Here is a 112,864-nt window from a genome sequence, read left to right as displayed (position 1 = left end):
TTTGCGGATGTACGCGCTTGTAAAGTTAGAATACCCGTCTGACGTCGATTTCAAATGCGCTCTGGTCCATTCGTGCAACGCCGGAAGCTGATGGAAGGGGACATTCGGAAAAGCGTGGTGCTCGGCGTGGTAGGGCATGTTCCAGGCCAGAAAGCGGATCAGGCGGTTGGTGAAGGTGGTGCGGGAATTCTCGAGCATATTTGCGACCGGCGGGCAGAGTCCGTGTTCGGCCAGAAGGTACAGCCTTAGAAAGGGCTGGCCGACCAGAACGGGGAGCAGCCACAGCCACCACAGCACGGGTGATATAAACAGGCTGACAAGCGCTAGGGCGTAGAGGCCCAGTAGCACCCGCGCCTCCAGCCGCATGGCTTTGTGCTGACGCGCCGGTAGATAGGGCGCGTGGATCCGACCGCAGGCATTTTGCACCAGAACCTGCGCCATGGCACGCCAATAGGGCCAGCCGCTGAGGTAAATCAGCAGGCTGGACCAATTGTCGGGCTTGGGTTTGCCGCCCAGTTCGGGATCATTCTCGGGGTGGTTGGTCCATTTGTGATGGGCCAGGTGAAAATACCGAAACCAGACAAAGGGCAGGGCAATCGGAATCGCCACCAGATGGCCCACGACCTCATTCAGCCAAGGGGATTTGAACGGCGTCTTGTGCGTGCATTCATGGCTGAGGGTGAACAGGAACACCAGCAGGATACCCTGAGGCAGGATCAGCAAAGGCCATAAAGGCACCTGCGCAATGATGCCGATACTGGTGACAGACAACGCCAGTAGATACAGCGCCAGATGCCGCAGCCCGGCCGTGTTGGACCGCTCTTGCAGTTTGTCTTTCGCCTCGGGCGGGATCGACGCGATGAGGGCGCGGTGATCCATGGCTTAGCCCTTGGGGATGTCGAAACCGGGCGCGGCCAGCTCAAACCCGTCGAACTCGAATCCCGGGGAAACCGTGCAGCTGACCAGCGTATAGGCGCCGGTGCTGCGCGCGGCCTGCCAATGACCCTTGGGGACGATCAGTTGCGGCGCGCCTTGTGTCAGGTCGGGGGACAAGAGGTGCTCGGTCGCCGGGCCGTCATCCGAGGCGCTGAGCGACAGGATTAGCGGATCGCCCGCGTGGTACAGCCAGATCTCGGTCGCATCGACGCGGTGCCAATGGCTGCGTTCCCCCTCGGCCAGAAGGAAGTAGATACAGGTGCCGGTGGCGCGGCCTGCGTTGTCGGCGCGCCATGTCTCGCGGAACCAGCCGCCCTCGGGGTGCTGTTGCAGGTTCAGGTGGTCGATGATCTCTTGTGCGGTCATGGGGCCCTCGGGGTGTTTGGGGCGATTATGCACGGGATTGCGTGATCCGCTATGGTATTCGCGTGGATGAGGAATATCTTTTGCGCATGACCCTGACGATCCCGTTTGACAACAGCTACGCCCGCCTGCCCAACAGTTTCTACGCCCGGCAGGCCCCGGTGCCTGTGCGTGCGCCACAACTGATCGCCTTTAACACCGATCTGGCGAAGGTCCTGCGGATCACGCCAGGCGAGGTGCAGGACATGGCCGAGGCTTTTGCCGGCAATACGCTGCCCGAGGGGGCCGAACCCATCGCGCAGCTTTATTCGGGGCATCAGTTCGGCAACTACAATCCCCAATTGGGGGACGGGCGTGCGGTTTTGCTGGGTGAGACCGTTGGAACAGACGGTCTGCGCCGGGACATTCAGCTGAAAGGGTCTGGCCCCACGCCCTTTAGCCGTCAAGGGGATGGGCGCGCTTGGTCGGGGCCTGTTTTGCGCGAATACGTGGTGTCCGAGGCGATGCACGCGCTGGGCATCCCCACGACGCGGGCCTTGGCTGCTGTCGAGACGGGCGAGGTTGTTTTCCGCGAAGAACCCATGCCGGGCGCGGTACTGACGCGCGTCGCGCGTAGCCATTTGCGCGTGGGTACGTTTCAGGTCTTTGCCGCGCGGGGGCAGTTGGACAGCCTGCGCCGACTGACCGACTATGCCATCCAACGCCACTATTCGCAGGCAGAGGGGCCTTTGGGCCTGTTGCGCGCCGTGGCGCAGGCGCAATCTGAACTGATTGCCGGGTGGATGAGCGTGGGCTTCATCCATGGGGTGATGAACACCGACAATTGCTCGATTGCCGGTGAGACTATTGATTACGGCCCCTGCGCCTTCATGGACAGCTATCATCCGAATACGGTCTACAGCTCGATCGACCGGATGGGGCGCTATGCCTATTCGAACCAACCCGGCATCGCGGTGTGGAACGTGGCGCAACTGGCGACGGCCCTGATCCAGCAGATAGACGACAAAGAGGCCGCTGTGGAAGAAGCGACCGAGATCGTTCACGCCATGCCCGATCTGATGGAACAGCATTGGCTAACGCGGTTCCGGGCCAAGATCGGGCTTGTGACCGAGGAGGACGGGGATCGGCAACTGGTTTCGGACCTTTTGGCGCGAATGGCGCAGAACCAGGCCGACTTTACAAATACCTTCCGCGCGCTGGGCGGTGATACTGCGCGCGATCAGTTCACAGACCCGCAAGCCTTCGATCAATGGGCCGATGCTTGGCAGGCGCGGCTGCAGCGGGAAAACGATCCGCGTGCCACGATGATGTCGGCGAACCCGGTGTTCATCCCGCGCAATCACCGTGTCGAGCAGATGATACAAGCAGCCTTACGGGGCGATTATGCCCCGTTCCACCGTTTGAATGACGTGCTGTCGCGCCCCTATGAGGATCAGCCTGACGCGATCGACCTGACGCGCCCGCCCTCAGAAGGCGAAGTGGTTCACGCCACGTTCTGCGGCACCTGACGACGACCCAGAATTTCGAATTGCAAACAGGCCTCGGATTGTTCGATGGGCAGTGTCGGAGAGATCAGACCCCGATCTGCCAGCATGACGGTTTCACGCTTTAACTGGATTTCCCGCCCGGCCTCGGGTTGGACATAGGTGCCCGACGTGCTGCGGTCAGAAAGAACTAGCCTGCCGTCCTTCATGGACAGCACCATGTGCAGGCGCGACACCCAAGGCTGGCTCAGCACCACGTCGCAATTTGGCGACCGCCCGATTGTTAGCTCACTATTGTCAGGGCAGCTCCAGCTTTGGCCTTCGTGTCGCAGCACCAGCGTCAGATGCTCGGGCGCGGCAAGACTGTCTTCGGTGCGGCCATAGGATTGGGGCAGGCGGGTTTGGGTAAACGAATTTGCGGCGGGGTTGACCAGCGAATGCGCCGCGAATTGTTCAGTCAAACCCTTGAGGTTCAGCTGACCCAGCGGGGTCAGCATCTGGCGCGCGCCGTTGTGCAGCAATGCGGCGGCCTCGTCACTGACGCAGGCCTCGCCGGGATTGGCCACAGAGGCAAGACGGGCGGTCACGTTCACGGCCTCGCCATAGACACCCTTTTCCGCGATAACGATCGGCCCGCAGTGAACGCCGACATGGACCGACAGCGAAGTTTCGGGCGATCCTTCTATCAGGGTCAGGACGGCGTTGATTGCCGCATCCGCATCCTCAAAATAGCTAAGAACATCGTCCCCCTTCTGACCGACCTGCACCCCGCCATGTTCAAACAGGACGCGCCGCAGGCGATCCAGTTCCAACTGGATCAGCCTTTGTGCCTCGGCATCGCCTACAGCCTTGTACAAAGGCGTGCTGCCGGAAATATCAGCAATGACCAGGGTCGCGAAGGTGGTGCTCACGTGGAGTCCTCGGTTTGGGCAGGCGGTGTAGGAACTGTTATGCCAAAGGGTATACAAGGCGAAAACCCTCTTGCACATCCGATCCTTACAACACGCGTGGAAATTTAATGTTGCGCTGGGCGCAGGGCGTGGCACTGTTGGGATAAGATTTTTGATCCGAGCGCTATGACATCCACGCCAACGCTTCGCATTGCCAGCTACAACATCCAGAAATGCGTCGGGCTTGATTTCCGCCGCCAACCGCAGCGCATCATGCAGGTCATCGACAATATGAAGGCCGATATCGTTGTGTTGCAGGAGGCCGACAAACGCCTGCCACCACGCCCCGCAGCCCTGCCGCATTTCATGCTGGACGAGGCCGGATGGCAGATTGTCGATCTGGGCGGGGCAGGCAGTCTGGGTTGGCATGGAAATGCGGTGATCTGGAAGGGTGACACGATCCAAGTGCGACAGACCGGACATCACGACCTTCCGGGGCTGGAGCCTCGGGGGGCGGTGCGGGTTGAATTCGACACTCCCATCGGGCCGCTGCGCGTGATGGGAATGCATCTGGGCCTACTGCCCGCATCGCGCCGTCAGCAGATCACCCATATCCGCCGCTGTGACGTTGACCTGGCGCAGATGCCTACAGTCTGGGCCGGGGATTTCAACGAATGGTCGCGTCAGCCGGTGCTGGATCATCTGGCACCTGACATGCGGTTCCTGCCTCCGGTTCCCAGCTTTCCCGCCGCGCAGCCTTTGGGCGCGTTGGATCGCATCGCGCTGGGCGCAGGGCTCGAGGCGGTGGTGCATGGCGTTCACGATGCGCGACCTGCACATATCGCCTCGGACCATTTGCCGATCTGGGCCGACCTGCGGCGCGTTGCCTAAGATACAATTCCCCTGTGGCGCAGAGTGCGCAGACGTATTAAGACAGAGAACCGAATACACCCCGAGGGTCACTCATGTCCGACACGATTATCGCCCGTTGCGAGGCCAAGGGCCTGCGCATGACAGGTCAGCGCCGCACCATCGCCCAGGTGCTGCAACAAAGCGAGGATCACCCGGATGTAGAAGAACTGTATGCCCGCGCTTCAAAGGTCGATGCGGGGATCTCTATCGCGACGGTCTATCGCACTGTGAAGCTGTTCGAAGAAGCCGGGATTCTCGAGCGTCTGGAATTCGGTGATGGCCGCGCGCGCTATGAGGATGCCGAACGGGACCATCACGACCATCTGATCGACATGCAATCGGGGCAGGTCATTGAATTCGTCGACCCCGAGATCGAGGCTTTGCAGGAAAAGATCGCGGCCAAGCTGGGCTATAAGCTGAAAGGCCACCGGCTGGAACTCTATGGTGTTCCGCTGGAACAGGACTGATTCATCACGAATCGCGAACGGTGACCGCACGCGAATTCATGTATTCCGTGCGGATAGGGCTTGCCTGACCAAGCCGTGTTCGATTTCTGTGATCGGGCGAACAGCGCTCCTCTGACGGATCGGATCATGAACAACGTAAACGGCATTCTATTGGTCGTCGGCGCAATGGCGGCCTTTGCGCTTGAGGATACGTTCATCAAGCACCTGTCGGCCTCGGTGCCGACCGGTCAGATCATGATTTTGCTGGGTGCGGTGTGCGGCCTGATCTTTGCGTTGATGACCGTCGTAACGCGCAAGCGCATCTTTGATCGGGCTGCGTGGCGCCCCTTGCCACTTGTCCGTGCAGTCAGCGAAGGGGTCGGTGCGATTGCCTTCGTGACTGCGCTGGCCTTAGTTGATCTGTCCACAGTCGCCGCCGTTTTCCAGGCATTGCCGCTTGCCGTAACTGTCGGCGCGGCGCTGTTTCTGGGTGAGCAGGTCGGCTGGCGTAGGTGGAGCGCGGTCTGCGTCGGGTTTCTGGGCGTTTTGATGATCATCCGCCCCGGTCTGGCCGGGTTCCAGCCTGAGACCCTGTTGGTTGTGATCAGCGTTGTCTGTATTGCCGCACGGGATTTGATTACACGGCGACTGGACGCTGATATCGCCTCGTCCGTAGTGGCGATGCAGGCCTATATCGCGGCGATCTTGGGCGGGTTGGTGCTGATGGTGGTACAGGCGCAACCGCTGGTCCCGATCACAGGCCCGCAGATGGGGCCGTTGACTGGGGCCGTTCTGTTTAGTGTTTTGGGCTACTACGGCATCGTCACGGCGATGCGAGTGGGGGACGCCTCGGCGCTGACTCCGTTCCGCTATACACGGCTGGTGTTTTCGATCACGGCGGGCATGATCATGTTCGGCGAACGCCCGGACCTGATGACCATTGCGGGGGCTTCGTTGATCCTAGGATCGGGTCTTTACACTTTCCTGCGGGAACGTCGTTTGGCGCGGGTCATGGTGGCTGCGGCTTGACGGATCGTCGCAGGTTTGCGCAAACACCTGCTTCGCAATGTGTTAGCGATAACATGAATGGTTTACTTTTTGCCCTGTGATGCTATGAGGCGTGCAACTGATTGCAGCCACAGGAATGCGCCTCATGAGCACCATCATCGACATCCACGCACGCGAAATTCTGGACAGTCGGGGCAACCCGACTGTGGAAGTGGACGTGATCCTGGAAGACGGCACCATGGGCCGTGCGGCTGTGCCCTCGGGCGCGTCCACAGGGGCCTATGAGGCGGTGGAAAAGCGCGACGGTGACAAGGCGCGCTATATGGGCAAGGGCGTGCTGGAAGCGGTCGCTGCCGTGAACGGTGAGATTGCCGAGGAGCTGGTGGGTTTTGACGCGACTGAACAGGTCGCCATCGACCAGGCGATGATCGAATTGGACGGGACCGAGAATAAAGGTCGTCTGGGCGCAAACGCTATTCTGGGTGTCTCGCTAGCGGCGGCCAAGGCGGCGGCGGATTTCACCACCCAGCCTTTGTACCGCTATGTCGGCGGCACCTCGGCCCGCGTTCTGCCAGTGCCGATGATGAACATCATCAATGGCGGCGAACATGCCGACAACCCTATCGACATTCAGGAATTCATGATCATGCCGACCTCGGCAGCGAATATCCGCGAGGCGGTGCGCATGGGGTCCGAAGTGTTCCACACACTGAAAAAAGAGCTGTCCTCGGCCGGTCTGGCCACCGGCGTCGGTGATGAGGGCGGCTTTGCCCCCAACATTGCCAGCACGCGCGAGGCGCTGGATTTCATCCTGAAATCCATCGAAAAGGCTGGCTACAAACCCGGTGAAGAAATCCACCTGGCGTTGGATTGCGCCGCGACCGAATACTACAAAGACGGCAAATACGTGCTGGCGGGCGAGGGCACGACACTGACGTCCGAGGAAAACGCGGCCTATCTGGCGGCGCTGGTCAATGACTATCCGATCATCTCGATCGAAGACGGCATGTCCGAAGATGACTGGGACGGCTGGAAAGCTCTGACCGACGCCATCGGCAACGAGGTGCAATTGGTGGGTGACGACCTGTTCGTGACCAACCCTGAACGTCTGGCCGAAGGCATCGATCGCGGCTGTGCGAACTCGATGCTGGTCAAAGTGAACCAGATCGGTTCGCTGACCGAGACGCTGCGCGCTGTCGATATGGCCCACCGCGCGCGGTACACCAACGTGATGTCGCACCGTTCGGGCGAGACCGAGGACGCCACCATTGCAGATCTGGCGGTTGCGACCAATTGCGGTCAGATCAAAACCGGCAGCCTCGCGCGGTCGGACCGGCTAGCCAAATACAACCAGCTGATCCGCATCGAGGAATCGCTAGGTGAGGTCGCAGAATATGCGGGGGCTTCGATCCTCAAACGCTGATCGTACCAAAAGACGCAAATCGGCCCGGTCTTCGCTGGAAGGCCGGGCTTTTTCGTCTCTCGCCCTGAACTCGTGGGGAATCGGTTATGCGGATTGTCCGATCCGCACCCTTTATACGCGTTGAAAACCTCGTGCTGTCGCCTGAAAAGTGCGCGCAGGTTACGTTAGGTAAAGAATCTTCAATTTTTCGAAAAATTTTTGTCCAACGTTTGCAAGTAGTTGCCAACATTGTGGCAACATAAAGGCAATTTTGTGTGAACTTTTCCCTATTTGGGCGAGGCCGCCAAACCCTAACCTGAGGTCACTACTCGAAAGGAGAATACCATGACTGGTTCCAAATTCCTTCTTGCGGCAACAGTGATTAGTACTGTTTTTCTGGCGGCCTGCTCGGCACCAGGTGTTTACCCGGTTTCAGGGCAGGCAGTTTCAGCAACCGACCCCGTCAAAGACATGGATTCGCCCATCTATATGTATAGAGGCGAGTTGCGCTAACGTGCTGTCGCTGGGGGGCTGACAAAAGACTGCTATCAGAGCTTCTTGCTCATCAATACATAGCGATCGCGCGGTTTGAAGCCGGTGCGCAGATATAGCTTCTGCGCGGTTTCATTGGTGCGGTCGACCTCAAGGTGCAGGGCGGTCAGCCCGGCACTGGCAAGGGCTTTGGGCAGGTCCAGCAGCACCTCGGTGGCGATGCCGCGACCCCGCACGGCGGGGCGGATGTAAATCTCGTCGATAAAGGCGTCCATTCCGCCGAACTCGACAGACCACCCAAAGGTCAAAACCGCGTATCCAAGCGGTGCACGCGCCGGACCGATCAAATATACGCAGCCATGGGGAATACCGTCCAGCAGCGGTGCCAGCGCGTTGCGCCGGTGATCAGCGTCCTGATCGATGCCCGCTTCGGCGTGAAAGGCGGCGACAAGGGTCATCAGACGGCCCAGATCCTCAGGCCGGGCGAGTTTAAGTGCAGCACTCATAGTCGAGCCAGCCGTTCGGTTAGCAGATCGAAGAACCCTTGTGCATCGACGCTGCCCATGAACATGGCGTTTGCCGGGCGATCTGTGACGCGCCACCAATCGGCAACGGTCATGCCCAGTGTCAGCTCGGACTGGGTCTCGATCTCGACATTGATGTGACGGCCCGAGAACAGCTCAGGCCGGATCAGATAGGCGGTCACGCAGGGATCGTGCAGGGGTGCGCCCTCCGATCCGTATTTTTCCTTGTCGAACCGTTCGAAGAAATCAGTCATCTCGGCCACTGCTTGTCCGACCTTGCTGTTCAGCGCGCGGAAGGCGTCGTTGCGGTGTGGCGTGACCAGCGCGTCATGGGTCACGTCCAGTGGCATAACGACGATGGGCGCGCCGGATTTGAACACGATATCAGCGGCTTCAGGGTCGACATAGATATTGAATTCCGCCGCCGGAGTGATGTTGCCGACCTCAAAGTACGCCCCACCCATCAGCACGATTTCCTGTACCCGGTCAACGATATCGGGGGCCTTGGTGAAAGCCGTCGCAATATTGGTGAGCGGCCCCAGTGGGCATAGAGTCACCGTGCCCGGCTCATGCGCGCGCAGGGTGTCGATGATGAAATCGACCGCGTGCCCTTGGGCCAACGGCATTTGCGGATCGGGCAGAACGGGACCGTCCAGTCCGGTTTTGCCGTGCACATGTTCTGCTGTGACCAAAGGGCGGTTCAGCGGCCGATCACAGCCTGCATAAACCGGCACGTCCGTGTGGCCGGCCAGTTCGCAGACGATGCGCGCGTTCTTGGCGGTTAGCTCCAGCGGCACGTTCCCGGCGACGGCTGTTACGCCCAGCAAGTCGATTTCATCCGGGCTGGCCAGCGCCAACAGGATGGCAACGGCGTCGTCCTGACCGGGGTCGGTGTCGATAATGATTTTGCGCGGCATGGGTGTCTCCGGGGGTCGTGAAGGGCGGACACTCGCAAGTGTCAAAGCACTTGTCCAGCGGTTTCAGACCCCCGTGGCGACATCCACCGGCGGGAGTTTGCCATTGGCGCGATGCTCCTCGGTTTTCACCTCGTCCCACAGCGCGTCCATCTCAGCCAGATCGCTTTGGCTGGGTGTTTTACCGCGTTCGGCCAGACGGGATTCGACCTGTTCAAACCGGCGAGTGAACTTGGCATTGGTGCGGCGCAGGGCGGCTTCGGGCTCGATCCCCAGATGACGGCCCAGATTGACGATCACAAACAGCAGATCGCCGAATTCGTCTTCGAGTGCATCGGCATCCATGCTGTCGCGGGCCTCCTCCAGTTCGGCGGCCTCTTCGGTGATCTTGGCTAGAACATGGCTGGCGTCGGGCCAGTCGAACCCCACGCGCGCGGCGCGTTTTTGCAGCTTGTGCGCGCGCAGCAGGGCAGGCAGGTTCGTGGCCACACCGTCTAGCGCGCCTTTCTGTTCCTTACCTGCACGTTCCGCTGCCTTGATCGTTTCCCAATCCAGCGTCTGCTGTTCGGCAGACTTGTCGCGGGATTCGTCACCGAACACATGTGGGTGACGCGCAACCATCTTGTCGGACATGGTGCGGACCACGTCTTGAAAGGTGAAATGCCCAGCTTCTTCAGCCATTTGTGCGTGAAAGACCGATTGGAACAGCAGGTCGCCCAACTCTCCCTTCAGCTCGTCATAAGCCTCGCGTTCGATAGCATCAGCGACCTCATAGGCTTCTTCGATCGTGTATGGGGCGATGGTCGCAAAATCCTGCTCGATATCCCACGGACAGCCAGTCTGCGGGTCGCGCAGGCGGCGCATGATCTCCAGCAGACGTTCGATGCCTGCGTCTTTATCGTGGATCAGAGGATTTTCGGCCATTGCGAACCCTTTCGTTCCGGTGTCAGATGCATCCATTCCGCAGACCGCAACAGGAGTCCACCCCAGATGCCCGTCGTCAACCGAATTGCCGATTATACCGCCGATATGACCGCGTGGCGGCAGCACCTGCATACGATCCCTGAACTGAAATTCGAATGCCATGAAACGGCAGCTTTCGTGGCCGAGCGTCTGCGTGAATTCGGTGTGGACGAGATTCACGAGGGGATCGCGACCACCGGCATCGTCGCCATTATCAACGGGCAGGGCGAAGGGCCTACCATCGGTCTGCGCGCTGATATGGATGCGCTGCCGATCCCTGAGGAAACCGGGGTGGACTATGCCTCGACCAAGCCGGGGAATATGCACGCCTGCGGTCACGACGGACATACGACAATGCTGCTGGGCGCGGCGCGCTATCTGGCCGAGACGCGGAATTTTTCGGGCCGCGTGGCCCTGATCTTTCAACCCGCCGAAGAGGATGGCGGCGGCGCGGGCGTCATGGTCGAGGAAGGCATCATGGAGCGGTTCGACATCTCTCAGGTCTACGCCCTGCATAATGCGCCGGGCGTGCCCGAGGGGATGTTTCAGACCAATACCGGTCCGATCATGGCTGCGGTGGACACGTTTGAAGTTCATATTCAAGGTGTCGGCGGCCACGGGGCGATGCCGCATGAAACCCGCGATCCTGTGATGGCGGCCTGCGGGATTGCGCAGGCGATTCAGACCATTGTCAGTCGCAACAACTATGCGCTGGACGATCTGGTGGTCTCGGTCACTCAGATCCATACCGGTTCTGTGAACAACGTGATCCCTGATACTGCCTATATCAACGGTACCGTGCGCACCTTTGATCCGAATGTACAGAAGATGGTGATGGATCGAATGGCGCAGATCGTGCAGGGTCAGGCGCAGTCTTACGGGGTCGAAGCTCGGCTGGATTATGAGGTCAATTACCCCGCCACGATCAACGACGCCGCCAAGGCTGAATTCGCCGCCGATGTGGCGCGCGATATCTCGGGGGATGAGCGCGTGCTGACCGAGGTTCCGCCGATGATGGGGGCCGAGGATTTCTCATTCATGCTACAATCGCGCCCCGGTGCCTATCTGTTTGTGGGGCAGGGTGATGGCGCCGGGCTGCACCATCCGAAATACAACTTCAACGATGAGATCGCGCCCATCGGGGCATCCTTCTTTGCGCGGATCGTCGAAAAGGCACAGCCACTGGGCTGATAAGGAAAAGACATGGGACTGGAAGACGCAAAAACTCAGGTGGATGAGGCATTCACCAACCCCGACCTCAAGGGGCTGTCGTTCGAGAATACCTTTGGTGGAGCGACGTCGTTTCTGCGGCGGCTATACACCAAGGATTTGAAAGGGGTGGACATCGCCGTGACCGGCGTGCCGTTCGATCAAGCGGTGACGAACCGCCCCGGCACCAGGCTGGGCCCGCGCGCAATCCGCGAGGCCAGCGCGCTGCAATCGCCCGATGCGCCCTATGGCTGGCCCTTCGATGCGCTCAGCGAGTTGGCCATCGTAGATTATGGCGACATGGCCTATGACTATGCCAATATCCCAGCCTTTCCCGACACGCTGACCGACCATATCCGCACCATTCTGGCAGCTGATGTCGCTTCGGTCACTTTGGGCGGGGATCACTATATCAGTTTCCCGATCCTGAAAGCCTATGCCGAGAAATACGGGCCCATGTCGCTGCTGCAATTCGATGCGCATACGGACACATGGGCCGATGACGACATGACCCGCGTGGATCACGGCACGATGTTCTACAAGGCGGTGAAATCGGGGATCGTGGACCCCAAGCGATCCGTTCAGGTGGGTATCCGAACCACTAACGAAGACACTCTGGGCGTCAACATCATCGATGCGCGCGAGGTCTACGAATCCGGCCCGGCCGCCGTGGCGCAAAAGATCAAAGAGATCATGGGCGACAGCCCCGTTTATCTGAGCTTTGACATCGACGGATTGGATCCCGCTTTTGCCCCCGGCACCGGTACACCCGTCTGGGGTGGTCTGAGTTCTATTCAGGCGCAGATCATCTTGCGTGACATTGCCGGGATCAACATCAAGGGCGGCGATGTAGTCGAGGTCTCTCCGCCTTTTGATACCTCGGGCGCGACGGCGATCGCCGGTGCCCATGTGGCGACGCAGATTATTTGTCTTTTGGGATGGAACAAACTGCAGCCTTAACCATTGGTTAGCCATCTTTCCGGTATCACCTTAGCCAAAAGGTCGGACGGGAGAGATACGGGCATGACACAGTTTAACCAACCCCTCAGCGGCAATGATCTGGCGCGGTTTTCGGGGCCGAACACGTTCATGCGCCTGCCGCAGGCGGAGTCTCTGGCGGGGCTGGATGTGGCCGTGCTGGGCATTCCGATAGATATCGGCACCTCGTGGCGGTCGGGCACGCGGTTCGGGCCAAAACAGATCCGCGCCGAAAGTGCGATGATACGGCCCTATAACATGGCCAGTTTTGCCGCGCCCTTTGACAGCCTTCAGATCGCCGATATTGGCGATCTTGCGATCAACACGTTTTCACTGGCAGAAAGCCTGAAGATCATCAAGGAAAGCTATGACGCCATTCTGGCGCAGGGGGTGACGCCAGTTGCGATGGGCGGCGATCATTCGATCACCCTGCCAATCCTGCGGGCGATCGCGGCCAAGCACGGGCCTGTGGCGCTGGTGCATGTGGATGCGCACGCCGACGTGAATGACGAGATGTTTGGCGAGCGTGAAACCCATGGCACCGTCTTCCGCCGCGCCTATGAAGAGGGCCTGATCGTCCCCGACAAGACCTTTCAGATCGGCATTCGCGGCTCGGGCTATGCGGCGTCAGATTTCACCCAGGCCAAGGGCTGGGGTTTTAAGCAATTCCCCGCGTGGGAGTTGTGGCAGCAGAACCTGACGGTAATCGGCGCGCAAATTCGCAATGAGATCGGAGAGCATCCGACTTATATCACCTATGATATCGACAGCCTTGATCCGGCCTTTGCGCCCGGCACCGGTACGCCTGAGATCGCCGGATTGACCACGCCGCAAGCTCTGCAATTGCTTCAAGCTTTGAGTGGGGTGAACGTGGTGGGCTGCGATCTGGTCGAGGTGTCTCCGCCCTATGACCCTGCGGGGACGACGGCGCTGACGGCGGCAAACCTGCTTTTCGAACTGCTATGCATCCTGCCTAGCGTGACGTCACGGTAAGGGGGCGCTTGGTGCCTTGCCGGGCGCTAAGAACCAAATAGGTTCTGCGGAAACACGAGGTTCAGGATGAAGAAGATGGTCGTTTGGGTGCTAGTCGGGGCTGTTGTGGCTCTGGGGGTTTATATCCGTCTCGCACCCTCTGACCCTGCCCAATGGCATATGCCGCTGACTGCAACGGCGGATACGGATATGCAAGGCGGCGTCATTCGCATCGTTGAAACCGGGCCGGAAGGTCTTGCCCGACTGGACGACATCGCGCAGGCCACGCCGCGCACTACCGTGCTGGCCGGGTCGGTGGATGAGGGGATGATCACCTACATCACCCGCAGCAAAGTGATCGGCTTTCCCGACTACACCACGGTCCAGCAGGACAGCGATACCCTGCGCATCCATGCGCGCCTGCGCTTTGGGCGATCAGATTTTGGGGTAAACCGTAACCGTGTTGATGAGTGGCTTGCTGCGCTCCAACCCTGAGGACAAACACCCCTCGGACACCTCGCGCCACATTGGCACGTTCAGCGACATCTGACACTGCGCCATGAACATCCGGCCGTCGACCTGCAAGCAGATCATCTCACCCAAATCCACGCGTGCACCTGATTTGTCTGTGCAATAGCAGTCGCGCACCTTGCCGTCCGGCCCGACGTAATCCGCCATGGCAGGCACCGCAAACAGCGATAAAACGAAAACCAACCCCTTCATGCCGGCTATCTTAGCACAAGCTCGGCCCTTGACCAAAGCGGCATATTAGGGGACACCGCCCAGATGATCCCCGAAGAACGCCTTGAGCAGATAACCCAGCGATTCCAATACCTCGAAGCGGCCATGTCCGATGGTGCCTCGGGTGGAGATATTGCGGCCTTGGCCAAGGAGTATTCGGATCTCAAGCCCGTGGTTGATCAGATCATGGCCTGGCGGCAATTGCGGGCCGATTTGGCCGAGGCCGAGGCGATGCTGGCCGACCCCGACATGAAGGAACTGGCTGAAGAGGAAATTCCTGATCTTCAGGCCCGTATCCCGCAGGCAGAACATGCGCTGCAATTGGCGCTGTTGCCCCGAGACGAGGCCGACGCACGCCCAGCGATGCTGGAAATCCGACCGGGCACGGGTGGGGACGAGGCCGCATTGTTCGCAGGCGATCTGTTGCGCATGTATCAGCGCTATGCCGAGGCGCGCGGCTGGCGGTTTGAGATCATCGAAGAACAGGCCTCCGATCTGGGTGGCATCAAAGAGGTGGTGGCCCATATCAAGGGCGAGAACGTCTTTGCCCGGATGAAGTACGAATCCGGCGTGCACCGGGTGCAGCGCGTGCCCGAAACCGAAAGCGGGGGGCGGATTCATACCTCGGCAGCCACCGTGGCCGTTTTGCCCGAGGCTGAGGATGTGGACATTCAAGTCGACGCCAATGACATCCGTATCGACACCATGCGCAGCTCGGGCGCGGGGGGACAGCATGTGAACACTACCGACTCGGCGGTGCGCATTACCCACCTTCCGACCGGGCTGGTTGTGACCAGTTCCGAAAAATCCCAGCACCGCAACCGCGAGATCGCCATGCAGGTGCTGAAAACGCGCCTTTATGACATGGAGCGCCAGCGGATCGACAGTGAACGCTCAGCCGATCGGGCCAGTCAGGTGGGGTCCGGGGACCGCTCTGAGCGGATCAGGACCTATAACTTCCCGCAGGGCCGCATGACGGATCACCGCATCAACCTGACGCTTTATAAGTTGGATCAGGTGATGCAGGGCGACTTGGACGAAATCATCGACGCGCTCACCGCTGACGATCAGGCGCGTTTGCTGGCCGAGATGGCACAATGAACGGGCCGCAGACAGCGGCTATGGCGATGGTTGCCGCGACGGCGCGGCTACGCGCGGCGGGCGTCGATGATCCGGCGCGCGATGCACGTGTTCTGCTTGCCCATGCCGCCCGGATCGAGGCCAGCCGTGTCACCCTGATTGCGCCAGAGGAATTGGCGCCGGAAATCGCCGAACGCTATGATCAACTGATCGCGCTGCGGGCCATTCGGGTCCCGGTGTCGCATCTGCTGGGCGAGCGTGAATTCTACGGCCGTCGGTTCCGTGTCAGCCGCGATGTTCTGGACCCGCGTCCCGAAACAGAGACCCTGATCGAAGCCGCCTTGAGCGAGCCTTTTGATCACGTTCTGGACCTGGGCACAGGTTCGGGCTGCATTCTGATCACTTTGCTGGCTGAACGCACCAGCGCGTCGGGCGTTGGCGTTGATCTGAGTGAATCGGCCTGCCTGCAAACCAGTGCGAATGCCGTGCGTCACCAGGTACAAGACCGGGTGGAGGTTCTTCAATCTGATTGGTTTGGAAACATTGAGGGTCAATACGACCTTATTGTCTCGAATCCCCCGTATATTTCGCTGTCCGAAATGGAGGCGCTGTCCCCGGAAGTACGCGAGCATGAACCGCGCATGGCTCTGACCGACGAAGGGGATGGGCTTGGGGCGTACAGACGCATCGCCGCCGGTGTGCCTGATTTTCTATTACCGGGCGGGCGGTTGCTGGTGGAAATTGGCCCGACGCAGGGCGCTGCCGTGGCGGCGCTTTTTGATGCGGCTGGTTTGTCAGAGACGCGCGTTATTCCTGATCTGGATGGGCGCGACCGCGTCGTTTTCGCCAGAATGCCGCAATGACGACACGTTCTGAGGCCGATTTCTGCCGATTGATGTAAAAAAGCAGCGAAAAATGGGACAAACCCCTTGTCTGAACCTGCCGGACATGTTTACTCAGGAATAGTCAGCGAGGTTGACGCCGTTACAGCGCGCCCCTGACGCCAAGCCCAAAAAGTCGACATCGCGTCACAGCTAAAGCCTTTGAGCAGTGTACGTCGCGAGGTGATCGACATCGTAAGACAAGGCTGACGAAAGTAGATGAGATCTTCCAAATCCCGCTCGCGGGCCAAGAATAACCGCAATCGTCCTTCTGGCGGCAACGTTGTAAACCGGGTCTTTGACAGCTCGGGGCCGGAAGGCAAAGTGCGCGGCACGCCCCAGCAGATCATTGACAAGTACAACCAGCTTGCCCGCGATGCGCAGCTGTCCAATGACCGTGTGGCCGCCGAGAATTTCCAGCAACATGCCGAGCATTACCTGCGTCTGTTGAGCGAAGCCCAACGCGAGATGGAAGCCCGCCGCGAAGAGCAGGAGCGGCAGAACCGCGAACGCCAGGCCGAACGTGACCGCGAGCGCGCCGAGCGTCAGGAACGTGAAGCCGCCCGTCAAGCCGACCCGGCAGAGGCTCCGCAGCCTGATGTGATGGGGTTCGCGCCCGAAGATGCGGCACCGGAATCCGGTCTGGTGGAGACACCCGAAAGCAAAGGCGGCGACGCCGCACCTGAGAAGAAGGAAAAACCGGCACGCAAGCCACGTGCGCGCAAGCCCAAGGCCGCGCCCGCAGCGGAAGAACCCGCTGCCGACAAGGGAGACGCCCCGGAGGCGGCTGAGTAATCGGTTTGAATAGCAAAGTTAGGCCTCGGGTTTCGACCCGAGGTTTTTTTGTTTCTTAGGGCTGCTTCACTGCACGAGCCAGAGCGCAGAAGGCTTCCAACGGGATCTGTTCGGCCCTTTCGGTGGGTTCTATGCCAGCAGCGCGCAACCTGTCTTCGATATCGGGAGCGACGCCTTTCAACGAGGCGCGCAGCATTTTGCGCCGCTGGTTGAAGGCTGCCGCGACAACGCGGGACAGGGTGGCTGCATCTGCCGGAAAACGAGGCTCGGGCAGGGCGGTCAGGTGGACCACCGCGCTGGAAACTTTTGGGGGCGGCGTAAAGGCGCCCGGCGGCAGGGACATGGCGATCCTTGCCTCGGCCCGCCATTGAGCAAGGATGGCAAGGCGGCCATAGGCTTTGCTGCCGGGTTGGGCGACGATCCGCTCGGCTACTTCGCGTTGGAACATAAGGGTGAGGCTTTGCCAGAACGGGGGCCATTCTGGCGGGGTCAGCCAGCGCACCAGTAATTCTGTGCCCACATTGTAGGGCAGGTTCGCGGCAATGCGGATGGGGGGCGTCAGGTGGGCGAGCGGATTGATTTCAAGCGCATCGCCGTTAATGACCTCAAGCCGGCCCGGATAGGCGGTTGCGATCTCGTTGAGAGCGGCGATGCAGCGGGTGTCTTTTTCGACGGCGACGACTTTACGGGCGCCTTCGGACAGAAGCCCACGGGTCAGGCCGCCGGGACCGGGGCCGATTTCCAGCACGTCACATGTAGTCAGATCACCGGCCTGACGGGCGATCTTGGCAGTTAGGTTCAGATCCAGCAGAAAATTCTGGCCCAGAGATTTGCGGGCCGAAAGCTGGTGTGCAGCGATGACTTCGCGCAGTGGGGGAAGGGTGTCGATGGCGCTCATGATCCGGTTACCGTGGCGCGGGTTGAGGCGGTGCGCCAGTTTTTTTGCCTCCGGCGGGGATATTTTCAGCCAGGTGAAGGGTCAAGTGCTTTGCGCCATGCGTTGAGCGAGCTTCAGGGCCTCGATCAGGCTGGAGGGGTTGGCGATGCCTTGCCCGGCGATGTCCATGGCGGTGCCGTGGTCGGGTGAGGTGCGGATGAAGGGTAGTCCCAGTGTCACGTTCACGCCGCGGTCGAAGTCCAGCGTCTTGATCGGGATCAGCGCTTGGTCGTGATACATCGCGATAGCTGCGTCATAGCGGGTGCGGGCGGCGGCGTGAAACATGGTGTCGGCCGGGTGGGGGCCGGTGACCGTGTAGTCATAGGTAGGCAGCCTTTCGATCAGGGGGCCGATCCAGTCCAGTTCCTCTTGTCCCATTTTGCCGCCTTCGCCTGCGTGAGGGTTGAGGCCCGCGATGGCGATGCGAGGGTTCGGGATACCGAATTGGGTGCGTAGGCCATGCGCGGTGATCTCGATCGTGTCTTGCAGGAGGTCAGGGGTCAGTTCCGCCGGGACGCGGGACAGCGGAATGTGGATCGTTGCGGGCACCACACGAAGCTGGTCGCTGGCCAGCATCATCACCACCCGTTTGCAACCAGAAAGCGCCGCCAGAAACTCGGTATGGCCGGGATAGGCGAAACCGGCGCCGTCGATCAGTGCCTTTTTGTGGATCGGTGCCGTACACAGCGCGGAGGCCGCACCGGATTGGACCAGGGATACGCCAAACTCGATTGCATCAATGACACCTGGCGCGTTGGCGGAGGCAGGGCGGCCGGGAAGAGCGGATTCGGGAAAGTCGAGCTGTAGGACGGGCAGGGCCGTGGTGCTAAGTTTCATTGCCTCGGCCGGATCCGAAATTTTTGCGGTCGGGGTCCCGCCCGGCAAATGCGCTGCGTCTCCGATGAAGAAGAACGGGCAGGTGTCGCGCAGCTCGGCCCAAGCTTTTGCTGCGATTTCCGGGCCGATACCGGCCGGATCACCGCAGCTTAGCGCGATAGGGGCTGTCATTGCTCGACGATCGTGGCGTCGGCGCGCAGCTGCTCCAGAAGGCTTTCGGAAAAGGCTTGCAGGCGCTGCTGCGTCAGGGCGTTGGCGACGTCTGCCCGCGATGTTTCTTCTCCACGGTCCAGTGTGCGCGTGCACAGCATCAGGAAGCGCAGTGTCTGACCATTGTTGCTGGTCAGGGTGGTGGATACCTCGTTGAGGTCCAGCTTGGCCAGTTCCAGCGCTATATCGCGCGGAATCTCGGCTGGTGCGGCCTCAATCCGTTCCAGAACTTCTGGGGGCTGATCCTGTGCGATACCGTAGAGATCGTCGCAGGTATCGACCTCTTCACGCAATTCGGCTGCGCGCGCGAGGGTTGCCGGGCTGCGTCCGCCTGGCAGATTGTAGATTGCGTAATCGACCTTGGAGTACTGTGGCGCGGCTGTTGCGCTTTCCCGGATGCCCCGCATCTGAAACAGTGCGACGGCGTTGGACAGGGATATGGGTTGGGTGATGTCACCGGTCTTCAACCCAAGAATAACCGGCTGCAAAGCGGGCGGAAGCTCGGTCAGGTTCAACCAGTCCAATTGACCGCCATTGGTGCGGGTGCCAGCGGCCGAATATTGCGTTGCCGCCGCTGAAAAGGCATCGAACCCTTCAACCAGAGCGATTTCGTCGGCCAACAATTGCACTTGCGGCAGAGTCTGCGGTGTCACGGGGATGATGATTTCGGAGAGCAAAACCTGAAGGCCGCCGCTGCCCGATTGGCCCAGGGCACGGTTAATCTCATCCTCGGTCGGGCGCGCTTGCGAGATAAACCGGGCGCTGATGAAATCACGCCACGAGAGTTGGTCGGCGATAAAATCACGTACGGTTTCACGTGATACCCCGGCATCAGCAAGGAGTTGCAGGAATTCATCGCTGGAAAGCTGGCCGCGTGCTGCGAACTCGTCAATGCCCAATTGAACGGCCTCGGGGTTGGCCGAGATTCCGGCCTGACGCATGACCTGTCGGCGTAGGCGGTCATCAATAAGGGCCTGGCGGACTTCTTCGTCTGATGCGCCTGGCGCGCCCAGAACGGTCAGGAATTGCTGGCGTTGATCCAGTTCGTACCAGGTGACGATATCCTGATTGACCTTGATTGCAGGCGAGAACAGGCTTTGGGCCTGTGTTTGCGGAGCGACGAAAGCAAGGACAAGCGCGGTCAAAACCGGAGCAACCGGTTTAAGCCAACCGGAACGAAGGAAACTTGAGAAACCTGGAATCAACTGCATCTTCTCTTGAACTGTTGGCCACTGCCTTCAACGGAATATCCCGTCAAAGCTACGGTAAAGCCGAATTCTGTCGAAGGCTCAATACTTGATGACGAAGTAAAGCGCCTGCTGACACTCATGTTAACTTGTACGCATTCGTTGCGGTAGGTGACGCCAAGCCCGTATCGGATCGGCTCGGATTCACTAATATCATATCGGGCGAGGGCCTGGGTCAGCCAGTTTTGGTCGATTGTATAGCGCCCGTCCAAACGTATTTCCGATATCTCGTCGTCGATATTTTCATCCGGGTCGGGTTCTTGCCAGACGTAACTTCCTACGATCCCAACGGTTTCCCTTTGCCAGGCCGCGCGCATCTCGGCCTTGGCGAAGCTGAAATCGCCGTTCAACAGACCGCGCCCCGCGAGGGACCAACCATTGGCGGTTTGCAGCTGCCCGGCCAGCAACAGATCGGACGAGGTTCCCTGCAAGCCCGAGGTCAGGTTGAACTCGGGGTCTGCATCTGCGCGATAGACCTGCCCGACTGTAACCAACGCACGGCGACCATTGCCCGCATATCGGGACCAGTTGAGCCCGAATACGCCCGTGACCCCATCCTCGCGCCTGTCGGGTGCGGGAAAGCGCGACAGGGACAAAAGGTTCCCTTGGTCGAATTCCTGAAAGGTGCTTTCATCCAGCGGCACATCATTGGTCGAAACCTGGGTCCAACCGACCTGCGCAATCGGCTCCAGCACCTGTGTTGCCCCGCTTTGTTCGCGGCGTGCCATCGGATAGCGCAGGGTCAGCGCGGCGCGCGGCGTGGTGCGCGTCACCTGATCGGGAAAATTGCTGTCATGGCGAATGTTGAATGTGTCCACAGACGCACCCAGTTGCGCGTCGGCACGCAGCCCGGATGCAAAAGTCCAGCTGCGAAGCCATTCCGCATCGAATGTCGCCCGTGCGACGTCGCGGCCCAGCACGTCTTCGTCGCTGGTGCGCTCATGCGCGTGAGTCTCGACGCCTAGCCGTACTTCGCCTCCGACCGATTTGGGAAACAGGCGTTTCTCGTAGAACAGATCGAAGATGCGCGATGGGATTTCATCCTGATCTTCACTGTCGCGCAGGGTTTTGAAGTGGATAAAGCTGGTGCGGAATGCGGTATCGCGCTCGTACCGTTCCAATGCAATTTCACTGCGCAGGCGGTCGAATTCGGGCAGGCCATAATCGGCCAGATACGCGTCGTCCGACGTAGTTTGCAGGTTGAAACTGAGCAGATATCCGTCGTTAAGCCCAAAATATCCGTTTGCAAATAAGAACCCGCGATCCTCACCGGGTTCCAGGTCGTCACGTGTATACGCGCCATCAATTTCGATCCGCCCCCGCTTGAACGCTTGCCGATAACGGTAGCCCAGCGTTTTGGTTTCTGGCGAGATATAAGGCGTTAGCGTCAGATCCCGGTGATCACCCAACTTGAAGAAATAGGGAACCTGAACTCCGGTCCCAAGCTGCGATGTGGTGCGGATCGACGGCACCAGAAACCCCGTGGCGCGGTCCAGCGTCGGATCGGGAAGGCGCAGATAAGGGAAGTAAAAGACAGGCAGGTCCAGAATCCTGAACTGTGCGCCTTCGAAGTATAGTTGCCGCTCCAGCTGGTCATGCGTGACTTTCCGCGCCCGGATTTGCCAAAGAGGCGGCCTGCCGTCCGAACAGATATGACAGGATGTGGCCGAGACCTTGTCGAACTGCGTATACCGTCCGCCCGCGCGTTTGGCCTGAACGGATGCAATCTGCACCTGCTGTTCGAACACCATCCGCGCACCTATCAGCAGGCCGTTTTGGATGCCGCTGTCCAACGTGGCCGAATCCGCCAGAATCGTGGTTGTCCCGGCCTGATCAATGCGCACGGGGCCTTCCAGATTCAGCTCGCCGGTGTCGCGGTTATACGTGATCCGGTTGGCGGTGACTTTGGCGTCGCCCTGAAACGCCTCGACATTGCCCTCAGCCACCAGAACGCGGTCGGGGGTGATAAAGATCTTGTCGGCCACCAGCAACGCCGGTTCATCCTGTTGCGCCTGATCCTGCGTTGGGGCGGCCGTAGGCTGTACTTGCGCTGTCGCAACTACTGGCAGTGTGAGCGCGACGGCACCAGACAACAATAAACGCGCGAAAAGACGCATCAGCCGTCCTCCGCGTGTAAAAGGAGGCCGAGCGACAAAAGAATGGCTGCAAATGGCGGAGCCCAGGCCGCGACGAAGATAGGCAATTGTCCGTTTTCTCCCAGAATTTGGGCAAAGTTTCTTACGAAGTAGATTGCGAATCCCAGCAGAACCGCCGACAGTACCGCGATCCCGGTGCCTCCGAACCTTACATGGCGCATGGTGAAGGCGGCCCCGATCAGGACCATTGCTACCAGAAAGAAGGGCCGGGCAAGCTGAACTTGCAGCCAGACCTCATATTGTTTGGTCGAAAACCCCGCTTCACCCAAATCGCGGATCAGTTCTGGCAGGTCATAGACCGACACGGATCCCTGATCGCCCAATGTATCCAGAATACGCTGACGGGTGAGCGAGGTCGGAATCTCCAGCCTTTCATGCTCGGCCGCGTTTGTTTCGGGATTGACGCCGTGTATCAACGGCCAGACCTTGGCGTTGCTTAGGATCCAATTCCCGTCCTTCAGCTCAGCCGCATCTGCCTGGATCTGCTGGTTCGGGGTTCCATCAGGCGAAAAGGTGATGATTGTCACCTCGTTCAGAACCAAAGTATTTCCATTCGCGGTACCCCGCGCGTGGATCACAGACTGTCCATTGCGCGAGCCCTGACGCAGCCACAGGCCTTCGCTGCTGATCGAAAAGGCCGAACTTCCGTTATTGCGATAGCTGTCGGACAGGCGTTGATACTCCTCAGACGTGGCAGCTGCGATGGGGTTCAAAAGGGCGACCGCTCCGGCGCCGATGATCAGTGCCAGCGTCGCCGGGGCCAGTAGCGCCCGAATGCCTGATCGGCCCGTGGCACGGGTTACCACCAGTTCCGAACTGCGGGCCAGACCGACAAACAACGCGATGGTCGACAGGATCATCAAAAGGGGCAGCATCTCGCTGATAGCAGCGGGGGTATTCAGAAGGGTCAGATGCAGCAAACGCCCGAAGGACAGGTCTTCGTCGTCAAAGCGGCGGACCTGTTCAATCAGGTCGATCAGAATCAGCAAGGTCAGGAAAATCGCGCCGATGACCAGAAAGCTCTGCATAAAGCGGCGGGCGAAATACCGGTCGAGGATCATCGTGCGCCTCCTACCGGACCTTTGTTTACGGGTGGCGTAAGGCCAGAATCACCGCAGGCCGCGCCCTTGTGCGACGGCATATGCCTGCCCTGTCTTGCCACTGCTCTCTCCCACCAATCTGCTGGAATTTTTTCGCGACTGTACTGCAAATGCCCGTCGGGGAAAACTGCTATCTGGTCAAGCCGGGCGGCGCGGGCTAGGTCTTGGGGAACAGATTTTCAGGAGTTCGCAATGAGCAGTCTTATCCCGATCCAGTTTCAGTCTTTCGACACCGACGCAATGGCGCAGGCCGAGGGGCGCGTGGCGATCATCATCACGGACGATGGTAAGATGGGCCCGGCGGCACGGCGCGCCAATCGTCTGACCCGTGGCGCCGTCGCACGGCTGGTGGAAAGCGAACGCTTCGGCAAGGTGAAAACCGGTGACGTTATCACGCTGGCCTGGCCCGGCGGCATGGTGGCCGAGGCGCTGGACATCCTGATCCTGCCCCGCCGCCCGGACCCGGCCGAGGCACGCAAGGGTGGTGTTGCGCTGGCCAAACTGGCAGGTGGCAAAGCGCTTTTGGTCATGGCGGCGAACCAGATCAGGACCGAAGAACTGGCCCTTGGTATCGCCCTGCGCAGCTATGATTTCGATGCGCATAAGACAAAGGAGGCCGACGCGGCCGCTCCGGTCACGATCGCGCATCAAAAACCTGATGAGGTCGAGGCGGCATTTGCGCCGCTCTATGCCATTGCCGACGGCGTGCGGATGACGCGTGACTTGACCAATGAGCCTGCAAACGTTCTGACCACCACCGAATTCGCCGACCGTTTGGTCGAGATGCAGGAACTGGGCCTTGAGGTCGAGGTTCTGGAAGAGGACAAGCTCGAAGAGCTGGGCATGCGCACATTGCTGAGCGTCGGCCAGGGTTCGGTCAGCCCTTCGAAGGTTGTGGTGATGCAGTGGAGCGGTGGCGACAAGGGCGATGCTCCGCTGGCGCTGGTGGGCAAAGGCGTTGTGTTCGATACCGGCGGGATTTCGTTGAAACCTGCGGGTGGCATGGAAGACATGACCATGGATATGGGCGGCGCAGGCGTTGTCGCGGGCACCATGCGGGCGCTGGCCAAGCGCAAGGCCAAGGCCAATGTGGTCGGCCTTGTTGGGCTGGTCGAGAACATGCCCTCGGGCAATGCCACGCGTCCCGGCGATGTGGTCAAGTCCATGAAGGGCGATACAGTCGAGATCATCAACACCGATGCCGAGGGCCGTTTGGTTCTGTGCGACGTGATGTGGTATGCGCAGGAACGCTTCAGCCCCGTGGGCATGGTCGATCTGGCGACCCTGACCGGCGCGATCATTATCGGTCTGGGGCATGAGAATGCGGGTGTCTTCTCGAACAATGACACGTTCTGCGATGCCTTCCTGAAATCCGCCAAGGCCGAGGATGAGGGCGCGTGGCGCATGCCGCTTGGCCCGAAATATGACGAGATGCTGAAGTCGCGCATCGCGGATATAAAAAACGTGGGCGGACGGCCTGCGGGCTCAATCACGGCGGCGCAGTTCCTGCAGCGTTTTGTGAAAGAGGAAACGCCGTGGATTCACCTGGATATCGCTGGTGTGGCGTCGGTCGCGTCCGAGACGTCTTACGCGCCCAAAGGGGCGACGGGATGGGGCGTGCGGGCGCTGAGCCGTTTCGTGCAGGACAATTTCGAGTAATCGGATGGGGGCCGTCTACTTCTACCACCTGACCCAGCGCCCGCTGGAGCAGACTCTGCCCGTGTTGTTGGACAAGGCCCGGCAGGCCGGGTGGCGGATTGCCGTGCGGGGCACTGATCCCGCACGGATGGACTGGCTGGATGAAAAACTGTGGCTGGGGCCTGAGGATGGGTTCCTGCCGCATGGTCTTGCGGGAGGTCCGCATGACGCGGATCAGCCCATCTTGCTGACCACCGGCCCGCAGGCTGGCAACGATCCGGCTTGTGTGATGGCCGTGGACGGTGCCGCCGTTGCTTCGGATGAAGTGAACGCGTTGGAGCGGGTGTGCATCCTGTTCGATGGCAATGATGAACAGGCGGTGCAGCACGCGCGGGGGCAGTGGAAAGCCCTGACTGACGCAGGCTGTTCGGCGCAATACTGGTCCGAGGCTTCGGGTCGATGGGAAAAGAAGGCCGAGGCTTAGGCCCTGCCGTACAGATTTCAGGAGAGTGATAAATGGAAATGAAGCCTTTGGGCCGCACCGGCATCATGGTGACCGATCTATGTCTTGGGACCATGACATTCGGAACCCAGACATCCGAGGCGGACGCCCACATTCAGATGGATATGGCGTTGGAGGCCGGGATCAATTTCGTCGACGCAGCCGAGATGTATCCGGTTAACCCGATCTCGGCCGAAACGGTGGGGCGCACCGAAGAGATCTTGGGGAACTGGAACGCGGCAAACCCGTCGCGCCGCAGTGACTATGTGCTGGCGACCAAACATTCAGGAGCAGGGTTTACGCATGCGCGGAATGGGGCTCCAATCTCTGCCCAAACCATTCCAGAGGCGGTCGAGGGATCCCTGCGGCGGTTGAAGACGGACTGCATCGACCTTTACCAATTTCACTGGCCAAACCGGGGCAGCTACATGTTCCGCCAGAATTGGACCTTTGCGCCGGCAGGTGACAACACCGACGAAGTGCTGGCCAACATGCAGGAGTGTCTGGAGGCGCTGCAGGTGCAGGTGAACAAGGGCAATATCCGCGCCTTTGGCCTGTCCAACGAAAGCGCTTGGGGCACCGCGCAATGGTTGCGCTTGGCTGAGGCAGGGGCGGGGCCACGGGTGGCTTCGGTTCAGAATGAGTATTCACTGCTTTGTCGGCATTTCGATACCGATATGGCCGAGTTGAGCGTGCATGAGGATGTGGGATTGATGGCGTTCTCACCTTTGGCTGCGGGGTTCCTGACTGGTAAGTATCAGGGCGGTGCGGTGCCCGACGGATCGCGCATGTCGATCAATGCCGAGATGGGTGGGCGCAAGTCAGATCGTGTGTTTGACGCGGTTGCGGCCTATCTTGATATTGCAGATCGGCATGGGCTGGACCCGGTCCAGATGTCGCTAGCATGGTGCCAGAAACGGAAGTTCATGTTGTCGGCAATATTCGGGGCCACGACGGTCGAGCAACTGGAACGTATCCTTGCGGGTAAGGATCTTGAGTTGTCCTCGGAAGTTTTGAGCGAGATCACCTTGGCCCATCGCGCCTTTCCGATGCCGTACTAGGTTTCGCGGTGGGTCGGGGGCTCTGCCCCCGCTGCCCTTTACGGGCGTCTCCCCCGGGATATTTTTGGCCAGATGAAAGCGGATCCGGTCAGTGATGGGTGGGGTGCGCGCGTTCTTGTCTTAGGTCACGGGCCGACAGTCCGTGGGCCGTGCGGAAGGCGCGGGCGAAGCTTGATTGCGAGGCAAAGCCTGTGGCCAGTGCTACGTCCATCAGCGGCATGTCAGTATCTGTGACCAGACGGCGGGCCTCGGCCAGGCGCAGTTGCAGGTAGTGGTCTTGCGGCGTGGTGTTCAGGCGCAGGCGGAATTGCTGTTGCAGGGTGCGGGGGCTGGTACCCAGTGTCTCGGCTATGTTGGTAAGCGGCAGGGGGTCATCCAGCGCGGATTGCATCAGGCTGTTGGCTTTGGCCGTCAGCGCTGTGTGGCGGTGTGGGGCACCGGTGCGGCTTTGCGGTTTGCTGGGGTCGGGCGCGCCGTCATAGAGGAATAGGCCCGAGACGCGTGCGGCGAAGCCTGCGCCGTGGCGGGCGGCGATGATATGCAGCATCATTTCGACCGCTGGGATTGCGCCGCCTGAGGTGAGGCGGTTTTGCGAGACAGCGAACCGGTCGGGGCGGACGTCGACTTCGGGGAAACGGGCTGCGAAATTATCCATATCTTCCCAATGGGTTGTTGCGGCGTGGCCGTCCAGCAGGCCTGCTTCGGCCAGTAGCCAGGGGCCTCCGTCGATGCCTGCCATTGTGGCGCCGGTGTTTGCGATCCGGCGTAGTCCAGCCAACAGACTGGGGGTTGCGTGGCGCGCCAGTTGGAAGCCTGCGACCACGATCATCAGGTCGCAGCTTTGCAGGCGCGCCAGCGGGATACCCGGTACGGTCAGTGCGCTGGTCAGCATCGCGGGCTCAGGCGTGGCAGTGACATAATCCCAGTCAAAGGCGGGGCGATCGGCCAGACGGTTGGCTGCGCGCATGGGGTCTACAGCGGATGCAAAACTAAGCGTGTTGCAGTCGTCCAGCACCAGCACAGCCGTTTTCAGGGCGCGATGTTCGGGTTGGAGGATGTTTTTTGCGGATTTCATCAAGTTCGATTCGCATTCTGGCAAGTGTTTCCACAAGGCTGCGTCAGAGTCGCAGGCAACGCAAATCGATTGCCGGGGAGAAGTCTGGGGAAAACTCAGGGCAAAACCGGGTATAAGCTGGGGAGAACGCCATGCCTTTGGAAACGAACCGCGAAGTATTTGTCACCTGTGCCGTGACCGGCTCGGGCGGAACGCAGGATCGCAGCCCGCATGTACCGCGCTCGCCGCAGCAGATTGCCGACAGCGCGATTGCGGCGGCCAAAGCAGGGGCGGCGGTCGTGCATTGCCATGTGCGCGACCCCGAGACCGGCGCACCCAGCCGACGGCTGGACCTTTATCGCGAGGTGACAGACCGGATTCGCGATGCGGATGTCGATGTGGTGCTGAACCTGACGGCCGGGATGGGTGGGGATATCGTGTTCGGCGGCGTCGAGAGCCCGTTTCCGGTGGCTGAGGGCACCGACATGATCGGCGCCTCCGAGCGCGTCGCACATATCGCGGAATGTCTGCCTGAGATTTGCACGCTGGACTGCGGCACCATGAACTTTGCCGAGGCGGATTACGTCATGACCAACACCCCAGGCGCGCTGCGGGCGATGGGGCAGATGATGACGGATATGGGTGTGAAGCCCGAGATTGAGGCTTTTGACACCGGTCATTTGTGGTTCGCCAAACAGTTGGTGAAAGAGGGAATTCTGGAGCCGAACGCTCTGGTTCAGCTGTGTATGGGCGTGCCGTGGGGCGCGCCGGATGATCTGAATACGTTCATGGCCATGGTGAACAATGTGCCCGACGACTGGACGTTCAGTGCGTTTTCGTTGGGGCGGAACCAGATGGCTTATGTGGCGGCCTCGGTGCTGGCAGGCGGCAACGTGCGGGTTGGGTTGGAGGACAATCTGTGGCTGGACAAGGGTGTTCTGGCCGAGAACTGGCAGTTGGTCGAGCGTGCGGGGACCATTATCGAGAATATGGGCGCGAAGGTCATTGGGCCTGCTGAGGTGCGCGAGAAGCTGGGTTTGACCAAGCGTGCGCCGGCGGCGAAATAAGCGCGGATTGGGGGCCTGCCCCCAAACCCCCGGGATATTTTTGGCCAGATGAAGAGGCGGATCGACGTGAAAACAGCGGCAATCATTGGTGGTGGTGTGATCGGCGGCGGTTGGGCCGCGCGGTTTTTGCTGAACGGGTGGGATGTTCGGGTTTTTGACCCTGATCCTGAAGCTGAGCGCAAGATTGGGGAGGTTCTAGACAATGCGCGGCGTTCGTTGCCGGGGCTGAGTGATGTTCCGTTGCCACCCGAGGGTTCTCTGACTTTCCATGAAGATATGGCCGAGGCTGTGCAGGGCGCGGAGTGGATTCAGGAAAGTGTGCCCGAGCGGTTGGATCTTAAGTTGAAGGTTTACAAGGGGTTGCAGGAGGCGTGTGATCCGGGCGCGATCATTGGCTCGTCGACCAGCGGGTTCAAACCTTCGGAATTGCAGGAGGGTGCGTTACGGCCCGAACAGATCGTTGTGACGCATCCGTTCAACCCGGTGTACTTGCTGCCACTGATCGAACTTGTACCGACGGACAAGAACCCGTCCGAATTGGTCGAACGCGCGCAGGGCCTGCTGAAAGCCGTGGGGTTCTTCCCTCTGCACATCAAGAAAGAAATCGACGCGCATATTGCTGACCGTTTCCTTGAGGCGGTCTGGCGCGAGGCGCTGTGGCTGGTCAAGGATGGTATCGCAACCACCGAAGAGGTGGACGAGGCGATCCGTATGGGGTTCGGCATCCGCTGGGCGCAGATGGGCCTGTTCGAGACCTACCGCGTGGCCGGAGGCGAGGCCGGGATGCGGCACTTTATGGCTCAGTTTGGGCCAGCGCTGAAATGGCCCTGGACCAAGCTGATGGATGTGCCCGAGTTCACCGATGAGTTGGTCGATCTGATAGCTGATCAGTCGGATGCGCAATCGGGGATGCATTCCATCCGTGAACTGGAGCGCATCCGCGACAATAACCTCGTGGGCATGATGCGCGCGCTCAAGGCGCAAAACTATGGCGCGGGGGCGGTACTGAACCAGCATGATGCGATGCTGAAACCCGGTGCGTTGCCTACGATCGATCAGGCTGATCTCAGCCAACCGATCCTGACCCTGTCGCGCGCCGTGCCGCTGGATTGGACCGACTATAACGGCCACATGAATGAGGCGCGCTATCTGGAAGCCTTCGCTGCCGCCACCGATCGGTTCATGGAGGTTATTGGCTGCGACGCGGACTATATCGCCTCGGGCGGCAGCTACTTCACCGCTGAAAACCACATCCGCTATGTGGATGAGGTCCATGCAGGCGCAAAGATACAGGTGCGCACGCAGATGCTGTTGGGGCAGGGCAAGAAACTGCACGTTTTCCACAGTATGTATGAGGGCGACAAACTGCTGGCCACGGGTGAAAGCTTTCTGCTGCATGTCAGTCTGGACACCCGCCGTCCAAGTGCTCCGTCGCCACAGATCGAGGCGGCCATGGCCCGCATTGCCGAGGCGCAGGCCGGGTTGCCTTATCCCGAAGGCGCGGGGGCGGCGATCCGTAAACCTGCATGAGCGGGCGGGTTCTGATCACGGCCGGGGCCTCGGGCGTCGGCCGGGCCATGGCCGAGGCGTTCGACGCCGTTGGGGCGCAGGTCTGGGTCGCCGATCTGGATGCGGAGGCGTTAAGCGCGTGCCCAGAGCATTGGAAACGGTCGCAGGTGGATGTGGTGGATGAGGCTTCGGTTGCTGCCTTGTTCGCCGAGATTGCGGCGCAATGGGGCGGGCTGGATACGCTATGCGCCAATGCCGGGATCGCCGGACCGACGGCGCTGGTCGAGGATGTGGCGCTTGACGAATGGCGTGCCTGTCTGGCGGTCAACCTTGAGGGGGCGTTTTTATGCGCGAAATACGCTGCGCCGATCCTCAAGCGTCAGGGCAGTGGGGCGATCATCATCACCTCGTCTACGGCCGGGCAATACGGATATCCCAATCGCGCGCCCTATGCGGCGGCGAAATGGGGTGTCATCGGGCTGGCCAAAACGCTTGCGATGGAGCTTGGCCCCCACGGCGTGCGTTGCAACACGATCTGCCCCGGCGCGGTCGAAGGCCCCCGGATGGAGGGCGTTCTGGCCCGCGAGGCCAACGCCAAAGGCATGACCCGTGATCAGGTGTATAACGGCTATGCCGCAGGTACCTCGATGGGACGGTTTGTCGAGGGGCGCGACATTGCCGATATGGCCGTGTTTCTGGCGTCAGACGCGGCGCGGCTGGTTTCTGGGCAAGTGATCGCGGTGGACGGGCATACCGTCAACCCCGACCCCAAGATTTAGCCCTGATTGGGACCACGAATCTGGCGGATGGTCTGGCGGACCGCCTGCCAATCCTGTGCCTGTTGCATATTCCCGGCGGCCTCGCATTCACGCATCTTCTGCGCGGCTTCAGCCTCGGCTCTGTCTCCGTGGGCGGAATATAAGGCCCGTGCGTATTGGGCGGTTTGCATTGCGTCCATTCCTGTGCTCCTCCGTTCATAATCGGAATGCGAAAGGGTTCGCGCCCAGTGACGTTAGCACAGGATTGAGTTCAACGCATACTGTCGCGTAGCGCGCGCAGATGGCCGGGAAAATCCCGCGCGGTGACGTCGGCCTCGCGGACCAGAGTGTCAAAATGGCGGGTGAACGTTTCGATCCGGTCACGGTCGCGGAACGCCATATAGTGGCTGCCCGCATAGAACACGCAGAGCAAGGGGCCAAAGATCGTGACTGGTGCCGAATAAAGCCTTTTTGCATCAAACAGATAGACGCGCAGGCGCGGGTAGAGTTGGTCGCACAGAGCAAGTAGATGGTCGATCTGATCCTGACGTGTTTGCAGATCCAGCCCTCGGTAATATCCCGTTGCGCTTGCGAAGCTTTCGATTTCAAACAAAGGCATGGCAATTTCGTAGTCCGACTGCGCTCTGCGCATCCAGGTCAACCGGTCCTCAGATGCGCCGATGGCCTGATCTGCCGTCCGCCCCAGATGCGGTGCATACTCCCATTCCAGCACGGCGCGGGTCTTTAACATGTCCGGCAAAGTCGCTGGAACATAACGGATTTTGTATCCGGCGGCCTCTTGATGCCATTCGAATATCCGCTCATCCACCAACGCGCGGGCGGCCTCAGTCACAGTTAGCGCACCCGCCAAAAGTTCAGCCGCGCTTTCGGGTCGGTCCGAGAGCGACAGGAGCCAATCCGCCGAAACTCCCAGCGCTGACGCGCAGCCACCAACCACATGCGCATTCGGCAAACGAGCGCCATCGCCGGTCAGAAGTTGCGACACGGTCGAGCGATCTACGCCGATGTTTCGCGCCAGAGCACTTTGGCTAACGTGCCGCTCCTCCATCGCGCGGGCAAGGCGGAGGCGGAACTGTGCGGCACGGTCTCGTTTGTCGATATTTTCGGACATGCGTTTGGTTTTATCACAGATGATGAATTTTGTTAATCACATTCAGAATGTTCACCATCTGCGTGATCCGTAATTCTTAAGCCATAACAAAAATATGGGTGACGGAATGGAGACACGACGCAGATCAGTCGTGAAGGCCGTATTGTGGAATGCGATGGGCCTTGTGGTGATGACCGTTGTGGGGTTGGTCGCAACCGGCTCAGCCGCGATCGGGGGCGGTTTGGCTTTGGTCAACACGGCCATCGGCCTGACGCTCTACGTGATTTACGAACGTATATGGGCAGGTATCTCATGGGGCCGCAATGTCTGAGCGTGCAGGGCCTGAATGGGGCACCCTTGCCCTGATCCTTGGGTGCTATGGGGCGTGGTTGGCGATGCTGTTTTATTTGCCGGTTTGGGCCGCTGTGCCATTGGTGGGCGTCGTGGCGGCACTGCATTCTTCGCTGACGCATGAAGCGATCCACGGCCACCCCTTTCGGCAAAAGGCGTTGAATGAGGCGTTGATGGCGTTGCCGTTGACGCTGTTCATTCCGTACCGCCGGTTCCGCGACCAGCATCTGGCACATCATCGGGATGCGACGCTGACCGACCCCTATGACGACCCCGAATCTAACTATCTGGATCCACAGGTCTGGGCAGCTCTGCGCGGTTGGCAGAAACGCTTGCTGGCAGTGAACAATACGTTACTAGGGCGCATCGTGTTGGGTCCGGCCATTGGTCAATTTGTGTTCATACGGAATGAGTTACGGTCCGTTTTGCAACCAGATATCCTGCTTGCCTGGGCATTGCATCTATGCGGAGTTCTGGTGGTGCTGTGGATTGTGTCGCTGTCGCCCATGCCAATCTGGGCCTATGTTCTGGCTGCATATCTGGGGCTAGGCTTGGTGAAGATCCGAACCTTTCTTGAACACCGCGCCCATGATCGTGCTTCGGCTCGTACGGTGATCATCGAAGATCGGGGGCCCTTGGCATTTCTCTTTCTTCACAACAACCTGCACGTGGTTCATCACATGAATCCAGCGGCGCCGTGGTACCGGTTGCCCGCCTTGTACCGCGCAGGGCAAGACACGTACTTGGCGCGGAACGAGGCTTATGTCTATCGCTCTTACGCGCAGGTGTTTCGAGCCCATTTCCTAAAGGCCAAGGATCCGGTGCCGCATCCGCTCTGGCCAAAGGGGTAAATTGCGGCCACAAGGGGCGGTATGAGCCTCTGGATACCCGTCACCATCGCCGCCGCCTCGTTTCAGACCGTGCGGTTTATGCTGCAAAAATCACTGAGCAGCGTGAAATTGTCCGCCGCAGGTGCGACCTTTGCCAGATTTGCCTATTCGATGCCGTTGGCCGTTCTGGCGCTTTGGGCTGCACTGCAACTCAGCGAGTTGTCTTTGCCTTCGATGCCACCCCTGTTCTGGCTGTTCGCGACCATTGGCGGCACAACGCAGATCTTGGCAACCATCTGTGTGGTCGCCTTGTTCAAGCAGCGCAACTTCGCGGTCGGAATCACGTTCAAGAAAACCGAGGTGATCCAGACCGCTATCGTCGGTTTCCTCGTTCTGGGCGACCAGGTTTCAGCCGGAGCGCTAGTCGCCATTCTGATGGGCCTGACCGCAGTTCTGCTGCTGTCGAAAAACCCCGGAGGGGACGGTGCGTGGTGGAAACACCTGACCAATCGCGCGTCACGGCTGGGGCTGGGGTCGGGGATTCTGTTCGCCTTTTCCTCAGTCAGCTACCGGGGCGCATCACTACAGCTTGGCGAGATCGACGCATGGTTCCGCGCGCTGGTGACGCTGGCCGTTGTTGTGACATTCCAATTCGTCAGCATGGGGCTGTGGCTGCTGTGGCGAGACCGCGCCGAACTGCGCGCGGTGTGGGAGACGCGGCGCACCGGTTTCTTCGTAGGCCTCACCAGCCTGAGCGGGTCGTTTTGCTGGTTTTTCGCCTTCACATTGCAGAATGCGGCTTATGTGAAGGCGCTGGGGCAGGTCGAACTGATCCTCAGCCTGTTTGCTTCGATCCTGTTCTTCCGCGAAACCATCACCCGGCGCGAGATCGCCGGGATGGCGTTGCTGGGGGCCTCTATCCTGGCGCTTGTGTTGACGATTTAGGAGGCGTCCGCCTCGGCCAGCGCCGTTACGCCTGCGCGACGTTCGTCAAAGCTCAGCGCGATGAAGCTGGGCAGGTGATCACCCATGCCAACAACCGCCGGACCTGAATCGTTTCGGCGACCACGGCCACGCGGTTCCTTGTCCTTTCGGCGGTCCGAGTCCTTCTTGCGCTCGGGCTTTTTGTCGACCTTTGCCTCGTCGACCGGCTTAATCTTTTTCTCGCGCTTGGGCTTTTCGTCCTTGGGCTCTTCCTTGACCGGGTTGTCGAGCCGGGGAATGTCCTTCTGGATCAGCTTCTCAATCGCATCCAGCGCCTTTTCATCGCGGCCCGAGCAGATCGTGATCGCCTTTCCCTCGCGCCCCGCTCGACCGGTGCGACCGATGCGGTGAACGTAATCCTCGGCATGGCCGGGGACGTCAAAGTTGAACACATGGCTGACCGAGGGGATATCCAACCCCCGTGCGGCCACGTCCGAGGCCACTAGCAGGCGCAGTGAGCCGTCGCGGAATCCGTCCAGGGTTTTCATGCGCTGCGACTGATCCAGATCGCCGTGAATGGCGGCGGCGTTATAGCCGTATTTCTTCAGCGATTTCGCGCAGATATCCACATCCGTCTTGCGGTTACAGAAAATGATCGCGTTGGTGCAGCCTTCACCCTCGGCGTCGATCAGCGCGCGCAGAACCTTGCGCTTGGCGCTGGCCTCGCGGTCGCGACGGCCACCTTTGAACATGACCACGCCCTGTTCGATCGTCTCGGACGCGGTGGCCTGACGGGCAACCTCGATCCGGGCAGGGGCAGACAGGAATGTGTCGGTAATCCGCTCAATCTCGGACGCCATGGTGGCTGAGAAGAACAGCGTCTGGCGGGTGAACGGCGTCAGCGAGAATATGCGCTCGATATCGGGGATGAACCCCATATCCAGCATCCGGTCGGCCTCATCCACCACCATGATCTGAACACCGGTCAGCAGCAGCTTTCCGCGCTCGAAATGATCCAGCAGACGACCCGGCGTGGCGATCAGCACGTCGACGCCCCGATCGATCAGAGCTTCTTGTTCCTTGAAGCTGACACCGCCGATCAACAGAGCTTTGGTCAGTTTCAGGTGCTTGGTGTAGGTGTCGAAGTTCTCAGCCACCTGCGCGGCCAGTTCCCGCGTCGGGCACAGCACCAGCGAGCGCGGCATCCGCGCCCGTGCGCGGCCTCGAGCCAGCAGGGTGATCATCGGTAGCGTGAAGCTGGCGGTTTTGCCGGTACCGGTCTGGGCAATGCCCAGCACATCCTTGCCCTCAAGCGCAGGTGGAATCGCTCCGGCCTGAATCGGGGTGGGGGTTTCGTATCCGGCTTCCTCAATGGCTTTGAGGACCTTCGGGTTCAGGTTCAGTTCGTTAAACTTTGTCATGTATGTCCGGTTTTTGCGGACACTCGACCTGGCCCGCGCGTATGAAGATGTGCCGGGCCCGGATGGCCATGCGCATCCCGCGCATTTCGGCTGAGGCGGGACATAACAAAAACGTTGGGCAGGGTCAAATGAAGAGGGGTTTAGATGTTCGCGGCCCGATACCGCGCAGATTTAATGCAACAATTCAGATGCTTCCGGGGAAATGTTTCGCAAGTTTTCGGTCCAGATCCAGTGGCCGGTGCCGGATCAACCCGTGTTGTTCCAGCCGCGCCCGCACGTCGGGGTGTGCGCCGCTGATCTCATCGAAAAACGCGCTCAAGCCGTCGATACCGTCCTCGGCTTCGATCCAGCTGAGCAGCTCGTTCATATTCATCCCGCCCTCATCCCGCGGGACATTTGGCGTCATGCCGAGTTTATATGATCCACGCTCAAGCCGGAACCGGTAATGCGCCAGCCAGTGGTCCCAATCCGGAGCGTGCCTGTGGCACAGCACAGTCTCAGCAAGTTCCGCTTTGCAGATCAGGCGTTCTCCATGCTGGAACAACCCGTGAATGCGGAAGTTGATGCCTGGCAAACCGGTGCGAGCAAACACCTTGCCTTGCAGGTGACTGAGAAACCCACCCTTCACGAAAGCCCCATAGTTGGGATAGAGCGCCTGCACCGTTGCGGCACGATCAGGCCCGGACGGGATATAGGCTTTGTACAGGTCCTTGGCGTCGGCCACTGCCTCTTCCGGGCGTACGCGGATATAAGGGGTATCCTGCGCGACCTCGGCCAGCAGATCGGCTAACGGGCGGTCGGGCCACAGAAACTCGTCCAGATCAATATGCAGCAACCAGTCTTCGCTGGCCTTTCGGTAAGTGAATGAGGCATTGGCTGTCTGGCGCACCTGATGCTTGTCGGGGCGCTCCCGCTTACGATTGGCCCAGAACCCGTCGTCGCAATTGCGGACCTCAACCTTTGGATGCCGGTTCAGGGCGTTGAAGGCCTTGGGGCAGGGTTCGTCCAGATAGACATGCATCTGATCCACGCCAAGGTCGAGGTGATGGGCCACGAAACGCAGGATGTCCGGGGCCGTCCCCCGTACCGTCGAGACAATACCCCAGGTTGATTTATCACCCATGCGCGGCCCTTTGGCCGGTCACGTCATCATTTCCTTGGTCGCAGTCAGCGTAAGCTCGGGATAGTCCCGCACCACCCGGTCGATATCCCATTGCAGACGTGTCAGGTAGACGATGTCGCCGTCATGATCATGCGCGATGTGCTGCTTGTTGGCGTTGACGAACTTGTCCACCGCCAGCTTGTCACCACTGACCCAGCGGGCGGATGTGAACTGAGACGCCTCGAACCGCACAGGCAGGCCGTATTCCATCTCGATCCGGCTGGCGAGCACTTCGAATTGCAGCGCGCCGACGACACCCACGATAAAGCCCGAACCAATTGAGGGTTTGAACACCTTGGCTGCGCCTTCCTCGGCAAATTGCATGAGTGCCTTTTCCAGGTGCTTGGCCTTCATCGGGTCGCCCGCGCGCACGCCTTGCAGCAATTCCGGCGCGAAGGACGGGATGCCGGTCACGCGCAGCGCCTCACCTTCGGTCAGCGTGTCGCCGATGCGCAGCTGGCCATGGTTGGGGATGCCGATGATGTCACCGGCCCATGCTTCATCCGCTAGTTCGCGATCCGAGGCCAGAAACAGCACCGGGTTCGAGATTGCCATGGGCTTCTTGGACCGCACATGGGTCAGTTTCATGCCGCGTTTGAAATGGCCCGAGGCCATCCGTACAAAGGCCACCCGGTCGCGGTGCTTGGGGTCCATATTGGCCTGAACCTTGAAGACAAAGCCTGCGACCTTCTTTTCATCCGGCGCGATCTGACGTGGTTCGGCCGATTGCACTTGCGGCTGCGGGCCGTAAGCGCCGATGCCCTCCATCAGTTCTTTGACACCGAACGAGTTGATCGCCGAACCGAACCAGATGGGGGTCATATGCCCCTCAAGAACCGCCTGCGGGTCCAGCGCGGGCAGCAATTCACGCGCCATCTCGACCTCTTCCAGCAGTTTCTCAAGCAAGTGCTCGGGAACATGTTCGGCTAGTTTCGGGTCATCCAGACCGTCGATCTGAATGCTCTCGGCTACCTTGTTGCGGTCGGCGCGGTCCATCAGTTCCAGCCGGTCGCGCAGCATGTCATAGCAGCCGATGAAATCGCGACCCACGCCAATCGGCCACGCGGCGGGCGTGACGTCGATGGCCAGCGTTTCCTGAATCTCGTCAATGATCTCGAACGTATCGCGGCTTTCGCGGTCCATCTTGTTACAGAAGGTCAGGATCGGCAGATCGCGCAGGCGGCAAACCTCGAACAGTTTCTGCGTCTGGCTTTCCACACCTTTCGCGCCGTCGATTACCATGACGGCGGCGTCCACGGCAGTCAGAGTGCGATAGGTATCTTCCGAGAAATCGCTGTGGCCGGGCGTGTCCACCAGATTGAACCGGAAGTTCCCATAATCAAACGACATGGCCGAGGCGGAAACCGAGATACCACGATCCTTCTCCATCTGCATGAAATCCGAGCGCGTGCGCCGCGCCTCACCCTTAGCGCGCACCTGACCGGCCATCTGGATCGCGCCGCCATAAAGCAGGAACTTTTCCGTCAGCGTCGTTTTGCCCGCATCAGGGTGCGAGATGATTGCGAAGGTCCGGCGACGGGCGATCTCGGGCGGCAGGGTGGGTTGGTTCGAGGTATCAAGCATAATCGCGCGTATAGGCGGGGAATCTTGCCGAGGCAAGACAAAGGGGGTGGTTCGAATCATACACCTATGGCAATAGGAACATATAGTGAACAAATAGTGGAGAGAGACAATGAATTTGAAAGAGATTGCCGACGAGCTGGTCGCAGGTTGCCGCGAGGACCGCGCCAAGGAAAATCTTGAGAAACTCTATGCTGAGGATGCCGTCTCGGTCGAAGCGCAGGATTTCATGGATATGGGCCGCGAAACCCACGGTCGCGACGCGATCCGGGGCAAACATGAATGGTGGGAAGGCGCGCATGAGGTTTCCGGTGCCTCGGTCAGCGACCCGATGCCCCATGGTGAAGACCGTTTTGCCGTGATCTTCGAGGTTCAGGGTAAGGTAAAAGAGACCGGTGAAGCCTTTGATATGAAAGAAGTTGGTGTCTATCACGTCGCAAATGGCAAGATCGTTCGGGAAGAGTTCTTTTACTGATATTGCTTGAAATCTGGTCTTCTCTGTCTGGCCGGTGCTAGACATGGCAACAATAACAGATGGGGAGGATCAGATGGATCTAGGTATCAAAGGAAAACGCGCGCTGGTCTGTGCCAGCAGCAAGGGTTTGGGTCTGGGCTGTGCCGAAGCTTTGGCCGAGGCCGGTGTCAATCTGGTGATGAACGCCCGCGGAGCCGAGGCGCTTGAGGCCGAAGCCGCGCGCTTGCGGGACACCTATGGCATTGATGTTCAGACGGTGGCCTGTGATGTGACCTCGACCGAGGGGCAGACGCAGGTGATCGAAGCCGCACAGGGTGTTGATATCCTTGTGACAAATGCGGGCGGTCCGCCTCCGGGTATGTGGTCGGATTGGGAGCGTGAAGACTTCATCAAGGCGCTGGATGCCAACATGCTGACACCGATTGCTTTCATGAAGGCATTGTTGCCGGGGATGATGGAAAAGGGCTGGGGGCGTGTGGTCAATATCACTTCGCAATCGGTGCGCGCGCCCATCGCCGTTCTGGGACTGTCGAACGCGGCGCGGACTGGGTTGACCGGCTACGTCGCGGGAACCGCGCGGCAGGTAGCCCCGCAAGGGGTGACAATCAACAATCTGTTGCCGGGTATCCACGCCACTGACCGCGCGGAGTCCCTAGATAGTGCGGTTTCGCTGCAAAAGAACATCTCGATGGAAGACGCCCGTGCAGAGCGCGCCGCCACGATCCCTGCGCGCCGCTATGGCACACGGCAGGAATTTGGGGCCGCCTGCGCCTTTCTGTGTTCGCAGCACGCGGGCTTTATTGTGGGCCAGAACGTCCTCTTGGACGGCGGTGGAACCAACCTGACGATGTAAACGATGGCGCAGAATTTTTCATTAAAAGACCAACTGTTTAACGAAGAAAAGACCCGCTATTTGGCGGGGCTTTTTGCATCGGCGGATGCTGACTTCGATGCAGAGGCGTTCGAGGCGCAGGTCATGTCCCGCCTGCTGGATCTGGAATTGAAAGAGCGCATGGCGTGGATCGCCGAATGCCTGCAACAGGCCATCCCCGGCGCGCTGCCGGACATTGCGCCTAGGCTGTTAAGTGCGCTGCCACCGCCGCTGGACCCGTCAAAGACAGATGATGATTTCGGTGATTTCATCTTCGCGCCTTTGGGTGATTGGGTTGTGGCCGTTGGCCTCGACCATCCGGATCTGGCGCTGGACGTGCTTGATGAACTGACGCAGAGATTCTCGATGGAATGGGCCATTCGCCCGTTCCTGAACGCCCATCAGGACAAGGTGCTGGACAGGATGCAGGCGTGGTGCGCGCATGACAGCTATCATGTTCGGCGCTTGGTCAGCGAAGGCACTCGCCCGCGTTTGCCATGGGGGCAGGCGGTGTGCCTGGAACTGACCGACCCGTTGCCTTTGCTGGATCGCCTGCACAGCGATCCGACGCGATACGTGACGCGGTCGGTGGCGAACCATCTGAACGATATCACCAAGAAAGACCCCGATCTGGTGCTGGACCGTCTGCAGCAATGGCGCGAGGGCGGGCAGGACGCAGATGAGTTGCGCTGGATGACCAGCCACACCCTGCGTGGATTGGTGAAATCCGGACATCCCGGCGCGATGAAGATGCTGGGCTATGATCCTGACGCGGCGATTTCGGCCGATATTCAGGTGCAAGGCGATGCCCGGATCGGGGGTGCGCTGAATTTTGATGTGGCGCTCAGTGGTGCCCGAGACCAGCCCATTCTAGTGGATTATATCATTCACTTTCAACGCCCTGGCGGTAAAACCTCGGCCAAGGTGCACAAATTGAAACAGACCGCGCTGCGGGATGGTGCGCTGACGCTAAGCAAGACCCACAAGCTCAAGGGCAATGCGACCACGTTCAAACTGGTGCCCGGCCCACACCGGCTGGAGGTTCAGGTGAACGGGCAGGTGCGCGCTGCCGTGGATTTCGACCTGCTCGGGTAACGCTTTTGTAAAATCGCACATGTGCGGATTGCGCCACGGCCCTTGCTGCATTAGCTGATCCCCTACCAGACACAGGGGATACCTTCGATGAAGCATGAATCGGTGCAGAACTATTACGGTGACGTCCTTCAAAGTAGCGCGGATTTGCAGACCAATGCCTGCTGCACGCCCGATGACATGCCGGATCATGTAAAGAAAATTCTCTCAAAAATTCATGATGATGTGCTGACGCGTTACTATGGCTGCGGTCTGATTGCACCGCTGGATCTGGAAGGGATGAGCATCCTTGATCTGGGCTGTGGTGCCGGGCGCGACGTTTATGCGCTGTCGGCGATGGTTGGCGAAAATGGCCGCGTGGTCGGCGTGGACATGACGCCCGAACAGTTGGATGTGGCCCGCGCTCATCAAGAATATCACGCGCAAGCGTTCGGCCATGGTGCGTCGAATGTGGAATTCCACCACGGCTATATCGAAAAGCTGGACGAGCTGGACCTTGAGCCCGGTTCCTTCGACATCATCGTTTCGAACTGCGTGATCAATCTGGCCACCGATAAAGAGGCCGTTCTGCGCGGCGCGCACCGTCTGCTGAAAGATGGCGGCGAGATGTATTTCTCGGACGTCTATGCTGACCGCCGCATCCCCGCCGCAATGGCCGAGGATGAGGTTTTGTATGGGGAGTGCCTGTCGGGCGCGCTCTATTGGAATGATTTCCTGTCGATCTCGCGCAAGGCCGGGTTTGCCGATCCGCGCCGGGTGACGCATCGCCCGCTGACCATCGAAAACCCGGTGCTGGAAGAGCGCGTTGCGCCCTTGAGCTTCCTGTCGGCCACGTATCGTCTGTTCAAACTGCCCGAACTGGAACCGGCCTGCGAGGATTACGGCCAGGCGGTGATCTACAAAGGCACGATCCCCCATGCGCCGCATCTGTTCGAACTGGATGACCACCATTCGATCGAAGCAGGCAAGGTCTTCCCGGTCTGTGGCAACACCTGGATGATGCTGAAAGACACGCGATTTGCGCGCCATTTCGAGTTTATCGGCGATTTCTCGACCCATTATGGCATCTTCGAAGGTTGTGGAGGGGAAAGCCCATTCGAAGCCACCAGTGCCAGCACCGGTGAAGCCGTCTCGGGCGGGTGCTGCTGACCGCTTGCGCCTGAACGGCGGGGTTGCTATCCCCGCCTAAGCCCGATGAAATTGATCGGGAAAGGCAACGGGGTCCTTCGGTGACAGTGAATTCAACGCCTCCACGTCTGGAAATCCGCAATTTGGTCGCCCGGTATGAAGGGCGCATTGTGGTGGATGATGTCTCGCTGAGTGTTCAGGCGGGGCAGGTGACGTGTTTGCTGGGGCCGTCGGGCTGCGGCAAGTCGACCACGCTGCGTATGATCGCCGGGGTCGAGATGCAGGAGTCCGGCCAGATTTATGTGGATGGCAAGCTGATCTGCGACACGGTGTTTCGTGTCCCGCCCGAGCGGCGCGAGATTGGGCTAATGTTTCAAGACTTTGCCCTGTTTCCCCATCTAAGCGTGGCCGACAACGTGGCTTTTGGTCTGAAGGGCCACAAGGACGAAAAACGCGCGCGGGTCGAGGAATTGCTGACCAAGGTTGATCTGATGCGCTTCGTCGACAGCTATCCGCATCATCTGTCGGGTGGCGAACAACAACGGGTCGCACTGGCGCGGGCTTTGGCGCCGCGTCCCCGGATCATGTTGATGGACGAGCCGTTCTCGGGACTGGACAATCGTTTGCGCGACGGAATCCGGGATGAGACGCTGGCGATCCTCAAAGAGGAAGACGCGGCCGTGGTTTTGGTGACGCACGAGCCGGAAGAAGCGATGCGCATGGCCGATGAGATTGCCCTGATGCGCCGTGGTAAGATCGTGCAGCAGGGCGCGCCCTATAATGTCTATACCCGACCTGCGGACAAAGCAGCGGTCTCATTCTTCAGTGATGTCAATGTGTTGAAGGCGCAAGTTAACGGGGCTCTGGCGGAAACGCCATTCGGCCAGTTTCTTGCGCCGGGTGTACCTGACGGCACGGACGTTGAGATCGTCTTCCGCCCGCAGCACGTCAAACTGGATTTCGACCGAAACGGCAAAGGACCGCTGCCCACACCGACTGATGGGGTGGCCGCGCGTGGCGTGGTCCAGCGGGCGCGCTTTCTGGGCAATGAAAGCCTGGTTGAGTTCCGCATGGACTATGACGGTTCGATCTTGAAGGCCACGGTGCCGAATGTCTTTGTGCCGCAGCCGGGGCGCGTTATGTGGCTGACCATTCGCCGCGACCGGTGCTTTGTTTTCCCCGAATAGTGCCTGACGTGGCATTTTAGACCCAACTGGTGCGCGAATGCCGCAGATTGCGCGTGCGCTTCGCTTGCCGAGGCGCGGGGCCGGGTCTATCAAGGGAGAAACGCAGGGATGGATGGGGCATATGCGTATTCTTCTGACCAATGATGATGGCATCAATGCACCGGGCCTGATCACGCTTGAGGCAATCGCCGCCCAGCTTGCCGGGCCCGACGGAGAAGTCTGGGTCGTTGCGCCAGCATTCGAGCAATCCGGCGTGGGCCATTGCATCAGCTATACCCATCCGATGATGGTCGCCAAGCTGGGTGAACGTCGCTATGCCGCCGAGGGCTCGCCCGCCGATTGCGTGCTGGCCGGTCTGCATGATGTGATGAAGGATGCACTGCCCGATCTGGTGTTGTCCGGGGTGAACCGGGGCAATAACTCGGCCGAAAATACGCTCTATTCCGGAACGATCGGTGGCGCGATGGAAGCCGCTTTGCAGGGTGTCCCAGCGATAGCCTTGTCGCAATACTTTGGCCCGCGCAATCTGGGGCTGGACGACCCGTTCGAGGCCGCCGCCCGGTTTGGGGCGGATCTTGTGCGCAAGATATTGGACGCGACCCCGGCCGAGCAGGGCGATTACCGCCTGTTTTATAACGTGAATTTCCCGCCCGTTCCCGCAGATGAGGTGCTGGGCACCCGCGTGGCGCCGCAGGGCTTTCGCCGTGACACGCATTTCTCGGTCGAACCACACAGCTCGCCCTCAGGGCGGCGGTTCTTGTGGATCAAGGGCGGCTATCAGCACAATCCAACTGCGCCGGGGACGGATGCGGCGGTCAATCTGGCAGGCTATATCTCGGTCACGCCGATGCGGGCGGACCTGACAGCGCATGACACGCTTGAGGCGTTGAAGTCGATCGAATGACGGGCTTGAGTGCAGAAACCAAGATGCAGTTCCTGTTTGCGCTACGGTCGCGTGGCGTGACGGACAAGCGTGTGTTGGCAGCGATGGAACAGATCGACCGAGGCCAGTTCGTCAGGGGCCTGTTTGCCGAGCGCGCCTATGAGGACACGCCGTTGCCGATTGCTTGCGGGCAGACGATCAGCCAGCCGTCGGTCGTGGGGCTGATGACGCAGGCGCTGGATGTGGGGCCACGCGATACTGTGCTCGAGATCGGGACCGGGTCGGGCTATCAGGCGGCTATCCTGTCCAAGTTGGCCCGCCGGGTCTACACAGTTGAGCGTCATAAGCGATTGGTGCGGGAAACCGGCGCGTTGTTCCGCGAGCTGGGTCTGACCAATGTGACCGCGATGTTGACGGACGGCTCATTTGGTTTGCCTGAACAGGCGCCGTTTGATCGTATCATTGTGACCGCGGCGGCTGAGGACCCTCCGGGCCCGCTCTTGGCGCAGCTCAAAATCGGCGGTATCATGGTATTGCCGGTGGGGCAGTCGGATGCGGTTCAAACTCTGATCCGTGTGCGACGGACCGAAACCGGCCTGGACTATGACGAATTGTTGCCTGTTCGTTTCGTGCCCTTGCTGGAAGGGCTGGGAAAAGACGAGGCGTAGAAGTTTATTCTGAGGAACCCACCCGAACCCCGGTCAACAGGGGCAGGTGATGAGGACGGTAAAATGAGAGCAGTTTCCAAATCAGCGACGCTCCGCTGCGCAAGCGGCATGGTGGCAATGGTGGTTTTGGCCGGGTGTGAAGGCCCGCTGGACTATGATCTGCGCGGTCAGGTAGGCGGGTTTTCGACCGCTGACGCGGCGCAATCGGCCACCACAAGGCGCCCTGCGCCCGATGCACGCGGGGTCATTAATTATCCCACCTACCAAGTCGCCATCGCTCGGCGCGGCGACAAGGTCAGCGACGTGGCGGCGCGGGTCGGATTGCCCGAAGGGGAACTGGCCGTATTCAACGGTTTGAAGCCGACCGATACGTTGCGGGATGGCGAGGTGATCGCGTTGCCGCGTGCGGTCAGTGCGTCGTCGGGCAATGTCGATATTGCCACGATTGCCGGGACTGCGATTGATGAAGCACCGACCGATGGGTCTGTGCGTACCTCGACCCTTGCGCCTGCGCAGCCGGCGGCAGCGCCTGCACCGGTGGCCTCGGGGCCGGAGCCCATCCGGCATCAGGTCAAGCGGGGGGAAACCGCGTTTACGATTTCGCGCCTTTATGACGTGCCGGTGGATGCACTGGCGGATTGGAACGGATTGGATTCCGATTTCACCGTGCGCGAAGGCCAGTATTTGCTGATCCCGGTAAAAACACAGACGCCGCCACGCCAGACAGAGGAACCGGCGACAAATGTGACTCAACCGGGCGAGGGCTCACCCACGCCGACGCCTCCAAGTGCCACCCAGCCTTTGCCAGATGAAGAGGTCGTAGCAGCCCCGCCCGCGCCGGATGTGACGGCGGAAGCGCCGACGTCTCAGAGCAACTCGGCGCTGGGTTTGCCTGTGACTGGTTCGATCATTCGGACCTACCAGAAAGGCAAGAACGAGGGGATCGATATCGCGGCGGCTCCGGGTACGGCGGTGAAAGCGGCCGATAGCGGTACTGTCGCGGCGATCACTGCGGATGCAGATCAGGTTCCGATCATTGTGATCAAGCACAACAATGATCTGCTGACTGTTTATGCCAATGTGGACGGTATCACCGTGAAAAAGGGAGATCGGGTGCGTCGCGGTGAGAAGATTGCCGCCCTGCGGGACGGTGACAATGCCTATGTGCATTTCGAGGTTCGCAAAGGGTTCGAAGCGGTCGATCCTGAGCCGTTTTTGAAATAGGAAATGGCCCGTTCCAGGCCATGCCTCCGGCGGGGAAATTTTTGGCCAGATGAAGGGCGGATCACGCTTTGGGGTCGAAGTCGCTCAGGCGTTTGCCGGGTTCATCTGTGAAGAGTTCGGGCATGGGTTGGACAGCTTCGATCAGGTCAATGCGGAAGACGCGGAAGCCCTGACGTAGCTCGCACCAGGCGGTGAGGGTCCAAACGCGCCCCCAATATTCCATGTGTAGGGGGCGGATTGTGCGGTCGGTCAGTGTGCCGTCGATCCGGCGGTAGCTGAGGTGCAGTTTCTGGCGCGATTTTATGGCGGTGCGGATCGGGGCCATATGGGCCAGTCCACGCGCGGCATCGGCAAAGGGGTAGACGGCGAATTTCCAGGCGTCGGCCTCGGCGATCACCTGCGTGGGAAGAACTGCGTCGATTTTGTCTGCGAGCCTCTCGGCTGCGGTTTTGAGATCGGGGTCGGCGGCCTGGGCAACGATCGCCATGCCAAGGTTCAGCGCCTCAAGCTCGGCTGGGGTCAAGTTCACCGGGGGCAGGGTGATCTGTTCGCGCACCATATAGCCCAAGCCGCGCTCGCCCTCGACCGGGACGCCCGAGGCGACCAGCGTATCCATATCGCGATAGATCGTGCGGACCGACACCTCGAGCCGGTCCGCTATGTCCTGCGCGCGGTGCAGTTTGCCGTCGCGCAGGATCTGGATGATGTCAAACAGGCGATCCGTGCGGCGCATGTCACGCCGTCCGAACCGCGTTTAAGCGGTCATGTTCCATAGCACTTGCTCGTGACGCATCTGGATGCTGTCTGGTTTGATCGCCGTCATCAAGGCGGCAGCGAAGTCTTGTTGCGGGAACTGCGCGGCGGCGTCCTGTGCGGCTTTCATATCGGTCCAGACCACGTAGTCGGTCCAGCGGCCATCCTCGCCCTGGCTCAGCTGTCGATGCGCAAAGCCGGGGGCCGCTCGCACGAAGGCTTCGGTGGTTTGGCTTAGCTTCACGAACGCCTCGGGTGTGGTGCTGTCAGCGAGGGAAAAGGTGACGATTTCGGCAACATGGGTCATTTCAATCTCCGTTGACCTGGTTTCGATGATCTCTTCCTAGTCACCTGCAACTGACATAAACCTGTCAGTTGAGAAAATCCAGCGCCCAAAAAACGCGTGAACGGGGCGAATTCGAACGCGGATTTGATCTGGCGCACTGTTGTCCACGGCTTGTCAGGCGTAGACACATGGCCAAACAACATTCCCGGCGCGCGGCGTCGATGTAGAAGGAGACAAGACATGCTTAACAATATCGGCCTTCCCGGTCTGCTGCTGATCGCCGTTGTGGTTCTGGTTCTGTTTGGCCGCGGTAAAATCAGCTCGCTGATGGGCGAAGTGGGCAAAGGCATCACCTCGTTCAAGAAGGGCGTCAAAGAAGGCGCGGATGAACTGGAACAGGACGCCTCCGAGATGGCCAAGGACGTCACCCCTGAGACCGACAAAGATAAGGTCTAAGCGCAGATGTTTGATCTGGGCTGGACCGAGCTTCTGGTCATTGGCGTTGTTGCCCTGATCGTTGTGGGGCCAAAGGACCTGCCGGTGCTGTTCCGCAACGTAGGGCGGTTTGTCGGCAAGGCCCGCGGCATGGCGCGTGAGTTTTCCAGCGCCATGAATGAGGCCGCTGATCAGGCGGGCGTTAATGAGATCAAGAAGGGTCTGAATGCTGCCACCAACCCTGTCGGCAGCGCCATGGATGGCGTGAAAGAGGCCGCGCAGGATCTGGCCAAGAGCATCGACCCGACGAAGTTCGACCCCGACAGCGAGACCGGCAAACTGGCGGCTGAACGGGCAGAGCAAGCCAAGAAGATCCAGGCCTCGACTGCGCGCGCCGCCGCCGAGCGCAAGGCGAAAGAGGCGGCTGACGCTCTGGCCAAGGCCGAAGAGGCCGAGGCCGCGCTGAAATCCGAAAGCAAGACATGACCAAGACCGACGAGATCGAGGACAGCTCGGCCCCATTGATCGAGCATCTGGCAGAACTGCGCACGCGGCTTATTCACTGCGTTGTGGCGTTTCTGATCGGGATGATCATCTGTTTCACTGTGGCGACGCCGCTTTTCAACTTTCTGACGCGCCCCTTGTGTGATGTTCTTGCAGAACGCGGGCAGGATTGCGGGCTGATCTTCATCTCGCCGCAGGAAGGGTTCTTTGTCGCCATCAAGGTCTCACTTCTGGGCGGGTTCATTCTGGCCTTTCCCTATATCGGGATGCAGATGTGGCGGTTCGTGGCGCCTGGGTTGTACAAATCCGAAAAGAACGCGTTTTTACCGTTCATGCTGGCCTCGCCCTTCATGTTCCTATTGGGGGCCAGCTTTGCCTTTTACGTGGTTACTCCGCTGGCCTATGACTTCTTCCTTGGCTTCCAACAATTCGGCGCTGAAGGGGAGGCCGTTACAGATGGCGTAACCGCCGCACCGCTGAGCGTGGTCTTTCAGGGCTCGGCGCAGGAATACCTGAACCTGACGATCAAGTTCATCGTAGCCTTTGGTCTGTGTTTCCAGCTACCGGTTCTGCTGACGCTGATGGGCAAGGCGGGGCTGGTGACGGCCGAAGGTTTGGGTTCAGTCCGCAAATACGCTGTGGTCGCTATTCTGGTGCTTGCAGCGTTGGTGACACCGCCGGACGTGATTACTCAAGTGATCCTCTTCGTGGTGGTCTACGGACTGTACGAAATCTCGATTTTCCTCGTGGCCCGTGTCGAGAAAAAGCGCGAAGAACAGCTGCGCGCTGACGGCTACTATGACGACGAAGAAGAAGCCGACGCCGATATCGTCGACGAAGAAAGCAAGTAAACCGGCTTAATCCTGATCAGGCGCGCTCACTGGTGGCGCGCCTTTTTCATGCATGGGCCTTGCCGCTTGCATCTGATCATGGTTTGAACCCCAAAACAGTCGGAGGCCCTGATGGATGACCAAGCCCTGAACCGCATTGCTGATGCCTTGGAGCGCATGGCTCCAGCCCCCTTGGCAGCCCCGGATTTCGGCGCGGCACCGGCTTTCGTCTGGCATGTGGACCCGGACCGGCTGGAACCGGTGACAAAGGTCAACCGGGTCGATCTGGACCTGCTGGTAGGCATTAACCGCTCGCGCGATACGCTGTTGGACAACACGCGGCGCTTTGCGGCTGGGTATAAGGCAAACAATGCGTTGCTCTGGGGTGCGCGGGGTATGGGCAAGTCCAGCCTTGTCAAAGCGGTCCACGGAACCTTGCAAGATGAATACCCCGATCTGAAACTGGTTGAACTTCAGCGCGAAGATATGGGCTCGGTTGCCCGCCTTCTAAACCATCTGCGGGCCGCGCCGCATCGGTTCATCCTGTTCTGCGATGATCTTTCGTTCAGCCATGATGACCAACACTACAAATCGCTCAAGGCGGTGCTGGACGGTGGTATCGAAGGCCGTCCGGAGAATGTTGTCTTCTACGCCACCTCGAACCGCCGTCACCTGATGCCGCGCGACATGATTGAAAACGAACGGTCCAGCGCCATCAACCCGTCCGAGGCGGTCGAGGAAAAAGTCTCACTCTCCGACCGCTTCGGCCTTTGGCTGGGCTTCCACCCCTGCGATCAGGACGAATACCTCGCCATGATCAACCGCTACTGCGCCGCCTATGGCGTCAACGTCGCCCCCGACACCCTGCGCGCCGAAGCCATCGAATGGCAGGCCACACGCGGCGCACGTTCTGGCCGCGTAGCGTGGCAATTCTTCGTCGATCTGGCCGGGCGCACCGGTACCCATATCGGCTGATCCGCCCGCTTCATCTGGCTAAAAATATCCCTGCCAGAGGCATGGCCCGCAAAGGCCATTCCCCTATAGCGACGCCAAAATCCGGGCCGCCTCATCCGCAGGGCTCGTCAAAGCACCACGGTCCTCGCCGGGATGGAACCGGGCGCGTACGGCGGTGGGCATGGGGGCGGGCTCGACAATAGACACGCGCGGGCCAGTACGTTCGGTCTCAAGCTGCCAACTCCGCGCCAACGCCATCTGTGCGCCTTTGGTCGCGCCGTAGATGCCATAGAATTTCTCACCCGCCTTGGGGTCGTCGAAAAACACAGCGTGACCGCTCTCGCCCAACAAAGGCGCAACATATGGGATCAGAACTGAAGTCGCCGTCGCGTTGGTGTTCAAAGCCTTCGCCCATTCCTTGGGATCGATGAAGTGCGTAGGCGTCAGGGCCGAGGTGTGGATGGCGGTATGCAGCCATAGATCCACCTTGCCCCAGCGATCGTGAATGCCCCGGCACAGGGTTGCCATGGCGTTCGGGTCGGCGATGTCCATTGGCGCCAGCGTGGCCGCGCCGCCCTTGGCCTGAATGCGGTCGTCCAACTCTTCCAGCCCACCGGTGGTGCGGGCAACAGCAACGATGTGGTATTCAGGGGCCAGCGCCTCGGCCAGGGCAGCACCCAGGCCCCGAGACGCCCCGGTGATGAGGGCTATTTTAGTCTGATCGGTCATGGGTGGGGTTTGAACCCCTGCGCGCAAGCCGTCAAGACAGGATTAGCGACCGGGGATGGCGATCCGCTGGGTCTGGCCGCTTAGTCGCAGCATGATCCCTTCGGCATCAATGGCTACGACGGTGCCCGAGGCAACGCGGCTACCCGGTTTGACCTCTTTGACCCGACCCGAGGACAGGCGCATCAGCGCACGTAGCTCGGTTTTGGGCCCGAACACGCCCAACAGGGCGACCGAACTTTTCTTTAGCGCGTCCTTCTGCGTAGCCGCGCTTTCGACGGTGGAATTTGGCATGGTTTGCGGCAGGGGCGAAGGGCCCCAACCCCTTATGTCTGAGTGAGTGGTGGCAGCGGCCTAGCAAATGAGCAGGTGAAACGAAAGGCGGCGGTGCTCGCTGGTTTTCTCACAATTTCGCGTGGGTCTGCGAACCCATTGCGATTGCGTTTCCTTCGCCAGAGAGTTGTGTGTCAGAAAATTTTGCCCCCGGCGCTGCATCTGACAAAAACGCCCGGACCGACACTACGATCCGGGCTTTTCCGCGCTTCTGATTCGCTGGATTTCTTAACCCGACGCCAATTTCGTGGCGTTCCAAGACCCGCCCGGCACCTGCATGTCCTCGCGCTTTTTGCTGACGCGGGTGCTGTTTTCCAGGCTGTCCAGATAATCGTCGCTGACGCTGCCGGTGATGTAATTTCCGTCAAAGCAGGAGCAATCAAAGGCCTCGATCTCGGGGTTGCCCTCCTTGGCGGCCCAGATCAGGTCGTCCAACTTTTGATAGAAAAGCGCATCTGCGCCCAGTTCCTGCCGGATCTCTTCGATCTCTTTGCCGTTGGCGACCAGTTCATGCTTGGTGGGCATGTCGATGCCATAGACATTGGGATATTTCACAGGCGGCGAGGCGCTGGCGATATAGACTTTTTTCGCGCCAGCCTCGCGGCACATCTGCACGATCTTCTTGATCGTGTTGCCGCGCACGATGGAATCGTCGATCAGCAGGACGTTGTGACCTTTGAACTCCAGCGGAACCGCATTCAGCTTGCGGCGCACCGATTTCTGGCGTTCTTCCTGCCCGGGCATGATGAAGGTTCGACCCACATACCGGTTCTTCACCAACCCTTCGCGATACGGAATGCCGGTGATTTTAGCGGCCTCAAGCGCCACGGGGCGGGCGCTGTCGGGGACGGGAATGATCCGGTCGATCTCAAGCCCCGAATCCTGAATCTGCTTGGCCAGAGTCTGCCCCATGCGCATCTGGGTTTTGTAGACGGAGACCCCATCCAACAGCGAATCCGGACGGGCGAGGTAGACATATTCAAAGATACAAGGCGTCAGCTTGCCTTCGACGGCCTGAAACTCATGCTTGTTGCCGTCAAGATCGATCAGGATTGCCTCGCCGGGGCGCAGGTCGCGCAGTTTGTCAAAACCGTTGATGCCAAAGGCCACATCCTCGGACGCAAAGGCAAAATCGTCACCATCCACATCCGATTCTCGGACCGCGACGGACAAGGGGCGAATCCCGTGCGGGTCGCGGAACGCCAGCATGCCGACACCGGCAATCAGACAGATCACCGAATAGGCGCCCTGAATACGCTCCATCGTCATCTTCACACCGGCAAAGATGTTGCGGATCGGATCGGCATTGCCGTTGACCTTGATCGCATCAGCCACCTTGTCTGCCAGCACATTCAGCAGAATCTCGGAGTCCGAGGTAGTACGCAGGTGGCGGCTGTATTTGCCGGTCACTTTCTCTCGCTGTTCGGCCGTGTTGGTGATGTTGCCGTTATGGACCAGATAGATGCCATATGGGGCGTTCACGAAGAAGGGCTGCGCCTCGGCGGCGCTCAGCGATCCGGCGGTTGGATAGCGTACGTGGCCGATGCCCACCTTGCCCAGCAGGGTTTCCGCATCCTTGGCGTTGAAGACGTCCTTGACCAAGCCATTAGCTTTCTTCTCGCGGAAGAATTCGCCGTTATAGGTGACGATCCCCGAGGCATCCTGACCCCGGTGCTGCAACATCAGCAGCCCGTCATAGATTTCCGCAAACACATCATGCGTTCGGCTTGCGATCCCCAAAATCCCACACATGTACGGGCTCCAATTTTCTATGACGTAGCGATTGACGGCAGGTTGAGAAACATCGGGGCGCTTGCCCTGTTCAAAGCCGCTGGCTTGCCTGTGGATACAGTCGCACCCTTGCCGCAACGGGCTGGTGCGAAAGAAAACGGGTACAGCAAGATCGGTGGCTCCGATTCCATCTCAGTTCGGCCCTCACATACTGCGTAACGATGCCTGTGTCATCAAAGGATCACAATTCACATCTGATGAAGGCGAAATTTGCTGCAACGACGCCTGTTCAAGTGACAGGCAGGGCAGGGTGTGCTGTCATGACCGGATAGAGACTATCATTTTTTTCGCGGGGATGAATTGAGCCATGTGGCAACACAAACAGGGTCAAAAGAAAGAAACACCCCCAAAACGCCGGTGTCACCGATGCCGTGGCATGGGGCGCGCGCCCTGTCAGATCTGCAATGGCGCAGGCGAAGTGGTCAAAAGCCGCGATGTGTTTGGGAAACCTATAACCAGCCGCTGTGATGGCTGCTTCGGCTTGAAGAATATCCGCTGCACCGTCTGCGCAGGCGAGGGCTTTACCTGACCGGTAAAAGAAAAGCCCGGCTAAAGCCGGGCTTTCAGGGTTATTCAGTTGCTGCCGGTTCGGTCAGCTCTTCGGTCGCGGCGGGCTCGGTCGAGCAGCTGGCGACAAGCTCTTCATATTGCTGTGTGATCCAGCCAAGCGCCTCTTCCGGGTTTTGTTCTTCGATCTGGTCGCTGAACTGTTCGAACACTTTGGCCGAGCGGCTTTCATCGACGATCGTATAGGACTGACCGGTCATGACGGTGTCGTAGACAAAGAAGGCAATGGCGACCAGCAGGATGCCACGCGCAATCCCGAAGAAGAAGCCAAGTGCCTGATCCAAACCGCCCAGGGCTGAGCGTTGCACCAACGACGAAAACAGCGGGGTAAAGATGCTGACCACGATCAGGGCTACCGCAAAGACCGCCGCAAAACCAGTGATTACTGACAATTCGCAACTGTCGCGCAGGAAATCTCCGACAACCGGAACTTCTTTGATAAGCGGAACCGCTTGGGGGGCGAAAATAAAAGCCAAAACAGCGGCCGCGACCCAACCTGCAATTGCCAAAATCTCGCGCAATAAACCGCGGGAATAGGCCAGAAGACCCGACACCACGATGATCAGGGCAACCACCCCGTCAATAATTGTAAAACCTTCCATGGCCCTCGCCTGTAGTTTTTTTCAGCCTCTCAAGGCTTTACCTTAACCTGCTCCGAAGGTTTCGCCAACAAACCCCACTAAATCAGAGGGTCGGGTGAGTGTCAGACCTGCCACAGTGCCGGTTTTGCCACCTGCCGGAGCTATAGCTGATGTGAAACCAAGTTTCTGGGCTTCTTTCAACCTGTTTTCGGTTTGGGCTGCGGGTCTCAGAGCCCCGGAAAGAGAGATTTCTCCGAATACGACAGTATCTGCAGGCAGGGCGGTATCTTCGCGCGCACTGAGCAGGGCTGCTGCCACCGCAAGGTCGGCTGCGGGCTCGCTGACCTTCAGGCCTCCGGCGACGTTCAGGTAGACGTCCAAACCGGTGAACGGCACGCCACAGCGCGCTTCGAGCACCGCCAGGATCATGGCCAGTCGCCCGCTATCCCATCCTACAACGGTGCGGCGCGGTTGTGAGTGGGGAGAGGGGGCGACAAGTGCTTGTAACTCAACAAGAACCGGGCGGGTGCCTTCGATTCCAGCAAACACGGCCGAGCCGGGACTGGGCGTGCCGCGCTCGGACAGGAACAGGGCCGAGGGATTGGTGACCTGTGCCAATCCCTTACCCGTCATCTCGAATACGCCAATCTCGTCGGCGGGGCCAAAACGGTTCTTAACTGCGCGTAGAATACGGAATTGATGTCCGCGTTCGCCTTCAAAATACAACACCGTGTCGACCATGTGCTCCACGACGCGTGGGCCTGCAATTTGACCCTCTTTGGTGACGTGACCGACCATGATGATCGAAATGCCATGTCGTTTCGCAAACGTGGTCAATTCATGCGCTGCTGCCCTTACTTGTGACACAGAGCCGGGCGCGCTTTCGACATTGTCGGCCCACATGGTCTGAATCGAGTCGATAATAGCAAGGCCGGGCTTTTCCGCCTCAAGCGTGGTAAGGATGTTGCGCAGGTTTGTTTCTGCCGCCAGTTGCACGGGCGCGTCCTCCAGCCCCAGACGGAGGGCGCGCATCCGCACCTGGGCGCTGGCTTCCTCGCCCGAGACATAGATGGTTTTGACGCCAGCACGAGCAAACCGTGCGGCGGCTTGCAACAAAAGTGTGGATTTGCCGATGCCTGGATCTCCGCCCACCAGCAGGGCTGAGGCAGGGACGAGGCCGCCGCCCAGTACACGGTCCAGTTCCTCGACCCCGCACAATGTGCGGGGCGGCGGGGTTTCCTCGGTCGACAGGTCCGTGAGTGCGATGGTCTGGCCCCGTTTGCCGCCGAGGGATTTCTTGGCCGGGCCAGCCGAAAGGGGGGCTTCTTGTACAATCGTGTTCCACTCGCCGCAGCCGTCACAGCGGCCGGACCAGCGGGAATGCGTGGCGCCACAGGCCGAGCATGAAAAAGTCGTCTTTGCCATGCGGCCCTTGGTGCCCGAGGTGGGGCGGTTCTTCAAGCCCTTGCGGGCTTTCATTACCGTCGGTGGCGCGCCACGTCCTCAAGCCCTGCGGGCCATCGTCCGCGGCGGGCGCCCAAGGGCGCCTACTCTGCGGCGCGCGAAGGCGACATGGCGATGACGCTGGATGTCGCCGTTTTGCGATCCTCGACCGGGGCCTGAAGCTGGGTCGAAAGTTCGGGCAGCAGGTCGAACAACTCGTCCCGCAGGCGTGCCAGTTGCGATTTGGCGATGGATTCTTCGATTTCGACATCGCGGGTCCATTGCCGCAGTTCTTGCTGGATGGTTTGAGCGTCACCGATGCGCTGCTGGAATTGTTCGATCTCTTCCTGACGCTGTTGCAGGAAGGTGCGCGCTCGGGCCACGCGTTCATCACTGTAGGTGACGGCCAATTCATGGCTGATCTGACTCATCTGAGCGGCGAGTTCCAGAATTTCAGGCTCCAGAGCTTGCAGGTCGGGATGTTGGCGCAAAAAGGCGATACGTTCTTTGACGGCATCGAACTCGGACGACATCATGAATGTGTCACCCCGATCTGCGGCATGAGCCAGTTGGTAGGCATAAGTGATGTCCTGCATGTTCATCGCAAACTTGCGATGCGCATTTTCAAGCGCCATCATCCGGCTATTTGCGGGCAGGTAGAAGGCCAGCATGAGAATCAGTGCGGTCAATCCGATCTGTATGAACATGCCCGCATCTGCGGTCGGTGCGGGGCCGAAACCAGCTTGCATGGACAGCCAGGGTAGGACCCCGAGTGCGGACAATGCGGTGGTTGCCACGGCCGCAAGCGCAGCCATGCAAATGAGGAAAAAAGTCAGTCTTAAAAAGGCATTCTGAAATTGCAATGTTATGTTGTGGAGGGCGGCCATGGTTGTCCATCTCCTTCTAGAACCGGAACACACCGGAGCCGAAGCGGAGTAGACTTAACGCATACAGAGTGATCCGCTACGGACCCGAAAACTACAATTTGCTGCTCGAAATATTAAGATGATACTTGGGTAAGTGTTTTCAATCAATTGGCTTTAAGCTTTTCGTGAGGTGGATGTCATCTCTGTAATATGTCCCAACGCCAGCGAGGCCAGAATACAGCCTGTAAACAGGTAAAGACCCCAGGCGGTTTCGATGGTGGCGTAAGAGATGCCCTTGGCCAGTGTGATGTAGAGCGCGATCAGGAAAACATCGGCCATGGCCAGCTTGCCAAGGACGTTGAGCGCGGGCTGGACGCGCGGGTCTAACAGGTTCCATTGGATCAGGGCTGTGCCGATGGTTTTGATGTAGGGCGCGAAGAGGGCGAAGACGGTGACGACCAGCGCGAGGAAGATGTCGGATTTCCAGAGCGACTGCAGCCCGGTGATGACACTGATTTCGCTAAGGCCGAAGATGGGTAGCAGGCCTGCGCGCATCAGAGGGGCAAACCATGCGATGGGGTAGAGGATTAGGAGCGAGAGGGTGGCGAGGCGGAGGGGCATGACTGGGTGTCTTGGCGAGATTAAAAATTCGCTGCGATGTTCTGCTATGCTTAACCGAAATCAGCGCTCACCACAGAGTTATTTTTTGAAGGGAGGAACGATGTCGGGTTTTGTGGCCTACAAGTCAATTGTCGACCCATCGGACTGTGATTTTCTTGGGCACATGAATGTGTCCAAGTATTTTGCAGCCTGTTCGGATTCCGTTTTTGCGCTGCAGGCTGAGTTGGGGCTTACGGCCGACGACATGCGGACGGGACGAAAGCTGTCCTTTGCGGTGGTCCATGCAGACAGCAATTTTCTTGCGGAATTGAGTGCTGGCGAAGCCATCCAGATGGAAAGCGAGATTCTAGAGGTTGGAACGAAATCTATGACTTTCAGCCACAAACTAGTTCGCGTTGCTGATGGACAACCTGCATTTACGACCGTTTTCAAATGCGTTTTGCTCAATTTGCAGACTAGGCGCGCCGAAGTCATTCCGCAGGAAATTGTCGAGCGTTCGGCATATTGGATGGCAAAGAACGAAGATTAACGCACCGCCTCAATCGGCCCCTCGGCACTGCCGCTGATGAACTGCTCCACATAAGGATCACCGGATGCGTCCATCTGGCTGACAGGGCCGGTCCACTGAATCACCCCCCCGTGCAGCATGGCGACGTTGTCGGCAATCGCGCGGACGGAACTCATGTCGTGGGTGATGGTCATGGCGGTGGCGCCCATCTCGGTCACGATTTCGCGGATCAGGTCGTTGATGACGCCCGACATGATTGGGTCCAAGCCCGTGGTAGGTTCGTCAAAGAAAATGATCTCGGGCTCGGCGGCGATGGCACGGGCGAGGCCCACGCGTTTTTGCATCCCACCCGACAGCTCAGACGGAAAGCGGTCGGCCACGTCGGATTTCAGACCCACGCGGCGCAGTTTCTCGATGGCGATCTCGCGGGCGTATTCTGGCGGGCGTTTCAGCGGGCCGCGCAGCAGGCGGAAGGCGACGTTTTGCCAGACAGGCAGCGAGTCAAACAGCGCCGCGCCTTGAAACAGCATCCCGAAGCGGGCCAGAAACGCGTCGCGGTCGCCCTTGGTGGCGTCTTTGCCGTCCACGTAGATCATGCCACTGTCGGGTTTGATCAGACCCAGAATACACTTCAGCGCCACGGACTTACCGGTGCCCGAGCCGCCGATGATCACCATTGAGGTGCCCTGGGGGATCTCAAGGTTCATGCCCTGCAGCACGCGGTTGTCGCCAAAGGCCTTGTGTACATTCTCAAGCCGTATCATACCGAAAAGAACACCCCTGTCAGAATGAAGTTGGCGGCCAGGATCATAATGGCCGCAGCCTCGACCGAGGACTTGGTGGCACGCCCCACGCCCTGTGCGCCCCGGCCCGAGTTCATGCCGTAGTAGCAGCCCATCACGGCGGTGATCAGGCCGAAGGCGGCGCCTTTGGTCAGGGACGAAATCACGTCGATCAGCTCAAGAAAATTGACTGTGTTTTGCAGGTAGACGGCGGCGTTGAAGCCAAGGCTTTGCGTTGCGACCACATAGCCGCCGGCGATGCCGATCACGTCGCCCACGGCCACCAGAACAGGCACGGTGAGGATTGCGGCCAATACGCGCGGAGCGGTCAGGTACTTCATCGGATGGGTGGACAGCGTGACCAGCGCGTCGATTTGCTCGGTCACTTTCATCGTCGCGATTTCCGCCGCGATCGACGAGGTGACGCGCGCTGCGATCATCAACCCGCCCAGCACCGGGCCCAGTTCGCGTACCATGCCGATGGCAACGATTTGCGGCACCACGGCCTCGGCGTTGAAACGGGCGCCACCGGCGTAGATCTGCAGCGCCAGCGCGCCACCGGTGAAGATGGCAGTCAGACCGACAACCGGCAGCGACAGCCAGCCGATATTCATCAGTGCTACGACAAATTCGCGCGGGTAGTAAGGCGGGCGGAAAATGTGCGAGATCGCATCGACCGTGAAAAGCGATACCTTGCCGAAGTTCGCAAACAGGGACAGGACGACGCGACCCAGCCCGCCCAGCATATACAAAGGGTTCATTCCACGTAGCCTCGGGAATAGCGCGCGCCCAGCGATGTGAGGATTTCATAGCCGATGGTGCCTGCGGCCTCGGCCAGATCATCCACGGTCTGGTGGCCGTTCAGGATGCGCAGGCGTTCGGGGTCTTCGGGCAGGTCGGTGACATCCACGGTGATCAAGTCCATCGAAATGCGCCCAACAACCGGGCAGGGCTGACCGCCTGCAAAGGCGTCGATGCCGCCCCCAATCGCGCGATGCAGCCCGTCGGCATATCCGGCCGCGACGGTGGCGATGCGGGACGGACGACGCGCGGTCCAGCTGTTGCCGTAGCCGACCGTCTCACCTTCGGCCAGTTCACGGACCTGAATGACGGGCAGGTCCGCTGTCACCACGGGTTTCGCCGCAGCAAAGGGCATGCCGCCGTAAAGGCCGACGCCAGCGCGGCAGAGGTCAAAGTGATATTCGGGTCCCAACAATATCCCACCGGTCGCTGCCAAGGAGCGTCGTGCAGTGACACCCTCGGTCATCTCGCGGAAATTGCGCAGTTGATAGGTGTTCATTGGGTGGTCGGGCTCATCGGCGCAGGCCAGATGCGACATGATCAGCGCAGGGTTTTGTGCCTCGATCCGTTCGCGCAGTTCAGCCCAATCTGAGCGTTCCAGACCCAGACGGTTCATGCCCGTGTCGAGCTGAATGCCGAAGGCGTGGCCGGGCAGACTTTGTTCGTGGCGCTTGACCTGTTCGGGTGAGTTCAGCATCGGCGTCAGGTCATGGGCCTGCAACAGATCTGCATCGCCCTCCATATGGCCTGAGAACACGCCGATCATCGGACCGGGGCCTACGGCGGCACGGACCTCGGCACCTTCTTCGGCAGCGGCAACAAAAAAGGTGCGCACGCCTTCTTCGGCCAGCGCATCGGAAACGGGGCCAGCCCCAAGCCCATAGGCATCGGCCTTGACCACCGCAGCGGTCTCGGCATTCGTCTTGGCATCCAAGGCGCGCCAGTTATTGGCCAGCGCAAGAAGGTTGATAGTCAAACGTGCGGTACTCATGGCACTGTTCATGACATTGGATCGCGGCAGGTCAAGGGGGTACGCACCGTTTATTGCCCGGTTTGACAGGAACGTGGGCAGGGATTGGCCACGGATCAGGGAAAAGCGCGCAGGAAATCGCGAAAAATCTCAATCCCATTGAAATTGCCGAACGGCAGTCGCAGGGTTAGGCGAGGAATCATGCTAAACGGTGTTATGCAGCGGGAAAGGGTGAAATTATGAAGCTATCTTCGGGGCTTACCGGGCAAGAGGCCGCAATTCCTGAATTCTACCGCGATGTGTTCGCAGCGTCCGAGGGCGAAGCGGAAGGCGATGCGCTTTTTGCGCTGACGCAGGCCCTAATGGACACCACGCCCCCCGAAGACCTGTTCTGCGTCACTGCTGGCGAGGTTGGTGATCTGAAGGGTTGTATCTTTTTTTCTCGGCTTTTTTACGAAGATGATCCGCGCGACGTGGTTCTGATGTCTCCGGTCGCGGTTCGTACTGACTATCAGGGGCAGGGGATTGGGAGAAAACTGATTGCTTATGGTCTGGACCAGATGCGTCAGGCAGGTTTGGATGTTGTCGTTACCTATGGCGATCCCGCTTACTATAGCAAAGCGGGATTTCAGCCAATGACGATAGAGTTCGCCAGCCCACCCCACGCGCTGAGCATGCCACATGGATGGCAGGGGCAATCGCTGACCAAATCGGACCTGACGCCGCTGGCAGGCTCGTCACGCTGCGTGTCTGCCTTCGATGTGCCAGAGATGTGGTAGGTCAGTAGCCCTCGATCTGGCCGTCCTGCTGCCAAGGTTTGACCAGATTGCCAAAGCGGGTGAACTGCGCCTCGAACGAGAGTTCAACCGTGCCGATGGGGCCGTGGCGCTGCTTGCCGACGATGACCTCGGCCTTGCCATGCAGGCGGTCCATGGCCTGTTTCCACTCTTCCATCTTTTCCAGCTCATGATCGCCGGGCTTTTCGCGCTCTTTGTAGTATTCCTCGCGGAACACGAACATCACCACGTCGGCATCCTGTTCGATCGAGCCCGATTCCCGCAGGTCTGACAGTTGCGGACGCTTGTCGTCGCGGTTTTCCACCTGGCGCGACAGCTGGGAGAGGGCGATGACCGGGATGTTCAGTTCTTTGGCGATGGCCTTCATGCCCATCGAAATCTCGGCAATCTCGTTGACGCGATTTTCGGCCATGCCGCGACACAGCTGCAAATAGTCGATGACCAGCAGGTCCAAACCGTGCGTCCGTTTCAACCGCCGCGCGCGGGCGGCAAGTTGCGAAATCGGCAGAGCCGGGGTGTCGTCGATGAACAGAGGGCAGGCTTCCAACTCTTTCGCCGCGTCTACGAAGCGGCGGAACTCGGCCTCGGTCATGTCACCCTGACGGATCTTGTGTGAGGAGATTTCCGAGGCTTCGGCCAGAACCCGGCCTGCCAACTGCTCGGCGCTCATTTCCAGCGAGAAGAAACCGACCACGCCGCCGTCAATCGCACCCTCAGACCCATCTGGCTTGGTGCCGCGTTTATACGCTTTGGCCACGTTGAACGCCACGTTGGTCGCCAATGAGGTTTTACCCATCGAAGGACGACCGGCTAGGATGATCAGGTCGGACGGGTGCAGGCCCCCAAGCTGTTTGTCCAAGTCGGCCAGACCGGTGGAAATCCCTGCCATGCCACCACCGCGCTGATACGCTTCGTTGGTGACGTTGACGGCTTCTGTGACCGCCTTGAGGAAGGATTGAAATCCCTGTTCGGTCTGGCCCTGCTCGGATAACTGATAAAGCTGTTGCTCGGCCTCGACGATCTGTTCCTTGGGCTCGCTGGACACATCGACCCGCGCCGCTTTGTCCGAGATATCGCGGCCCAGCCGGATCAACTCGCGCCGGATGGCGAGGTCATAGATCATCTGGGCATAGTCATGCACCGCAAAGGCACTGATCGACGCACCCGCCAGTTTGACCAAATAGGCGGGGCCACCCAGTTCCTTGAGGCCCTCATCCTCGGCCATGAAGGATTTCAGCGTCACGGGCGAGGCCAAAGCATTCTTGGCGATGCGATTGGCCGCCACCTCGTAGATGCGGGCATGGACCGGGTCATAGAAATGCTCGGCCCCAATGATCGAGGCGACGCGATCATAGAGATCGTTATTGGTCAGAATCGCGCCCAAAAGCTGCTGCTCGGCCTCGATGGAATGCGGCATGGTTTCGGCGTTCTGAATCTGCGCCGCCGCCTGCTCGATACTGCTTATCTCGTTCATTTTGTCCCCGCTGCCCGTGCGACAGTTCTAATCAATCCGGCACCCGTTGGGCCATCTGTAAATCTCTGAAGATAAGTCGCGAATAACTCGACTTCAGCTTGGGATAAGTTTGGACAACTTTGCCAAAGAACACCGCGCGGCGCAACATTTAGTGCAGCTTTGTCGCAGCAGCACTAGATGCGAGTGCTGAGGGGGCGATTCTTTGCCAAGTTACCCCCAGCTTATGCACAGGCACTTTAGGAGGATTTGTTGGCTTCCTGCCATCCACGCGGGTCGTTCAGGAAGGCTTCGACACCGTCAAGTGTCTCTGCATCAAAGGCTTTCTGCGCCTTTGCTTCGGCCAAAACATCCCACCAAGTGCACAGGTGATGCAGTTTCACACCGTGATCGCCCAGGGTTTTCTCGGTCTCGGGGAAGATGCCGTAGTAAAAGATCACCGCCGTGTGGCCGCAGGTCGCCCCGGTGTCGCGGATCGCATCCACGAAGGACAGCTTTGATCCGCCATCGGTGGTCAGATCTTCGACCAGCAGAACGCGCTCACCCTCGGACATTGCACCCTCGATCCGGGCGTTGCGACCGTAGCCCTTGGGCTTTTTGCGCACATAGGTCATTGGCAAGGCCATCCGCTCGGCAACCATCGCGGCAAAGGGGATGCCCGCCGTCTCTCCACCGGCGATATTGTCGAACGCCTCGAATCCGGCGTCACGCATCACGGTGACGGTCAGGAAGTCCATCAGGGTCGAGCGGATGCGGGGGTATGAGATCAGCTTGCGGCAGTCGATATAGGTCGGGCTGGGCAGGCCAGAGGCCAGTGTGAACGGCTCGCGCGCGTTGAAGTGGACGGCTTTGATCTCCAGCAGCATGCGCGCGGTCAGGCGGGCGATTTCGGTGCTGTCGGGGTACGAGCTGGGGATCATGATGCAAACCTCTGGGCTGATAACACGTTGCGGGCTGATAGCCCGCCGCAGGGCACAGAGTCGAGGGGGCGGACAAAAGAAAAGCGGACCCGCAAGGGGCCCGCTATGCACATTCAGATTGACGCGCGATCAGCTTGTCATGTCGTAAGCGCGCTCACCATGCACCGACAGATCGAGGCCATTGGTCTCGGTCTCTGCATCCACCCGCAGCGGAGTGATCAGCGCGACCAGTTTGATCAATACAAAGGTCACAACGACTGTGAACACACCTACGATGACCAAGCCACCCAACTGTGCAGTCCAGGCGCCCAGGCCAAAGACGGCGATCATAAGCGTGCCAAAGATGCCGCCGACGCCATGCACGGCGAATACATCCAGCGTATCGTCGATTTTCAGAACGTTGCGGATGACATTGACGGCTTCCTGACACAACACACCGGCCACGGCACCGATGATCAGCGCCTGAACCGGATCCACATAGCCCGAGGCGGGTGTGATCGAGGCCAAGCCGGCGATCGTACCTGTCACTAGACCGACCATCGAGGCCTTGCCGTACTTGATCCGCTCATACAGAGCCCAAGTCAGAGAGGCAGTCGCGGCCGAGATATGCGTCACGGTCATCGCCATCGCAGCACCGCCGTCAGCGGCCAGTTGCGAACCGCCATTGAAGCCGAACCAGCCAACCCACAGCATCGCGGCACCGATCATGACAAAGCCCGGATTGTGCGGCGGCGTCGTGCGGTTTCGGCGCGGGCCAAGAACCACGGCGATGATAAGCGCGGCCAGACCGGCGGTTTCATGCACCACAATGCCGCCTGCAAAGTCGCGCACGCCGACCTCGCCCAAAATGCCACCGTCGGTCAGGATGCCTCCACCCCAGATCCAATGCACCACCGGCGCATAGCACAGCAACATCCACAGGCCCGAGAAGGTCAGCACAAAGCCAAAGCCCACGCGCTCGACATAAGCGCCGACGATCAGGGCAGGGGTGATGATGGCAAAGGTCATCTGGAAGGCGAAGAAGAGAACCTCGGGCAGCGTGCCCGATAGGCTGTCTGCATCGACACCGTTCAGAAACGCCTTGCCCAGACCGCCCCACAAGCCTGATCCGCCATCGCCGAACGCGATGGAATAGCCTGCGACCAGCCACAAGATGCTCATCAAACAAGCGATCGAGAAACAGTGCATGAACACGCTCAGCACGTTGCGGGCGCGCACGAGGCCGCCATAGAACAGGGCCAGGCCCGGCAGTGTCATGAACAGGACCAAGGCGGTTGCCACTATGATCCACGCGGTATCGGCTCCATTCATCGGCCGGTCTCCTCTTCAACTTGCGTGGCGCGGCTTGAAGCGGATCAGGGACGGGGAAAAAAGAGGCAACGTCACAAAATGCAGCCTATTTTCGGGGCTTTTTGTGAAAAGGTGGTTAAATGGGCGGCGATTTGAGTAATATGCCCTATTTTTGGGCGATACTAGAAAGCGCCTGAGAAAGCAGGTCAAGCGCGTGATCTCGAGCCGCGCGCCGGACGTTTTCCCGACCCAACGGACCAAATTCAACTGTCTCAGACCGTGTGTGCAAACCATCGGCGGCAAGGCCGAAGCAGACACGGCCCTCGGGTTTGAACTCGGACCCGCCGGGGCCTGCAATGCCTGTGATCGACACGGCAAGTTGTGCCTGTGAATGATGCAGCGCGCCTTCGGCCATTTCGCGTGCGACCTCTTCCGAGACTGCGCCGTAAGCATCCAGCGTCGCAGCCTTCACGCCCAGCATCTGTTGTTTGGCGGCGTTGGTGTAGGTGACAAAGCCGCGATCCACTACGGCCGAACTGCCGGGGATATCAGTCAGGGCAGCCGCTACCATGCCGCCAGTGCAGCTTTCAGCAGCGGCAATCATCACACCTTGCGCTTTGGCGCGGTCCAGTAACGTGGCGACGATCAAAGTCCCAACACCCCGTGCGCGATCCCGGCCAGGATCAGCACGCCGATGGCGGCAAACACCCCGGCGATCACATCGTCCAGCATCACGCCCATCGCATCTCCCTTGCGATCCGCCCAACCCACCGGGCCGAGTTTGGTGATGTCGAACAGCCGGAACAGCACGAACCCTGCAACCCAGCCGGGCCAGAGGGCCGTGATCTCGATCCCATGCGCCCAGGAGGGGTAAGAGATCGCCCAAAGCGCGATGAACTGGCCTGCGACCTCATCTACGACGATCTCGGACGGGTCGTGATCCTCTTGCCCTGCGGTCATCACGCGGGTCGCCCAGAGCCCGCCAAAGAACACCGCAAACGTGGCGATCACCAGCAGGGGAAAACCACCCAGTGTATGAAAGACCCACGCCAAGGGCAGGGCGGCCAGTGACCCCCACGTGCCCGGTGCGGGGCGTAGATAACCCAAGCCACAGACGGTTCCGATCAATTGTGCCGCGTTCATGATTTCACCAGACAGGCTGTAGCCAGAGAAGCAATACCTTCGCTGCGGCCAGTGAAGCCCAGCCGCTCTGATGTGGTCGCCTTGACTGAGATCTGATCGGTCCGCAGCCCCATAATCCGAGCCATCTCGATCCGCATCGCCTGGGCATGGGGGCCGATCTTGGGGTATTCGCAGACCAGTGTGCAATCGATATTCGAGATCGCGTATCCCATCGTCGCGGCCAGTTCGACCGCACGGCGCAGGAAAATCTCGCTGGCGGCCCCTTTCCATTGTGGGTCCGAGGGCGGGAAGTGTTGGCCGATATCGCCCTGCGCCAGCGCGCCATAGATCGCATCGGTTACGGCATGCATTCCCACATCAGCGTCCGAATGCCCCTGCAGCCCGCGATCATGCGGCACCTGCACGCCGCAGAGGATTACATGATCCCCGTCGCCAAAGCGATGCACGTCGTACCCGTTGCCCAGCCTTACATCCATTTTCGTTCCCAATATGCGTTCCGCCCGGGCAAAATCCTCGGGCCGTGTGATTTTGATATTGTCCGCATCGCCAGGCACGATGGCCACGTCCAAACCTGCGGCCCGAGCAACCTCGACATCATCTGCGGCACTGCCGGAATACGCAGCATGGGCCGCGACGATAGCGTCATAGTGAAAGCCCTGCGGCGTCTGCGCGGCGAACAGGCCGCTGCGGTCTTGTGTGCCGGTGACGGTTGCGCCATCTCCGGTCCAGAGCGCGTCTGTCATCGCCAATCCGGGGGCTGCTGCAGGGCGAGTTTCCAACGCTTGCAACACGTTGCGAATAACCTGCGTGCTGACACAAGGGCGGGCGACGTCATGGATCAGAACGCGGGTCACATCCAGACCGCTCAGGACGGCCAGCCCATTGCGCACCGATCCCGCGCGATCCGCCCCGCCTGCGGTCAGAATCAGGCCCGACTCGGCGAGCTCTGCCCACGCGTCTTGGTCATCAGGAGATAGAACTAGCGCAATATGATCGACTTGCTCACGAAACCGCTCGATCGTCCAGTCCGCGACGCGTCGTCCGGCTAGAGGCCGCCATTGTTTCGGGATACCCCCTCCGGCGCGCAGGCCGCGTCCTGCGGCAACGATAATGGCGGCGGTGGTCATAAGGAGTGTCTCCGGCAAATTCAGGGGAATGTTTAGGGCGCGGTGAATGCAGAGGCAATCACCCGCGTTATCCCGCCTAAAAATTAAGCAAGTGATGATTTTGCGGGCTTTTCAGCTGCCGTTTTGTTGTTCATATACGCTCAATTCGATATCTAAGTCGCATCTGCCCAAGGATTAAGCACGTTGACACTGCAACTCGCTGAAAAAGACCTGACCCCTCCGGTTCTGCTGGCCCCGATGGCCGGAATCACCGACCGCCCGTTCCGCGATCTGGTGATGCGCTTTGGCGCGGGCATGGTGGTCAGTGAAATGGTCGCAAGCCAGGAAATGGTGCAGGCCAAACCCGGCGTGCGCGAACGGGCCGAGCTGTCGGCCGACGTGGAAAACACCGCCGTTCAACTAGCCGGGCGTGAGGCGCATTGGATGGCCGAGGCCGCCCGGCAGGTTGCTGATCGGGGCGCGCGGGTGATCGACATCAACATGGGGTGTCCGGCCAAGAAGGTAACGAACGGCTATTCCGGCTCGGCCCTGCTGAAAACACCGGATCATGCGCTGACATTGATCGAGGCGGTGGTCGCGGCGGTCGATGTTCCGGTCACGCTGAAAACGCGGCTGGGGTGGGACGACAAGTTACTGAACGCGCCGGACGTCGCGCGGCGCGCGCAGGAGGTGGGCGTGCAAATGGTGACGATCCACGGGCGCACGCGCTGTCAGTTCTATAAGGGGCAGGCGGACTGGCAGGCGATCCGCGCTGTGAAAGAGGCGGTCGATATCCCCGTCATCGCAAATGGAGATATCGTGGATACCGGTGCTGCACGCACGGCGCTGGACCAATCGGGCGCGGATGGCGTCATGATCGGGCGGGGTGCTCAAGGTCAGCCTTGGGTTCTGGCTCAGGTCTGCCACGATCTCTATGGCGCGCCTGCGCCAGTGGTACCTCAGGGCGAGGACCTGATCGAGATGGTCCGCGCGCACTATCAGGCGATGCTGGGCTTTTACGGTAGCGATCTGGGTCTGCGCGTCGCGCGCAAACATCTGGGTTGGTATATGGATCAGGCTGGTACGCCAGCAGCCTTGCGCCGCGCCGTTCTTACCTCTCGCGATACGGATGAGGTGATCCGCCTGCTGGGTGACGCCTTAAGCACTGAGGCGGAGGCTGTCGCATGAATTCAGACCAGAGTATTTGGACTTCGCTTCCGGTACCGGCCTTCATAATTGATAGCGATGATCGGATATCCGACGTTAATTCAGCCGGCGAAGGATTCCTGAATGCCTCGCGTAAATCGGTGATCGGGCACCCGGTTTGGGATCAGATTGCGGTCGACGCGCCACTGGAAGAGGCGTTCGAGCGCGCGCGGGCGCAGGGAACACCCTTGTTCGTGAATGATGTAGATGCGGGCTCGGGCAATCGTGCGCCGCTGCAATGCGCGCTACAGATTGCCCCTTTGGTTGGCCATCCGGGTTCAATGATCATGATCATCTCGCCGCGAGAACTGGCAGGGCGGATGACGCGGGGCAATACCGTTAAATCGGCGGCGCAGTCGGCGATCGGCATGGCCGAGATGCTGGCGCATGAGATCAAGAACCCGCTGGCCGGCATCACCGGCGCTGCGCAATTGCTGAGCATGAATATCTCTCAGCAAGACCTTGAGTTAACAGATCTTATCGTCGCCGAAAGTCGCCGGATCGTAAAGCTGCTGGAACAGGTTGAGCAATTCGGAAACCTGTCGGAGCCTGACTTCAAACCCGTCAATATCCACGACGTTCTGGACCGCGCGCGACGGTCCGCGTTGCTGGGGTTCGGCGCGCATATGAAGATTATCGAGGACTACGACCCCTCGTTGCCCTTGGCCTATGGCGACCCCGATCAATTTCTCCAAGTCATTCTGAACCTGTTGAAGAATGCCTCGGAAGCAGCTGATCCAAAAGGCGGAACCATTCGTCTGCGGACGTATTTCGAACATTCCTTCCGCCTGCGGCGCAGCGATGGCTCGGGCCATTCGTTGCCCCTGCAGGTTGAGATCATCGACGACGGTCCGGGCCTGCCCGAGAAAATCCGTAGCGATATTTTTGACCCTTTCGTGTCGGGCAAGGAAAACGGCACCGGCCTCGGGCTGGCGCTGGTGAGCAAGATCATCTCGGACCATGACGGCTGGATTTCCGCCGACTCGGTGCCGGGCCGTACGGTGTTTCGTATCTCGCTGAGGCGGGCACCGAAGGATGCAACGTAAGACAAAGCCGAGAAGAGCTTAAGGAGAGCACCAATGGATGGAACAGTACTGGTCGCAGATGACGACCGCACGATCCGCACCGTTTTGACACAGGCCCTGACGCGGGCGGGGTGCAAGGTGCACGCGACCTCTTCGTTGACCACGCTGATGCGCTGGGTTGGCGAAGGGAAAGGCGATGTGGTGATCTCAGATGTCGTTATGCCGGATGGCAATGGCCTGGAGATGCTGCCCAAGATCGCGCAGGACCGACCCGGCCTGCCTGTCATCGTGATCTCGGCCCAGAACACGATCATGACGGCGATTCAGGCGGCCGAGGCCGATGCCTATGATTATCTGCCCAAGCCGTTTGACCTGCCTGATCTGATGAAACGGACCGCGCGGGCGCTGGAGCAGAAACAGCGCGTGCAAACCGACGCCAGCGAACCGGCGCAGGACCGCCCAGAAGAACTGCCCCTAGTCGGGCGGACCCCGGTGATGCAGGCGCTGTACCGGTTGGTCGCACGGGTGATGAACACTGATCTTTCGGTGATGATATCTGGTGAAAGTGGAACAGGTAAATCATTGATTGCACGGGCTATTCATGATTTCTCGGACCGTCGCACACTGCCCTTTGTCACGGCAACAGCCGCTGATTTGCGCGATCTGGAAGGTCCTGCACGGGTGATGGCGCGGGTTCGAGGTGGGACGTTGCTGATCGACGAGATTGCCGATATCGAGGACGAACTGCAGGCTCGCATCGTCCGCATGATGGACACGCCCGGCGACCACGTCCCACGCTTTATGGCCACCAGCCAGTCGGACCTGACCGACGCGATGGAGAGCGGGCGCGTGCGTCAGGACCTGTATTACCGTCTGTGCGGCGCGACAATCCACGTGCCTGCGCTGCGCGAACGTGTGGATGACATCACCCTTTTGGCCGACCACTTTCTGGCGCGGGAAGAGCGCGAACACGGCACCAAACGCTGGCTCAGCCCGGATGCGGTAGAGCTGGTGCGGCGCTATTCGTGGCCGGGAAATGTGCGACAGTTGGAAAACGCGATCCGCCGCCTCAGCCTGACCAGCCGCGCCGATGAAATCTCGAAATCCGAGGTCGAAGCGGTTCTGGGCAGCCAGCCCGAAGCCGAACCTGTTCTGGGCGATGGTGAGCGCGAGAAACTGTCGACTTCGGTCGCGCGTCACTTGCGGCGGTATTTCGACTTGCACGGCAATATTCTGCCGCCGCCGGGCCTGTATCAACGCATCCTGCGCGAGGTAGAGGCCCCTCTTATCGAGTTGGCCCTGGATGCAACCGGCGGAAATCAGGCAAAATGTGCTGATCTTCTGGGGATTAACCGGAATACGCTGCGGAAAAAGATCACAGACCTCGATATTCAGGTGACACGCCGCCGCAAACTGATGTAATATCGCCACACAAAGCGTGGCATTCGGGTTCGACCCCGACAAGGACCACGAAATATGGCGGTTTGCCGTGAAAACGGCGCATCAGGATGAGGGCAGACGGTGGCATCCCGAGCACAGAGCGGGCTGATCCTATCGATTAATCGGTGGCGGAAATCCCGAAAGCTGCGCAATATTAGCACCTTGGGTCTGGTTCTTCTGGGCCCGGTTCTGGCGTTGGTGACCTATCTGGTCATCGGTCCCTTTGACTTGGGCACAACCGCGCCGTCGCTGCGCCTGATTCTGCTGGCAGATCTGGTCTATGTGCTGGTGGTTGCTGCGCTGGTTCTCAGCCAATTGGGCAGTTTGATCGCCGCGCGCCGGGCGAAATCGGCCGGATCGCGTCTGCACCTGCGTCTGATTGGTGCCTTTACCCTGCTCGCACTGGTGCCGACAGTGACGGTGGCGATTTTCGCTGGCCTGACGGTGAATATCGGTCTCGAGGGCTGGTTCTCGGACCGGGTGAGGCAGGTTGTTGGCTCATCCCTGACCGCCGCCGAAGCCTATGAGCAGGAGCACCGCGAAGGTTTGCGGCAGGACGCGACGGTTCTGGCGCTGTACCTCAACAATGCGCGCGCGGTGGATTTCTATATCTCGGACGCGGAATTGCGCGCGGTTCTTGCGCAAGGACAATCGCAAATTCAACGTGGGCTGCGTGAGGCTTATGTCATTGACGGAGCAGGGGAAATAAAGTCGCGCGGCGACCGGTCTTACCTGTTCAACTATGAGGCACCGACGCCCGAGCAGATCGTAGAGGCCTCTGACACAGGCCTTCTGATCATCGACGATTGGCAAAACAGTGAATTCCGGGCGCTCGTGCCGCTACGCGCCTATCTGGACCGGTATCTCTATGTCAGCCGCGAGGTGGATGGTCAGTTGTTGACGCTGCTGGATGACACCAAGGAAACTGTGCAGTTCTATCAACAGCTTGAAAGCGAACGGGGCAGGGTACTGTTCGAATTTGGTCTGCTGTATCTGGGATTTGCGGTCATTTTGATCTTGGCGGCGATGTCGCTAGGTATGTGGTTTGCCGAGCGCCTGTCGCGTCCCGTCGGACGGCTTACTACAGCGGCGCAACGTGTGGGGGCCGGTGATCTGAGCGTTCAAGTCATCGAAGAGGCCAGCGACGATGAGATTGCCATATTGGGACGTTATTTCAACCAGATGACGCGGCAACTTAATGCACAGCGCGACACTCTGCTAGAAAATACCCGCCAGATCGAACGTCGTCGTCGGTTGTTCGATTCGGTGCTCAGTTCGGTCACGTCGGGCGTTGTTGGTGTCGATCCCGATGGGTGCGTTACACTGGTGAACCGTTCGGCGGAACGATTGTTGGACTGGTCGCGCGGGGACGAAACGCTGGCGATTGGCATAGCGGTGCCCGAGTTTCTGCCCTTGTTCGAAAGCCTTAAGGAAAGCGGGCAGGAAGCCGTTCAGGGTGAGGTCAAGGTGACGCGCAAGGGCCGTCTTGAAAACCTACTGGTGCGGATGGCAACCAGACGGGGTGAGGATGGCGGGCTGGAAGGCTATGTTGTCGCCTTTGACGACGTGACCGATCTGGTTAGCGCGCAGCGGATGGCCGCGTGGGGCGACGTGGCGCGACGCATTGCGCATGAGATCAAGAACCCGCTGACCCCGATCCAACTGAGCGCCGAGCGGATCAAACGCAAATTCTCGCGGAAGCTGGATGAAGAGGATTGCGATAGCCTTGTATCCATGACCGATGTGATCGTACGGCAGACCAATGATCTGCGGCGGATCGTGGACGAATTCTCAAAATTCGCACGGATGCCCGAGCCCGATCGGCGTGAGGAAAACGTTGTCGATCTGGTACGCGAGGCGGTTTTGTTGCAGCAATCAGGGCAGCCCGATGTCGAGATCACGGCGCAATTGCCGGATGATCCGATCCCAGCTGATCTGGATGCGACGATGTTGAACCAGGCACTGACGAACCTGATCAAGAATGCCGGGGAAGCCATAGAAACCCTTAAACAAAAAGGCCCCCCCGAGAACCTGAAGCCACAAATCAAAGTGGACGTAGAAAGCGATGACGCGGGTACCGTCATCACAATTGCAGACAACGGCATTGGCCTGCCCGAAGATCGGGCGCGCCTGTTCGAGCCGTATGTGACAACGCGGGATGCTGGGACAGGTTTGGGCCTGCCCATCGTCAAAAAGATTATCGAAGAACATGGCGGCGCGCTGACTTTGGAAGACGCGCCGGTCTTCGACGGACAGGACCATTTTGGCGCGATGGCCGTGATCCGTTTACCAGCGGGTAATTTTTCCCCGTCTGACGCGCCCCAAAAGCAGGCAATTCAAACAAACAAACTGAAAGCAGGCCAAAGATGAGCGACATTCTGATCGTAGATGACGAACGCGATATTCGCGAACTGGTGTCCGACATTCTGGAGGACGAGGGCTATACGACCCGCTTGGCGGGCAACTCGGATGAGTGCATGGCCCAGATCAACTCGGAACCGCCGGGGCTGTTGATTCTGGATATCTGGCTGAAGGACAGCCGGATGGACGGGATCGATATTTTGAAAGCCGTCAAACGTGACAACCCGGATGTGCCGGTGGTGATTATTTCCGGCCACGGCAACATCGAAATTGCGGTCGCGGCGATCAAGCAGGGGGCTTATGACTTTATCGAAAAACCCTTCAATATTGACCAGTTGATGGTGGTCATCCGCCGCGCAATGGAAACATCGCGTCTACGCCGCGAGAATGCCTCGCTCAAGCGCAAAGAGGTGACAAATTCCGACATGATCGGCAAATCCGCCTCGTTCCGAGCGATGCAGGGGCAGTTGGACAAGGTCACAAAATCGAACGGCCGCGTTATGCTGAGCGGCCCGGCAGGGTCGGGCAAAGAGATCGCGGCGCGCTATATCCACGCGCATTCAAACCGTGCCAACGCGCCCTTCGTGACCGTAAACTGCGCCGGGATCGAACCCGAGCGCGTGGAAGAAGTTCTGTTTGGCCGCGAATCCTCGGACCGGGGGGTGGAATCAGGTCTGTTGGAAGAGGCGCATGGCGGTGTGGTCTATTTCGACGAGGTCGCGGATATGCCGTTGGGCACGCAATCCAAAATCCTGCGCGTGCTGGTCGACCAGCAATTCCAACGTGTCGGCGGGTCGGACAAGGTTCGGGTGGATTTGCGCGTGATCTCATCCACCAACAAGGATCTGGATGCCGAGATTGCCGCTGATCGCTTCCGCGAGGAACTGTATCACCGGCTGAATGTGGTGCCGATCGACGTGCCCTCGCTTGAGGATCGGCGCGAAGATATTCCGGTTTTGGCCCAGCATTTCATCGAGATGTGCAACGAAACGCAGGGCCTGCCGGTTCGCGAGATTTCCGAAGAAGCGGTGGCCTTGCTGCAGACCATGACATGGCCGGGTAATGTGCGTCAGTTGAAAAACCTGATCGAACGGGTGCTGATCCTGGGCGACGGCACGGGGCCGATCGAGGCTAAGGAGCTGCCGACCGAGGATGAAAAGGCCGACGATTCCGGCCGCGTTGTTCTGTCTGGCGCGCTGGCGACCTTGCCGCTGCGCGAAGCCCGCGAGGCGTTCGAGCGGGAATACCTGCTGACCCAGATCAACCGCTTTGGCGGCAATATCAGCCGCACCGCCAGCTTTGTCGGGATGGAGCGCAGCGCGCTGCACCGCAAGCTGAAATCACTGGGCGTGGTGACGTCGAACAAATCGGGCGCAAGGGTGGCGCAACTGGACGAACCGGAGCCGGCGGAATAATCCGCCGGTCCTTCACCCCGTCTGGCCGGGTGTGATGATCTGAAACGATCCGTCGTCGAATTTAACAAAGCAGGACTCGGTTCCAATCGGCGGAAATTGGGTCGTGCGTGCGGGTGGGACACTAGCTTTTATCCGCTGTTTGCACGGCGGCAGGCTGATCGGGCGATACCCTTTGGCCGCCATGCACTGTGCTTCAACACGGTCGCGTAGGCCTTTATTGACGTCCACGGTGTAGATCTGCCCAGGCTGCCACCATCCCGCTGTGCGATAACAATTGCCGCGCCCGTCGCAGCGGGTACGGCCCGGCCAATAGGTGGGGGGGCCTTGACGCACCTGGGTCGCCACTGGCGCGTCATCCAGTGCCTGAACCTGACACTGTGTCGTCTCGGTCTGCACACGCGAAACGCTTGCGCCTTCTTGGTAATACATCGAAAGCGGACCGCATGAGGTCAACGCAAAGACAGGTATCAGGAAACGGGCAACTGTTTTCATAGGCTTATCTTGCCCTCGGCAGGCGGAAATGACAATTCGATTGACCGTTTTGGGGCCATCTGTCATTCAATCCTTTCAGGCAGAAGGGCCAGGTATATGAAGGTCATCATTTGCGGGGCCGGTCAGGTTGGCTGGCAGATTGCGCGGCATCTGTCGGGCGAACTGAATGACGTTACAGTGGTTGACAACAACCCGGACCTGGTGCGTCGCGCCACGGAAACACTAGACGTTCAGGGTATTGCCGGCTTTGCCAGCTATCCTGATGTACTTCAGCGCGCGGGCGCCCGTGATGCGGATATGATCATCGCCGCCACCCATTCCGATGAGGTGAACATGGTCACCTGTCAGATGGCGCATTCTGTCTTTTCGATCCAGCGCAAGATTGCCCGATTGCGGTCTAAATCCTATTTACAAGCCATCCATTCCGACCTGTATCGCCGCGATCACTTGCCCATCGACGTGGTCATCAGCCCTGAACGCGAGGTGGCCGCCGCCGCCATGCGCCGCCTTTCGGCCCCCTCGGCCTTTGATACCGAGATGTTCATGGACGGGCAGGCGCAGCTTTTGGGCATCCGCATTGACGAGGATTGCCCGATCGTAAACACGCCCCTACGTCAGTTGACCGATCTGTTCTCGACCCTCAGCTCGATCGTGGTTGGGGTGCGGCGCGAGGGGACTCTGTTTGCCCCGGAGTCCGAAGACCAGCTGTTCGTTGGTGACGAATGCTATGTCTTTGCCAACGTAAAAGACGTCGACCGCACGATGGAGGTTTTCGGCAAGGCGCAAAAGAAACAGGACCGCGTGGTCATCGTGGGCGGCGGCAATGTCGGGCTTGAGGTTGCGAGGACGCTTGAGGAACGCGAAAGCCGGGTGCGCGCCAAGATCATCGAACGCGACCGCAGCTGTGCCGAACTGGCCGCAGAAGCGTTGGAGCGCACGATTGTTCTGAACGGCGATGGCTTGGACTCCGCGCTGTTGCGCGAGGCCGGGATCGAGCGTGCCGACGCTATGCTGGCCGTCACTGACGACGACCGCGCCAACTTGCTGGCCGCCGTGCGGGCCAAGGCCGAGGGCTGTGCGCTGGCGATTGCACTGATCAATGATCCCAGCATGGTGGCCTTGATGGGACCTTTGGGCATTGACGCCTATATCAACCCGCGCGCCACCACTGTCAGCTCCATCTTACGACATATCCGCCATGGGCGCGTGCGGCAGGTTTATTCCATCGGCGATGCCGAGGCCGAGGTGATCGAGGCCGAGGTTCTGTCGACCTCTCCCATGGCGGGGCAAAGGCTGCGTGACATCGACTTTCCCGAGGGCGTTCTGGTCGGGGCTGTTCGCAAAGGGGGTGAGTTGCTGCGCCCCACGGGCAGCCTGCGGATCGAAGAGAAAGACGTGCTGGCGATCTTTGCCATGGCCAAGGACGTGCCCGAGGTCGAGCGCTTGATGCAGGTTTCGATTGATTTCTTCTGATGGAGCGCGCGCGGACACAGCGGATCGGATTGGTGCGGCGCTTGCCGCTGTTTCTGCTGATCTGGGCCATTGCCGCGCTGTCCATGTGGATACCCGCGATTTATGCGCTGGTTCTGGATGATCACGACTCCTCGCGTTCATTTTTTTATTCCGGGTTTCTTGGGCTGTTCATCGTGGCCATCATTGCTTTGGCCTCATCGAACCGTGTACCGCGCAGGGGGACTTTGGGGCAGTTAGCGGTATTGCTGGCCAGTTTCACCGTTTTGCCCCTTTATCTGGCAATCCCCCTGCATGACGCTTTGGGGAATACCACCTTTCTGAACGCCTATTTCGACATGGTCAGCGCGCTGACCACGACCGGCGCCGACCTGTTTCCCGACCCCGACCGTCTGAACGCGCCTCTGCATTTCTGGCGCGCGCAAGTGGGGTGGATGGGCGGCCTGCTGATGTGGATTTCAGCTGCCGCGATCCTGGCCCCTCTGTCGCTAGGCGGGTTCGAGGTTACGGCGCGCGGGCAGCCCGGTCGCCCGGTCTCGGGCGTGGCGCAAAGCGAAAAGGTCGATCCGCGTGGCCGTCTGATCCGAGTCGCGCGGACGCTGACACCGATCTATGCCGGCCTGACCTTGGTGATTTGCCTGCTGCTGTTGATTGCGGGCGAACAAGGGCTGACTGCGATCTGCCACGCCATGTCTACGATGGCGACCTCGGGGATTTCTCCGGTCGGCGGAATGGAGGGTGCGCAGGCCGGGTTCACGGGTGAGGCGATCCTGTTCTTGTTTCTTTTCTTCGCCTTGTCTCGCCTGACCTTTTCGACCGACACGGCAACAACCGGTTATTCACGCTTGGACAAGGATCCCGAATTTCGCATTGGTCTGATGATTGTCGGCACAGTCGCAACGCTTTTGTTCGTCCGGGTTTGGCTGGGGGTCAATGAGATCGGCAACCGGCTAGAACCGATGCAGGCGGTCAATGTGATTTGGGGCATGCTGTTTACAGGCTTGTCCTTTTTGACCACGGCAGGGTTTGAAAGTGCGAACTGGAACGATGCGCAGCAACTGTCGGGTCTTGGCACGCCGGGTCTGATCCTGATGGGCATTGCCCTGATCGGCGGCGGGGTTGCCACGACCGCCGGTGGGGTCAAACTGCTGCGCGTGTTTGCGCTCTATCTGAACGGCGCGCGCGAGATTGACCGGCTGATCTACCCGTCCTCGGTCAGTGGGGTGGGCGGCGGCAACCGACGTATTCAAAGCGATGGAGCATTCATTGCGTGGATCTTTTTGATGATGTTCGCGCTGACCGCCGCGCTGTTCAATATGTTGCTTGCTGCGATGGGGGCGGGGTTCGAACAGGCGATGGTGCTGACGGTCGCGGCGCTCAGCACCACGGGTCCGCTGATCGAACTGGCGACCGATGTGCCCCTGCGCCTGATTGACCTTTCGTCAAGCGCCAAGCTGACCATGTGCGCGGCGATGGTGATTGGCAGATTGGAGACTCTGGCCATTATCGCCTTGATCACGCCCACGCTCTGGCGGGACTGAGAATCAACACTCGTGTTAATGATTGATTTTTCATCTGGAAACTCGGTTAACGACACTCCATACTCCGCCAGAGGGAGCGCGTTGGTCCGCAGCGCGTAGCAAGAACAATGGCGAGTTTATAAAAATATGGCTTCGGACAGACAGAATCTGCAGGACGCGTTCCTGAACAATGTACGTAAGGCAAAGGTCCCGGTCACAATTTTCCTGATCAACGGTGTGAAATTGCAAGGTGTGATCACGTGGTTTGATAACTTTTGCGTGTTGTTGCGCCGCGACGGACAGTCGCAGCTGGTTTATAAGCATGCGATCTCGACCATCATGCCATCACAGCCGATCAACCTGTATGAGGGCGAAGACGCCTCTTGATGGAACATGACAGGACGCGCACCCGTGCCTGGGTGCTGCATCCGGAAATCAAGTCAGATGAACAGCGCCGTGTCCCCGAACCGGCGCTGGAAGAAGCGGTTGCTTTGGCCGCCGCGTTGCCCGACCTCGACGTGGTCGGCTCTGAAATCGTGCGCCTTCCGCGGGCGCAAGCCGGGTTGCTGTTTGGCAGTGGCAAGATCGAAGAACTTGCCGATCGGCTACACGACAATGAAATCGAGCTGGTGCTGATCGACGGCCCGGTGACACCCGTTCAGCAACGAAACCTCGAAAAAGCGTGGAAGGTCAAAATCCTCGACCGGACTGGGCTGATCCTTGAGATTTTCAGCGACCGCGCCCGAACACGTGAAGGTGTTCTACAGGTCGAGATGGCCGCGCTCAGCTATCAACGGACACGATTGGTACGCGCCTGGACCCACCTGGAACGCCAGCGCGGCGGATTGGGTTTTGTCGGCGGCCCCGGCGAGACGCAGATCGAAGCTGACCGGCGCGCCATTGACGAACAGCTTGTGCGACTGCGGCGGCAATTGCAGAAGGTGGTCAAGACCCGCACCCTGCACCGTGCGGCCCGTGCCAAGGTGCCGTATCCGATTGTGGCGCTGGTGGGTTATACCAACGCCGGAAAATCCACTCTGTTCAACCGTCTGACCGGGGCCGAGGTGATGGCCAAGGACATGTTGTTCGCCACGCTCGATCCAACCATGCGCCGGGTGGAACTGCCCGACGGCCCCGAGGTGATCCTGTCGGACACAGTGGGCTTCATCTCGAACCTGCCGACCGAGCTGGTGGCGGCTTTCCGCGCCACGCTCGAGGAAGTGTTGGGCGCGGATATCGTCGTGCATGTGCGCGACATCAGCCATGAAGAGACCGACGAACAGGCTCGCGATGTCGAAACGATCCTGACCTCGCTGGGTGTGGATGACGCGCGCCCTCGGCTTGAGGTCTGGAACAAGATCGACCTGTTGACCGACGACAATCGCGAAGCCGCCATAGCCCGCGCCGAGCGTGATCCTGCGGTTTTTGCCATCTCGGCGGTGACGGGCGACGGGGTTGATGTGCTGCTGACCGAGATCGCCACCAAGCTGCAAGGCGTCCGTCACGAGATCACCCTGACGCTCAGCTTTGCCGAAGGCGACAAACGCGCGTGGCTGTTCCGTCAGGATGTCGTGCGGACCGAGGAGCAGACTGAGGATGGCTTTAAGATCACCGTTTTGTGGACGGATAAACAGGCGGCGCAGTTCGCCGCCTTGTAGGCACTATGCCCCGTCGATCTGCCGCTGGTAATCGTCAGCATCGAACCAGCCTAGCGAGGATTTGACCTTGTTATCCGCGGTCAGTTCCCATTCTTCCCAGCCTCGGGCGACGACGTGGTTGCCGGTCTGTGCATGGTGCCCCTCAAGGGTCCAAACAAAGATGGCGTGGCTCCCCGCCCAACGCAGCATGTCGCAGCGCACTTCAAGATCCGGGAAGTCGGCATAGAACCCGCGTGCCATCTCGGCCACCGCAGCGCGACCGACAATGGGCTCGCCCCGATTGATGATGATCTGCCCGTCGGGTGCATAGAAACTTGCAACGGCGTCCGGGTCGCCTGAACTCCACGCGATTGCATAGTCGCGCGCAAGATTGTTCATCGTATCTCTAATACTGGCCATCAATTTCCCCCGGTCTCAAATCGTTTCACCTTGAGATCGTAAGCCAGAACAAGGGTCTGCGTCCACGAAACCTTGGTTTCAGGGCAATGTCTTGCCTAAAACCCGGTGTCAGCGCGGGGTCAGGTGGGTCACGCCGACCGCCGCCGCACGCGCCAGATCAAGGTCCAGCGACATCGGGATGTATTCCCCGCGCCGCCACAGCTGCGCCTGATCGTCATAGTAGCGCGACAGGAAATGGCCCGACTGACCTGTGGCCGTGATAAAGACCGAGCTGTCAGGGTCGGCGAAATCATAGACGCCCCGATACCCCGCGCCATGTACGTTCTGGAATGGGTCCGGCCCTTCGCCCGAGGTACGCCCCCGCAGCAAAGTATTGTCGCCGCCGCTGGTGGATTGACGGATATTTACGAAGAACCGCAGAACCGGAACCGAGCCCAGAACCGGGTGATCATGGGTGGCCTGATGTGCATCGCCCCAACGCAGAGATTCCAGCGCGCCACCGTATTTCTCGGAAATCCAGATCAGCGCATCGTCCAGCGCCAGTCGCGCCATGTCAGTGCAGGTTTCGACCGGTGCGCTTTGACGGACGTCACACCAAACTGCCGCGCCGTCGATGTCGCGGTAGACGCGCTCGATGAACAGCGGCTCGACATGTTTGTATTCCGCGGCTAGCGGGCCCAGCTCGTCCGAGATCAGGCGGATTTGTAGCGCCCGCAACCAGGCGGCATAAATCAGCGGTTCGGGCAGGTGCTCGTTCATCTCGCCGTTCCATTCGGCCAGCAGACCAAGCGCGATCTGGCGCTGGCGTTCGGGCGTGCCTTCGGGTGCAGAGGCACCGGTGAACCACAGGTCCGCACCGATCAGCGGCAGAAGCGAGCGGGCTGTGAAACTGACCGTGTCTAGCTGCGCCTCGATAAAGCTGTCGCGGGTGTGCACTTCGCGCGATTGCATCAAACGCTGCCAGCGGTGAATGCGCTGTGTGTCGCCCCATTCGTATGAAACATGTTCGGGAAAGGGACGGTCGATGATCTTGTTGTTGGTATTGCCCAAAATGCCGCCCGCCGGGGCCACAAATTCGGGGTTGTCGGCATAGGGCAGGCGACCTTGCCAGCGGTTCTCGTTCAGCCAGCCGGGCGTCGGGATACGGCCCCGGCTTTGGTTGCGCAGGGCGCGGCGTGGCATGGCCCCGATCAGTTTCATCCCGATGGTGTCCCGATCCACCAGCGACAGGTTCTGTGACGGAGCGATATAGCCCTCGGCTGCTTCGATCCCTTGCCGCACGCTGTTGGCATTCATCAGGGCCAATGCGGCGGACATGGAGGTGTCCTGCGCACTCAGCGCGGTCCACGACAATGAAGTCACGTGACCGGGTGGAGTGATCGTTTCCAGATCATAGTGGCTGCCGGGCAGCACAGGCCCGTTCTCGGTCCAGCGCAGGGTCAGGGTGATCGGGGCTTCGTCCTTGATCTCGATGATCGAGGGGCGCGCGCGGAAGGCTTTGAACCCGTCTGGTGTTTCGTATTCCTCGGGGTTGTCGGGGTTGAGCCGTTCGATATGCACATCCTGATCGTCCAGATAGGACGAGGTCAGTCCCCATCCCAGCCGATCACTGCGCCCGGCCATGACCGCAGGCACACCAGGGATTGTCGCGCCGATCACGCCGCCTTTGGCCAGCTCTAACCGTGCCAGATACCAGACGCCGGGTGCGGTGAAGCCCAGATGCGGATCATTGGCCAACAGGGTGCCGCCAATAGCCGAGCGTGAGGGGGCAGCTGTCCACGCGTTAGACGCGCCTGCAAGGCCGCGCTTGGGGAAAGGTGACAGCGGGCTATCGGGCATCGGCGTGCCTTGGGCATAGCGCGGAAGGCCGGGAAAGAGCGTGGCATATTCCGGCAGAGCCGCGATCCCGGCACCGGGTACATCGGGCAGGATATCGGCCAACCGAGCCGAGTCGTTCAGCATAAGCGAGGTGCGCGCGCGAAGCACCTCATCCTCAAGGTGGCCGGACAGTTGCAGCGCCATCAGCTTGATGACGGCAAGGCTGTCTCCGGGCTGCCAAGGCGAAACGGGGGCGTTGAACAGAAACATCTCGGGCGCGCCGCGGCCAAGGGCCATTTCGTTGATCTCGTCCAAACGCGCATTCACGCCCGCCGCATAGGCCCGCAGGGCGGCTTTGGTATAGTCGTCCTGTACCTGAAACGAGCGATGCGCCAGACCGTACAGGTCCAACCGGCGCAGCAGCTTGTCGATATTGACGGTGCGTGCACCGAAGACCTCGGACAGGCGACCCTGGGCGGTGCGGCGCATGACGGTCATCTGCCACAAACGATCCTGCGCGTGGGCGTAGCCCAGCCCAAAGAACACATCCGGGTCGGATTGACCCAGAACATGGGGTACATTTGCGGTGTCTCGCACGATTTCGACGGGGGCGGTCACGCCCCGCATGGCAACAGTCTGGTTATACTCGGGCAGGGACTGGCTGGCCAAGAAATAAACCAGAAGCACAGCCCCCAGCGTCAACATGACAAGGGCCGAGGTGATACGCACCAACCAGCGAAAAACTATACCCATCTGCGGTCCATGATCCGTTCCGTCAAACCTTGCCCGCAGAGTAAAGGAAGGCTGTACCAACCGAAAGAGGAACGCCACGAAATATGCAGGTTTAACTCTGCTTTAGAAACGCAAAACCCCGCCACGACCGTTGGGCCATGACGGGGCACGTAGCGAAGAGGGGCATTTCAGCTTTACGGAATGATCCGCGTGTATTTTGTGCCTTCGACGGTCGCCCCGATTTGCAGACCTGCCTGACCAAACACAGCCGCCAGAACAGGCGAGCGCAGTGTCGTCGTGTCTGTCGAAAGGCTGTCGCCCTGATCGCTGACCACGTAGCCGATGTCGGCTCCGGCGGTCCAACCGCTGGCGCGGCGGAAGTCGTTCAGCGCATCTTGTGTCATGAAGAACAGAACATGCGCATACTGCTGGGCGCCGATCTGTAAGCCGGCGGTGCCTTTGACGGCTGAGTAGTAGTCTACTGTTGCCCCGTTGATGCGCAGCGCGCCACGCCCAAAACCGCCGCCGAAGACAAAACCTGCTTCGGTGATCAGTGGCATGACTAGCATACCATTGGCCTTGTTGGCGATCTCAACAGTGTTGGGATAGCTCGCATACATTTCGGTCAACGTCGCATCGACGCGAGCGTCGATCGTTGCCGCATTGGAATTGCCGACGCCATTGCCACAGGCGGCGGTCACGGTCAGACCGGCCATGCCAAGCGCAAAGCCACGACGGTTCAGTCGGGGAAGGTTGGAACTGCTCATATGTTTTCTCTGTATAACTGCCTGATTTGCCGGGTGATCCCGATCTTATGTGCAAGACTACGCCGATTGCGGCGTCCTGTCACGGGAAAGCTGCCGCCGCACTCATCACAATCGGCGAAAAACCGCGTCACACTGGAATTTTATCCTTGCAAGAGGCGTGCGACCGTGGGCGCGAAATAGGTCAGGATGCCGTCACAGCCCGCCCGCTTGAAGGCCAGCAGGCTTTCCAGCATCACCTTTTCTCCGTCGATCCAACCGTTTTGCGCCGCCGCTTGAACCATCGCGTATTCGCCTGACACCTGATAGGCATAAGTGGGCGCGCCAAAGGCGTCCTTCACACGGCGACAGATATCCAGATAGGGCATCCCGGGTTTGATCATCACCATGTCTGCGCCCTCGGTCAGATCGCGCTCGATCAATCGCAAAGCCTCGTTCGAGTTGGCGGGATCCATTTGATAAGTTTTCTTGTCTCCGGTCAGCGCACCCGATGCGCCCACGGCATCGCGGAACGGCCCGTAAAAAGCGCTGGCATATTTCGCGGCATAGCTGAGGATCATCACGTTGTGATGCCCGGCGTTTTCCAAAGCACGGCGCATTTCCCCGATGCGTCCGTCCATCATGTCCGATGGTCCGATGATATCAGCCCCGGCCTCGGCCTGCGCCAGCGTCATTTTGACCAGTGCCTCGACGGTCTGATCGTTCACAATCTCGCCATCCACGACGTATCCGTCGTGACCATTGATGTTGTAAGGGTCCAGCGCGACGTCCGTCATAACCGCGATATCGGGGGCGGCGGACTTGATGGCCCGGATCGCCCGGTTTGACAGATTGTCGGGGTTCCACGCCTCGGCGCAATCTTCGGTTTTCAAGCTTGGGTCGGTATAGGGAAAGATGCAAATCGCCGGAATCCCCAATGCTTGAGCCTCAACAGCGGCTTTTGCGATTATATCGACCGAGCGGCGGACGACACCGGGCATCGAAGGCACGGGTTCTTCCACGCCTTCTCCATCGCGCACAAACACCGGCCAGATCAGGTCATCTGTGGTCAGAACGTTCTCGCGCACCAGTCCGCGGATGGCTTCGGACTGGCGGGCCCGGCGAAAGCGCGTCAGGGGATAAGGGGCGATGGTCGGTTTCATGTCGCGCTCTCCTTGAATATTCGTGCATTGGGTGGCATGAATTCGGCGTAGTCTCAAGGGTAACGATCGACGCGGGTCCCTCAGGACAGTGAATTAAAGGGCTGACGCGTGGACTTATTTTCTTCGATTTTCGAAATCATCGATATGCGCAGCTTTTCGAACCTGTGGTATTGGATCGGGCTGGCCGTTTTGTGGTCGACCGCCAGCCATTGGTCGATGGGTGTGCCGTTTGATCTGGTTCAGCGCGCCCGCCGGATCGGAGGGCAAAGCGAGCAGGATCTGCTGGACATCGTCCGGATCAACCGCAATCGGCTGCTTTATATTGTCGAGGTGTCGGGACTTGCGCTGCTGGGGCTAAGTTGTTTTTTCTTCACCGGGCTGGCCATGCTGGGCTTTGTCTATGGCGTGGAATTTGCGCAGGCGGTGTTTTTACTGATGTTTCCACTGGTGTTGGTAACGCTCATCAATATCTCGGCCGCGCGCAAGTTGAGCCGGGTTGAACCTGAATTGGCCTTTGTGGCGAAAACCCTCACGCGGTGCAGGATCTATACGCAGATCGTGGGGATGATTTCGATCTTGATTACCTCGCTTTGGGGTATGTATCAGAACTTTTCCATCGGCGTTCTGGGATAGAGAATTCGGAAAGGTTAGGCGATGAAGGCTCCGAACCATGTCACGGTTGGCGGCGCCCCCGAAGGGTTTGACGCACAGCTTGTCCTGAACGAGATCGCCCGGTCCGGCGGGCCGGTGTGTCATGTGGCGCGCGACGACAAACGGCTTGAGGCGATGCGAGCAGCCCTTGCCTTTTTTGCGCCGGATATGCCGGTCTTTGTGTTTCCCGGCTGGGATTGTCTGCCCTATGACCGGGTCTCGCCCAACGCAGATATCGCCGCCGCGCGCGTGGCGACGCTGGCGGCGTTAGTGCACCAGATGCCAGATCAGTTCGTGCTGCTGACCTCGTTGAACGCGGCCACCCAGCGGGTGCCCGCCCGAGAGGTTCTACGCGAGGCGGCCTTTACCGCTCGTGTGGACCACCGCGTGGATGAGGCCGCGCTGCGCAATTTCCTTGTGCGCATGGGCTTCACCCAAAGCCCCACGGTGATGGAACCCGGCGACTATGCCATTCGCGGGGGCATCATCGACATCTTCCCTCCGGGCGAATCCGGCCCCGTGCGTCTGGACCTATTCGGAGATGTTCTGGACGGCGCACGCCGGTTCGATCCTGTCTCGCAGCGCACTACCGAAAAGCTGAAGGTGGTGGAGCTGGCCCCGGTGTCCGAGGTCATTCTGGACGATGCCGCCATCACGCGCTTCCGCCAGAACTATCGTATCGAGTTCGGCGCGGCGGGCACTGATGACCCTCTGTACGAGGCGGTCAGCGCAGGGCGCAAACATCAGGGCATTGAACACTGGCTGCCCTTCTTTCACGAAAAGCTGGAAACGCTGTTCGATTACCTTCCCGACGCAACGATCACCGTAGATGATCAGGTCACACCCGCGCGTCTGGCGCGGTGGGATACGATTGCTGATCAGTATGAGACCCGACGTTTGGCGCTGGAAAACCGGTCCCGAATGGATACGATTTATAAGCCGACCCCGCCTGGATTGCTCTATCTGGATGATGCCGCATGGGAGCAAGCGGTCGGTGATCGTCGGGTGCTGCAATTCAGCCCGCTGCCACAGGCCAGTGGGCCGGGTGTGATCGACGCGGGCGGGCGGATCGGGCGTAACTTTGCGCCTGAGCGGCAGCAGGAAAGCATCAGCCTGTTTGGCGCTCTGGCCGCGCACATCACCGACAAGATGGCCCAAGGCCCGGTGCTGATCGCCTCCTATTCCGAAGGCGCGCGCGAACGTCTGACCGGGTTGATCGAAGACGAAGGTTTGGCCGAGGCGATCCCTGTCTCCGATGGCACCCGTGTCGGCAAACGCGGTCTGCATCTGGCCGTCTGGGCGCTGGAGCATGGGTTTGAAACCCCCGATTTGACCGTCATCGCTGAACAGGACGTGCTGGGCGACCGCCTGATCCGCCAGCCAAAGAAGCGCCGCAAGGCCGAAAATTTCTTGACTGAGACTCAATCCCTGACCCCAGGTGATCTCGTGGTGCATGTGGATCACGGCATCGGCCGCTATCAGGGGATGGAGGTCGTCACCGCCGCCGGTGCCGCCCATGAATGTCTGCTGCTGGAATATGCCGAAGCCGCGAAACTGTACCTGCCGGTCGAAAACATCGAACTACTGTCGAAATACGGCCATGACGAAGGTCTGCTGGATCGTCTGGGCGGCGGCGCATGGCAGGCCAAAAAGGCCAAGCTGAAAGAGCGCATCCGCGAGATGGCGGACAAGCTGATCCGTATCGCAGCCGAACGCGCATTGCGAAAGGCTCCTGTGATGGATCCGCCGCCTCACGCATGGGAAGAGTTCAGCGCTCGTTTTCCCTATCAAGAGACGGAGGACCAATTGCGCGCGATTTCCGAGGTGATGGAAGACATGCATTCCGGCGCGCCGATGGATCGCCTGATCTGTGGCGATGTGGGTTTCGGCAAGACCGAGGTCGCAATGCGCGCCGCCTTTGTCGCCGCCATGTCAGGCGTTCAGGTCGCGGTGATCGCGCCGACAACGCTGCTGGCCCGTCAGCACGCCGCCTCGTTCAAAGAGCGCTTTCGGGGTTTCCCGCTTGAAGTGCGGCAACTCTCTCGTTTCGTTTCAGCGAAAGAAGCGCAGCAAACCCGCGACGGGCTGGCACGCGGCACCGTGGATATCGTGATCGGTACTCACGCATTGCTGGCCAAAGGTATTCGGTTCAACAATCTGGGCCTGCTGATCATTGACGAAGAGCAACATTTCGGCGTCGGCCACAAAGAGCGCTTGAAACAGCTGCGCAGCGACATCCACGTCCTGACCCTGACCGCCACGCCGATCCCGCGGACATTGCAACTTTCCCTCACAGGCGTGCGCGACCTGTCGATCATAGGTACACCGCCCATCGACCGCCTGGCCATCCGCACCTATGTCAGTGAGTTCGACGCGGTCACCATCCGCGAGGCCTTGCTGAGAGAACACTATCGCGGTGGGCAGAGTTTCTACGTGGTTCCGCGTATCTCGGACTTGCCTGAGATCGAAGAGTTCCTAAAGGAACAACTGCCGGAACTGACCTATGTGGTCGCCCACGGTCAGATGGCGGCAGGTGAGCTTGATGATCGGATGAACGCCTTTTACGATGGCAAATACGATGTGTTGCTGGCTACGACGATTGTGGAAAGCGGGCTTGATATTCCTACCGCGAACACGATGGTCGTACACCGCGCCGATATGTTCGGCCTGGCGCAGCTCTACCAAATCCGAGGCCGGGTGGGACGCTCAAAAACCCGCGCCTACGCCTACCTGACCACCAAGCCTCGTGCCCGCCTGACAGCCACAGCCGAGAAACGTCTGCGGGTTCTGGGCTCGTTGGACACGCTGGGCGCCGGGTTCACGCTGGCCTCTCAGGACTTGGACATTCGCGGTGCGGGCAATCTGCTGGGCGAAGAACAATCCGGCCAGATGCGCGACGTGGGCTACGAGCTTTATCAGTCGATGCTGGAAGAGGCGATTGCCAAGATCAAAGCGGGCGAGATGGAAGGGCTGTCGGATGCCGATGATCAATGGGCGCCGCAGATCAATCTGGGTGTCCCGGTTCTGATCCCCGACGACTACGTACCCGATCTAGACGTGCGTCTGGGCCTTTATCGCCGTTTGTCCTCGCTGTCGACCAAGGTCGAGTTGGAAGGCTTCGCCGCCGAACTGATCGACCGGTTCGGCAAATTGCCGAAAGAGGTAAACACCTTGATGCTGGTCGTTCGCATCAAAGCCATGTGCAAACGCGCAGGTATCGCCAAGCTGGATGGGGGCCCAAAGGGTGCTACCATTCAGTTCCACAACGACAAATTCGCGTCTCCGCAAGGGCTGGTCGAATTCATCCAAAACCAACGTGGCATGGCTAAGGTCAAAGACAACAAGATTGTGGTGCGGCGGGACTGGAAGAATGACGGTGACAAGATCAAGGGGGCGTTTGCGATTGCCCGTGATCTGGCCGAGAAAGTCATCGCCCAGAAAAAGAAGTCCAAAACCAGTTGAAACCGGTGGAAGGGGGCGCTGCCCCCGGCGCGCGTGTCGCGCGACTCCCCCGGGATATTTAAGGCCAGATGAACGGGGGATCCCAGCTTCATCTGGCTAAAAATATCCCCGCCGGAGGCATCGCGCTTTAGCGCGATTTAGCTTTGCATCGCGGCTTGGGCGCAGAAACACGAAGCTGCGACCGCCCGGTCGGCCCGAGCTAGAGCGAGGTCTAGCCGTTGTTTGATCTGTTGGATTTCGAGCGTTTCATTCCGCGCCTTGAGGCAATCATGCAGGCCCTTGAGGCTCCAGACATTGTCCGGGTGGATCGAGGCGCGGCTGAGCGTTCCGCCCAGACCCAGATCTTCCCGATATACGGCTTCGGCCTGGGTCACGTGACCTTGTTCGAACAAAAGCGCCCCAAGCGCGTGGCGGGTGGGCTGCATCCAGCCCCATGGCTCGTCGTAGGGCAGCGTGTCATCCAAATCGACCGAGCGGCGAAGGTGCGTGTATGCCGCTTCATAGTTTTCTTTGCGGTATTCGATCTCACCCCGCAGCATTTCACTGGCGATTTCCAGCAGGTCGATGACTCGGTTGTTGTGTAGGCGGCGGGCCTCGGGCACGCGGGCTTTGGCGGCGTGGAACAGGGATTCTTCCGCTTCGGCTTCGGCAACCTCTCCGGTCGCAGCATGGGCGAGTGCGCGGGCATAGTGGGTTGTGGCCGTGAGCGTTCGGTAGAGGTCGGGGTCATCCGGCAGGTCTAGCGTTTTGGCCTCGGCCCAACGACCAAAGCGGATCAGGATGTGAGGTTTCATGGACAGATAGGCTTCGAAGAAATCAGCCATCGGCGGGCTTTCGATACGCAGCATCTCTTCCGGGGTTGTGTCCCACATTGCCTGATTTGCGGCCAGAGCCGGTGCCATCTGACCCAAAAAGAGCGCGCCATATATTGCGAAGTGGTAATTGTGCAGCCGATAGCCGGTATAGATCGTAAAGGCGCCTTCGCGCTCGTAATACTTCACGTCCGCGACCGAGGCCTGCTGGTTCCATTGAACGACATCGTGGTAGTGGCCGCACAGGACGTCGATATGGGTGGGCATGTGAACCAGGTGCCCGGCCTCGGGAACCAGTCTGCGCAGCACGTCGCCTGCCTTGAGCGCTTTTTCCGGGGTTGGCGACATCTCCATCAGGTGCACGTAAAGGTGTAGCAAGCCGGGATGAGACATGGCAGCAGGATCGTCGGTCATGGCGTCTTCCAGCGCGGTTTGCGCCTCAAACGTTGCGGCACCTTCGGCAGGTTGGCCTGTCTTCAGGTCCCACATTTGCCAGGGGGTGAGGTTCAATAGCGCCTCGACATAAACCGTGCGCAGGTCCAGATTGCCGGGCTGCGCGGCAAAGGCGTCACGCATGGCTTCGGCAAAGTCATGGTCCCAGCTGTGCATGTCGGGGATTGGTTCGCGCTGCGGATAGCGTGCGGGTAGGGCGTTGATCAGCGCTTGTTCGACCGGGTTGCAGATTGAGGCCAGAGCCAGTGCCTGCTGCGCTGCGTCATAGGCTTGCTCGAGCGACTTTTTCTTCCCGCGGTCATCTCGCAAATCCCAGGGAAGGTTATAGTTAGGACCCGCCGCATAAGCGATACCCCAAAAGGCCATGGCACAGTCCGGGTCGGCCTCGGCAGCGCGCTGGAAACAGGCGACGGCCTCGTCATGGTTATAACCGTAGGTCCAGTTCAGCCCCCGATCGAACCAAAGCTGCGCGTCGTGTGAAGTCGTAGTGATCGGGCAGGAATATGGGCCCAGATCGTAATAGTCGCTCATTTCAGTCTCCCCTCGGGTCGAGCGGAGGTTAGCGCGTTTCAATCAAGCTGCACAGGTCAGACGAGTAGTCTGTTTTCGATCCGGCCCATATGCAGCATCAGGCCGAAACCCAATGTGCTCATGGTCAGTATACCCGCGCCCAGAGGCAGGATCGAACCGTCAAAGAGCAGACCGATTGGGCCAGCGATCAGCGCGGCCAGAACGGTTGAAACCGAACCGATCACCGAAGCCGCCATGCCCGCGATATGGCCCATCGGTTCCATCGCGATGGCGTTGAGGTTGCCCATGGTCATTCCGGCCATGAAGAACACCGCTGTCTGCCAACTGACGAATAGCGCAAAGGACAGGTTGGCCGACAGGTCGAACGAATTCAGCAGCAGCACGGATGAGGTGAACAGGATCTGACCGCCCAGCCCCCAAGTCACCAACCGTCGCATGCCCAGACGCACAACAAGGGTCGCATTCAGCAAACTGGCCGAGCCCGACATCAGTGCCACAAAGCCGAACCAGAAGGGAAAGCTGTGGGCGCTGTTGTGGATCTCGTCATAGACCTGCTGGACCATGGTCAACATGGTAAACAGCATGCCAAGGCACAGGGTCTGCACCATGATTGACAGGCGCACCGTGGGGTGGCTGAACATCTCGCGGGCGGCATCCAGCATTAGCGGCAAGCGCAAGAGACGGCGGTTTTCGGGTGTCAGCGACTCGGGCAGACGCAGGCCCATCCATACGATGGTGATCAGCGAAAACAGCATGAAGGAGACAAAGACCGCGCGCCAACCGGCCAGGGCGATCACGCCGGCGCCCATCATGGGCGCAATGGCCGGGACCAACGTGAAAATCATCATGGCGATGGAGACGATCCGCGCCATCTCGCGCCCAGAATAGAGATCGCGGATAATGGCCATGGCGACCACACGCGGCGCGGCGCTGCCGACACCTTGCAGAACGCGGGCCAGCAGCAGCATTTCCAGCGAAGAACTTGCCCATGCGGCGGCAGCGGCAAGGATATAAAGGGCCGAGCCTACATAGATTACAGGTTTGCGCCCGAAAGCGTCCGACAACGGGCCGGTGAAGAAGGTGCCGATACCCATACCCAGCACGAAGGATGTCAGGATCAGTTGCGCCTTGTTGGTGTCATCGGGGCTAAGCTGTGCGCCGATATCGGGCAGCGCAGGCAATATCGAATCGATGGAAAACGCAATTGTTGCAAACATCATTGCAACAAGTGCGACGAACTCTCCGCGAGACATGCGACTGGCCATGGTGCCCTCCTGACCCGTTCGCGCTATCACGCGCGGTCAGGGGGCGCCAGTCATGCCAATGCACACAGACCTGTGCTAATTTGCAGGGGAGGCCTCAAGTTGAGACATGATGTCCGCGATCACGCGCTCCCACATCTCGGGCGGCTGCGCACCGGGAACGGCGTGCTGGTTGGCCACGATGAAGGTCGGGACCGAGTTCACGCCCATTTGGCGCGAGTGGCTGTCGCGGTTGCTGATATCCGAACGGTCTGCGTCTGACTTCAACAGTTTCAACACTACGGCGGCGTCCATGCCGATGCTGTCTGCAATATCGCCAAGAACCTCATGGTCTCCGATATCGCGCGCCTGGACGAAATAGGCGTCGAACAGGGCGTCCACGGCCTCGGTTTGCTTGCCCTCGATCCCGGCCCAATGGATCAGGCGGTGCGCGTCCAGCGTATTTGGGGTGCGCTTCATGCCTTCGAAGTCGATCTTCAGCCCGGCATTCTCGGCATGTTCGACCACCGGCGCATAGGCCCGCACGGCGCCTTCTTTGCCGCCGAATTTACGCTCCAGATATTCACGACGATCCATGCCGTTATCAGGCATGTCGGGGTTCAGCTGAAACGGGTGCCATTCGATGACGAAGGGGTGGTCGGGGATCGCGGCCAGCGCTTTGTCCAGATGGGTCTTGCCGATATAGCACCACGGGCAAATCGGGTCGGACATGATATCAAGCTTGACGGTCTGGGTCATTGTTGGCTCGCCTTGAAGTAGGCCGGAAGCGCCCGGCGCAGGAGTTTGCCGTTCCCACCGGTCGGCAGTTCGGGCAGATAGATAAAGGCGCGCGGTTGCTTGTAGCGCGCCAGATTTGTTTCCACATAGGTGCGCAGGTCCGCCTCGTCCAGTTCTTCCGGTCCGGTATAGAAAGCGGCGATCAGAAAAATATCCTGTTTGACCTCGACTGCGGCTGCTCCGACCTGCGTGATGCCGGGGTGTTGGGCCAGTACCGCTTCGACCTCGATCGGAGAGACGCGATAGCCGCCCGCGTTCATCATGTCATCGTCTCGCCCCAGATAAGTGATCTGGCCGTCAACGGCCATCGCACCCTGATCTCCGGTTAAAAACCAGTCGCCCTGCATTCGCGCCTGCGCCTCGTCCGGGGCGTTCAGATAGGTCAGCATCAGGCCGGGGTCCGAACGGTGGATGGCGATGGTGCCTGCCTGACCTTGCGGTGCAGGGCCGTCGGGTCCCAGAATCGCCACGCGACGACCGGGTTGCGGTTGTCCCAATGCCTCGCCCCGTGCTGGATGGTTAGGGCTGGAGGAGATGAAGGTTGAACACTCGGACATGCCGTAAGCTTCGAACAGCTCGGTTCCCGTGGCGCGCATCCAGGCACGGTGTAGCGTAGGCGACAGCTTTTCCCCGGCGCACAATCCATGGCGCAGATCGGGCAGGTGCAGGTCATCGGAGGATGATACGATCTTGCGGAACACCCCTGGAGCGGCGGCAAAGATCGTGGCTTGGTGATCGCGCAACAAGCCGGGCAGGGCGGTCAGATCGATGCCCGGTTCGGGGATCAGCGCCGTAGCACCGATTGTCCAGGGATCCATCAACCCGGTGCCCAGCGTATAGGTCCAGTTGAAGGCGCCCGCGTGGCACAACCGGTCATCTTCGCGCAACCCGTACCAGCCATCGACCATCATCTGCCGTGCCCAGATGGCCCTATGCGCATGGGCGACAGCGCGCGGTTTGCCCGAAGTGCCCGAGGTGTAGACGACATAAGCCAAACGCTCAGGGTCGCCCATCTGGACCGTGGCGGGTGCGAGGTCCCGCATCTTGGTCAGGTCGGCCAAGGAAACTTGAACCGGATGAGGAGCACAAGCCACCGATGGGTCACGCAGCACAGCCGCTGGTTTCAGATCCTGAATGATTTTCGCCGTTTCAGGTTCGGTCAGTTGAGACGAGGTTGGAACGGGGACAATCCCCACCGCAATTGCGCCCAGATACGCAATCGGGAAATCAACCGTGTTTCCCAACCGCATCAATGCAATATCGCCCGGGACTAGACCCGCCTGCAGCAAGCCGGCGCCCGTGCCCAGTATGGCGCGTTTCAGCGCGGCATAAGTCCAATGTTGCGCGCCCTGCGCACCCAGCACTGACAAAGCGGTCTTTTCCGCAAAATCATCCGCGTGACGCAACACATGTGCCGCCAGATTGAACGGCGCAGGGCAAGCTGGTGGCGGGCCTTGATCGAAGACAGACAACATGGACCTTGGCTAACGTGACGTCTGACGCGTTGCAAGCAGGACGGGCTGGCCCTATAGAAAAACGCATGAGCACCCAAGAGCAGACATCGCTGATCCGCATCGCGCGGGAATCCGGAGACCATACCGAGCTTGAGCCGTTGGATCTGGGCGCCCGTGTCCGCGAATTGCGCAAAGCGCGCAACTGGACGCTGGAACAGGCGGCCACGCAGGCAGGACTGGCGCGTTCGACGCTTAGCAAGATCGAAAACGGTCAGATGTCGCCCACCTATGACGCGCTGAAGAAGTTGGCGGTTGGGCTTGAGATCTCGGTGCCGCAGTTGTTCACGCCCCCGCAACGCGAGCAGGTGATCGGGCGGATGTCCGTCACCCGGATGGGTCAGGGTGCGGCACATGCGACCGCGACTTACGAACATGAGTTGCTGGCGGAAACACTGACCAAGAAACAGATGCTGCCCTACCGTGCGCGCGTACGGGCCCGCTCGATGGACGAGTTCGAGGGCTGGGTACGCCATGATGGTGAAGAGTTTCTGTATGTCCTGACCGGCGTCGTGCGGCTGTATACGGAATTCTATGAACCGGTTGAGATGCGTCGCGGTGATAGCGCCTATTACGACGGCAGCATGGGCCACAACGTCGTGTCTGTCAGCGATGAGGATGCAACGATCCTGTGGGTAACGTCACTTACGTAACGTGCTGCTGAATTCGCGGTTCAGACCTTCTGTGAACAGAAAATCCTCTAGCTCTTCATGGGCTTCGTTTACGGTCAGTTGGTGCCGCTCGGCCAGATAGGCTTCGAACCCTTTGCGATCCTTGCCCAGCTTTGGCTTATCCTGATCGCGCAGGTTCGGAAACCGCCGTTTGGCGCGTGCGTACATCGCATCCCAGTCTTGCGTCAGGTCAGTCCAGTTCAGCATGTGCAAGCTTTCCGGTTTCCAGGTTTCAAGGCTGCCCGGCCTGTATTCAGGTTACGAAGCCCCTGCGCGACCCCGTGCATGACAAAATGTCGCACCTTGCGCTTGCGTATTTTCGGAATGGAAATGCCCGTTGCAGCCGCACCGCAACGGGCTGTCGGACCTAAGGTTGGAGTGAGTGGAGGCAGGTCCGTTTCTCAGACGCGCTGCGGGGTACGAAATTGGCTAAAGTTCAAGAATAAAAGCAAAAATCTTATCACACAGAGCGAAGTATAGGCCGAAGGCTAGCGGCAAAGATGTATTCGGTAAAGCTCTTTTTGAGACTGCGCCGATTTTGGACGAAAATTCGCGGACCCGCAGATTTTGTGGTAGTGAAAACAGTGACTACTCTATGTCGTCAGAAAACCGAATGTGCCAATTTTCGCCGACAGGCTGCGACGGGCGAGATCAGGCCTTGGCTCGGAGGGCGGAATGGGGCGCGAAAGCGCCCCATTTGGGCTATTCTTCGAACCACCAGACCTGCGGCATGTATTCCGGCCCGTCCCCGTAAATCGGCAGAGTGTCGGGGAATTTTAGCTCTTTCGCGTGGGCGATGCGGCCAACGTCGAAATTCCAGATCGGGATGACATAGCGCCCGGCGGTCAGAACCCGGTCCAAAGCGCGGGTGGCGGCCACGAAATCCTCGCGGCTTTCCGAGGCAAGCATGGCGTCGATCATCCCATCTACCGCAGGCGAGGCAACGCCCATCAGGTTACGCGTCCCCGGCGTGTCGGCGTTCTCGCTGCCCCAATAGAGCCGCTGTTCGTTGCCCGGAGACAGTGATAGTGCCCGGCGGAAGAAGGTCATGTCGAAGTCTAGCTCGGAAGTGCGACCCGTATATTGGGCGCTGTCGACCATCTCGGTCGTGACCTGAATACCCAGACGCTCCAGCGCGCGACTGTAAATCTCGATCGCAGTTTCGCTTTCGGTGTCACCCTGTTGCAGAAGGACGGTGAGGGTAAAGGCATCGCCCGCTGCATTGCGCAGCACGCCGTCCTGAATGGTCCAACCAGCCTCGGCCAGCAGAGCGGTCGCTTTGCGGATATTGGACCGGTTACGCGCTGATCCGTCACTTTCGGGTAGGCTGTAACCCTCAAGCACGCCAGGCGGCAACGTGTCTGCAAAGGGTTGCAGCAATTCAGCGACTCGGCCCGACGCTTCGCCTGATTGCATGGCAAGATCCGAGCCCGAGAAATACGAGGTAATCCGGGGCTGTGCGCCGCCCGTGATCGTGTCGTTGATGAATTCGAAGTTGAAGGCAAGGGTCAACGCCTCGCGCACACGCCAGTCATCGAACGTGGCCTTGCGGGTATTCATGACAAAGCCCGTCATGCCCGAAGGTTTGCCATGCGGGATTTCAGTTTTGATCACGTCGCCGCGCTGGATCGAAGGGAAGGTGTACTGCGTGTCCCACTTGTCGGCGTTAAATTCGCGCACAGCGGTCAGAGCACCGGCTTTGAAGGCCTCAAACAGGACCGTGCCGTCGCCGTAGAATTCGATCCGCATCTCATCCAAGTTCATGGTTCCGCGTCGGAACGGGATGTCCGAGCCCCAATAGTCTGGGTTCCGGCGCAGGGTGACATAGCGGCCGGCCTCATAGTCGTCGATCACATAGGGGCCGGTGCCGACGGGGAAGTCATGCAGGGTGGCGTCAGCGAAATCCTTGCCGTCCCACTGTGCCTTTTGAAGGATCGGGCGCAGACCGGCGATGAGCGCCAGCTCTCGGTCGGGGTCGTTAAAGGTGATCCGAACCGAGCGCGGGCCGGTCTGTTCGATACTGTCGATCTTGCCCCACAATCCGCGATATCGCAGGTGGCCTTCGGTGCCCAAAATCTCGTACGACCAGATCACATCTTCGACAGTCACCGGGGTTCCGTCTGAAAATTGGGCGTTTTCGCGCAGGGTGAATTCGACCCAAGAACGGTCTGGTGCTGTTTCAACCGATTCGGCCAACAACCCGTATAGCGAGAATGGCTCGTCCCAGGATCGCCCCATGAGGCTTTCATGGGTCCAAAATCGCAATTGCCAGGGTGGGGTGCCTTTTTGCACAAACGGGTTCAAACTGTTATAGCCGCCGGTATTTCCAAAAACGACTTTGCCGCCTTTTGGCGCATCCGGATTTGCGTAAGGCAATGACACAAAATCCGGTGGTAGTGCGGGCGCGCCATACATAGCTATGCCATGAGCCGATTCTGCGTTAGCGATAGCACTGCTCAAAAGCAGGGTGATTCCCGTGATCACAGGGCGAATGGGGCGGAGAATATTGGGGCGCATTTTGGAAACAATCCTGCTCTGGCCTTATTTTGTTGGGATTCACCGTACCGATGATTTTTCTTATTTTCAAACTTTTAGCTTGGACGGAGGCGTGGAATTGCTTATAAAGGGTGCACTGCTCGATAGGTTTCTTGCCTGTATGAAACCTGCCTCAATAACTTAACGCCCGCTTCGTGCGGGCGTTTTTTTTGTGCAGATTTTTGGCACTGTTTCGTGCTTTTGTCATTCGCCGTTTTCTTTGCAGGTGCAGCATGGCACTGTGACGGAAATTCGGATTTCGAAGGAGAGTGGCCATGAGCCTTTCGGGCAAGACCGCAATTATCACAGGGTCAAATTCAGGTATTGGATTGGGTATCGCACGCGAGTTGGCGAAGGCCGGGGCGGATGTGGTGTTGAACTCGTTCACCGACCGCGACGAGGATCACGCGCTGGCCGCCGAGATCTCGGATCAGACGGGAACAAACGCGCGCTATGTCAAGGCCGATATGTCTAAAGGTGACGAGTGCCGGGCGCTGATCGAGACCGTGGGCGTATGCGATATTCTGGTCAACAATGCGGGTATTCAGCATGTGGCGCCGATCGATCAGTTCCCAGTCGACAAATGGGATGCGATCATTGCGATCAACATGAACTCGGCTTTTCACACTACGGCCGCCGCTTTGCCGATGATGCGCAAGGCCGGGTGGGGGCGTGTGGTCAACATCGCCTCGGCCCATGGTTTGACGGCGTCGCCCTACAAGGCGGCCTATATCGCAGCCAAGCACGGTGTAGTGGGTATGACCAAGTCCGTGGCGCTGGAAACGGCACAAGAGCCGATCACGTGCAATGCCATTTGTCCGGGCTACGTGTTGACCCCGCTGGTCGAGGCGCAGATTCCCAATACGATGAAGGAATATGACATGAGTCGCGATGACGTGATCAAGAACGTCATGCTGGAGCGGCAACCGTCGAAAGAGTTTGCCACGGTTGAGCAGTTGGGAGGCACAACGGTGTTTTTGTGCTCGGACGCTGCAGCGCAAATCACCGGCACGACGATTTCCGTGGATGGCGGTTGGACGGCGTTGTGAGGCTGCGTGGGGGCTCGGCCCCCACACCCCCGAGGTATTTTTGAACAGAAGAAGGGGTGAGCGTTGTGAAGAGGATCAATCTGGCCCTGCAGGGCGGTGGTGCACATGGGGCGTTTACCTGGGGTGTGCTGGATCGGATTTTGGACGAAGAGGATATCGAGGTCGCTGCGATCACTGGGACTTCGGCCGGGGCTTTGAATGGTGCAGCGTACAAGTCAGGTATGGTTCGGGATGGGCGCGATGGTGCGCGGGCCAACCTGAACGGGCTTTGGGCGCGTATGGGGGCCGTGGGCGACATGCGGTTGGCCAATTGGATGCAGGCCGTTGAGCCTGCTCAGGTCGCGCAGGCGATGGAGTATTCCCTGCCGTTTTCTGTGGGGGATACGTGGTCGCGGTTGGTGTCGCCTTATGCATACGGGCCGTTCTACAAGAACCCGTTGGAGTCGGTGATTGATCGCTTCAACTTTGATGAGGTCTGTGCGGATCTGGGACCAGCCCTGTTTGTGTGTGCGACCTGTGTGCGCAGTGGCAAGATCCGAGTGTTTACGGGGGACGAGATTTCGACCGATGCGATTTTGGCTTCGGCCTGTTTGCCGACCTTGTTTCAGGCGGTGGAGATTTTCGATCCAAAAACGGGGCGGACTGAGGCCTATTGGGACGGTGGGTATACCGGCAATCCGGCGCTTTACCCTCTGTTTGACAGAGGTTTACCCGATGATGTTGTGATCGTGAATATCAATCCTCTGGAGCGGGACGAGGTGCCGAAGACTCCGCAGCAAATCCAGAATCGGGTGAATGAGATCAGTTTCAACTCGTCCCTGTTTCGGGAGTTGCGAGCGATCAGTTTCGTACAGCGACTGTTGGCCGAGGGCAAGTTGCAGGCGGGTGAGATGAGCCGCGTGTTGGTGCATATGATCGCGGATGATGAGCTGATGAATGATCTTTCCGTGGCGACCAAGACGGTGCCTAACCCGGTCATCCTACATAAGCTGAAAGAGGCTGGGCGTCGGGCTGCTAGTCGGTTTCTGACCGATCACAAGGCGGATTTGGGCCAGCAAAGCACTGTCAACCTGCCGGAGATGTTCGGCTGATCACTCGGGCGGCTGGGTCGGGTCTTTTTCGTTCGGGTAGACCAGACCGGCTGAAATGACCAGTTTGGCGGCGTCCTCAATGGACATGTCCAGCAGGATCACGTCCTCTTCAGGGAAAAACAGCAAGAAACCGGAGGTCGGGTTCGGTGTTGTGGGCACGAAGACGCTGAGCAGTGCACCGCCGGTTTCGGCACGGTCGCTGACCTCGCCCCGTGCAGTGGTCGAGACGAAGCCGATGGCCCAGATGCCACGGCGGGGATATTGGATGAGACAGGCTTTTTCAAACGACCGTTCGGTTTGCGCGAAAACCGTTTCCGAGATCTGTTTGATCCCGGAATAGACCGACCGCACCACTGGCATCCGATTCACGACGCTTTCGCCGAAATGGATCAGCGACCGGCCCAGAATGCCTTTGGCGATCCAGCCGACGATCACCGTGAAGATCAGGAATATCACCACGCCGACGCCGCGCAGATTGATTCCTACATACTGTTCGGGGTGAAATTGCTGTGGCACAAGCGGCAGGACGGCGCTGTCGATCCAGCCAACCACAGACCAGATCAGCCAGACCGTTAGCCAGACTGGTGCAATAACAACGATGCCCGTCAGAAATGACGCGCGCAGCCGGGAAAACAGGCCCGGTCCGCGGTGAGGTTCTTCGTCAAAGGGCGTGTTCATTGCGGTCCTGAGTGATTTGCCGATTTAGTTAAGCAGTCCGGGGCCTTGGTACAATAGCTTTGCTCACTCGGACAGGGCGCGGGCGATTCCGGCGGCCAATTTTGCGTTATTTCTGACCAATGCGATGTTTGCGGTCAGTGAACGCCCCTCGGTCTGTTCATAGATGCGCTGCAGCAGGTAAGGGGTGACACCTTTGCCGGTGATCCGGTGCGCGTCGGCGTCCGCTTGGGCGGAGGCGATGATCGGGGCCAATTCCTCGGCCGGGATCTGATCTGCGTCGGGGATTGGGTTGGCTACGAGTTGCCCGCCAGGCAGCCCAAGGGCGCGGCGAGTGGCGTGGGCCTTGGCGATGGCTTCGGCGGTGTCCATACGCAATGGCGCGGCATAAGGGGATTTGGCGGACCAGAAGGCGGGGAATTCGTCCTGCCCGTGAGCTATGACGGGGACGCCCAGCGTTTCAAGAACCTCGAGCGTTTTGGCCAGATCGAGGATGGCTTTTGCACCGGCGGCCACAACAGTCACAGGGGTTTGAGCCAACTCATGCAGGTCCGCTGAAATATCGAACGAAGTTTCGGCGCCTTGATGCACGCCGCCTATCCCGCCGGTGGCGAAGACCGGAATTCCAGCGTAGTGCGCTGCGATCATTGTGGCGGCGACGGTTGTGGCTCCGGTCCCGCCGGTCGAGATACAGGCCGCCATGTCCGCGCGCGAGATTTTGGCGACACCTTGCGCCTGACCAAGCGCTTTGAGCTGATCCTCTTCCAGCCCCACGTTCAGCACGCCGTCGATGACCGCAATCGTTGCTGGAACGGCACCTGCATCGCGGATGTCCTGTTCGACCTGCGCCGCGACCTCGATGTTCTGGGGGTAGGGCATGCCGTGGGTAATGATGGTGCTTTCCAGCGCAACGATGGGTTGGCCTGCGTCTTTGGCGGCGCGGACCTCGGCCGAGTAGTGGATGTCGATCACAGTGGGGTTTCTCCGGAAACGTAAGTGGCGGCGGCGTGCAAGGCGCGGGTCAGGGCAGCGTCGGGGGCGGCCCCGGCGGCCTCGGATGCGATATGCGCCGCCATGAAAGTGTCGCCCGCGCCAGTCACGCGGGTGACCAGAACGGACGGGGGTGTTTGGGTCAGAATCTCATCTGCGGTGCCGACAGTGGCCGAGTTGCCGCCATCTGTGACAAGCACTCGCAAGGCGCCGCGGTCCAGCAGGCCCTTGGCAGCGGATTCGGAATCGGTGAACTCGCGCTGACACAGGAGCCCTGCCTCTTCGAGGTTCACGTAGAGCGTCGCGCGGGCATGTTTGAGGAAGGGCAACAGGCGCTCGGCCTTACCGGGTGAGGCAGGGGCCACGCGCAAATCGGCTTTTGCGAAGGCCGGGCTTTGGGCGATTTCTTCCAGCAAAGTTAGCGTCAGGTTGCCATCCAATGCGATGGGGCCTTCGAACGGTGTGTTCTCGTAACCCAGCGGCCCATGCATCAGCGGGCGTAGGATTTTCGCGCCCGCAGCCTCAAGCGAATGCGCGTCGGCGATGGCGGCGATCAGACCATTGGCACCTTCGACAGCCATATAGCGGTCGGTCGGCAAATCCTGCGAGCGGTAGACGTGATCCGTGACCATGCCCAGCCGTGCGCAGGCATTGACCAGTTCGTCGCCTTCAGGGTCGCGGCCAATGGCGGTCAGCAGGGTGGGTGTCATGCCGAACCGCACCAGTGTCATGGCGATATTCATCGCCACACCGCCGGGCAGGCGGGTGATCCGCCCCGGCACGTCTGACCCCTGCCGCATAGCGCTGGCAGATCGCCCGATCACGTCCCACAAGACCGATCCGATACACAGGATTTCGCTAGTCTGAGTCATGCCCGTGTCATGCCGCAGCGTCACGGCAGGTGCAAGGGATAACGCTCACATCGCGTCGGTCAGGGCTTTCAGCGCGGCAACAGGATCGTCCTGCGACCAGATCTCGTCGCCAATGCCAAAGAAATCGGTGTGCGGCGACAGCGCGCGGATCAGCTCGGGGGTCAGGCCGCCTTCGGCCACAACCGGAACCTCGATCATCTCGGACCACCACTGGAACAGGTCTTTTTCTGCGATTGTGCCATCGCCCAAGGCCGATGCGCCAACCGGGCCAAAGGCCACGTAGTCCGCGCCATGCTCACCTGCGGTCATGCCGTCATGGCTGGAGGCCGCGCAAAAGCTGCCGACGATGGCATCCGCGCCCAGTTCTTTGCGTGCCGACCGGACCGAGCGCGCACCGTCATCCAGATGCACCCCGTCCAGCCCTAGCCGCTGCGCCAGCAGGACATGGTTCGAGATCACGATCGCCACATCCCGTGCGTGCGCGACCTCGCGGCAGGCATCGGCGGCGCGGGCGATGGTGTCTTCGTCGCTACCCGCCAAGGCGAGGCGGATGCAGGCGATCTCTGTGCTGTCCAGCACGCGGCCCAACTGCTCGGGGAAGGTGCTCAGGGTGATCGTGGGCGGGGTGATCAGGTAAATCTGCGGCTGCTCGGGGGTGTCCATTGGCGCGTCCTTCGCTTTCAGTCTTTGGCGCGGTTTAGCGGATTGGGCCGGGGAAGCAAACTTTTATGCCGGATATTGGCGTATTTGGCCTCCCGGACGGCTTGCCCTGCGCCAAAGCGCCGATTACAGCAAGCGGAACTTTCGGAGACAGCCATGCCCAGCGACAAATCCCAGCCTTCCTTTGTGCTCGTGCGCCCTCAGATGGGCGAAAACATCGGTGCTGCCGCGCGGGCGATGTGGAACTTCGGGCTGGACCGGATGCGGATTGTTGCCCCACGTGATGGCTGGCCGAACCCCAAGGCGGTGGCGATGTCCAGCGGGGCCGGGCGGTTGTTGGATGAGGCGCAGCTGTTTGATGATCTGGCCGGGTCGTTGGCTGACAGCACCTTTGTCTTCGCAACCACTGCACGCCAGCGCGGGTTGACCAAGCCAGTCTACAGCCCCGAGCGCGCCATGCAAATCGCCGCCGAAAAGGTCGCAGCGGGTGAAAAAGTCGCCGTGCTGTTCGGCCCCGAACGCGCGGGGCTTGAGAATGAAGATATCGCCAAGGCAAACGCCATCATCTCGGTTCCGGTGAACCCCGAATATGCCTCGCTCAACCTCGGGCAATGCGTGTTGCTGACCGCCTACGAGTGGATGCGCCAAAGCGCCGATGTGGTGCATGAGGCCACCGATCTGGGCAAGGGCGATTGGGCCACAGGGATCGAGGTCGAAAAACTGGTCGAACACTACGAGGACCGGCTGGAAGAGGCGGGGTTCTTCTACCCACCCGAAAAGGCCGAAGGGATGAAGACCAATCTGCGCAACCTCTGGTCGCGTATGCGGATGACGCGGGCCGATGTGCAGATACTGCACGGGATCATGCGGCAGATGGTCCGCTGGAAGGACAAGGGCTAAGGCTGGACCTATCTTCCGCTTCACCCTAGCGTGCGACGAAACAAGGACATGAGGACAGCATGAGCGGCAAGCGCAGCATCTTCGAAGAAGTCTCGGGCGACCAGAAACAAGAGGTGGTTCAGCCCGGTATGATCGACCGTGGCCGTGGCGGCGCGCGCAAGGCGATCCGGGCTTGGCTGATGATGCTGTTCGCGCTGGTCGTGATCATGATTGCCGTTGGCGGCCTGACGCGCCTGACCGACAGCGGCTTATCGATCACCGAATGGCGTCCGATCACCGGGGCCATCCCGCCGATGTCCGAGGCCGACTGGCAATCCGAGTTCGACAAGTACAAGGAAATCGACCAGTGGCGCATCCAGAACCAGTGGATGGAGCTGGACGATTTCAAATTCATCTACTGGTGGGAATGGGGTCATCGTCAGCTGGGCCGCGTGATCGGTCTGGTCTGGGCCATCGGGTTCTTTGGTTTCTTGGCCGCGCGGAAAATCCCTACGGGTTGGACTAGTAAGCTTTTGATCCCCGGTGTTCTGGGCGGAGTTCAGGGCGCTGTCGGTTGGTGGATGGTCGCTTCGGGCGTGACGCAGGGCGAGGGGATGACTGCCGTCGCCAGCTATCGCCTGGCCACTCATCTGGGTCTGGCCTTTGTGATCCTCGGGTTCCTTGCGTGGTACATCTTTGAGCTGGGCCGCGAGGAGCGTGACCTGATGCAGGCCCGCCGCGCGAAAGAGGCGAAGCTGTTCTCGCTCTCGACCGGTTTGATGCATTTCGCATTCCTGCAAATTCTGATTGGCGCACTGGTCGCCGGGATTGATGCGGGGCGGTCTTTCACCGACTGGCCTTTGATCGGCGGACAGCTTTTGCCGCCCGACGCCACGATGCTGGAGCCGATGTGGCGCAACTTTTTCGAAAGTCCCGGTCTGGTGCAGTTCATTCACCGTTGCGCGGGCTATCTACTGCTGATCTTCGGCGTCATCGTCTGGCGGCGCGGCGGCACCAGCGCGCATCCGCAGACGCGGTTTGCCTTTAACGCCGCCTTTGCGGCGCTGGCACTGCAAGTGGTGATCGGCATCATAACCGTGGTCTATGCCGCACCGTGGCAGATCGCGATTGTCCATCAGTTCATGGCCGTGGTCGTCTGGACCCTGATCCTGCGCGCGCGTTTCCTGACCGCTTACCCAATCGCAACTTCGATCCGCGGAGCGTGACATGACCGCCTTTGACGACCTGATGGCCTTTCAACGGGAAACCTCGGCGCTGGGGCAGATTGCCGGGCGGCTGGGCTGGGACCAAGAAACGGTGATGCCGCGCGGAGCTGCGCCGCAACGGGCCGAGGAAATGGCTGCGATCGAAGCTGTTCTGCACGCGCGCCGATCCGACCCGCGCGTGGCTGAATGGCTGGATCAGGCCGACCCGCAGGATGAGGTCGGCAAGGCGCAGCTGCGCGAAATCCGCCGATCCTATGAGCGCACGGTCAAAGTTCCCGCTGACTTGGCCAAGGAGATTGCGCGTGTCACATCCGCTGCGCAGGGCACATGGGCGCAGGCCCGCGCGGACGAAGATGTGGCCGCGTTCCTGCCCGTGCTGCAAAACGTCGTTGCCTTGAAACGTGAAGAGGGCGCGGCGCTGGCGCAAGGCGGTGACGTCTATGACGCCATGGTCGAGGATTATGAGCCCTACACCACGGGCACTCAAATTGCCGAAATCTTCGACCAGATGCGCCCGCGTCTGGTGGCCCTGCGCGCAGCTGTTTTGGACTGCCCCGCGCCGCAAGCCCTGACCGGTACATTTGACGAACTGACCCAGATGCGCCTGTCGCAGAAACTGGCGACCACCTTCGGCTATGACCTGAACACGGGTCGCGTGGACAAGGCGGTGCATCCGTTCAGCTCGGGCAGCGGGCTGGACGTGCGGATCACCACCCGTACCAGCGAGACCGATCCGTTCAACTGCTTCTACTCGACTATTCATGAGGTCGGCCATGCCGCTTATGAGCAAGGCATCGACCAAGCTTATGCGCTGACCCCGCTGGGCAGTGGGGTGTCGATGGGCGTGCATGAAAGCCAAAGCCGGATTTATGAAAACCAGCTGGGCCGCTCGCGTGCGTTCACCGGCTGGCTGTTCGATCAGATGACAGCGGCCTTTGGCGATTTCGGGATTAGTGACGCCGACGCATTCTATGCCACCGTCAACGGTGTTCATAACGGCTATATCCGAACCGAGGCGGATGAGGTGCAATATAACCTGCACATCATGCTGCGCTTTGATCTGGAGCGCGCCCTGATGGCCGGAGACCTGCAGGTCAGCGATCTGGAAGCCGCTTGGAATGACCGTTTCAAGGCCGATTTCGGCTATGCGGTCGACAAGCCTTCAAACGGGTGCTTACAGGATGTGCATTGGTCGGTGGGGCTGTTTGGCTATTTCCCGACCTACTCGCTGGGCAATGTCTACGCCGGATGCCTGTATGAGGCGCTGCGCGCGGCGCTACCAGATTTGGACGCGCAGCTTGCGCAAGGTGACTCGACGGGCGCAACCGGCTGGCTGCGCGAGAACCTGCAGCGCCATGGCGGGCTTTATGCCCCGCGCGAGGTCATAACCCGCGCCAGTGGGGTTGAACCGGGGCCAGAGCCGTTGCTGACGTATCTGGAAGACAAATTCTGCAAGCTCTACGGCCTCTGACCCTCACGTTTCAGTGTTCGGCCGTGGGAATCTTTGTGCCAGACGATAGAGTGCCCCAGAGGCGACTTGGGAGGGGCACGTGTCGATCAAAAACAAGTTGAAAACCCAAGCTGCGGTTGTGCTGACCAGCGAGGGCCTGCACGGCGCAAGGCAGCGTATTGCCGAGGTGCGACGGAGGCTCAGCGGCGAGCCTCATACCGTACAGTATTTTCACGACGTTGCTGATCCCTATTGCCACCTCAGCCTGCAGCTTTTGCTTAAGTTACAGAACAAATTTGATGTCCAGATCGAGCCGCATCTGATCTCGCGCCCGGCTTCGGATATCCAGCCGTTGCCCACCGAATACTGGCAGAATTCATGGGCCGACACTGTGCGATGGGCGCGACGTTTAGGGTTTGCAGCGCCACAGCAGCCGGCCCCGTCTGACGCGGGTTTTGCGCAAGCCGAGCGGCGTCTTGCGGCCCTGTTGGGTGATCAGGACTTCGCCTCAAAAGCACTGCAAATCAGCACTGCGCTGTGGTCCGGTCTGGATATCCCCGAAGGCGCGCACTCTGATCCGAATGTGGCGCGGCGAGCAGGGGATCAGGCTCTTGCCGCCGCCGGGCATTACCTTGGCGGCAGCTTTGCGTATGGGGGCGAATGCTATTGGGGGCCGGACCGGCTTGGATACCTGGACGGGCGTTTGGCGACGCTTGGGCTTGGGCCGTCGCACCCGCCCATTGTGCCGGACTATTCCGAGCCCTTCCCTGATGCAACAGGGCAGGAACTGGAGTTCTTTTTCTCGTTTCGAAGCCCGTATTCCTATCTGGCTTTCGACCGTGTACGCGATCTAGCCACGCGGACCAATGCGCGTTTGATCTTGCGTCCGGTGCTTCCGATGTTGATGCGTGGACTGCCCGTTCCCAAAGCGAAATCATCATATATTTTAGGGGATTGCGCGCGCGAAGCGCGGCATCTGGCCATCCCGTTTGGTCGTATTAGCGACCCTTTGGGCGCGGGCATTGAAAGGGGGTACGCCCTATTGGATTATGCCGAAGCCGAGGGTCGCCTGCCGGAATATTGCGCGGCTTTCATGACCGGCGCTTGGGCCCAAGGATTGGATGCCAGCACCGATACCGGGCTTGCGGAGGTCGTGCGTCAAGCGGGTTTGGAATGGCAAACGGCCAAGACATTGATTGGCACTTCTGACTGGCGGACCCGGGTCGAGGCCAACCAGGAACGTCTTCTCCAAATCGGGCTTTGGGGGGTTCCCAGCTTTCATCTGAACGGCCAAAGCGTTTGGGGTCAGGACAGGCTTTGGGTGCTTCAGGATCTTATGCGAGCACAAGCTTAACAAGCCATCCCGCTATGTGTGTGTCAAAGTATGACCTCGCCGCTCAACATGGGTCGCGCGGCGAGGTCACCAGATGGTTTTGGACTATTCGGCCTCTTCATCGCCCTGATCGGCGATCCAAGCGACGCTGACGACTTCTTCGCCCTTGCCGGTGTTGAACACCCGCACGCCGCCTGCGCTGCGCGACCGGAAGGAAATCCCGTCAACCGGCACCCGGATCGACTGCCCCTTGGAGGTGGCCAGCATGATCTGATCGTCGATCTCAACCGGGAACGAGGCCACAAGATCGCCGCCGCGCATGGCCTTGTCCATCGCTGCGACACCCATGCCACCACGCCCGCGCACGGGGTAATCGTGGCTTGAGCTTAGCTTGCCTGCACCGCCCTTGGTGATCGTCAGGATCAGGTTTTCAGCCGCCGACATTTCGGCGTAACGTTCCTGCGGCAGCACGCTGTCGGCGTTGCCCTCATCCTCATCGCTATCGGCTTCATCGGTGACACCGGCCATCAGGCGGCGCATCTTGAGGTAGGCTGCACGCTCGTCCGAGCTGGCGTCGAAGTGGCGGATGATCGACATCGACACGACCTCATCGTCGCCGTTCAGGCGCACACCACGCACACCAACCGACGAGCGGCTATTGAACACCCGCACATCCGTGGACGGGAAGCGGATCGCGCGACCGGATTTGGTAACCAGCATAACGTCGTCATCCTCGGAACAGATACGGGCGTTGATCAGCTTGGTCTCGGCGTGCTCGTCCTCGAACTTCATGGCGATCTTGCCGTTGCGTTTGACGTTGGTGAAATCCGACAGGCGATTGCGCCGCACGGTGCCCGCGCTGGTGGCGAACATGATCTGAAGGTTCTCCCATTCCTCGTCTGGAACATCCACCGGCATGATCGCCGCAATGGAGACCCCGGTCGGGATCGGCAGGATGTTGACGATCGCCTTGCCCTTGCCGGTGCGGCCCGATTGCGGCAGGCGCCAGGTCTTGAGCTTGTAGACCATGCCGTCCGTGGTGAAGAACAAAAGCTGCGTATGGGTGTTGGCCACGAAGAGGGTGGTGACCACGTCCTCTTCCTTGGTCTGCATCCCCGAAAGTCCCTTACCGCCACGTTTTTGCGCCCGGAAATCGGCCAGCGGGGTACGCTTGATATAGCCGCCCGAGGTGACGGTCACGACCATGTCTTCGCGTTCGATCAGGTCTTCGTCTTCCATGTCGCCGGACCAGTCGACGATCTCGGTGCGACGGGGAACGGCGAACTGATCGCGCACTTCTCGTAGCTCATCGCCGATGATAGACATGATACGCTCGCGCGATGACAGAATATCCAGATATTCTTTGATCTTGGCGGCCAGTTGCTCCAGCTCGTCCGTGACCTCTTTGACGCCCAGTTGGGTCAGGCGTTGCAGGCGCAGTTCCAGAATGGCGCGGGCCTGAACCTCGGTCAGGTTATAGGTGCCATCGTCGTTCATCTTGGACAGAGGATCGTCGATCAGGCGCAGATAGCCTTCGATCTCGGCCGCAGGCCAGCGGCGGGTCATCAGTTTCTCGCGCGCCTCAGCTGCGTCTGCCGACGAACGGATGGTGGCAACCACTTCGTCCACGTTCGAGACGGCCACGGCCAGACCACACAGGATATGGCTACGTTCGCGCGCTTTGCGCAGATCGTATGCGGTGCGGCGGGCGACGACGTCTTCGCGGAAGTCGATGAACGACGTCAGGAACCGGCGCAGGGTCAGTTGCTCGGGCCGACCCCCGTTCAGGGCCAGCATGTTACAACCAAAGGACGTCTGCATCGGTGAGAAGCGGTACAGCTGGTTGAGCACTACCTCGGGCGTTGCGTCGCGCTTCAGTTCAACGACAACACGCACGCCGTTGCGGTCGGATTCGTCCTGCACATGAGCGACGCCTTCGATGCGCTTTTCGCGCACGGCCTCGGCGATTTTTTCGATCATCGCGGCCTTGTTTACCTGATACGGGATCTCATCCACGACGATGGCGTAGCGATCCTTGCGCAACTCTTCCACGCGGGTCTTGGCGCGGATGATGACGCTGCCGCGCCCCTCAAGATACGCTTTGCGCGCACCGGACCGGCCCAGCATGACGCCGCCGGTCGGGAAATCAGGGCCGGGGACGTATTCGATCAGTTGTTCGGAGGTCAGGTCCGGATCATCAATCAGCGCAAGTGTGGCGTCGACTACTTCGCCCAGATTGTGCGGAGGGATATTCGTCGCCATACCCACAGCGATACCGCCAGCCCCATTCACCAGCATGTTCGGGAAACGGGCGGGCAGGACGGTCGGCTCTTTGTCTTTGCCGTCGTAGTTGTCCTGAAAATCAACCGTCTCTTTTTCGATATCGGCCAACAACGCGGCAGCGGGCTTGTCCATCCGCACCTCGGTGTACCGCATGGCGGCCGGGTTATCGCCGTCCATCGAGCCAAAGTTGCCCTGACCATCCAGCAGTGGCAGCGACATCGAGAAATCCTGCGCCATCCGCACCAGCGCGTCATAGATCGCACTGTCACCGTGCGGGTGGTATTTACCCATCACATCGCCGACCGGACGCGCCGATTTGCGATAGGCCTTGTCGTGGGTGTTGCCGGTTTCGTGCATGGCGTACAGAATCCGCCGATGCACCGGTTTCAGCCCATCGCGCAGATCGGGGATCGCGCGGCTGACAATGACCGACATCGCATAGTCCAGATAGGACGTGCGCATCTCGGATTCGATTGACACCGTCGGACCGTCATAGACGGGACGCTCGGGCGGGGTTTCATCCATGTTTTCTGGGGTTTCTGGCGTATCGCTCACGTAAACTGCCCGATCTTTAGCTTGGGTCTATATCTTGTGGATGCACTCTATCAGACCCGGCACATAAGGTGCAAGCAAGCTGATCATTTCCGGCAAAAAAGCCACGGTAACAGCTGGGTAACATATTGTTATCAGCCTGTTAGGGGGTTTGCGTGTTACCCTGAAGAGACCTTGCAAGAAATTGGAGGTCTATATGACGCAAAGCGAAACCGAATTGATGCTGAAAGGGTACGGGCTGACGACGGCGGAATTCTTCTATCACATGCCCGACTATATCCACGTCCTAAACACGTTCATCTGGCAGGATTACGATCTTGCCCCGGACCATCCGAAACTGTTCGATTTCATCGAATTCTGGCAGCGTGAGATTGAAGGTCCACTGCATTCGGTGCGCTACACGCACCGCAAGATGATCGCGCCCGGTGAATGGCGCAACATGGTGGGTGAGTTTCGGGTAAACTAGCCGACTCGCCAAGCATAGACCGAGCAGCCGGTCGATCCCGATCCGGTAAAGCTGTTGCCATCCTCGGACAGGCGGCCGCGCCATGTCACGGTGATGCCGGGGAAATAATCCGTTCCGTTAAGCTCTTGCTCGTTAAGGTAGACGACCGTGTTGGCTTTTTGCCCCAACGAATCCGTCAGGCTGCCCGTGAATTTGTTGCTACCCGCACTGGTGTACCTAACTGAACCGGTCACTTTGACGACCAGCGCGCAGGTTGCTTTGAAGCTCCAACTTCCGCTTAGGGACACGGCCGAAGATGCTGTGGTGCGGGGGGCTGTAGGTGCAGGTGCTGCGACGCAGATAGTGCCGCTTTTGCCTTCCAGTTCGTCCAGCGCGTGCCGCGTGCCCAGATCGTCCGCACCCAGATTGGATTTGCTGGCGCGTCGGTAATCCGCAAAGGCGCGTTTGGTACGGGGACCTGCGACTCCATCGGCCCCGCCCGCATTGCATCCCAGCGCGTTCAAGGCCGCTTGAGTCGCCTGCATCACCTGCTTTGAATCCTGAATGACAGCGGGTGCAGGGGTCTCGGGGTCCTGCAACCCGGCACGCAATTGCAACGCGATTTCATAGGTATAGTCAGTGGACTGGTCCGCGTATGTCTCAAGAAACGTGTCCAGAGCCGAAACCGTACCGACGGACCGGGCTAATTCCAGATCGGCGCGCATCTTTTCAATCGGCGGCGTGACCGTATCGACGGAAGGGGCGGCGACAGCGGCCGGGGTGAAATAGAACTCGCCCAACAGCTCATCATAGTAAGCTGGGACTTGATTGTGCTGCACGGTGCGAGACAGATCTCGGACTTCGCGCCTGAGATCGGCGACCATACTGCGCAGCTCTAGCCCCGGTTGCGCCAGGCGAGGCAGCAAGGCGCGGGTGAAGACCGAGTTTGGTTAGGCCTCGTTATCATGCAGCCGGTCCAGCGCCATCTGGCCCGCCCCGGCCGAGAATATCACGAACATGCCTTGCGGCGCGTCGATGCGACCCAAACCGCGGGTGCCGCCGATGCTACGTCCGGCAGTGGTTTCAAACGGGTTATCTCGGCAGGCGTCGATAATGGCGATTGATGTCCGCGCCCCGGTGCTACGCACGCGATTCAGCAGATTCGACAGGGCGATGGATTCGGATTTGACGAAATCGGTCTCACCAGCAAAGGGGGTTTCGATATCCGTGGGTAGAAGATAGTTCTCGCCGTCAATTTCAACTCCATGCCCGGCGAAGAAAACAAAAGCTGTATCCCCTGCCTCAAGCTGCGCGGTGAATTCCGAGATTCGTTGGTTCATGCCGCGCCGGTCCAGGTTCAACCCCTCGAACGTCTCGAACCCCAATGCCCGAAGCTGCCGCGACACCGCTTCGGCATCGGCAACGGCTTTCTGCAGGACAGGGACCGACTCGTATTGATTGTTGCCGATGACCAGCGCCAACCGGTCCTGCGCCCAAAGCGGAACAGCCCAAACTATGAACCAAAAGGAAATCAGCCACTTCATTTCAAGCCCCGGTTTTCCAACATCCACTGACTTTATAGCGGATGACGGGGGCTCACCTCAGTGACTTTGTTTACTTAGCGGCGTCTCAGCCCGAGCAACTGGCGCCACCCAATACGCAGAACTTGGCGCAATGTGGGTGGTTGAGATGCACGTCCGCCTCGGCCTCAGCCAGGGTCGAGCCCATTTCGAACTCGGGCTCGTAGGCCAGCAGGGTGCAGGCCAGAACGGCGGGTTTTTCTGCGCCTTTGCGCTTGACCACCATCCGAGCGTTCGAACACATCACTGCGTCAGGTGACTTGTCCAGAATGCCCCAGCAGGCCGTCGTGATCTCGGGCACTTCGACGGATTCGTCCATTTCCGGGAACAGCACTGTCTGTGCCGGGTTCTGTGCGTCGATGTCAAAGCCGTGCTGGTCAAAAAATGCAGCATATCCGGCGCGGCTGTCAGTATCGCTGTCGCCCCAAACCGTCCGACCGGCAACCGCCATGCGAAACCCATTGTCGCGCAGCCATTCCATGCCGGTCACGGTCTTTTCGAAACTGCCCTTGCCGCGTTCTTCATCATGCAGGTCGGGGCGGTAGTGATCGACCGAAATGCGTAGGGTCAGCTTGTCGCCATAGGTGCGTTGCAGCTCCAGCAGCCCTTCGCGCATCTTGCGGCGCATCATCGGTGCCATCGCGTTGGTCAGGATCAGAACCTCAAACCCACGCTCAAGCGCGGCACGGGTCATTTCGATCATCTCGGGGTTCATGAAGGGTTCACCGCCCGTAAACCCGATCTCGCGCACCGGCCAGTTGCGTTCTTCGATCTGGTCCAGATAATCGCGCACCTCATCGGCGGTGATATAGACCAGCGCATCATTGGAGGGACTGCTGAGGATATAGCAGTTCTGGCACTCGATATTGCACAGCGTGCCGGTGTTGAACCACAGCGTTTCGGGGTTCTTCAACGCCACCGACGCGCGGGTTTGTCCATTGGCTGTCACCAATTTGTCCTGAAACTTGCCGATATTGGCAGCGCTTGTGACGTTGTCTTTCATTCCGGTATCCGGTTCTTTGAAGTCATTGCACTGACTTAGACGGTTGGGGCGGGTTCGTTAAGTGCGACATTGACGTCCTGACAGAGTTTTGAAGATGAGGGTTTCTGAATAGATGATTGCGCTAACATTGGACATGCGCCAGCGGTCAAGGTAAGGAAAACACATGGTTTCTCGCATCATCCCTGTTGATCCCTTTGATCTGGTCATTTTTGGCGGA

At 59.7% G+C, this 112,864-nt stretch carries 111 protein-coding genes (2 of these 111 cut by a window edge); 56 read left to right on the top strand and 55 right to left on the bottom strand.

Annotation, left to right across the window (positions count from 1 at the left end; genetic code table 11):
- Both ACR0DB_RS00830 and ACR0DB_RS00825 read right to left on the bottom strand, forming a co-directional pair.
- Positions 1–879 carry the 5' portion of a fatty acid desaturase gene (locus ACR0DB_RS00830; protein WP_480548246.1) on the bottom strand. Its footprint begins 12 nt before the window's first position, so the window shows 879 of its 891 coding nt (coding positions 1–879); the start codon lies at positions 877–879; the stop codon falls past the left edge of the window.
- A 3-nt stretch (positions 880–882) separates the two neighbouring features.
- Positions 883–1,302, bottom strand: coding sequence for a cupin domain-containing protein (locus tag ACR0DB_RS00825; RefSeq protein ID WP_480548244.1), 420 nt, complete (start codon positions 1,300–1,302; stop codon positions 883–885).
- 86 nt (positions 1,303–1,388) lie between these two features.
- Between ACR0DB_RS00825 and ACR0DB_RS00820 the strand changes: the two genes are divergently transcribed.
- Positions 1,389–2,807, top strand: a complete 1,419-nt coding sequence (locus ACR0DB_RS00820; protein WP_480549078.1) for a protein adenylyltransferase SelO — start codon at positions 1,389–1,391, stop codon at positions 2,805–2,807.
- Here the strand turns inward: ACR0DB_RS00820 and ACR0DB_RS00815 are convergent.
- The gene (locus tag ACR0DB_RS00815; RefSeq protein WP_480548242.1) at positions 2,783–3,694 is read right to left on the bottom strand and encodes an FHA domain-containing protein; all 912 of its coding nucleotides are present in this window, start codon (positions 3,692–3,694) and stop codon (positions 2,783–2,785) included. The two genes, ACR0DB_RS00820 and ACR0DB_RS00815, sit on opposite strands and share 25 nt — an antisense overlap.
- 165 nt (positions 3,695–3,859) lie before the next feature.
- Here ACR0DB_RS00815 and ACR0DB_RS00810 point away from each other — a divergent pair, with 165 nt between their 5' ends.
- The 5 genes from ACR0DB_RS00810 to ACR0DB_RS00790 all read left to right on the top strand — a co-directional run bounded on the left by ACR0DB_RS00810 (position 3,860) and on the right by ACR0DB_RS00790 (position 7,954).
- The gene (locus tag ACR0DB_RS00810) at positions 3,860–4,564 is read left to right on the top strand and encodes an endonuclease/exonuclease/phosphatase family protein (RefSeq protein WP_480548240.1); all 705 of its coding nucleotides are present in this window, start codon (positions 3,860–3,862) and stop codon (positions 4,562–4,564) included.
- 74 nt (positions 4,565–4,638) lie between these two features.
- A complete protein-coding gene (locus ACR0DB_RS00805) occupies positions 4,639–5,052 on the top strand; it encodes a Fur family transcriptional regulator (RefSeq protein ID WP_480502502.1) in 414 nt (137 codons plus the stop codon).
- A gap of 126 nt (positions 5,053–5,178) precedes the next feature.
- A complete protein-coding gene (locus tag ACR0DB_RS00800) occupies positions 5,179–6,060 on the top strand; it encodes a DMT family transporter (protein WP_480549076.1) in 882 nt (293 codons plus the stop codon).
- A 124-nt stretch (positions 6,061–6,184) separates the two neighbouring features.
- Positions 6,185–7,462 carry a phosphopyruvate hydratase gene (gene eno, locus ACR0DB_RS00795; RefSeq protein ID WP_170774461.1) on the top strand — a complete coding sequence of 426 codons (1,278 nt, stop codon included), beginning with the start codon at positions 6,185–6,187 and terminating at the stop codon, positions 7,460–7,462.
- 324 nt (positions 7,463–7,786) lie between these two features.
- On the top strand, positions 7,787–7,954 hold the full coding sequence (locus ACR0DB_RS00790; protein ID WP_480548238.1) for a hypothetical protein: 168 nt from the start codon (positions 7,787–7,789) through the stop codon (positions 7,952–7,954).
- A gap of 35 nt (positions 7,955–7,989) precedes the next feature.
- Here the strand turns inward: ACR0DB_RS00790 and ACR0DB_RS00785 are convergent, their stop codons facing one another.
- The 3 genes from ACR0DB_RS00785 to mazG all read right to left on the bottom strand — a co-directional run bounded on the left by ACR0DB_RS00785 (position 7,990) and on the right by mazG (position 10,295).
- Positions 7,990–8,439, bottom strand: a complete 450-nt coding sequence (locus ACR0DB_RS00785) for a GNAT family N-acetyltransferase (protein ID WP_170788724.1) — start codon at positions 8,437–8,439, stop codon at positions 7,990–7,992.
- Positions 8,436–9,374 (bottom strand): nucleoside hydrolase, encoded by a 939-nt coding sequence (locus ACR0DB_RS00780; protein WP_480548236.1) that lies wholly within the window; start codon positions 9,372–9,374, stop codon positions 8,436–8,438. The genes ACR0DB_RS00785 and ACR0DB_RS00780 overlap by 4 nt, the downstream gene beginning before the upstream one ends.
- A 63-nt stretch (positions 9,375–9,437) precedes the next feature.
- Positions 9,438–10,295, bottom strand: a complete 858-nt coding sequence (gene mazG / locus ACR0DB_RS00775; RefSeq protein WP_480548234.1) for a nucleoside triphosphate pyrophosphohydrolase — start codon at positions 10,293–10,295, stop codon at positions 9,438–9,440.
- Positions 10,296–10,361: 66 nt separating this feature from the next.
- Here mazG and ACR0DB_RS00770 point away from each other — a divergent pair, with 66 nt between their 5' ends.
- The 4 genes from ACR0DB_RS00770 (at position 10,362) to ACR0DB_RS00755 (ending at position 13,988) form a co-directional block, all read left to right on the top strand.
- Complete coding sequence (locus tag ACR0DB_RS00770) at positions 10,362–11,525, top strand: M20 aminoacylase family protein (RefSeq protein WP_170774451.1); 1,164 nt, start codon at positions 10,362–10,364, stop codon at positions 11,523–11,525.
- A gap of 12 nt (positions 11,526–11,537) precedes the next feature.
- A complete protein-coding gene (gene speB, locus ACR0DB_RS00765) occupies positions 11,538–12,503 on the top strand; it encodes an agmatinase (protein ID WP_170774449.1) in 966 nt (321 codons plus the stop codon).
- 63 nt (positions 12,504–12,566) lie between these two features.
- Positions 12,567–13,514: an agmatinase gene (gene speB, locus ACR0DB_RS00760; protein ID WP_480548232.1), complete on the top strand. Its 948-nt coding sequence runs from the start codon at positions 12,567–12,569 to the stop codon at positions 13,512–13,514.
- A gap of 66 nt (positions 13,515–13,580) precedes the next feature.
- Positions 13,581–13,988: a DUF1499 domain-containing protein gene (locus ACR0DB_RS00755; RefSeq protein WP_480548230.1), complete on the top strand. Its 408-nt coding sequence runs from the start codon at positions 13,581–13,583 to the stop codon at positions 13,986–13,988.
- Here ACR0DB_RS00755 and ACR0DB_RS00750 read toward each other — a convergent pair.
- Positions 13,929–14,216, bottom strand: a complete 288-nt coding sequence (locus tag ACR0DB_RS00750) for a hypothetical protein (RefSeq protein WP_480548228.1) — start codon at positions 14,214–14,216, stop codon at positions 13,929–13,931. The genes ACR0DB_RS00755 and ACR0DB_RS00750 overlap by 60 nt on opposite strands.
- Positions 14,217–14,279: 63 nt before the next feature.
- On the opposite strand from ACR0DB_RS00750, the gene prfA reads away from it, so the two are divergent.
- From prfA to ACR0DB_RS00735, 3 genes are all read left to right on the top strand, one after another.
- Positions 14,280–15,335: a peptide chain release factor 1 gene (gene prfA / locus ACR0DB_RS00745; RefSeq protein WP_480548226.1), complete on the top strand. Its 1,056-nt coding sequence runs from the start codon at positions 14,280–14,282 to the stop codon at positions 15,333–15,335.
- A complete protein-coding gene (gene prmC, locus ACR0DB_RS00740) occupies positions 15,332–16,177 on the top strand; it encodes a peptide chain release factor N(5)-glutamine methyltransferase (RefSeq protein WP_480548224.1) in 846 nt (281 codons plus the stop codon). The genes prfA and prmC overlap by 4 nt, the downstream gene beginning before the upstream one ends.
- Positions 16,178–16,414: 237 nt before the next feature.
- Positions 16,415–16,990 (top strand): DUF4167 domain-containing protein, encoded by a 576-nt coding sequence (locus ACR0DB_RS00735; RefSeq protein WP_170774436.1) that lies wholly within the window; start codon positions 16,415–16,417, stop codon positions 16,988–16,990.
- Between the two features lie 55 nt (positions 16,991–17,045).
- On the opposite strand, the gene rsmA is transcribed toward ACR0DB_RS00735, so the two are convergent.
- From rsmA to lptG, 5 genes are all read right to left on the bottom strand, one after another.
- On the bottom strand, positions 17,046–17,888 hold the full coding sequence (rsmA, locus tag ACR0DB_RS00730; RefSeq protein ID WP_480548222.1) for a 16S rRNA (adenine(1518)-N(6)/adenine(1519)-N(6))-dimethyltransferase RsmA: 843 nt from the start codon (positions 17,886–17,888) through the stop codon (positions 17,046–17,048).
- 81 nt (positions 17,889–17,969) lie between these two features.
- Positions 17,970–18,935 carry a 4-hydroxythreonine-4-phosphate dehydrogenase PdxA gene (gene pdxA, locus ACR0DB_RS00725; RefSeq protein WP_480548220.1) on the bottom strand — a complete coding sequence of 322 codons (966 nt, stop codon included), beginning with the start codon at positions 18,933–18,935 and terminating at the stop codon, positions 17,970–17,972.
- On the bottom strand, positions 18,932–20,119 hold the full coding sequence (locus ACR0DB_RS00720; RefSeq protein ID WP_480502493.1) for a peptidylprolyl isomerase: 1,188 nt from the start codon (positions 20,117–20,119) through the stop codon (positions 18,932–18,934). Before ACR0DB_RS00720 ends, pdxA begins: the two co-directional genes overlap by 4 nt.
- A gap of 56 nt (positions 20,120–20,175) precedes the next feature.
- Complete coding sequence (locus ACR0DB_RS00715; RefSeq protein ID WP_480548218.1) at positions 20,176–22,338, bottom strand: LPS-assembly protein LptD; 2,163 nt, start codon at positions 22,336–22,338, stop codon at positions 20,176–20,178.
- Entirely contained in the window at positions 22,338–23,438 is a 1,101-nt protein-coding gene (gene lptG / locus ACR0DB_RS00710; protein WP_480548216.1) for an LPS export ABC transporter permease LptG, read from the bottom strand. Before lptG ends, ACR0DB_RS00715 begins: the two co-directional genes overlap by 1 nt.
- Positions 23,439–23,669: 231 nt before the next feature.
- On the opposite strand from lptG, the gene ACR0DB_RS00705 reads away from it, so the two are divergent.
- The 3 genes from ACR0DB_RS00705 to ACR0DB_RS00695 are packed head-to-tail and all read left to right on the top strand — an operon-like array spanning position 23,670 to position 26,678.
- Positions 23,670–25,136, top strand: coding sequence for a leucyl aminopeptidase (locus tag ACR0DB_RS00705; RefSeq protein WP_480548214.1), 1,467 nt, complete (start codon positions 23,670–23,672; stop codon positions 25,134–25,136).
- Between the two features lie 4 nt (positions 25,137–25,140).
- Positions 25,141–25,599, top strand: coding sequence for a DNA polymerase III subunit chi (locus tag ACR0DB_RS00700; protein ID WP_480548212.1), 459 nt, complete (start codon positions 25,141–25,143; stop codon positions 25,597–25,599).
- Positions 25,600–25,631: 32 nt separating this feature from the next.
- Entirely contained in the window at positions 25,632–26,678 is a 1,047-nt protein-coding gene (locus ACR0DB_RS00695) for an aldo/keto reductase (RefSeq protein ID WP_480548210.1), read from the top strand.
- Positions 26,679–26,766: 88 nt separating this feature from the next.
- Here the strand turns inward: ACR0DB_RS00695 and ACR0DB_RS00690 are convergent, their stop codons facing one another.
- Positions 26,767–27,753, bottom strand: coding sequence for a GlxA family transcriptional regulator (locus ACR0DB_RS00690; protein WP_480548208.1), 987 nt, complete (start codon positions 27,751–27,753; stop codon positions 26,767–26,769).
- A gap of 131 nt (positions 27,754–27,884) precedes the next feature.
- Between ACR0DB_RS00690 and bcoG the strand changes: the two genes are divergently transcribed.
- From bcoG to ACR0DB_RS00675, 3 genes are read left to right on the top strand one after another with little or no spacing between them, the layout of a single operon-like run.
- Positions 27,885–28,799, top strand: a complete 915-nt coding sequence (gene bcoG, locus ACR0DB_RS00685; RefSeq protein ID WP_480548206.1) for a 3-dehydrocarnitine:acetyl-CoA trimethylamine transferase BcoG — start codon at positions 27,885–27,887, stop codon at positions 28,797–28,799.
- Positions 28,800–28,847: 48 nt separating this feature from the next.
- Complete coding sequence (locus ACR0DB_RS00680) at positions 28,848–30,329, top strand: carnitine 3-dehydrogenase (protein WP_480548204.1); 1,482 nt, start codon at positions 28,848–28,850, stop codon at positions 30,327–30,329.
- A complete protein-coding gene (locus ACR0DB_RS00675; RefSeq protein ID WP_480548202.1) occupies positions 30,326–31,087 on the top strand; it encodes an SDR family oxidoreductase in 762 nt (253 codons plus the stop codon). Before ACR0DB_RS00680 ends, ACR0DB_RS00675 begins: the two co-directional genes overlap by 4 nt.
- On the opposite strand, the gene ACR0DB_RS00670 is transcribed toward ACR0DB_RS00675, so the two are convergent.
- On the bottom strand, positions 31,084–31,266 hold the full coding sequence (locus tag ACR0DB_RS00670) for a hypothetical protein (protein ID WP_170354385.1): 183 nt from the start codon (positions 31,264–31,266) through the stop codon (positions 31,084–31,086). The two genes, ACR0DB_RS00675 and ACR0DB_RS00670, sit on opposite strands and share 4 nt — an antisense overlap.
- 71 nt (positions 31,267–31,337) lie before the next feature.
- Complete coding sequence (locus ACR0DB_RS00665; protein WP_480548200.1) at positions 31,338–32,198, bottom strand: helix-turn-helix domain-containing protein; 861 nt, start codon at positions 32,196–32,198, stop codon at positions 31,338–31,340.
- A 106-nt stretch (positions 32,199–32,304) separates the two neighbouring features.
- Between ACR0DB_RS00665 and ACR0DB_RS00660 the strand changes: the two genes are divergently transcribed.
- From ACR0DB_RS00660 to ACR0DB_RS00650, 3 genes are read left to right on the top strand one after another with little or no spacing between them, the layout of a single operon-like run.
- The gene (locus tag ACR0DB_RS00660) at positions 32,305–32,508 is read left to right on the top strand and encodes a DUF2061 domain-containing protein (protein WP_480548198.1); all 204 of its coding nucleotides are present in this window, start codon (positions 32,305–32,307) and stop codon (positions 32,506–32,508) included.
- Positions 32,501–33,379: a fatty acid desaturase gene (locus tag ACR0DB_RS00655; protein WP_170782522.1), complete on the top strand. Its 879-nt coding sequence runs from the start codon at positions 32,501–32,503 to the stop codon at positions 33,377–33,379. The genes ACR0DB_RS00660 and ACR0DB_RS00655 overlap by 8 nt, the downstream gene beginning before the upstream one ends.
- Before the next feature lie 21 nt (positions 33,380–33,400).
- Positions 33,401–34,303, top strand: coding sequence for an EamA family transporter (locus ACR0DB_RS00650; protein WP_480548196.1), 903 nt, complete (start codon positions 33,401–33,403; stop codon positions 34,301–34,303).
- Here the strand turns inward: ACR0DB_RS00650 and ACR0DB_RS00645 are convergent.
- The 3 genes from ACR0DB_RS00645 to ACR0DB_RS00635 all read right to left on the bottom strand — a co-directional run bounded on the left by ACR0DB_RS00645 (position 34,300) and on the right by ACR0DB_RS00635 (position 38,449).
- Positions 34,300–35,703 (bottom strand): DEAD/DEAH box helicase, encoded by a 1,404-nt coding sequence (locus ACR0DB_RS00645; RefSeq protein ID WP_170774402.1) that lies wholly within the window; start codon positions 35,701–35,703, stop codon positions 34,300–34,302. The genes ACR0DB_RS00650 and ACR0DB_RS00645 overlap by 4 nt on opposite strands.
- A 184-nt stretch (positions 35,704–35,887) precedes the next feature.
- A complete protein-coding gene (locus ACR0DB_RS00640; protein ID WP_480548194.1) occupies positions 35,888–36,826 on the bottom strand; it encodes a glycosyltransferase family 2 protein in 939 nt (312 codons plus the stop codon).
- 18 nt (positions 36,827–36,844) lie between these two features.
- A complete protein-coding gene (locus ACR0DB_RS00635) occupies positions 36,845–38,449 on the bottom strand; it encodes a peptide chain release factor 3 (RefSeq protein ID WP_480548192.1) in 1,605 nt (534 codons plus the stop codon).
- Between the two features lie 109 nt (positions 38,450–38,558).
- Between ACR0DB_RS00635 and ACR0DB_RS00630 the strand changes: the two genes are divergently transcribed.
- The 8 genes from ACR0DB_RS00630 (at position 38,559) to ACR0DB_RS00595 (ending at position 45,974) form a co-directional block, all read left to right on the top strand.
- Entirely contained in the window at positions 38,559–38,921 is a 363-nt protein-coding gene (locus ACR0DB_RS00630) for a nuclear transport factor 2 family protein (protein ID WP_170774396.1), read from the top strand.
- Positions 38,922–38,994: 73 nt separating this feature from the next.
- A complete protein-coding gene (locus tag ACR0DB_RS00625; protein WP_480549074.1) occupies positions 38,995–39,774 on the top strand; it encodes an SDR family oxidoreductase in 780 nt (259 codons plus the stop codon).
- Positions 39,775–39,777: 3 nt separating this feature from the next.
- Positions 39,778–40,887 (top strand): hypothetical protein, encoded by a 1,110-nt coding sequence (locus tag ACR0DB_RS00620; protein ID WP_480548190.1) that lies wholly within the window; start codon positions 39,778–39,780, stop codon positions 40,885–40,887.
- 87 nt (positions 40,888–40,974) lie between these two features.
- A complete protein-coding gene (locus ACR0DB_RS00615; protein ID WP_480548188.1) occupies positions 40,975–42,033 on the top strand; it encodes a methyltransferase domain-containing protein in 1,059 nt (352 codons plus the stop codon).
- A gap of 80 nt (positions 42,034–42,113) precedes the next feature.
- Positions 42,114–43,199: an ABC transporter ATP-binding protein gene (locus tag ACR0DB_RS00610; RefSeq protein ID WP_480548186.1), complete on the top strand. Its 1,086-nt coding sequence runs from the start codon at positions 42,114–42,116 to the stop codon at positions 43,197–43,199.
- Positions 43,200–43,320: 121 nt separating this feature from the next.
- The gene (gene surE, locus ACR0DB_RS00605; RefSeq protein ID WP_480548184.1) at positions 43,321–44,103 is read left to right on the top strand and encodes a 5'/3'-nucleotidase SurE; all 783 of its coding nucleotides are present in this window, start codon (positions 43,321–43,323) and stop codon (positions 44,101–44,103) included.
- Complete coding sequence (locus tag ACR0DB_RS00600) at positions 44,100–44,750, top strand: protein-L-isoaspartate(D-aspartate) O-methyltransferase (RefSeq protein ID WP_170774383.1); 651 nt, start codon at positions 44,100–44,102, stop codon at positions 44,748–44,750. The genes surE and ACR0DB_RS00600 overlap by 4 nt, the downstream gene beginning before the upstream one ends.
- Before the next feature lie 63 nt (positions 44,751–44,813).
- The gene (locus ACR0DB_RS00595) at positions 44,814–45,974 is read left to right on the top strand and encodes a peptidoglycan DD-metalloendopeptidase family protein (RefSeq protein ID WP_480548182.1); all 1,161 of its coding nucleotides are present in this window, start codon (positions 44,814–44,816) and stop codon (positions 45,972–45,974) included.
- 61 nt (positions 45,975–46,035) lie between these two features.
- Here ACR0DB_RS00595 and ACR0DB_RS00590 read toward each other — a convergent pair whose 3' ends face one another.
- Positions 46,036–46,707: a helix-turn-helix transcriptional regulator gene (locus ACR0DB_RS00590; protein ID WP_480548180.1), complete on the bottom strand. Its 672-nt coding sequence runs from the start codon at positions 46,705–46,707 to the stop codon at positions 46,036–46,038.
- Between the two features lie 21 nt (positions 46,708–46,728).
- Positions 46,729–47,034 carry a hypothetical protein gene (locus ACR0DB_RS00585; protein WP_480548178.1) on the bottom strand — a complete coding sequence of 102 codons (306 nt, stop codon included), beginning with the start codon at positions 47,032–47,034 and terminating at the stop codon, positions 46,729–46,731.
- Between the two features lie 219 nt (positions 47,035–47,253).
- Here ACR0DB_RS00585 and ACR0DB_RS00580 point away from each other — a divergent pair, with 219 nt between their 5' ends.
- From ACR0DB_RS00580 to ACR0DB_RS00565, 4 genes are all read left to right on the top strand, one after another.
- The gene (locus tag ACR0DB_RS00580) at positions 47,254–47,469 is read left to right on the top strand and encodes a twin-arginine translocase TatA/TatE family subunit (protein ID WP_480548176.1); all 216 of its coding nucleotides are present in this window, start codon (positions 47,254–47,256) and stop codon (positions 47,467–47,469) included.
- Positions 47,470–47,475: 6 nt separating this feature from the next.
- On the top strand, positions 47,476–47,934 hold the full coding sequence (gene tatB, locus ACR0DB_RS00575) for a Sec-independent protein translocase protein TatB (protein ID WP_170774374.1): 459 nt from the start codon (positions 47,476–47,478) through the stop codon (positions 47,932–47,934).
- Positions 47,931–48,803, top strand: a complete 873-nt coding sequence (gene tatC / locus ACR0DB_RS00570) for a twin-arginine translocase subunit TatC (protein WP_480548174.1) — start codon at positions 47,931–47,933, stop codon at positions 48,801–48,803. Before tatB ends, tatC begins: the two co-directional genes overlap by 4 nt.
- Before the next feature lie 111 nt (positions 48,804–48,914).
- Entirely contained in the window at positions 48,915–49,757 is an 843-nt protein-coding gene (locus tag ACR0DB_RS00565) for an ATP-binding protein (RefSeq protein ID WP_480548172.1), read from the top strand.
- Between the two features lie 63 nt (positions 49,758–49,820).
- On the opposite strand, the gene ACR0DB_RS00560 is transcribed toward ACR0DB_RS00565, so the two are convergent.
- The 7 genes from ACR0DB_RS00560 to ACR0DB_RS00530 form a co-directional block, all read right to left on the bottom strand.
- On the bottom strand, positions 49,821–50,465 hold the full coding sequence (locus ACR0DB_RS00560) for an SDR family NAD(P)-dependent oxidoreductase (protein WP_480548170.1): 645 nt from the start codon (positions 50,463–50,465) through the stop codon (positions 49,821–49,823).
- Positions 50,466–50,507: 42 nt separating this feature from the next.
- On the bottom strand, positions 50,508–50,756 hold the full coding sequence (locus ACR0DB_RS00555; protein WP_480548168.1) for a hypothetical protein: 249 nt from the start codon (positions 50,754–50,756) through the stop codon (positions 50,508–50,510).
- Between the two features lie 267 nt (positions 50,757–51,023).
- On the bottom strand, positions 51,024–52,547 hold the full coding sequence (purF, locus tag ACR0DB_RS00550) for an amidophosphoribosyltransferase (protein ID WP_480548166.1): 1,524 nt from the start codon (positions 52,545–52,547) through the stop codon (positions 51,024–51,026).
- Positions 52,548–53,155: 608 nt separating this feature from the next.
- A complete protein-coding gene (locus ACR0DB_RS00545) occupies positions 53,156–53,755 on the bottom strand; it encodes a CvpA family protein (protein ID WP_480548164.1) in 600 nt (199 codons plus the stop codon).
- 42 nt (positions 53,756–53,797) lie between these two features.
- Positions 53,798–55,159, bottom strand: coding sequence for a DNA repair protein RadA (gene radA / locus ACR0DB_RS00540; protein WP_480549072.1), 1,362 nt, complete (start codon positions 55,157–55,159; stop codon positions 53,798–53,800).
- A 122-nt stretch (positions 55,160–55,281) separates the two neighbouring features.
- On the bottom strand, positions 55,282–56,064 hold the full coding sequence (locus tag ACR0DB_RS00535; RefSeq protein ID WP_480548162.1) for a DNA repair protein: 783 nt from the start codon (positions 56,062–56,064) through the stop codon (positions 55,282–55,284).
- Between the two features lie 153 nt (positions 56,065–56,217).
- A complete protein-coding gene (locus ACR0DB_RS00530) occupies positions 56,218–56,664 on the bottom strand; it encodes a paraquat-inducible protein A (protein ID WP_170774358.1) in 447 nt (148 codons plus the stop codon).
- A 100-nt stretch (positions 56,665–56,764) separates the two neighbouring features.
- On the opposite strand from ACR0DB_RS00530, the gene ACR0DB_RS00525 reads away from it, so the two are divergent.
- Positions 56,765–57,193: an acyl-CoA thioesterase gene (locus ACR0DB_RS00525; protein ID WP_480548160.1), complete on the top strand. Its 429-nt coding sequence runs from the start codon at positions 56,765–56,767 to the stop codon at positions 57,191–57,193.
- Here ACR0DB_RS00525 and ACR0DB_RS00520 read toward each other — a convergent pair.
- From ACR0DB_RS00520 to alr, 3 genes are read right to left on the bottom strand one after another with little or no spacing between them, the layout of a single operon-like run.
- Positions 57,190–57,936, bottom strand: a complete 747-nt coding sequence (locus tag ACR0DB_RS00520; RefSeq protein WP_170774349.1) for an ABC transporter ATP-binding protein — start codon at positions 57,934–57,936, stop codon at positions 57,190–57,192. The two genes, ACR0DB_RS00525 and ACR0DB_RS00520, sit on opposite strands and share 4 nt — an antisense overlap.
- Entirely contained in the window at positions 57,933–58,715 is a 783-nt protein-coding gene (locus tag ACR0DB_RS00515; protein ID WP_170782505.1) for an MlaE family ABC transporter permease, read from the bottom strand. Before ACR0DB_RS00515 ends, ACR0DB_RS00520 begins: the two co-directional genes overlap by 4 nt.
- Positions 58,712–59,746 (bottom strand): alanine racemase, encoded by a 1,035-nt coding sequence (gene alr / locus ACR0DB_RS00510; protein WP_480548158.1) that lies wholly within the window; start codon positions 59,744–59,746, stop codon positions 58,712–58,714. Before alr ends, ACR0DB_RS00515 begins: the two co-directional genes overlap by 4 nt.
- Positions 59,747–59,964: 218 nt before the next feature.
- On the opposite strand from alr, the gene ACR0DB_RS00505 reads away from it, so the two are divergent.
- Complete coding sequence (locus ACR0DB_RS00505; protein ID WP_170774343.1) at positions 59,965–60,504, top strand: GNAT family N-acetyltransferase; 540 nt, start codon at positions 59,965–59,967, stop codon at positions 60,502–60,504.
- 1 nt (position 60,505) lies between these two features.
- Here ACR0DB_RS00505 and ACR0DB_RS00500 read toward each other — a convergent pair whose 3' ends face one another.
- From ACR0DB_RS00500 to ACR0DB_RS00475, 6 genes are all read right to left on the bottom strand, one after another.
- A complete protein-coding gene (locus tag ACR0DB_RS00500) occupies positions 60,506–61,996 on the bottom strand; it encodes a replicative DNA helicase (protein WP_480548156.1) in 1,491 nt (496 codons plus the stop codon).
- A 236-nt stretch (positions 61,997–62,232) separates the two neighbouring features.
- Positions 62,233–62,913, bottom strand: coding sequence for an orotate phosphoribosyltransferase (locus tag ACR0DB_RS00495; protein ID WP_480548154.1), 681 nt, complete (start codon positions 62,911–62,913; stop codon positions 62,233–62,235).
- A gap of 129 nt (positions 62,914–63,042) precedes the next feature.
- Positions 63,043–64,224, bottom strand: a complete 1,182-nt coding sequence (locus ACR0DB_RS00490) for an ammonium transporter (protein WP_170774337.1) — start codon at positions 64,222–64,224, stop codon at positions 63,043–63,045.
- Between the two features lie 145 nt (positions 64,225–64,369).
- Positions 64,370–64,852, bottom strand: a complete 483-nt coding sequence (locus ACR0DB_RS00485) for a CinA family protein (RefSeq protein ID WP_480548152.1) — start codon at positions 64,850–64,852, stop codon at positions 64,370–64,372.
- The gene (locus ACR0DB_RS00480) at positions 64,849–65,346 is read right to left on the bottom strand and encodes a phosphatidylglycerophosphatase A family protein (protein WP_480548150.1); all 498 of its coding nucleotides are present in this window, start codon (positions 65,344–65,346) and stop codon (positions 64,849–64,851) included. Before ACR0DB_RS00480 ends, ACR0DB_RS00485 begins: the two co-directional genes overlap by 4 nt.
- Positions 65,343–66,473 (bottom strand): bifunctional 2-C-methyl-D-erythritol 4-phosphate cytidylyltransferase/2-C-methyl-D-erythritol 2,4-cyclodiphosphate synthase, encoded by a 1,131-nt coding sequence (locus ACR0DB_RS00475; protein ID WP_480548148.1) that lies wholly within the window; start codon positions 66,471–66,473, stop codon positions 65,343–65,345. The genes ACR0DB_RS00480 and ACR0DB_RS00475 overlap by 4 nt, the downstream gene beginning before the upstream one ends.
- Positions 66,474–66,656: 183 nt before the next feature.
- Between ACR0DB_RS00475 and dusB the strand changes: the two genes are divergently transcribed.
- From dusB to ntrX, 5 genes are all read left to right on the top strand, one after another.
- On the top strand, positions 66,657–67,640 hold the full coding sequence (gene dusB / locus ACR0DB_RS00470) for a tRNA dihydrouridine synthase DusB (RefSeq protein WP_480548146.1): 984 nt from the start codon (positions 66,657–66,659) through the stop codon (positions 67,638–67,640).
- A complete protein-coding gene (locus tag ACR0DB_RS00465) occupies positions 67,637–68,704 on the top strand; it encodes a two-component system sensor histidine kinase NtrB (RefSeq protein WP_480548144.1) in 1,068 nt (355 codons plus the stop codon). The genes dusB and ACR0DB_RS00465 overlap by 4 nt, the downstream gene beginning before the upstream one ends.
- A gap of 33 nt (positions 68,705–68,737) precedes the next feature.
- The gene (locus tag ACR0DB_RS00460) at positions 68,738–70,105 is read left to right on the top strand and encodes a response regulator (RefSeq protein WP_170774324.1); all 1,368 of its coding nucleotides are present in this window, start codon (positions 68,738–68,740) and stop codon (positions 70,103–70,105) included.
- 99 nt (positions 70,106–70,204) lie between these two features.
- The gene (locus tag ACR0DB_RS00455; RefSeq protein ID WP_170774322.1) at positions 70,205–72,493 is read left to right on the top strand and encodes a sensor histidine kinase NtrY-like; all 2,289 of its coding nucleotides are present in this window, start codon (positions 70,205–70,207) and stop codon (positions 72,491–72,493) included.
- Complete coding sequence (gene ntrX, locus ACR0DB_RS00450) at positions 72,490–73,899, top strand: nitrogen assimilation response regulator NtrX (RefSeq protein WP_170782496.1); 1,410 nt, start codon at positions 72,490–72,492, stop codon at positions 73,897–73,899. The genes ACR0DB_RS00455 and ntrX overlap by 4 nt, the downstream gene beginning before the upstream one ends.
- Positions 73,900–73,911: 12 nt before the next feature.
- On the opposite strand, the gene ACR0DB_RS00445 is transcribed toward ntrX, so the two are convergent.
- On the bottom strand, positions 73,912–74,391 hold the full coding sequence (locus ACR0DB_RS00445) for a hypothetical protein (RefSeq protein WP_170774318.1): 480 nt from the start codon (positions 74,389–74,391) through the stop codon (positions 73,912–73,914).
- A 96-nt stretch (positions 74,392–74,487) separates the two neighbouring features.
- On the opposite strand from ACR0DB_RS00445, the gene trkA reads away from it, so the two are divergent.
- From trkA to hflX, 4 genes are all read left to right on the top strand, one after another.
- Entirely contained in the window at positions 74,488–75,864 is a 1,377-nt protein-coding gene (gene trkA / locus ACR0DB_RS00440) for a Trk system potassium transporter TrkA (protein WP_480548142.1), read from the top strand.
- A complete protein-coding gene (locus tag ACR0DB_RS00435; protein ID WP_480548140.1) occupies positions 75,864–77,402 on the top strand; it encodes a TrkH family potassium uptake protein in 1,539 nt (512 codons plus the stop codon). The genes trkA and ACR0DB_RS00435 overlap by 1 nt, the downstream gene beginning before the upstream one ends.
- A gap of 126 nt (positions 77,403–77,528) precedes the next feature.
- Entirely contained in the window at positions 77,529–77,768 is a 240-nt protein-coding gene (gene hfq / locus ACR0DB_RS00430; protein ID WP_005982826.1) for an RNA chaperone Hfq, read from the top strand.
- On the top strand, positions 77,768–79,039 hold the full coding sequence (hflX, locus tag ACR0DB_RS00425; protein ID WP_480548138.1) for a GTPase HflX: 1,272 nt from the start codon (positions 77,768–77,770) through the stop codon (positions 79,037–79,039). The genes hfq and hflX overlap by 1 nt, the downstream gene beginning before the upstream one ends.
- 3 nt (positions 79,040–79,042) lie before the next feature.
- Here the strand turns inward: hflX and ACR0DB_RS00420 are convergent, their stop codons facing one another.
- From ACR0DB_RS00420 to hemB, 4 genes are all read right to left on the bottom strand, one after another.
- Positions 79,043–79,438, bottom strand: a complete 396-nt coding sequence (locus tag ACR0DB_RS00420) for a nuclear transport factor 2 family protein (protein ID WP_170774310.1) — start codon at positions 79,436–79,438, stop codon at positions 79,043–79,045.
- 108 nt (positions 79,439–79,546) lie between these two features.
- Positions 79,547–82,009, bottom strand: a complete 2,463-nt coding sequence (locus tag ACR0DB_RS00415; RefSeq protein ID WP_480548136.1) for a penicillin acylase family protein — start codon at positions 82,007–82,009, stop codon at positions 79,547–79,549.
- A 173-nt stretch (positions 82,010–82,182) separates the two neighbouring features.
- Positions 82,183–82,755, bottom strand: coding sequence for a lipid-binding SYLF domain-containing protein (locus ACR0DB_RS00410; RefSeq protein ID WP_170774306.1), 573 nt, complete (start codon positions 82,753–82,755; stop codon positions 82,183–82,185).
- A 140-nt stretch (positions 82,756–82,895) separates the two neighbouring features.
- Complete coding sequence (hemB, locus tag ACR0DB_RS00405; protein ID WP_480548134.1) at positions 82,896–83,894, bottom strand: porphobilinogen synthase; 999 nt, start codon at positions 83,892–83,894, stop codon at positions 82,896–82,898.
- A 108-nt stretch (positions 83,895–84,002) separates the two neighbouring features.
- Between hemB and ACR0DB_RS00400 the strand changes: the two genes are divergently transcribed.
- The gene (locus tag ACR0DB_RS00400) at positions 84,003–84,527 is read left to right on the top strand and encodes a component of SufBCD complex (RefSeq protein WP_170774303.1); all 525 of its coding nucleotides are present in this window, start codon (positions 84,003–84,005) and stop codon (positions 84,525–84,527) included.
- Positions 84,528–84,548: 21 nt separating this feature from the next.
- On the top strand, positions 84,549–88,007 hold the full coding sequence (gene mfd / locus ACR0DB_RS00395) for a transcription-repair coupling factor (protein ID WP_480548132.1): 3,459 nt from the start codon (positions 84,549–84,551) through the stop codon (positions 88,005–88,007).
- Positions 88,008–88,144: 137 nt separating this feature from the next.
- On the opposite strand, the gene ACR0DB_RS00390 is transcribed toward mfd, so the two are convergent.
- The 4 genes from ACR0DB_RS00390 to ACR0DB_RS00375 all read right to left on the bottom strand — a co-directional run bounded on the left by ACR0DB_RS00390 (position 88,145) and on the right by ACR0DB_RS00375 (position 93,317).
- Positions 88,145–89,803 (bottom strand): hypothetical protein, encoded by a 1,659-nt coding sequence (locus ACR0DB_RS00390; protein ID WP_170782489.1) that lies wholly within the window; start codon positions 89,801–89,803, stop codon positions 88,145–88,147.
- Between the two features lie 56 nt (positions 89,804–89,859).
- Positions 89,860–91,068: a multidrug effflux MFS transporter gene (locus ACR0DB_RS00385; RefSeq protein WP_480548130.1), complete on the bottom strand. Its 1,209-nt coding sequence runs from the start codon at positions 91,066–91,068 to the stop codon at positions 89,860–89,862.
- A 75-nt stretch (positions 91,069–91,143) separates the two neighbouring features.
- Positions 91,144–91,803, bottom strand: a complete 660-nt coding sequence (locus ACR0DB_RS00380; protein ID WP_170774296.1) for a DsbA family oxidoreductase — start codon at positions 91,801–91,803, stop codon at positions 91,144–91,146.
- Positions 91,800–93,317, bottom strand: a complete 1,518-nt coding sequence (locus tag ACR0DB_RS00375; protein WP_480548128.1) for a class I adenylate-forming enzyme family protein — start codon at positions 93,315–93,317, stop codon at positions 91,800–91,802. Before ACR0DB_RS00375 ends, ACR0DB_RS00380 begins: the two co-directional genes overlap by 4 nt.
- 65 nt (positions 93,318–93,382) lie before the next feature.
- Here ACR0DB_RS00375 and ACR0DB_RS00370 point away from each other — a divergent pair, with 65 nt between their 5' ends.
- The gene (locus tag ACR0DB_RS00370; RefSeq protein WP_170774292.1) at positions 93,383–94,006 is read left to right on the top strand and encodes a helix-turn-helix domain-containing protein; all 624 of its coding nucleotides are present in this window, start codon (positions 93,383–93,385) and stop codon (positions 94,004–94,006) included.
- On the opposite strand, the gene ACR0DB_RS00365 is transcribed toward ACR0DB_RS00370, so the two are convergent.
- Together ACR0DB_RS00365 and ACR0DB_RS00360 are read right to left on the bottom strand one after the other, a co-directional pair.
- Entirely contained in the window at positions 93,995–94,231 is a 237-nt protein-coding gene (locus tag ACR0DB_RS00365; protein WP_170774290.1) for a hypothetical protein, read from the bottom strand. The two genes, ACR0DB_RS00370 and ACR0DB_RS00365, sit on opposite strands and share 12 nt — an antisense overlap.
- Positions 94,232–94,726: 495 nt before the next feature.
- On the bottom strand, positions 94,727–96,541 hold the full coding sequence (locus tag ACR0DB_RS00360) for an extracellular solute-binding protein (protein WP_480548126.1): 1,815 nt from the start codon (positions 96,539–96,541) through the stop codon (positions 94,727–94,729).
- A 293-nt stretch (positions 96,542–96,834) separates the two neighbouring features.
- Here ACR0DB_RS00360 and ACR0DB_RS00355 point away from each other — a divergent pair, with 293 nt between their 5' ends.
- Together ACR0DB_RS00355 and ACR0DB_RS00350 are read left to right on the top strand one after the other, a co-directional pair.
- On the top strand, positions 96,835–97,608 hold the full coding sequence (locus ACR0DB_RS00355; RefSeq protein ID WP_170782485.1) for a 3-hydroxybutyrate dehydrogenase: 774 nt from the start codon (positions 96,835–96,837) through the stop codon (positions 97,606–97,608).
- Between the two features lie 65 nt (positions 97,609–97,673).
- Positions 97,674–98,699, top strand: a complete 1,026-nt coding sequence (locus ACR0DB_RS00350; protein ID WP_480549070.1) for a patatin-like phospholipase family protein — start codon at positions 97,674–97,676, stop codon at positions 98,697–98,699.
- Here ACR0DB_RS00350 and ACR0DB_RS00345 read toward each other — a convergent pair whose 3' ends face one another.
- From ACR0DB_RS00345 to ACR0DB_RS00330, 4 genes are all read right to left on the bottom strand, one after another.
- A complete protein-coding gene (locus tag ACR0DB_RS00345; protein ID WP_170774285.1) occupies positions 98,700–99,377 on the bottom strand; it encodes a DUF502 domain-containing protein in 678 nt (225 codons plus the stop codon).
- A 63-nt stretch (positions 99,378–99,440) separates the two neighbouring features.
- Entirely contained in the window at positions 99,441–100,346 is a 906-nt protein-coding gene (locus ACR0DB_RS00340) for a pseudouridine-5'-phosphate glycosidase (protein ID WP_480548124.1), read from the bottom strand.
- Positions 100,343–101,236, bottom strand: coding sequence for a PfkB family carbohydrate kinase (locus ACR0DB_RS00335; protein WP_170354321.1), 894 nt, complete (start codon positions 101,234–101,236; stop codon positions 100,343–100,345). The genes ACR0DB_RS00340 and ACR0DB_RS00335 overlap by 4 nt, the downstream gene beginning before the upstream one ends.
- Positions 101,237–101,281: 45 nt before the next feature.
- On the bottom strand, positions 101,282–101,899 hold the full coding sequence (locus ACR0DB_RS00330; RefSeq protein ID WP_480548122.1) for a thiamine phosphate synthase: 618 nt from the start codon (positions 101,897–101,899) through the stop codon (positions 101,282–101,284).
- A gap of 153 nt (positions 101,900–102,052) precedes the next feature.
- On the opposite strand from ACR0DB_RS00330, the gene ACR0DB_RS00325 reads away from it, so the two are divergent.
- From ACR0DB_RS00325 to ACR0DB_RS00310, 4 genes are all read left to right on the top strand, one after another.
- The gene (locus ACR0DB_RS00325) at positions 102,053–102,796 is read left to right on the top strand and encodes an RNA methyltransferase (protein ID WP_480548120.1); all 744 of its coding nucleotides are present in this window, start codon (positions 102,053–102,055) and stop codon (positions 102,794–102,796) included.
- 59 nt (positions 102,797–102,855) lie between these two features.
- On the top strand, positions 102,856–104,001 hold the full coding sequence (ctaA, locus tag ACR0DB_RS00320) for a heme A synthase (protein WP_480548118.1): 1,146 nt from the start codon (positions 102,856–102,858) through the stop codon (positions 103,999–104,001).
- A gap of 1 nt (position 104,002) precedes the next feature.
- Complete coding sequence (locus tag ACR0DB_RS00315) at positions 104,003–105,472, top strand: carboxypeptidase M32 (protein WP_480548116.1); 1,470 nt, start codon at positions 104,003–104,005, stop codon at positions 105,470–105,472.
- Between the two features lie 79 nt (positions 105,473–105,551).
- Entirely contained in the window at positions 105,552–106,805 is a 1,254-nt protein-coding gene (locus ACR0DB_RS00310) for a DsbA family protein (RefSeq protein WP_480548114.1), read from the top strand.
- Positions 106,806–106,889: 84 nt separating this feature from the next.
- Here the strand turns inward: ACR0DB_RS00310 and gyrA are convergent, their stop codons facing one another.
- Positions 106,890–109,622 carry a DNA gyrase subunit A gene (gene gyrA / locus ACR0DB_RS00305; RefSeq protein WP_480548112.1) on the bottom strand — a complete coding sequence of 911 codons (2,733 nt, stop codon included), beginning with the start codon at positions 109,620–109,622 and terminating at the stop codon, positions 106,890–106,892.
- Positions 109,623–109,815: 193 nt separating this feature from the next.
- On the opposite strand from gyrA, the gene ACR0DB_RS00300 reads away from it, so the two are divergent.
- Positions 109,816–110,085 (top strand): usg protein, encoded by a 270-nt coding sequence (locus ACR0DB_RS00300; RefSeq protein WP_170774269.1) that lies wholly within the window; start codon positions 109,816–109,818, stop codon positions 110,083–110,085.
- Here ACR0DB_RS00300 and ACR0DB_RS00295 read toward each other — a convergent pair.
- From ACR0DB_RS00295 to ACR0DB_RS00285, 3 genes are all read right to left on the bottom strand, one after another.
- A complete protein-coding gene (locus ACR0DB_RS00295) occupies positions 110,082–110,948 on the bottom strand; it encodes a peptidoglycan-binding domain-containing protein (protein WP_480548110.1) in 867 nt (288 codons plus the stop codon). The two genes, ACR0DB_RS00300 and ACR0DB_RS00295, sit on opposite strands and share 4 nt — an antisense overlap.
- Positions 110,949–111,014: 66 nt before the next feature.
- Positions 111,015–111,608 carry a caspase family protein gene (locus ACR0DB_RS00290; protein ID WP_480548108.1) on the bottom strand — a complete coding sequence of 198 codons (594 nt, stop codon included), beginning with the start codon at positions 111,606–111,608 and terminating at the stop codon, positions 111,015–111,017.
- An 85-nt stretch (positions 111,609–111,693) separates the two neighbouring features.
- A complete protein-coding gene (locus ACR0DB_RS00285) occupies positions 111,694–112,647 on the bottom strand; it encodes a radical SAM protein (protein WP_480548106.1) in 954 nt (317 codons plus the stop codon).
- 163 nt (positions 112,648–112,810) lie between these two features.
- Here ACR0DB_RS00285 and zwf point away from each other — a divergent pair, with 163 nt between their 5' ends.
- A protein-coding gene (zwf, locus tag ACR0DB_RS00280; protein WP_480548104.1) for a glucose-6-phosphate dehydrogenase crosses the window boundary here: on the top strand, positions 112,811–112,864 show its 5' end (the start). 1,395 nt of this gene lie beyond the right edge of the window; the window shows 54 of its 1,449 coding nt (coding positions 1–54); the start codon lies at positions 112,811–112,813; its stop codon lies off the right edge, out of view.

The organism is Ruegeria sp. AB6 (genome assembly GCF_056542685.1).
Note: the sequence above shows the minus strand (reverse complement) of the source record. Positions and strands in the feature narration are given on the sequence as shown.

Bases quoted from the DNA above. Each gene is read 5' to 3' on its own strand.
- ACR0DB_RS00825 (WP_480548244.1), bottom strand. From the start codon at position 1,302: ATGACCGCACAAGAGATCATCGACCACCTGAACCTGCAACAGCACCCC.
- ACR0DB_RS00820 (WP_480549078.1), top strand. From the start codon at position 1,389: ATGACCCTGACGATCCCGTTTGACAACAGCTACGCCCGCCTGCCCAAC.
- ACR0DB_RS00810 (WP_480548240.1), top strand. From the start codon at position 3,860: ATGACATCCACGCCAACGCTTCGCATTGCCAGCTACAACATCCAGAAA.
- ACR0DB_RS00805 (WP_480502502.1), top strand. From the start codon at position 4,639: ATGTCCGACACGATTATCGCCCGTTGCGAGGCCAAGGGCCTGCGCATG.
- ACR0DB_RS00800 (WP_480549076.1), top strand. From the start codon at position 5,179: ATGAACAACGTAAACGGCATTCTATTGGTCGTCGGCGCAATGGCGGCC.
- eno (WP_170774461.1), top strand. From the start codon at position 6,185: ATGAGCACCATCATCGACATCCACGCACGCGAAATTCTGGACAGTCGG.
- ACR0DB_RS00790 (WP_480548238.1), top strand. From the start codon at position 7,787: ATGACTGGTTCCAAATTCCTTCTTGCGGCAACAGTGATTAGTACTGTT.
- ACR0DB_RS00785 (WP_170788724.1), bottom strand. From the start codon at position 8,439: ATGAGTGCTGCACTTAAACTCGCCCGGCCTGAGGATCTGGGCCGTCTG.
- ACR0DB_RS00780 (WP_480548236.1), bottom strand. From the start codon at position 9,374: ATGCCGCGCAAAATCATTATCGACACCGACCCCGGTCAGGACGACGCC.
- mazG (WP_480548234.1), bottom strand. From the start codon at position 10,295: ATGGCCGAAAATCCTCTGATCCACGATAAAGACGCAGGCATCGAACGT.
- ACR0DB_RS00770 (WP_170774451.1), top strand. From the start codon at position 10,362: ATGCCCGTCGTCAACCGAATTGCCGATTATACCGCCGATATGACCGCG.
- speB (WP_170774449.1), top strand. From the start codon at position 11,538: ATGGGACTGGAAGACGCAAAAACTCAGGTGGATGAGGCATTCACCAAC.
- speB (WP_480548232.1), top strand. From the start codon at position 12,567: ATGACACAGTTTAACCAACCCCTCAGCGGCAATGATCTGGCGCGGTTT.
- ACR0DB_RS00755 (WP_480548230.1), top strand. From the start codon at position 13,581: ATGAAGAAGATGGTCGTTTGGGTGCTAGTCGGGGCTGTTGTGGCTCTG.
- ACR0DB_RS00750 (WP_480548228.1), bottom strand. From the start codon at position 14,216: ATGAAGGGGTTGGTTTTCGTTTTATCGCTGTTTGCGGTGCCTGCCATG.
- prfA (WP_480548226.1), top strand. From the start codon at position 14,280: ATGATCCCCGAAGAACGCCTTGAGCAGATAACCCAGCGATTCCAATAC.
- prmC (WP_480548224.1), top strand. From the start codon at position 15,332: ATGAACGGGCCGCAGACAGCGGCTATGGCGATGGTTGCCGCGACGGCG.
- ACR0DB_RS00735 (WP_170774436.1), top strand. From the start codon at position 16,415: ATGAGATCTTCCAAATCCCGCTCGCGGGCCAAGAATAACCGCAATCGT.
- rsmA (WP_480548222.1), bottom strand. From the start codon at position 17,888: ATGAGCGCCATCGACACCCTTCCCCCACTGCGCGAAGTCATCGCTGCA.
- pdxA (WP_480548220.1), bottom strand. From the start codon at position 18,935: ATGACAGCCCCTATCGCGCTAAGCTGCGGTGATCCGGCCGGTATCGGC.
- ACR0DB_RS00715 (WP_480548218.1), bottom strand. From the start codon at position 22,338: ATGCGTCTTTTCGCGCGTTTATTGTTGTCTGGTGCCGTCGCGCTCACA.
- lptG (WP_480548216.1), bottom strand. From the start codon at position 23,438: ATGATCCTCGACCGGTATTTCGCCCGCCGCTTTATGCAGAGCTTTCTG.
- ACR0DB_RS00705 (WP_480548214.1), top strand. From the start codon at position 23,670: ATGAGCAGTCTTATCCCGATCCAGTTTCAGTCTTTCGACACCGACGCA.
- ACR0DB_RS00700 (WP_480548212.1), top strand. From the start codon at position 25,141: ATGGGGGCCGTCTACTTCTACCACCTGACCCAGCGCCCGCTGGAGCAG.
- ACR0DB_RS00695 (WP_480548210.1), top strand. From the start codon at position 25,632: ATGGAAATGAAGCCTTTGGGCCGCACCGGCATCATGGTGACCGATCTA.
- ACR0DB_RS00690 (WP_480548208.1), bottom strand. From the start codon at position 27,753: ATGAAATCCGCAAAAAACATCCTCCAACCCGAACATCGCGCCCTGAAA.
- bcoG (WP_480548206.1), top strand. From the start codon at position 27,885: ATGCCTTTGGAAACGAACCGCGAAGTATTTGTCACCTGTGCCGTGACC.
- ACR0DB_RS00680 (WP_480548204.1), top strand. From the start codon at position 28,848: ATGAAGAGGCGGATCGACGTGAAAACAGCGGCAATCATTGGTGGTGGT.
- ACR0DB_RS00675 (WP_480548202.1), top strand. From the start codon at position 30,326: ATGAGCGGGCGGGTTCTGATCACGGCCGGGGCCTCGGGCGTCGGCCGG.
- ACR0DB_RS00670 (WP_170354385.1), bottom strand. From the start codon at position 31,266: ATGGACGCAATGCAAACCGCCCAATACGCACGGGCCTTATATTCCGCC.
- ACR0DB_RS00665 (WP_480548200.1), bottom strand. From the start codon at position 32,198: ATGTCCGAAAATATCGACAAACGAGACCGTGCCGCACAGTTCCGCCTC.
- ACR0DB_RS00660 (WP_480548198.1), top strand. From the start codon at position 32,305: ATGGAGACACGACGCAGATCAGTCGTGAAGGCCGTATTGTGGAATGCG.
- ACR0DB_RS00655 (WP_170782522.1), top strand. From the start codon at position 32,501: ATGTCTGAGCGTGCAGGGCCTGAATGGGGCACCCTTGCCCTGATCCTT.
- ACR0DB_RS00650 (WP_480548196.1), top strand. From the start codon at position 33,401: ATGAGCCTCTGGATACCCGTCACCATCGCCGCCGCCTCGTTTCAGACC.
- ACR0DB_RS00645 (WP_170774402.1), bottom strand. From the start codon at position 35,703: ATGACAAAGTTTAACGAACTGAACCTGAACCCGAAGGTCCTCAAAGCC.
- ACR0DB_RS00640 (WP_480548194.1), bottom strand. From the start codon at position 36,826: ATGGGTGATAAATCAACCTGGGGTATTGTCTCGACGGTACGGGGGACG.
- ACR0DB_RS00635 (WP_480548192.1), bottom strand. From the start codon at position 38,449: ATGCTTGATACCTCGAACCAACCCACCCTGCCGCCCGAGATCGCCCGT.
- ACR0DB_RS00630 (WP_170774396.1), top strand. From the start codon at position 38,559: ATGAATTTGAAAGAGATTGCCGACGAGCTGGTCGCAGGTTGCCGCGAG.
- ACR0DB_RS00625 (WP_480549074.1), top strand. From the start codon at position 38,995: ATGGATCTAGGTATCAAAGGAAAACGCGCGCTGGTCTGTGCCAGCAGC.
- ACR0DB_RS00620 (WP_480548190.1), top strand. From the start codon at position 39,778: ATGGCGCAGAATTTTTCATTAAAAGACCAACTGTTTAACGAAGAAAAG.
- ACR0DB_RS00615 (WP_480548188.1), top strand. From the start codon at position 40,975: ATGAAGCATGAATCGGTGCAGAACTATTACGGTGACGTCCTTCAAAGT.
- surE (WP_480548184.1), top strand. From the start codon at position 43,321: ATGCGTATTCTTCTGACCAATGATGATGGCATCAATGCACCGGGCCTG.
- ACR0DB_RS00600 (WP_170774383.1), top strand. From the start codon at position 44,100: ATGACGGGCTTGAGTGCAGAAACCAAGATGCAGTTCCTGTTTGCGCTA.
- ACR0DB_RS00595 (WP_480548182.1), top strand. From the start codon at position 44,814: ATGAGAGCAGTTTCCAAATCAGCGACGCTCCGCTGCGCAAGCGGCATG.
- ACR0DB_RS00590 (WP_480548180.1), bottom strand. From the start codon at position 46,707: ATGCGCCGCACGGATCGCCTGTTTGACATCATCCAGATCCTGCGCGAC.
- ACR0DB_RS00585 (WP_480548178.1), bottom strand. From the start codon at position 47,034: ATGACCCATGTTGCCGAAATCGTCACCTTTTCCCTCGCTGACAGCACC.
- ACR0DB_RS00580 (WP_480548176.1), top strand. From the start codon at position 47,254: ATGCTTAACAATATCGGCCTTCCCGGTCTGCTGCTGATCGCCGTTGTG.
- tatB (WP_170774374.1), top strand. From the start codon at position 47,476: ATGTTTGATCTGGGCTGGACCGAGCTTCTGGTCATTGGCGTTGTTGCC.
- tatC (WP_480548174.1), top strand. From the start codon at position 47,931: ATGACCAAGACCGACGAGATCGAGGACAGCTCGGCCCCATTGATCGAG.
- ACR0DB_RS00565 (WP_480548172.1), top strand. From the start codon at position 48,915: ATGGATGACCAAGCCCTGAACCGCATTGCTGATGCCTTGGAGCGCATG.
- ACR0DB_RS00560 (WP_480548170.1), bottom strand. From the start codon at position 50,465: ATGACCGATCAGACTAAAATAGCCCTCATCACCGGGGCGTCTCGGGGC.
- ACR0DB_RS00555 (WP_480548168.1), bottom strand. From the start codon at position 50,756: ATGCCAAATTCCACCGTCGAAAGCGCGGCTACGCAGAAGGACGCGCTA.
- purF (WP_480548166.1), bottom strand. From the start codon at position 52,547: ATGTGTGGGATTTTGGGGATCGCAAGCCGAACGCATGATGTGTTTGCG.
- ACR0DB_RS00545 (WP_480548164.1), bottom strand. From the start codon at position 53,755: ATGGAAGGTTTTACAATTATTGACGGGGTGGTTGCCCTGATCATCGTG.
- radA (WP_480549072.1), bottom strand. From the start codon at position 55,159: ATGGCAAAGACGACTTTTTCATGCTCGGCCTGTGGCGCCACGCATTCC.
- ACR0DB_RS00535 (WP_480548162.1), bottom strand. From the start codon at position 56,064: ATGGCCGCCCTCCACAACATAACATTGCAATTTCAGAATGCCTTTTTA.
- ACR0DB_RS00530 (WP_170774358.1), bottom strand. From the start codon at position 56,664: ATGCCCCTCCGCCTCGCCACCCTCTCGCTCCTAATCCTCTACCCCATC.
- ACR0DB_RS00525 (WP_480548160.1), top strand. From the start codon at position 56,765: ATGTCGGGTTTTGTGGCCTACAAGTCAATTGTCGACCCATCGGACTGT.
- ACR0DB_RS00520 (WP_170774349.1), bottom strand. From the start codon at position 57,936: ATGATACGGCTTGAGAATGTACACAAGGCCTTTGGCGACAACCGCGTG.
- ACR0DB_RS00515 (WP_170782505.1), bottom strand. From the start codon at position 58,715: ATGAACCCTTTGTATATGCTGGGCGGGCTGGGTCGCGTCGTCCTGTCC.
- alr (WP_480548158.1), bottom strand. From the start codon at position 59,746: ATGAGTACCGCACGTTTGACTATCAACCTTCTTGCGCTGGCCAATAAC.
- ACR0DB_RS00505 (WP_170774343.1), top strand. From the start codon at position 59,965: ATGAAGCTATCTTCGGGGCTTACCGGGCAAGAGGCCGCAATTCCTGAA.
- ACR0DB_RS00500 (WP_480548156.1), bottom strand. From the start codon at position 61,996: ATGAACGAGATAAGCAGTATCGAGCAGGCGGCGGCGCAGATTCAGAAC.
- ACR0DB_RS00495 (WP_480548154.1), bottom strand. From the start codon at position 62,913: ATGATCCCCAGCTCGTACCCCGACAGCACCGAAATCGCCCGCCTGACC.
- ACR0DB_RS00490 (WP_170774337.1), bottom strand. From the start codon at position 64,224: ATGAATGGAGCCGATACCGCGTGGATCATAGTGGCAACCGCCTTGGTC.
- ACR0DB_RS00480 (WP_480548150.1), bottom strand. From the start codon at position 65,346: ATGAACGCGGCACAATTGATCGGAACCGTCTGTGGCTTGGGTTATCTA.
- ACR0DB_RS00475 (WP_480548148.1), bottom strand. From the start codon at position 66,473: ATGACCACCGCCGCCATTATCGTTGCCGCAGGACGCGGCCTGCGCGCC.
- ACR0DB_RS00465 (WP_480548144.1), top strand. From the start codon at position 67,637: ATGAATTCAGACCAGAGTATTTGGACTTCGCTTCCGGTACCGGCCTTC.
- ACR0DB_RS00460 (WP_170774324.1), top strand. From the start codon at position 68,738: ATGGATGGAACAGTACTGGTCGCAGATGACGACCGCACGATCCGCACC.
- ntrX (WP_170782496.1), top strand. From the start codon at position 72,490: ATGAGCGACATTCTGATCGTAGATGACGAACGCGATATTCGCGAACTG.
- ACR0DB_RS00445 (WP_170774318.1), bottom strand. From the start codon at position 74,391: ATGAAAACAGTTGCCCGTTTCCTGATACCTGTCTTTGCGTTGACCTCA.
- trkA (WP_480548142.1), top strand. From the start codon at position 74,488: ATGAAGGTCATCATTTGCGGGGCCGGTCAGGTTGGCTGGCAGATTGCG.
- ACR0DB_RS00435 (WP_480548140.1), top strand. From the start codon at position 75,864: ATGGAGCGCGCGCGGACACAGCGGATCGGATTGGTGCGGCGCTTGCCG.
- hfq (WP_005982826.1), top strand. From the start codon at position 77,529: ATGGCTTCGGACAGACAGAATCTGCAGGACGCGTTCCTGAACAATGTA.
- hflX (WP_480548138.1), top strand. From the start codon at position 77,768: ATGGAACATGACAGGACGCGCACCCGTGCCTGGGTGCTGCATCCGGAA.
- ACR0DB_RS00420 (WP_170774310.1), bottom strand. From the start codon at position 79,438: ATGGCCAGTATTAGAGATACGATGAACAATCTTGCGCGCGACTATGCA.
- ACR0DB_RS00415 (WP_480548136.1), bottom strand. From the start codon at position 82,009: ATGGGTATAGTTTTTCGCTGGTTGGTGCGTATCACCTCGGCCCTTGTC.
- ACR0DB_RS00410 (WP_170774306.1), bottom strand. From the start codon at position 82,755: ATGAGCAGTTCCAACCTTCCCCGACTGAACCGTCGTGGCTTTGCGCTT.
- hemB (WP_480548134.1), bottom strand. From the start codon at position 83,894: ATGAAACCGACCATCGCCCCTTATCCCCTGACGCGCTTTCGCCGGGCC.
- mfd (WP_480548132.1), top strand. From the start codon at position 84,549: ATGAAGGCTCCGAACCATGTCACGGTTGGCGGCGCCCCCGAAGGGTTT.
- ACR0DB_RS00390 (WP_170782489.1), bottom strand. From the start codon at position 89,803: ATGAGCGACTATTACGATCTGGGCCCATATTCCTGCCCGATCACTACG.
- ACR0DB_RS00385 (WP_480548130.1), bottom strand. From the start codon at position 91,068: ATGGCCAGTCGCATGTCTCGCGGAGAGTTCGTCGCACTTGTTGCAATG.
- ACR0DB_RS00380 (WP_170774296.1), bottom strand. From the start codon at position 91,803: ATGACCCAGACCGTCAAGCTTGATATCATGTCCGACCCGATTTGCCCG.
- ACR0DB_RS00375 (WP_480548128.1), bottom strand. From the start codon at position 93,317: ATGTTGTCTGTCTTCGATCAAGGCCCGCCACCAGCTTGCCCTGCGCCG.
- ACR0DB_RS00370 (WP_170774292.1), top strand. From the start codon at position 93,383: ATGAGCACCCAAGAGCAGACATCGCTGATCCGCATCGCGCGGGAATCC.
- ACR0DB_RS00365 (WP_170774290.1), bottom strand. From the start codon at position 94,231: ATGCTGAACTGGACTGACCTGACGCAAGACTGGGATGCGATGTACGCA.
- ACR0DB_RS00360 (WP_480548126.1), bottom strand. From the start codon at position 96,541: ATGCGCCCCAATATTCTCCGCCCCATTCGCCCTGTGATCACGGGAATC.
- ACR0DB_RS00355 (WP_170782485.1), top strand. From the start codon at position 96,835: ATGAGCCTTTCGGGCAAGACCGCAATTATCACAGGGTCAAATTCAGGT.
- ACR0DB_RS00345 (WP_170774285.1), bottom strand. From the start codon at position 99,377: ATGAACACGCCCTTTGACGAAGAACCTCACCGCGGACCGGGCCTGTTT.
- ACR0DB_RS00335 (WP_170354321.1), bottom strand. From the start codon at position 101,236: ATGACTCAGACTAGCGAAATCCTGTGTATCGGATCGGTCTTGTGGGAC.
- ACR0DB_RS00330 (WP_480548122.1), bottom strand. From the start codon at position 101,899: ATGGACACCCCCGAGCAGCCGCAGATTTACCTGATCACCCCGCCCACG.
- ACR0DB_RS00325 (WP_480548120.1), top strand. From the start codon at position 102,053: ATGCCCAGCGACAAATCCCAGCCTTCCTTTGTGCTCGTGCGCCCTCAG.
- ctaA (WP_480548118.1), top strand. From the start codon at position 102,856: ATGAGCGGCAAGCGCAGCATCTTCGAAGAAGTCTCGGGCGACCAGAAA.
- ACR0DB_RS00315 (WP_480548116.1), top strand. From the start codon at position 104,003: ATGACCGCCTTTGACGACCTGATGGCCTTTCAACGGGAAACCTCGGCG.
- ACR0DB_RS00300 (WP_170774269.1), top strand. From the start codon at position 109,816: ATGACGCAAAGCGAAACCGAATTGATGCTGAAAGGGTACGGGCTGACG.
- ACR0DB_RS00295 (WP_480548110.1), bottom strand. From the start codon at position 110,948: ATGGTCGCCGATCTCAGGCGCGAAGTCCGAGATCTGTCTCGCACCGTG.
- ACR0DB_RS00290 (WP_480548108.1), bottom strand. From the start codon at position 111,608: ATGAAGTGGCTGATTTCCTTTTGGTTCATAGTTTGGGCTGTTCCGCTT.
- ACR0DB_RS00285 (WP_480548106.1), bottom strand. From the start codon at position 112,647: ATGAAAGACAACGTCACAAGCGCTGCCAATATCGGCAAGTTTCAGGAC.